This is a genomic window from Photobacterium toruni, from assembly GCF_024529955.1.
Taxonomy (GTDB): Bacteria; Pseudomonadota; Gammaproteobacteria; order Enterobacterales; family Vibrionaceae; genus Photobacterium; species Photobacterium toruni.
The window spans coordinates 230,686-346,028 of sequence record NZ_AP024855.1 but is presented as its reverse complement, the minus strand read 5'-3'; the positions used below and the strand labels follow the sequence as shown (position 1 = coordinate 346,028).

General features: G+C 35.9%; 105 protein-coding genes and 5 pseudogenes (1 of these 110 running past the window's edge). 64 read left to right on the top strand and 46 right to left on the bottom strand.

The annotated features are described in order from the left end of the window. Window positions 1–218, bottom strand: the 5' end (the start) of a protein-coding gene (rodA, locus tag OC457_RS15790) for a rod shape-determining protein RodA (protein WP_080175320.1). It extends 874 nt beyond the left edge of the window; 218 of the gene's 1,092 nt are visible here — the first part of the coding sequence; its start codon is at window positions 216–218; its stop codon lies off the left edge, out of view. A 255-nt stretch (window positions 219–473) separates the two neighbouring features. Here rodA and OC457_RS15785 point away from each other — a divergent pair, with 255 nt between their 5' ends. After that, entirely contained in the window at window positions 474–1,379 is a 906-nt protein-coding gene (locus OC457_RS15785) for an ROK family protein (protein WP_080175318.1), read from the top strand. Window positions 1,380–1,453: 74 nt separating this feature from the next. On the opposite strand, the gene OC457_RS15780 is transcribed toward OC457_RS15785, so the two are convergent. From OC457_RS15780 to OC457_RS15765, 4 genes are all read right to left on the bottom strand, one after another. Continuing rightward, window positions 1,454–2,614 carry an MFS transporter gene (locus tag OC457_RS15780; protein ID WP_235866960.1) on the bottom strand — a complete coding sequence of 387 codons (1,161 nt, stop codon included), beginning with the start codon at window positions 2,612–2,614 and terminating at the stop codon, window positions 1,454–1,456. Between the two features lie 560 nt (window positions 2,615–3,174). Continuing rightward, the gene (gene ylqF / locus OC457_RS15775) at window positions 3,175–4,131 is read right to left on the bottom strand and encodes a ribosome biogenesis GTPase YlqF (protein WP_080175316.1); all 957 of its coding nucleotides are present in this window, start codon (window positions 4,129–4,131) and stop codon (window positions 3,175–3,177) included. A 271-nt stretch (window positions 4,132–4,402) separates the two neighbouring features. Next, window positions 4,403–6,832 (bottom strand): DEAD/DEAH box helicase family protein, encoded by a 2,430-nt coding sequence (locus OC457_RS15770; RefSeq protein ID WP_080175315.1) that lies wholly within the window; start codon window positions 6,830–6,832, stop codon window positions 4,403–4,405. Beyond that, window positions 6,822–7,409, bottom strand: a complete 588-nt coding sequence (locus OC457_RS15765; protein ID WP_080175314.1) for a class I SAM-dependent methyltransferase — start codon at window positions 7,407–7,409, stop codon at window positions 6,822–6,824. The genes OC457_RS15770 and OC457_RS15765 overlap by 11 nt, the downstream gene beginning before the upstream one ends. Before the next feature lie 180 nt (window positions 7,410–7,589). Here OC457_RS15765 and OC457_RS15760 point away from each other — a divergent pair, with 180 nt between their 5' ends. Both OC457_RS15760 and OC457_RS15755 read left to right on the top strand, forming a co-directional pair. Next, a complete protein-coding gene (locus tag OC457_RS15760) occupies window positions 7,590–9,311 on the top strand; it encodes a 3'-5' exonuclease (RefSeq protein WP_235866959.1) in 1,722 nt (573 codons plus the stop codon). Between the two features lie 270 nt (window positions 9,312–9,581). Beyond that, the gene (locus OC457_RS15755; protein WP_080175313.1) at window positions 9,582–12,554 is read left to right on the top strand and encodes a UvrD-helicase domain-containing protein; all 2,973 of its coding nucleotides are present in this window, start codon (window positions 9,582–9,584) and stop codon (window positions 12,552–12,554) included. A gap of 87 nt (window positions 12,555–12,641) precedes the next feature. On the opposite strand, the gene OC457_RS15750 is transcribed toward OC457_RS15755, so the two are convergent. Then, a complete protein-coding gene (locus tag OC457_RS15750; protein ID WP_080175312.1) occupies window positions 12,642–12,854 on the bottom strand; it encodes a hypothetical protein in 213 nt (70 codons plus the stop codon). Window positions 12,855–12,987: 133 nt separating this feature from the next. Further along, a pseudogene (locus OC457_RS15745) lies at window positions 12,988–13,167 on the bottom strand (transposase); the annotation flags it as partial. Between the two features lie 486 nt (window positions 13,168–13,653). On the opposite strand from OC457_RS15745, the gene OC457_RS15740 reads away from it, so the two are divergent. The 8 genes from OC457_RS15740 to OC457_RS20890 all read left to right on the top strand — a co-directional run bounded on the left by OC457_RS15740 (window position 13,654) and on the right by OC457_RS20890 (window position 22,990). Beyond that, the gene (locus OC457_RS15740) at window positions 13,654–14,157 is read left to right on the top strand and encodes a toxin-activating lysine-acyltransferase (RefSeq protein ID WP_080175310.1); all 504 of its coding nucleotides are present in this window, start codon (window positions 13,654–13,656) and stop codon (window positions 14,155–14,157) included. Window positions 14,158–14,160: 3 nt separating this feature from the next. Further along, the gene (locus OC457_RS15735) at window positions 14,161–15,528 is read left to right on the top strand and encodes a protein adenylyltransferase SelO family protein (protein WP_080175309.1); all 1,368 of its coding nucleotides are present in this window, start codon (window positions 14,161–14,163) and stop codon (window positions 15,526–15,528) included. Between the two features lie 11 nt (window positions 15,529–15,539). After that, entirely contained in the window at window positions 15,540–16,712 is a 1,173-nt protein-coding gene (locus OC457_RS15730) for a glycosyltransferase family 2 protein (RefSeq protein ID WP_080175307.1), read from the top strand. Window positions 16,713–17,211: 499 nt separating this feature from the next. Next, window positions 17,212–17,493 carry a hypothetical protein gene (locus OC457_RS15725; RefSeq protein WP_080175306.1) on the top strand — a complete coding sequence of 94 codons (282 nt, stop codon included), beginning with the start codon at window positions 17,212–17,214 and terminating at the stop codon, window positions 17,491–17,493. A gap of 441 nt (window positions 17,494–17,934) precedes the next feature. Further along, window positions 17,935–18,927, top strand: coding sequence for a radical SAM protein (locus OC457_RS15720; RefSeq protein ID WP_080175305.1), 993 nt, complete (start codon window positions 17,935–17,937; stop codon window positions 18,925–18,927). A gap of 6 nt (window positions 18,928–18,933) precedes the next feature. Next, entirely contained in the window at window positions 18,934–20,208 is a 1,275-nt protein-coding gene (locus OC457_RS15715) for an HlyD family secretion protein (protein WP_268876815.1), read from the top strand. Window positions 20,209–20,211: 3 nt separating this feature from the next. Then, complete coding sequence (locus OC457_RS15710; protein ID WP_080175303.1) at window positions 20,212–22,344, top strand: peptidase domain-containing ABC transporter; 2,133 nt, start codon at window positions 20,212–20,214, stop codon at window positions 22,342–22,344. A gap of 4 nt (window positions 22,345–22,348) precedes the next feature. After that, window positions 22,349–22,990 carry a DapH/DapD/GlmU-related protein gene (locus OC457_RS20890; protein WP_080175302.1) on the top strand — a complete coding sequence of 214 codons (642 nt, stop codon included), beginning with the start codon at window positions 22,349–22,351 and terminating at the stop codon, window positions 22,988–22,990. A 369-nt stretch (window positions 22,991–23,359) separates the two neighbouring features. On the opposite strand, the pseudogene OC457_RS15700 reads toward OC457_RS20890, so the two are convergent. After that, window positions 23,360–23,638 (bottom strand): annotated as a pseudogene (locus OC457_RS15700) (transposase); the annotation flags it as partial. A gap of 80 nt (window positions 23,639–23,718) precedes the next feature. Between OC457_RS15700 and OC457_RS15695 the strand changes: the two are divergent. The 9 genes and pseudogenes from OC457_RS15695 (at window position 23,719) to OC457_RS15655 (ending at window position 30,242) form a co-directional block, all read left to right on the top strand. Beyond that, the gene (locus tag OC457_RS15695) at window positions 23,719–24,060 is read left to right on the top strand and encodes a hypothetical protein (protein ID WP_080175301.1); all 342 of its coding nucleotides are present in this window, start codon (window positions 23,719–23,721) and stop codon (window positions 24,058–24,060) included. Window positions 24,061–24,172: 112 nt separating this feature from the next. Beyond that, window positions 24,173–24,441, top strand: a pseudogene (locus OC457_RS15690) (RidA family protein); the annotation flags it as partial. Window positions 24,442–25,535: 1,094 nt separating this feature from the next. Beyond that, the gene (locus OC457_RS15685; protein ID WP_080175297.1) at window positions 25,536–26,564 is read left to right on the top strand and encodes an ion channel; all 1,029 of its coding nucleotides are present in this window, start codon (window positions 25,536–25,538) and stop codon (window positions 26,562–26,564) included. A gap of 206 nt (window positions 26,565–26,770) precedes the next feature. Further along, a complete protein-coding gene (locus OC457_RS15680; RefSeq protein WP_080175296.1) occupies window positions 26,771–27,031 on the top strand; it encodes a hypothetical protein in 261 nt (86 codons plus the stop codon). 26 nt (window positions 27,032–27,057) lie between these two features. Beyond that, the gene (locus OC457_RS15675; RefSeq protein WP_080175295.1) at window positions 27,058–27,357 is read left to right on the top strand and encodes a hypothetical protein; all 300 of its coding nucleotides are present in this window, start codon (window positions 27,058–27,060) and stop codon (window positions 27,355–27,357) included. Between the two features lie 277 nt (window positions 27,358–27,634). Beyond that, entirely contained in the window at window positions 27,635–28,021 is a 387-nt protein-coding gene (locus OC457_RS15670; RefSeq protein ID WP_080175293.1) for a DUF2541 family protein, read from the top strand. A 292-nt stretch (window positions 28,022–28,313) separates the two neighbouring features. Then, window positions 28,314–29,162, top strand: coding sequence for a patatin-like phospholipase family protein (locus OC457_RS15665; RefSeq protein WP_080175291.1), 849 nt, complete (start codon window positions 28,314–28,316; stop codon window positions 29,160–29,162). Between the two features lie 132 nt (window positions 29,163–29,294). Then, window positions 29,295–29,948 (top strand): oxygen-insensitive NAD(P)H nitroreductase, encoded by a 654-nt coding sequence (gene nfsB / locus OC457_RS15660; RefSeq protein ID WP_080175290.1) that lies wholly within the window; start codon window positions 29,295–29,297, stop codon window positions 29,946–29,948. Window positions 29,949–29,951: 3 nt separating this feature from the next. Further along, window positions 29,952–30,242, top strand: a complete 291-nt coding sequence (locus tag OC457_RS15655) for a putative quinol monooxygenase (RefSeq protein ID WP_080175288.1) — start codon at window positions 29,952–29,954, stop codon at window positions 30,240–30,242. 85 nt (window positions 30,243–30,327) lie between these two features. On the opposite strand, the gene OC457_RS15650 is transcribed toward OC457_RS15655, so the two are convergent. Continuing rightward, a complete protein-coding gene (locus OC457_RS15650) occupies window positions 30,328–32,214 on the bottom strand; it encodes an FAD-dependent oxidoreductase (protein WP_080175287.1) in 1,887 nt (628 codons plus the stop codon). 440 nt (window positions 32,215–32,654) lie between these two features. On the opposite strand from OC457_RS15650, the gene OC457_RS15645 reads away from it, so the two are divergent. Further along, window positions 32,655–33,269 carry a histidine phosphatase family protein gene (locus tag OC457_RS15645; protein WP_080175286.1) on the top strand — a complete coding sequence of 205 codons (615 nt, stop codon included), beginning with the start codon at window positions 32,655–32,657 and terminating at the stop codon, window positions 33,267–33,269. 259 nt (window positions 33,270–33,528) lie between these two features. After that, entirely contained in the window at window positions 33,529–33,810 is a 282-nt protein-coding gene (locus tag OC457_RS15640; protein ID WP_080175285.1) for a hypothetical protein, read from the top strand. A gap of 87 nt (window positions 33,811–33,897) precedes the next feature. Here OC457_RS15640 and OC457_RS15635 read toward each other — a convergent pair whose 3' ends face one another. Next, complete coding sequence (locus tag OC457_RS15635; protein WP_080175284.1) at window positions 33,898–34,878, bottom strand: GlxA family transcriptional regulator; 981 nt, start codon at window positions 34,876–34,878, stop codon at window positions 33,898–33,900. Between the two features lie 164 nt (window positions 34,879–35,042). On the opposite strand from OC457_RS15635, the gene OC457_RS15630 reads away from it, so the two are divergent. Together OC457_RS15630 and OC457_RS15625 are read left to right on the top strand one after the other, a co-directional pair. Further along, window positions 35,043–36,893 carry a beta-ketoacyl synthase gene (locus tag OC457_RS15630; RefSeq protein WP_080175283.1) on the top strand — a complete coding sequence of 617 codons (1,851 nt, stop codon included), beginning with the start codon at window positions 35,043–35,045 and terminating at the stop codon, window positions 36,891–36,893. Window positions 36,894–36,977: 84 nt separating this feature from the next. Beyond that, complete coding sequence (locus OC457_RS15625) at window positions 36,978–37,997, top strand: HAD family hydrolase (RefSeq protein ID WP_235866958.1); 1,020 nt, start codon at window positions 36,978–36,980, stop codon at window positions 37,995–37,997. A gap of 111 nt (window positions 37,998–38,108) precedes the next feature. Here the strand turns inward: OC457_RS15625 and OC457_RS15620 are convergent, their stop codons facing one another. The 3 genes from OC457_RS15620 to OC457_RS15610 form a co-directional block, all read right to left on the bottom strand. Then, window positions 38,109–39,788: an ABC transporter substrate-binding protein gene (locus tag OC457_RS15620; protein WP_080175281.1), complete on the bottom strand. Its 1,680-nt coding sequence runs from the start codon at window positions 39,786–39,788 to the stop codon at window positions 38,109–38,111. Window positions 39,789–40,160: 372 nt separating this feature from the next. Next, window positions 40,161–41,459 (bottom strand): DEAD/DEAH box helicase, encoded by a 1,299-nt coding sequence (locus tag OC457_RS15615; protein WP_080175280.1) that lies wholly within the window; start codon window positions 41,457–41,459, stop codon window positions 40,161–40,163. 194 nt (window positions 41,460–41,653) lie between these two features. Further along, window positions 41,654–43,300, bottom strand: coding sequence for an ABC-ATPase domain-containing protein (locus OC457_RS15610; RefSeq protein WP_080175335.1), 1,647 nt, complete (start codon window positions 43,298–43,300; stop codon window positions 41,654–41,656). 597 nt (window positions 43,301–43,897) lie between these two features. Here OC457_RS15610 and OC457_RS15605 point away from each other — a divergent pair. Continuing rightward, entirely contained in the window at window positions 43,898–44,785 is an 888-nt protein-coding gene (locus OC457_RS15605) for a phosphotransferase (RefSeq protein WP_080175279.1), read from the top strand. A 98-nt stretch (window positions 44,786–44,883) separates the two neighbouring features. Continuing rightward, complete coding sequence (locus tag OC457_RS15600; RefSeq protein ID WP_080175278.1) at window positions 44,884–45,582, top strand: putative ATP-dependent zinc protease; 699 nt, start codon at window positions 44,884–44,886, stop codon at window positions 45,580–45,582. 86 nt (window positions 45,583–45,668) lie between these two features. Here the strand turns inward: OC457_RS15600 and OC457_RS15595 are convergent, their stop codons facing one another. The 5 genes from OC457_RS15595 to OC457_RS15575 form a co-directional block, all read right to left on the bottom strand. After that, complete coding sequence (locus OC457_RS15595; protein ID WP_210436093.1) at window positions 45,669–46,493, bottom strand: DUF2797 domain-containing protein; 825 nt, start codon at window positions 46,491–46,493, stop codon at window positions 45,669–45,671. A 354-nt stretch (window positions 46,494–46,847) separates the two neighbouring features. Further along, complete coding sequence (locus tag OC457_RS15590) at window positions 46,848–47,789, bottom strand: amino acid ABC transporter permease (RefSeq protein WP_080175276.1); 942 nt, start codon at window positions 47,787–47,789, stop codon at window positions 46,848–46,850. Between the two features lie 2 nt (window positions 47,790–47,791). Then, window positions 47,792–48,607, bottom strand: a complete 816-nt coding sequence (locus OC457_RS15585; protein ID WP_080175275.1) for a transporter substrate-binding domain-containing protein — start codon at window positions 48,605–48,607, stop codon at window positions 47,792–47,794. Between the two features lie 28 nt (window positions 48,608–48,635). Next, the gene (locus OC457_RS15580; RefSeq protein WP_080175274.1) at window positions 48,636–49,436 is read right to left on the bottom strand and encodes an amino acid ABC transporter permease; all 801 of its coding nucleotides are present in this window, start codon (window positions 49,434–49,436) and stop codon (window positions 48,636–48,638) included. An 11-nt stretch (window positions 49,437–49,447) separates the two neighbouring features. Then, window positions 49,448–50,185: an amino acid ABC transporter ATP-binding protein gene (locus OC457_RS15575; RefSeq protein WP_306341390.1), complete on the bottom strand. Its 738-nt coding sequence runs from the start codon at window positions 50,183–50,185 to the stop codon at window positions 49,448–49,450. A gap of 437 nt (window positions 50,186–50,622) precedes the next feature. Between OC457_RS15575 and aroG the strand changes: the two genes are divergently transcribed. Next, window positions 50,623–51,675, top strand: coding sequence for a 3-deoxy-7-phosphoheptulonate synthase AroG (gene aroG / locus OC457_RS15570; RefSeq protein ID WP_080175271.1), 1,053 nt, complete (start codon window positions 50,623–50,625; stop codon window positions 51,673–51,675). A gap of 40 nt (window positions 51,676–51,715) precedes the next feature. On the opposite strand, the gene OC457_RS15565 is transcribed toward aroG, so the two are convergent. Both OC457_RS15565 and OC457_RS15560 read right to left on the bottom strand, forming a co-directional pair. Further along, on the bottom strand, window positions 51,716–51,922 hold the full coding sequence (locus tag OC457_RS15565) for a hypothetical protein (RefSeq protein ID WP_080175270.1): 207 nt from the start codon (window positions 51,920–51,922) through the stop codon (window positions 51,716–51,718). A gap of 370 nt (window positions 51,923–52,292) precedes the next feature. Then, window positions 52,293–53,723, bottom strand: a complete 1,431-nt coding sequence (locus tag OC457_RS15560; protein WP_080175269.1) for a hypothetical protein — start codon at window positions 53,721–53,723, stop codon at window positions 52,293–52,295. A 184-nt stretch (window positions 53,724–53,907) separates the two neighbouring features. Between OC457_RS15560 and OC457_RS15555 the strand changes: the two genes are divergently transcribed. Continuing rightward, a complete protein-coding gene (locus OC457_RS15555) occupies window positions 53,908–54,246 on the top strand; it encodes a DUF1840 domain-containing protein (protein WP_235866957.1) in 339 nt (112 codons plus the stop codon). A 27-nt stretch (window positions 54,247–54,273) separates the two neighbouring features. Here the strand turns inward: OC457_RS15555 and OC457_RS15550 are convergent, their stop codons facing one another. Next, on the bottom strand, window positions 54,274–54,891 hold the full coding sequence (locus OC457_RS15550; protein ID WP_080175267.1) for a DJ-1/PfpI family protein: 618 nt from the start codon (window positions 54,889–54,891) through the stop codon (window positions 54,274–54,276). A gap of 191 nt (window positions 54,892–55,082) precedes the next feature. Here OC457_RS15550 and OC457_RS15545 point away from each other — a divergent pair, with 191 nt between their 5' ends. After that, entirely contained in the window at window positions 55,083–55,286 is a 204-nt protein-coding gene (locus OC457_RS15545; protein ID WP_080175266.1) for a DUF2986 domain-containing protein, read from the top strand. Between the two features lie 163 nt (window positions 55,287–55,449). Next, the gene (locus OC457_RS15540; protein WP_080175265.1) at window positions 55,450–56,865 is read left to right on the top strand and encodes a DEAD/DEAH box helicase; all 1,416 of its coding nucleotides are present in this window, start codon (window positions 55,450–55,452) and stop codon (window positions 56,863–56,865) included. A gap of 108 nt (window positions 56,866–56,973) precedes the next feature. Here the strand turns inward: OC457_RS15540 and OC457_RS15535 are convergent, their stop codons facing one another. Together OC457_RS15535 and OC457_RS15530 are read right to left on the bottom strand one after the other, a co-directional pair. After that, window positions 56,974–58,020: an endonuclease/exonuclease/phosphatase family protein gene (locus OC457_RS15535; RefSeq protein ID WP_235866956.1), complete on the bottom strand. Its 1,047-nt coding sequence runs from the start codon at window positions 58,018–58,020 to the stop codon at window positions 56,974–56,976. 131 nt (window positions 58,021–58,151) lie between these two features. Beyond that, window positions 58,152–58,763 carry a 3'-5' exonuclease gene (locus tag OC457_RS15530; protein ID WP_210436092.1) on the bottom strand — a complete coding sequence of 204 codons (612 nt, stop codon included), beginning with the start codon at window positions 58,761–58,763 and terminating at the stop codon, window positions 58,152–58,154. A gap of 235 nt (window positions 58,764–58,998) precedes the next feature. Between OC457_RS15530 and mrdA the strand changes: the two genes are divergently transcribed. Next, window positions 58,999–60,975 carry a penicillin-binding protein 2 gene (mrdA, locus tag OC457_RS15525; RefSeq protein WP_080175262.1) on the top strand — a complete coding sequence of 659 codons (1,977 nt, stop codon included), beginning with the start codon at window positions 58,999–59,001 and terminating at the stop codon, window positions 60,973–60,975. A gap of 51 nt (window positions 60,976–61,026) precedes the next feature. Here the strand turns inward: mrdA and OC457_RS15520 are convergent, their stop codons facing one another. From OC457_RS15520 to OC457_RS15510, 3 genes are all read right to left on the bottom strand, one after another. Next, a complete protein-coding gene (locus tag OC457_RS15520) occupies window positions 61,027–62,772 on the bottom strand; it encodes an ATP-binding protein (protein WP_080175260.1) in 1,746 nt (581 codons plus the stop codon). A gap of 1 nt (window position 62,773) precedes the next feature. Next, window positions 62,774–63,313: a heme NO-binding domain-containing protein gene (locus tag OC457_RS15515; RefSeq protein ID WP_080175259.1), complete on the bottom strand. Its 540-nt coding sequence runs from the start codon at window positions 63,311–63,313 to the stop codon at window positions 62,774–62,776. Between the two features lie 188 nt (window positions 63,314–63,501). Continuing rightward, on the bottom strand, window positions 63,502–64,044 hold the full coding sequence (locus tag OC457_RS15510) for a hypothetical protein (RefSeq protein ID WP_235866955.1): 543 nt from the start codon (window positions 64,042–64,044) through the stop codon (window positions 63,502–63,504). 222 nt (window positions 64,045–64,266) lie between these two features. Here OC457_RS15510 and OC457_RS15505 point away from each other — a divergent pair, with 222 nt between their 5' ends. Continuing rightward, window positions 64,267–64,701, top strand: a complete 435-nt coding sequence (locus OC457_RS15505) for an Ivy family c-type lysozyme inhibitor (RefSeq protein WP_080175257.1) — start codon at window positions 64,267–64,269, stop codon at window positions 64,699–64,701. A 415-nt stretch (window positions 64,702–65,116) separates the two neighbouring features. On the opposite strand, the gene OC457_RS15500 is transcribed toward OC457_RS15505, so the two are convergent. Both OC457_RS15500 and OC457_RS15495 read right to left on the bottom strand, forming a co-directional pair. Beyond that, window positions 65,117–65,503: a hypothetical protein gene (locus tag OC457_RS15500; RefSeq protein WP_080175256.1), complete on the bottom strand. Its 387-nt coding sequence runs from the start codon at window positions 65,501–65,503 to the stop codon at window positions 65,117–65,119. 76 nt (window positions 65,504–65,579) lie between these two features. Continuing rightward, window positions 65,580–66,320: a nitroreductase family protein gene (locus tag OC457_RS15495; protein ID WP_162841690.1), complete on the bottom strand. Its 741-nt coding sequence runs from the start codon at window positions 66,318–66,320 to the stop codon at window positions 65,580–65,582. Between the two features lie 361 nt (window positions 66,321–66,681). Here OC457_RS15495 and OC457_RS15490 point away from each other — a divergent pair, with 361 nt between their 5' ends. Continuing rightward, window positions 66,682–68,394 carry an SgrR family transcriptional regulator gene (locus tag OC457_RS15490; RefSeq protein WP_080175255.1) on the top strand — a complete coding sequence of 571 codons (1,713 nt, stop codon included), beginning with the start codon at window positions 66,682–66,684 and terminating at the stop codon, window positions 68,392–68,394. A gap of 5 nt (window positions 68,395–68,399) precedes the next feature. Here the strand turns inward: OC457_RS15490 and OC457_RS15485 are convergent, their stop codons facing one another. Next, window positions 68,400–68,855 carry a hypothetical protein gene (locus tag OC457_RS15485; RefSeq protein ID WP_080175254.1) on the bottom strand — a complete coding sequence of 152 codons (456 nt, stop codon included), beginning with the start codon at window positions 68,853–68,855 and terminating at the stop codon, window positions 68,400–68,402. A 179-nt stretch (window positions 68,856–69,034) separates the two neighbouring features. Between OC457_RS15485 and nhaD the strand changes: the two genes are divergently transcribed. Further along, a complete protein-coding gene (gene nhaD / locus OC457_RS15480) occupies window positions 69,035–70,471 on the top strand; it encodes a sodium:proton antiporter NhaD (protein WP_080175253.1) in 1,437 nt (478 codons plus the stop codon). Between the two features lie 77 nt (window positions 70,472–70,548). On the opposite strand, the gene ltaE is transcribed toward nhaD, so the two are convergent. Beyond that, window positions 70,549–71,556 (bottom strand): low-specificity L-threonine aldolase, encoded by a 1,008-nt coding sequence (gene ltaE / locus OC457_RS15475; RefSeq protein ID WP_210436091.1) that lies wholly within the window; start codon window positions 71,554–71,556, stop codon window positions 70,549–70,551. Between the two features lie 241 nt (window positions 71,557–71,797). Here ltaE and OC457_RS15470 point away from each other — a divergent pair, with 241 nt between their 5' ends. Beyond that, complete coding sequence (locus tag OC457_RS15470) at window positions 71,798–72,091, top strand: hypothetical protein (protein WP_080175251.1); 294 nt, start codon at window positions 71,798–71,800, stop codon at window positions 72,089–72,091. Between the two features lie 104 nt (window positions 72,092–72,195). Here OC457_RS15470 and OC457_RS15465 read toward each other — a convergent pair whose 3' ends face one another. Genes OC457_RS15465 through OC457_RS15455 form a run of 3 tightly spaced genes read right to left on the bottom strand, consistent with a single transcriptional unit; the run spans window position 72,196 to window position 74,529 of the window. Then, complete coding sequence (locus OC457_RS15465; protein ID WP_080175250.1) at window positions 72,196–73,533, bottom strand: ATP-binding protein; 1,338 nt, start codon at window positions 73,531–73,533, stop codon at window positions 72,196–72,198. Next, window positions 73,523–74,182, bottom strand: a complete 660-nt coding sequence (locus OC457_RS15460; protein ID WP_080175249.1) for a response regulator transcription factor — start codon at window positions 74,180–74,182, stop codon at window positions 73,523–73,525. Before OC457_RS15460 ends, OC457_RS15465 begins: the two co-directional genes overlap by 11 nt. Beyond that, complete coding sequence (locus tag OC457_RS15455; protein ID WP_080175248.1) at window positions 74,179–74,529, bottom strand: PepSY domain-containing protein; 351 nt, start codon at window positions 74,527–74,529, stop codon at window positions 74,179–74,181. The genes OC457_RS15460 and OC457_RS15455 overlap by 4 nt, the downstream gene beginning before the upstream one ends. 425 nt (window positions 74,530–74,954) lie before the next feature. Here OC457_RS15455 and OC457_RS20930 point away from each other — a divergent pair, with 425 nt between their 5' ends. The 16 genes and pseudogenes from OC457_RS20930 to OC457_RS15380 all read left to right on the top strand — a co-directional run bounded on the left by OC457_RS20930 (window position 74,955) and on the right by OC457_RS15380 (window position 90,379). Continuing rightward, window positions 74,955–75,320, top strand: coding sequence for a 5' nucleotidase, NT5C type (locus OC457_RS20930; protein ID WP_210436090.1), 366 nt, complete (start codon window positions 74,955–74,957; stop codon window positions 75,318–75,320). 235 nt (window positions 75,321–75,555) lie between these two features. Beyond that, a pseudogene (locus tag OC457_RS15450) lies at window positions 75,556–76,137 on the top strand (tyrosine-type recombinase/integrase). A gap of 166 nt (window positions 76,138–76,303) precedes the next feature. Beyond that, entirely contained in the window at window positions 76,304–76,708 is a 405-nt protein-coding gene (locus OC457_RS15445) for a DUF6088 family protein (protein WP_045029559.1), read from the top strand. Between the two features lie 2 nt (window positions 76,709–76,710). Next, window positions 76,711–76,872 (top strand): annotated as a pseudogene (locus OC457_RS15440) (nucleotidyl transferase AbiEii/AbiGii toxin family protein); the annotation flags it as partial. A 64-nt stretch (window positions 76,873–76,936) separates the two neighbouring features. Further along, window positions 76,937–78,469, top strand: a complete 1,533-nt coding sequence (locus OC457_RS15435; protein WP_080175247.1) for a type I restriction-modification system subunit M — start codon at window positions 76,937–76,939, stop codon at window positions 78,467–78,469. Beyond that, the gene (locus OC457_RS15430) at window positions 78,459–79,610 is read left to right on the top strand and encodes a restriction endonuclease subunit S (protein ID WP_080175246.1); all 1,152 of its coding nucleotides are present in this window, start codon (window positions 78,459–78,461) and stop codon (window positions 79,608–79,610) included. Before OC457_RS15435 ends, OC457_RS15430 begins: the two co-directional genes overlap by 11 nt. 131 nt (window positions 79,611–79,741) lie before the next feature. After that, window positions 79,742–81,091: an AAA family ATPase gene (locus OC457_RS15425; protein ID WP_080175245.1), complete on the top strand. Its 1,350-nt coding sequence runs from the start codon at window positions 79,742–79,744 to the stop codon at window positions 81,089–81,091. Further along, the gene (locus OC457_RS15420) at window positions 81,075–81,710 is read left to right on the top strand and encodes a hypothetical protein (protein ID WP_080175244.1); all 636 of its coding nucleotides are present in this window, start codon (window positions 81,075–81,077) and stop codon (window positions 81,708–81,710) included. The genes OC457_RS15425 and OC457_RS15420 overlap by 17 nt, the downstream gene beginning before the upstream one ends. 218 nt (window positions 81,711–81,928) lie before the next feature. Continuing rightward, window positions 81,929–82,411: a DUF6933 domain-containing protein gene (locus tag OC457_RS15415; RefSeq protein WP_080175243.1), complete on the top strand. Its 483-nt coding sequence runs from the start codon at window positions 81,929–81,931 to the stop codon at window positions 82,409–82,411. Between the two features lie 48 nt (window positions 82,412–82,459). After that, on the top strand, window positions 82,460–83,554 hold the full coding sequence (locus tag OC457_RS15410) for a PD-(D/E)XK nuclease family protein (protein ID WP_080175242.1): 1,095 nt from the start codon (window positions 82,460–82,462) through the stop codon (window positions 83,552–83,554). Window positions 83,555–83,595: 41 nt separating this feature from the next. After that, entirely contained in the window at window positions 83,596–86,871 is a 3,276-nt protein-coding gene (locus OC457_RS15405) for a type I restriction endonuclease subunit R (RefSeq protein WP_080175241.1), read from the top strand. Next, the gene (locus OC457_RS15400; RefSeq protein ID WP_080175240.1) at window positions 86,871–87,659 is read left to right on the top strand and encodes a M48 family metallopeptidase; all 789 of its coding nucleotides are present in this window, start codon (window positions 86,871–86,873) and stop codon (window positions 87,657–87,659) included. Before OC457_RS15405 ends, OC457_RS15400 begins: the two co-directional genes overlap by 1 nt. A 38-nt stretch (window positions 87,660–87,697) precedes the next feature. Beyond that, window positions 87,698–87,871 carry a hypothetical protein gene (locus tag OC457_RS15395; RefSeq protein ID WP_096777852.1) on the top strand — a complete coding sequence of 58 codons (174 nt, stop codon included), beginning with the start codon at window positions 87,698–87,700 and terminating at the stop codon, window positions 87,869–87,871. A gap of 506 nt (window positions 87,872–88,377) precedes the next feature. Further along, on the top strand, window positions 88,378–88,659 hold the full coding sequence (gene ppiC / locus OC457_RS15390; RefSeq protein WP_080175239.1) for a peptidylprolyl isomerase PpiC: 282 nt from the start codon (window positions 88,378–88,380) through the stop codon (window positions 88,657–88,659). A 139-nt stretch (window positions 88,660–88,798) separates the two neighbouring features. Continuing rightward, the gene (locus tag OC457_RS15385) at window positions 88,799–89,269 is read left to right on the top strand and encodes a hypothetical protein (RefSeq protein WP_080175238.1); all 471 of its coding nucleotides are present in this window, start codon (window positions 88,799–88,801) and stop codon (window positions 89,267–89,269) included. Between the two features lie 165 nt (window positions 89,270–89,434). Next, a complete protein-coding gene (locus OC457_RS15380; protein WP_080176628.1) occupies window positions 89,435–90,379 on the top strand; it encodes an IS1595-like element ISPma1 family transposase in 945 nt (314 codons plus the stop codon). Between the two features lie 11 nt (window positions 90,380–90,390). On the opposite strand, the gene OC457_RS15375 is transcribed toward OC457_RS15380, so the two are convergent. Then, window positions 90,391–90,558 carry a hypothetical protein gene (locus OC457_RS15375; RefSeq protein WP_159447844.1) on the bottom strand — a complete coding sequence of 56 codons (168 nt, stop codon included), beginning with the start codon at window positions 90,556–90,558 and terminating at the stop codon, window positions 90,391–90,393. A 194-nt stretch (window positions 90,559–90,752) separates the two neighbouring features. On the opposite strand from OC457_RS15375, the gene OC457_RS15370 reads away from it, so the two are divergent. Next, the gene (locus OC457_RS15370) at window positions 90,753–91,106 is read left to right on the top strand and encodes a hypothetical protein (protein WP_080174201.1); all 354 of its coding nucleotides are present in this window, start codon (window positions 90,753–90,755) and stop codon (window positions 91,104–91,106) included. 68 nt (window positions 91,107–91,174) lie between these two features. On the opposite strand, the gene OC457_RS15365 is transcribed toward OC457_RS15370, so the two are convergent. Beyond that, the gene (locus OC457_RS15365; RefSeq protein WP_080174200.1) at window positions 91,175–92,281 is read right to left on the bottom strand and encodes a hypothetical protein; all 1,107 of its coding nucleotides are present in this window, start codon (window positions 92,279–92,281) and stop codon (window positions 91,175–91,177) included. 624 nt (window positions 92,282–92,905) lie between these two features. On the opposite strand from OC457_RS15365, the gene OC457_RS15360 reads away from it, so the two are divergent. Together OC457_RS15360 and OC457_RS15355 are read left to right on the top strand one after the other, a co-directional pair. Next, window positions 92,906–94,105 (top strand): enoyl-CoA hydratase/isomerase family protein, encoded by a 1,200-nt coding sequence (locus tag OC457_RS15360; RefSeq protein ID WP_080174199.1) that lies wholly within the window; start codon window positions 92,906–92,908, stop codon window positions 94,103–94,105. Window positions 94,106–94,173: 68 nt separating this feature from the next. After that, window positions 94,174–94,932 carry an SDR family oxidoreductase gene (locus OC457_RS15355; protein ID WP_080174198.1) on the top strand — a complete coding sequence of 253 codons (759 nt, stop codon included), beginning with the start codon at window positions 94,174–94,176 and terminating at the stop codon, window positions 94,930–94,932. Window positions 94,933–94,943: 11 nt separating this feature from the next. Here OC457_RS15355 and OC457_RS15350 read toward each other — a convergent pair whose 3' ends face one another. Together OC457_RS15350 and OC457_RS15345 are read right to left on the bottom strand one after the other, a co-directional pair. Beyond that, a complete protein-coding gene (locus OC457_RS15350) occupies window positions 94,944–95,051 on the bottom strand; it encodes a hypothetical protein (protein WP_045036908.1) in 108 nt (35 codons plus the stop codon). A 175-nt stretch (window positions 95,052–95,226) separates the two neighbouring features. Further along, window positions 95,227–95,583 carry a YibL family ribosome-associated protein gene (locus OC457_RS15345; RefSeq protein ID WP_080174197.1) on the bottom strand — a complete coding sequence of 119 codons (357 nt, stop codon included), beginning with the start codon at window positions 95,581–95,583 and terminating at the stop codon, window positions 95,227–95,229. Window positions 95,584–95,736: 153 nt separating this feature from the next. On the opposite strand from OC457_RS15345, the gene OC457_RS15340 reads away from it, so the two are divergent. From OC457_RS15340 to OC457_RS15330, 3 genes are all read left to right on the top strand, one after another. Next, a complete protein-coding gene (locus OC457_RS15340) occupies window positions 95,737–96,099 on the top strand; it encodes a hypothetical protein (RefSeq protein WP_080174196.1) in 363 nt (120 codons plus the stop codon). A gap of 47 nt (window positions 96,100–96,146) precedes the next feature. Beyond that, complete coding sequence (gene cutA / locus OC457_RS15335; RefSeq protein WP_080174195.1) at window positions 96,147–96,461, top strand: divalent-cation tolerance protein CutA; 315 nt, start codon at window positions 96,147–96,149, stop codon at window positions 96,459–96,461. A 184-nt stretch (window positions 96,462–96,645) separates the two neighbouring features. Further along, entirely contained in the window at window positions 96,646–97,668 is a 1,023-nt protein-coding gene (locus OC457_RS15330) for a methylenetetrahydrofolate reductase (protein WP_080174194.1), read from the top strand. 98 nt (window positions 97,669–97,766) lie between these two features. Here OC457_RS15330 and OC457_RS15325 read toward each other — a convergent pair whose 3' ends face one another. The 4 genes from OC457_RS15325 to msrP all read right to left on the bottom strand — a co-directional run bounded on the left by OC457_RS15325 (window position 97,767) and on the right by msrP (window position 102,676). Next, window positions 97,767–99,239 (bottom strand): DASS family sodium-coupled anion symporter, encoded by a 1,473-nt coding sequence (locus OC457_RS15325; RefSeq protein WP_080174193.1) that lies wholly within the window; start codon window positions 99,237–99,239, stop codon window positions 97,767–97,769. Window positions 99,240–99,593: 354 nt separating this feature from the next. Continuing rightward, window positions 99,594–100,937, bottom strand: a complete 1,344-nt coding sequence (locus OC457_RS15320) for an MATE family efflux transporter (RefSeq protein ID WP_080174192.1) — start codon at window positions 100,935–100,937, stop codon at window positions 99,594–99,596. Window positions 100,938–101,030: 93 nt separating this feature from the next. Beyond that, on the bottom strand, window positions 101,031–101,663 hold the full coding sequence (gene msrQ / locus OC457_RS15315; protein ID WP_080174191.1) for a protein-methionine-sulfoxide reductase heme-binding subunit MsrQ: 633 nt from the start codon (window positions 101,661–101,663) through the stop codon (window positions 101,031–101,033). Continuing rightward, a complete protein-coding gene (msrP, locus tag OC457_RS15310) occupies window positions 101,663–102,676 on the bottom strand; it encodes a protein-methionine-sulfoxide reductase catalytic subunit MsrP (protein WP_080174190.1) in 1,014 nt (337 codons plus the stop codon). Before msrP ends, msrQ begins: the two co-directional genes overlap by 1 nt. 145 nt (window positions 102,677–102,821) lie before the next feature. Between msrP and OC457_RS15305 the strand changes: the two genes are divergently transcribed. From OC457_RS15305 to OC457_RS15295, 3 genes are all read left to right on the top strand, one after another. Next, a complete protein-coding gene (locus tag OC457_RS15305) occupies window positions 102,822–103,304 on the top strand; it encodes a hypothetical protein (protein ID WP_080174189.1) in 483 nt (160 codons plus the stop codon). A 93-nt stretch (window positions 103,305–103,397) separates the two neighbouring features. Then, the gene (locus OC457_RS15300) at window positions 103,398–104,531 is read left to right on the top strand and encodes an acyl-CoA desaturase (RefSeq protein WP_080174188.1); all 1,134 of its coding nucleotides are present in this window, start codon (window positions 103,398–103,400) and stop codon (window positions 104,529–104,531) included. 292 nt (window positions 104,532–104,823) lie between these two features. Beyond that, window positions 104,824–105,729 (top strand): L,D-transpeptidase family protein, encoded by a 906-nt coding sequence (locus OC457_RS15295; protein ID WP_080174187.1) that lies wholly within the window; start codon window positions 104,824–104,826, stop codon window positions 105,727–105,729. 357 nt (window positions 105,730–106,086) lie between these two features. Here OC457_RS15295 and OC457_RS15290 read toward each other — a convergent pair whose 3' ends face one another. From OC457_RS15290 to OC457_RS15275, 4 genes are all read right to left on the bottom strand, one after another. Continuing rightward, complete coding sequence (locus OC457_RS15290; protein ID WP_080174186.1) at window positions 106,087–106,350, bottom strand: Lpp/OprI family alanine-zipper lipoprotein; 264 nt, start codon at window positions 106,348–106,350, stop codon at window positions 106,087–106,089. 455 nt (window positions 106,351–106,805) lie between these two features. Then, window positions 106,806–107,399, bottom strand: coding sequence for an SCO family protein (locus OC457_RS15285; protein WP_080174185.1), 594 nt, complete (start codon window positions 107,397–107,399; stop codon window positions 106,806–106,808). Window positions 107,400–107,571: 172 nt separating this feature from the next. Further along, entirely contained in the window at window positions 107,572–108,489 is a 918-nt protein-coding gene (locus OC457_RS15280) for a DUF368 domain-containing protein (protein WP_080174184.1), read from the bottom strand. A gap of 242 nt (window positions 108,490–108,731) precedes the next feature. Further along, window positions 108,732–109,361, bottom strand: coding sequence for a hypothetical protein (locus OC457_RS15275; RefSeq protein ID WP_096777827.1), 630 nt, complete (start codon window positions 109,359–109,361; stop codon window positions 108,732–108,734). A gap of 877 nt (window positions 109,362–110,238) precedes the next feature. On the opposite strand from OC457_RS15275, the gene OC457_RS15270 reads away from it, so the two are divergent. Then, complete coding sequence (locus tag OC457_RS15270; protein ID WP_080174181.1) at window positions 110,239–110,655, top strand: NADH:ubiquinone oxidoreductase; 417 nt, start codon at window positions 110,239–110,241, stop codon at window positions 110,653–110,655. A 75-nt stretch (window positions 110,656–110,730) separates the two neighbouring features. Here the strand turns inward: OC457_RS15270 and nagA are convergent, their stop codons facing one another. Continuing rightward, window positions 110,731–111,864, bottom strand: coding sequence for an N-acetylglucosamine-6-phosphate deacetylase (gene nagA / locus OC457_RS15265; protein ID WP_080174180.1), 1,134 nt, complete (start codon window positions 111,862–111,864; stop codon window positions 110,731–110,733). A gap of 556 nt (window positions 111,865–112,420) precedes the next feature. On the opposite strand from nagA, the gene OC457_RS15260 reads away from it, so the two are divergent. The 3 genes from OC457_RS15260 (at window position 112,421) to OC457_RS15250 (ending at window position 114,758) form a co-directional block, all read left to right on the top strand. After that, complete coding sequence (locus OC457_RS15260) at window positions 112,421–113,185, top strand: hypothetical protein (protein WP_080174179.1); 765 nt, start codon at window positions 112,421–112,423, stop codon at window positions 113,183–113,185. 249 nt (window positions 113,186–113,434) lie between these two features. Beyond that, complete coding sequence (locus OC457_RS15255; RefSeq protein WP_080174178.1) at window positions 113,435–114,121, top strand: VC0807 family protein; 687 nt, start codon at window positions 113,435–113,437, stop codon at window positions 114,119–114,121. Window positions 114,122–114,278: 157 nt separating this feature from the next. After that, complete coding sequence (locus OC457_RS15250) at window positions 114,279–114,758, top strand: hypothetical protein (RefSeq protein ID WP_080174177.1); 480 nt, start codon at window positions 114,279–114,281, stop codon at window positions 114,756–114,758. The last annotated feature ends 585 nt before the right edge of the window (window positions 114,759–115,343 follow it).

The following is a 115,343-nucleotide window of genomic DNA, read 5'->3' as shown; positions in this document are numbered from 1 at the left end:
ATCACAAATAAATAAGGCGCATAGCGTTGGTAGGCTGCTGGAGGAATTGCCGACATCACAATCAAAACACCAATAGCCAACATACCACGAATAAGATGCCGCTCAATAATGGGTATGCTAAAGCTACTTGCACTCCATACCGTTAATGAACTAAACGTGATTAAAAGAAGAATTGATATACAAAGTGGTAGATCAAGATAAGGGCGGTATTTATTCATTAAGTACTACTGTAAACCACGCGAGATCGCGCATCGATAATAAGTACTGCTACTTTAAAATATTATCGCATCGCTACAAGAGATATTTTGCAAGAAAATGTATTTCTGTTGCATTAATCGAATAAATGAATAAATTATTCACTTAAATCGTCTTAACCAGAGACATTATCGAATAAAGTTTCGATAAAATCACAGTATTTAATATTATGCATCAAGTATACTAATTAAATGGAATAAAATAACAAGGGAGTGAAAATGGATCGTTATTACTGGGGTGTAGACTTAGGCGGCACTAAAATTGAGTGTGCTGTCATTGAACGTAGTACGGATAAATGTGTAGTAAGAGAGCGCATAGCAACAGAAAGCGATCAAGGTTATGCTCATATTTTAAATCAGATTAAATTATTGATCGATAGGTGTGCTGAGCAATTGGGTCAACGACCTCTTGCGATTGGTTTTGGCACACCTGGTACGTTAGATCCTCAGCATGGCGTAATGAAAAACTGCAATTCGACCGCACTAAATAACAAACCTCTTGATAAAGATCTTTCCCTGTTATTAAACGCAAAGGTTGTATTAGCAAATGATGCTAATTGTTTTGCATTAGCTGAAGCGCATTTTGGTGCAGCTAAACGCGTAAAACCACATGCAGAAGTTGTCTTTGGGATCATCATGGGTACTGGCGTCGGTTCTGGTATTGTGGTTAATGGCAAAGGCTTATACGGCTGTCATGGCATTGCTGGCGAGTGGGGGCATAATGTTATCGAGCCTAATGGTGCTCCTTGTTATTGCGGCCAATCAGGATGTCTCGAAACCGTTATTTCAGGTAAAGGTTTAGAGCGATTCTACTGTGAACAATCGGGTGTTGCTTTATCATTACCCGAAATAGTGGCACGAGCGGCTGATAATGATCGTCATGCTCAAGCAACAATAGCAAGAATGTCGCACTACTTTGGTATTGCGGCGGCACAAATTATCAATGTGCTTGATCCTGACGTGATTGTTATTGGTGGCGGTGTCGGTAATATTGATGCTTTATATCAACAAGCCCAGCAAGCGATATTGCCGCATTTGTTTAATGGTGAATTAAATACTCAGATTGTAAAACCTGATTTAGGTGATAGTGCAGGTGTATTTGGTGCCGCTGCCTTAGTTAAATAGACATATATTTGGCATAACAAAAAGGCGCGATAGCTATTAACTATCACGCCTTTGTTAATCATTGATTGTAACGACTAGCTTGCCAATACTTGAGGCTTCCGTTGTAGACTTGCAATTAGCATGTAAATTGCCGTTGCGAGTAACACGATAAAGAAGAAGTCCATCAAACCATTTTGTTCAGCCATAAAGCTATTTGCACCAATAGGACCAAGTGCAGAACCAATGCTGTAGCTAAATAGCATTACTTGGGTTGCAGCTACAATGTAAGATGAATCTAAATTATCACACGCTAACGTAATCGCAATTGGATAAAGTGCAAATGCTGACATACCTAATAACGCTAATGCACTGATTAACACAATGTAATCTGATGATAAGTAGGTTAGCCCCATAGCAAAAACGCCCAGTAATGACATTAACGCAAGTAATAATGTCTTGCTCATTACAATAGAAAGCTTACTAATAATTGGCTGAATAACCATACCACCAAGAATAATCGCGGCCATCAACACACCAACTTGATTGGTTGAAAGTGAGCTAGCTTTAAGTGCTAATGGCATTAAACCATAAATACTTCCCATCACCACACCAGACGTCATACAACCAATAATTGCAGGCTTGCTTAAACGTGTAATTTGCTTAAGTGAAAGTACTTGGTGACCATGACTATCAGGCTGACCTTGTTTTACAAATAATGGTGGCAAAATAGCAACCAATAATAAGACTAAGATCACCGCAAAAGGTATAAAACCTTGTACGCCAAAATAACCCACAGCCAGCTGACCAACAGTTGTACCACCGTAAAGCGAGGTCATGTAAAAACCTAAACGCTTAGCACGCTCTTTTGCACTGTCACCAATCAAAAGCCATGATTCAACAACAACAAAAATACCGGCAACAGCAATACCCGCAACTAAACGTGCAGATAACCATAATTCTTTATATGGAAAGAAAGGTAAAACAGCAACCGTTGAAGCTAATAATGCAAGAAAGCCAATAAAGGCAATACGGTGACCTATTTTGGCAATAATAGGTTCGATCATTAATGATCCTATTAATAAACCAATATAATAGATACTAGCTAACCAACTCGCATAACTACTATCAATATTAAAATTAGCTAATGATAGTGGGATCAAGCTCATTAAGTAGCCTGAAGCAATTGCAAATACAGTTAGTCCTGCAACAGGCACAAACATGCCGTTGCTTTTATGACAAGTAGCGGTTTGTTGCACTACCGTACTCTCCACATTAAAATTCGGTTTAGATAATCTGTCTCTTTTATTAATAAAGGAGTAACTCTAAAAGAGTCGTCAAGCCTCGCCAATCAGAAAGAGAGGTGAGGTAATAAGAGACAGTGCTGTTTAAGTTTACTTTCGACTGAAATCCGAGCGATTATTCACATAATAACTACGTGAGTAAAATGAGAAAAACTAATCCGAAATCGTGTTTTTATTTATAATCTAATCGATATGGAAAAAATGATTAGAGTTATGTTTAATCGAATGGCTTCAATCAAATACCATGGTTTTATAAATTCATATTATTTAAATAGTTACCATCATTATATGTATTAAATAAGTACTCGATAACAACAAAATCATTAGTGTTGTAATTGAGTTTATGGTGGTTATTTTTTATCTGTAATACGAAAAAAATTAATGATAACCAATAAAATTTTTTCTTAGGTTTGTGATTTATCGAAGATATAAAAAAAGTCACTCTATCAAGTATAAATTAATAAACAGATAGAAGTGACTATTAAAACTTATGTAAAAAAATATTGTTTTATTACTTAGCGTTTATTTTTCAGGTAACGCTTGCGACGCTCTTCTTTTTTCTTGATTTTTTCTTCTGTTTTACGCTCTGAAGCAATCGCAACATTGATCAATTCTTCAGTGATCATCTCAGGATGTTCAAGCGTGATATTGCCCAAAGTACCATTGCGTAATTCATTAATTAAAATAACAGAGGCTTTGTGTAAATCTACACGACCACCACCTTTTAGACATCCACGCTTACGACCAATCTCTTCCATTAATTCAATTTCAGATTCAGGAAGGTCATCATCAAGGTTATAACGGGCCTTGATCATTTCAGGGTAAGCTTTGATCAGATATTCAATCGTAAAGAAAGCAACGTCGATATAATCCATTGCGGTATCTTTAATTGCACCCGTTGCGGCTAAACGGAAACCACTGTGCGGGTTTTCTACTTTTGGCCACAAAATTCCAGGAGTGTCAGAAAGCAAAATACCATTATCTAAATTAATACGTTGTTGCTGACGAGTAACGGCAGGTTGGTTACCCGTGATCGCAACCGTACGACCAGCAAGAGCATTAATGATGGTTGATTTACCAACGTTAGGAATACCCATGATCATAGTACGAATCTTCTTACCTGCTTCTTCACGCTGTGGCGCAAGCTTACGGCAGAGATCCATAATCTGGTTAACTTCGTTTAAGTTCTCAGTCGTGATCGCAATTGCTTTTACACCTTGTTCTTTTTCAAGGTGATTAATCCATAATTGGGTCATTTCCGGATCAGCTAAATCACGCTTGTTAAGTACTTTAACAACTGGTTTACCATCATTAGTTTCACGGAATGATTTGATCAGCGGGTTTTCACTACTAAAAGGAATACGGGCATCTAACACTTCGATGATCACATCGACTTTCGGCATCGCCTCTTCAATTTCTTTACGGGCTTTGTGCATATGGCCCGGGAACCACTGAATTGTTTGACTACTCATTTGATTTTTATACTCTTTATTTTTCTAGTTAACCTATGGTGTACAACCAGAGGTACTAAAATTTATTGTAAAAGATAGCAGTGGACATCATTTTCTATCCACATTGGTAATGCTGCTATCGCTTACATACAAATACTTATCACTGAGTTTACCATAACTGTTAGGGGATGCTTGCCCGTTAATGTATTTAGACGTTACAGCGCGGTAAGCATGGTTAGTTATTGTTCAGAATATCTTTGAAAATATTATATAAATGTTATTAAAAAAAGGGTTAAATCTGATTCTCGGTATTTCTTTGTACGTACTGAGCTAATCGTAAATCAACCAATTCTCTTACAGCTTCATGTAATTGCTGTTTATCTTCTTGTTCAACATTGAAATTAGCAGTAAATCTGCCGTCAGAAATAGAGAACCACTGCTCTCCATTTTTATTTGTTGTTGTGTACGCTTTGATTGGATTTTTTAGCCAATATTGATGCCATCGAGAATCAGTTGATTTGCATTGTAGCTCTGCTTTAGCAACATCTTTTGCTTTTAACTCAGGATAACGATTAAGTACGATTAAGCTTTGTTCTGCTAATCTTTCTGTTGTTGGTGGTGTTGTGAAGCCATCTAAATGTAAAAATGCCTCAAGTAAAATAGCCTTAAAGCATTTTGTCATGGCCGTTTGGGCTATACCATGATGTAGAAATTTACCGTAGTTATTAACCAAATGGGTCAACTCGAGTGTTTTTTCTCCTGTGGCGACTAATGAGAACCAACTTCCATGTTGTTGTTTAACTTTATCTAATCGGTAATTAGCTTGCATAAATTCAGTAGCGGTAGGACGATGATCTAAAATATTTTTTAGTTCTCGGTACTCATCAATACTGCTTGTTTTATAACGACTAGCAAGCTCTTGCCAGAATTGTGTTAATTCTGGTTCGAAATTGATAAAACAGTCATCGGTAAGCGTAATTGGTTTTGCTGACCGCTTAGCGATTTCTCGTGTGCTTGATATATCAAGTAGCGCTGAAGGTTTGGTTAAAAATGATTGGTGATTACCAATAAAATCCAACACTAATAACTTATCCTTTTGGGTATCTTTTGATTGTCGTAAACCGCGTCCTAACTGTTGTAAGAAGAGAATTTTGGATTCTGTTGGTCTGATCATCAATATTGTGTCTATTGATGGAATATCTGTTCCTTCATTAAATAGATCAACTGAAAAGATAATATCGATAACACCATTTTGTAATGCTGTTAAGGCTTCATTACGGGGCATTGTAGAATCACTGTATACGGCAGCAGCGTTATATCCTTTATTGCAGAAAAACTTCGCCATATAGTCAGCATGTTTTTTTGAAATACAAAAGGCAAGAGTTCGTGTCAGTTTCTTTGCCTCCCAGTACTTAAGAATGTGCTGTGCACGTTGTTGAGTCGCAAACGCTGTGTCTAATGCAGTGGGATCGAATTTACCATTTCGCCACGGTATTTCTTGGTAATTAACGAATTGATCGTAAATGCCGTAATAATCAAACGGTACTAATATTTTATTATCAATACCGTGAACAAGATTTCGTTCAAATACTAAATTGTTATCGCATAATGAGAGAATATCAGCTTGATCTGAACGTTCAGGTGTTGCGGTTAACCCTAATAAAAAAACAGGTTCAAAATAGGCTAAAAGTGCTTGATAGGTCGATGAACTAGCATGATGAAATTCATCCACGATCACATAATCAAAATGCTTTTTATCAAATAATGTAAGATGCTCTCGGCGCCCGATAGTTTGAATTGATGCAAAAAGGTAGTCGGCCTCAGTGTCTTTGGATGTGCCATTGTAGCGTCCCGTTCTTATGTTCTCATTAAGCTGAAGAAAAGTGCGTTCAGCTTGTAATAAAATCTCTTCTCGGTGAGCAACAAATAATACTCTTTTGGCGTTCATTTGTTTGGTGTCAAAAGCTGATAGCCAAGTCTTACCCATGCCAGTGGCTAATACCACTAATCCTCGTTGATATCCATTTAGTCGAGTTTGTTCTAAGGCTAGGAGCGCTTCAGTTTGAATATTGTTAGGTACAAAACCGTCTAATTCTAACTCTGTTTCTGTTGTTATTAAGCGTATAAAGTGCGGGTTTTGTTTCTTATAGCGTGTGTTATAAGTATCGATCCATTCATGTGATAATGAATGTGTTAGAGGGTGAGTGAATAGATGTTCAAACTGTTGACGAATATGATGAAATTCAAGTGCAGCCTTTGAATTATTAGGTTTTTCATAATCAAAACGTAATGCCCATTCATGACCTTGAGTTAAGGCCATTTTACTCATGTAATTAGAGCCAACCCATGCACAGCCTTGGTCAATTTGGTTATGATGAGATTTAATTAATATGTAGGACTTTAGGTGAAAGCTGATATTGCCTTCACACTGAAATACACGGATATTTGCCCCTTTACCAACTAATAGCATGAGTTCACGAAGGGCAACGGGTTGTGTTACAGATAAATAATCGGAGGTTAATAAGCGTAATTCAGCTCCGCGATTAAGAGCATCCAATAAAGCATTAAAAAGTAAATCAAGACCTGACTTCATAATGAAAGAGACAGAGATCTCAATAATCGATGCATGATTAATTGCAATAACCAGTTTGTCTAAAAGTGGATCCTGATAAGATCCGACTGTTAGGTTATGCCCCGTATACAGCGAAATGCTATCGGTCATGATTTTTCTCCAAAATAACATTTAGCCATTTTTCATCTTCACGTCCAGGGCGTAAGTCACCAGTTATCCATGTCTCTTTGATTGAAAGCGATGCGTTGGCGATAAATTTGTTTAACCGTTTTTCATCACAGTTAGTAAATGAACGGCCATTTCTTTCGACGTCATCATTACCGTATTTAAATGAACAATAGAAAATACCATTATTAACCAAATAGCTTGAGAGCTTTTTAAAAACGTCATTTAGCTCATGTGATGAAACATGTAATAGTGACGCACACGCCCAAATAGCATCAAATTTATCTGTAGCTTCAAATTTTTGAAATGTAGTGATCTCTACAGGTTGCTTAATTAATTGTTCAGCCTTTTCCCCTAACGCTTTACTGGCATCGATAGCCGTTACTTGAAACCCCTTTTTGATAAAGGCTTTGCTATCACGACCAGAACCGCACCCTGCATCGAGTATATGTGCTGATGCATGAAGATAAGGAATAAATCGATTTAGTAATGGGCTTACATCAACGTTAACAGTAGATTGGTAAAAATCATCAGCATGGGTATCGTAGAAATCAATCGACATAGAAAATCCTGATAGGTGTCAATTCAGTTATGGGCTAATCATATGCTTAATTTTTTGATAAGTGCTTGCAGCATAATAAAAAACTATAAAATAACGGATTTGTGTTTTATATCATATTAATACTGACACTTATACGGTATTTTTTGCTAGTTAATATTGAATGTATAATTGAGTACGAGTATGGCTATTTTGATCCCTGCGTTAACCACATGTCTAAAAAAGATGACACTGGGAGAGAAGCGCTTTGCTCGTCGGCTTGAAAGTCACTTAGAAGATGATTATTTGTGCTGGTTTGATATACCAGTGGGAAAAAAGCGTCGTTATCCTGATTTTATTATATTACACCCTGATCGTGGTTTACTTTTCCTTGAAGTCAAAGATTGGAAGTTATCATCAATTTCTGATCTTACTAGCACTCAAGTTACATTACATACAGATAAAGGATTAGAGCGAAAAGCAAACCCTTTAGAGCTGGTTAGACAGTGCACCTACACGGTATTAAATAAACTAAAATATGATCTTCAATTAATTAATCATGAAGGGAAATATAAAGGTTCATTAGTATTTCCTTATGGTTATGGCGTGGTATTAACAAATATTACTCGCAAACAATTAGATGATGCCATCCCCCTTGATGCGCAAGATACTGTCTTACAACCACATTTAGTTATTTGTAAAGATGAAATGACTGAGAGTGTTGATATAGAAGTATTCCAGAGTCAATTATGGGGAATGTTTAACTATACATTTCCGAATAAATTAACGCTTCCTCAAATAGATCGTATTAGGTGGCATCTTTATCCTGAAATACGTATTCAGTCATCAGATCAAGTATTGTTATTTGATGAGGATGATTTCGAATTTGAGCATGAAAATTTTTCAGGAAATATGCCAGATATCATCAAGATAATGGATATCCAGCAAGAACAGTTAGCCAGAAGCTTAGGGGAAGGGCATCGTGTTATTCATGGTGTTGCAGGATCAGGGAAAACACTTATTTTAGGTTATCGTTGTCTTCATTTGGCAGCCTTACTACACAAACCAATATTAGTATTGTGCTTTAATATTACACTGGCATCAAAATTGCGTAGTTTTATACGAGATAAAGAAATAGAGCATAAAGTACAGGTTTATCATTTCCATGATTGGTGTGGACAACAATTGCGTACTTATCATATTAAGTTAGTTGATGGTGATAATGCTGTTTGGGAAAGACAAGTTGATAGTGTTATTGCAGGAGTTGATAACGGCGATATACCTAGAGCGCAGTATGGTGCAGTTTTAATTGATGAAGGGCATGATTTTGAAGCGGATTGGCTAAAGTTAATTACCCAGATGGTTGATCCTGATACAAACTCATTATTATTACTATATGACGATGCTCAGTCTATTTATAAGCATAAAAATGGGCTTAATTTTTTATTGTCTAGTGTTGGTATTCAAGCACAAGGTCGTACAACGATCTTAAAATTAAACTATCGTAATACTCAAGATATACTGAAATTCTCATATCAGTTTGCTCAAACGTATTTTGAACAAGCAGATCATGATGATATACCAGTGATTAAACCTGAAGCAGCAGGGATTTCAGGCGATAAGCCAATTGTTCGGCAGTTTTCAGATGCTGAATCAGAAGTTCACTTCTTAGTAAGATGCATTAATAAATGGCTCGCAGATGGACAATTATTACAAAATATAGCCATTTTATATCCAAGTAGTTATATGGGTAAAAAAGCATTTGATGCATTAAAAAAAGCAGGAATAGATTGTATTTGGCTCGCTAAATCAGACTATAAGAAAAAGTATGATCCTAAAAAGAACCAGTTAGCTATTTTACCTATTCATAGTAGTAAAGGTCTTGAGTTTGATACGGTTGTAATCATCGATAGTAATCATCGATAGTAGTCATCAGTATCAGGATGCTGAAGATGTACCTTCAATTGTTCGTTTATTATACGTTGGGTTCACACGAGCGATGAAACATTTACTTGTAACTTACCATAAAGAAAATGAATTAAGTAAAAACTTTGAAAAAATAGCGAACAAGACTGGGGAGTTAGTCGTTTAACGTTATTTTGCTAAGAGCTATTTAGTGAAACCATTACAGCCCAATAACGTATATTTTCTTTAATAATAAGATAAGAAAATATGCACTTTTAATGAAGTAGTCTCATGCAATTAAATCTACATCCAATAAAAAAGTTATGGAATCAGATCTGGAATCGAAAGCAATTTGTATTTCTATCATCTTCTAGTTTAAATGTTCAGCAATCAAAAAATGTAATTGAAATTTCACTCGATTCACTAGTTAACTTATCAATTAAAAAGGGATGGTTATTTCATTCATTGGTAATTGAAGCTGAAGATCAACATGTTGTTCTAAAAGGTTATCGCCAATCTGATTTACTGACTTTTAATCAATGTATTGTCACTGCGCTTTTAGAAATAATATCAAATAGTAATAAGTGGCAACTTTATCAACAATCATTAGATAAATTGGACGCCAAAAATATTTATTTATCTTCTTATGAATGGCAACCAATTGCTTTGGTTTATCAATTGGTATCTAAGTTACAGAACTTAGGTATCTCATCAGAACAATTGGTAAGCCCGCTGCAAAAACAGGTGTTTGAAGAAGCAAAATTACTGCTTAAAGAAACCATTAGTGAGTTAGGGCGTGATCTTCATAATAAGCTAGTAACACCTTTATTAGTTAATAAATATAAAAAATTCTTTGATGAGGTCGAGAAAAATCCATTAACGGATAAGCAGCGAGTGGCTTGTGTTGTTAATGATGATCATACTCTCGTGATTGCTGGTGCAGGAACAGGAAAAACAGCAACCTTAGTCGGAAAAGCGGGTTACCTTATAACGGCTAATATTGCTAAGGCTGAGAATATCCTTATGCTTGCTTTCGGCAACAAAGCGGCATTGGAGATGAATGAACGTATCGCAGATCGTCTATCTGTGAGCGCTGGACTATTAAAAGCGAGTACGTTCCATGCATTAGGAAATCAAATTCTAGCTAACCATTATGGCGTTAAACGCTCAATAACATCGTTTACTGAGCAGCCTGCTCAATTCACGAAATTTATTGACTCAACGTTAAGCTCTCTAGCTGAACAAAGTTTTCAATTTAAATCTACTCTTGTTCATTATTTTTCTAGTTTAAGTACGCCAGGAAAATCAGACCTCGACTTTGAATCTATCGAAGAATATAACGAATTCTTATCCGGATGCCGTTTAGTTACTTTAAATAATGAGTGGGTGAAAAGTGTTGGTGAGCTACGAATTGCTAATTATTTAGCGTTGAATGGCATTAAATACCAATATGAAACACCATATAAAATTGATACAAGAAGTGTTGAACGTAGACAGTATCAACCTGATTTTTACTTGCCCGATGTAGATATCTATATTGAGTATCTTGGATTAGATGAACATAACAATACTGCTCCTTATATTGATAAAGATGAGTATTTAGCAAGCCTTGAATGGAAGCGTCAATTACATACATCTAACAAGACAACTATGTTGGAATTATATACTTATCAATTAAAAAGAGGACAATTACAGTTGTTGTTAGCTGCAGCATTGGATGAGCATGATGTTATTAGAAGCCCTATAGAAATTGATACATTATTTCAACAGTTAAAAGAGGCTAATAGCAGCCAGTGGCAAGGTTTTGTCGATTTATTAAAGCGTTTTCTTGGTTTATATAAGGAAGGGCAGTTTGATATAGATTTAGTTAGAAGTAAGCTAATGAAAGGGGGATATGATGTTGAAAGAACGCAAGCGTTTTTAGGTATTTTTGAACCAGTTTTAATCGCGTATCAAGAGCATCTAGCCAGCACTGAATGTATTGATTTTAGTGACATGATTGCGGAAGCGACATCTATTATTGAAAAAGGTGATTTTCAGCATTCTTATACGCATATTTTAGTCGATGAGTTTCAAGATATATCAGAAGGACGAGCCAAACTACTTAAGGCGTTATTGGCGTCAAAACCTAATATGCGCTTATTTGCTGTTGGTGATGATTGGCAGTCTATTTATCATTTTAATGGTGCTGATTTATCATTATTTACGGAATTTCCAGCAGCATTTACACCCGCAACAACCGTTCCGTTAGATAAAACATTTCGTTTCAATGATAAGATACATGAAGTGAGTAGCCGATTTGTTATGAATAATCCGGCTCAAATTAAAAAAAATATTACAACGCATGAGCAATTAAATGCGCCAGCGGTTAGGTTAGTTGATATTAAGAAAGAGATAGAAACTTTAACTTCAATTACCAATATGAAGGATAAGAAAAATCAAGCATATATAAACGTCTTACAGCGTGCTTTATCAACGCTAAATCGATCTGCCGATCAGAAAGGTAAAGTCGCATCTGTGTTAATTATTGGGCGATTCCGTCAAGAAAATACAGCACAATTGAAAGGTTTTGATATATCAAAACTCTCTTATACCCACTTAAATATTAGTTATGTTACCGCCCATGCGAGTAAAGGTTTAGAAGCTGATTATGTTATTTTATTTGGCGTTGATACTGGCGTGTTTCCCTCTACTAGAGAAAATGATGAGTTAATAGATTTGGTTTTACCAAACAAAGATAATTTTATTTATGGTGAAGAACGTCGCTTATTTTATGTTGCGTTAACCCGAGCAAAACACTTTGTTTATGTGATATTTGATAACGATAAAAGTAGTCCATTTTTATCTGAAATAACGAAGTTTGGCTTGCAGTATGTTGATAACAAGTTAGCCCCTCAATTAGCAAAATGGCGTTGTAATCAATGCAAGAAAGGGGAGCTTCGTCCGTTTACGACTAAATACAATAAAACGCTCTATAAATGTTCTTTTGCGCCAGCTTGCGATATGTTAGTAAATAGCTGTAAGCATTGTAATTCACCATTAGAAGTTAATGTTAAAGGTTTTAGACGTTGCCGTGGCTGCGGCGAGATAGAAATCGGCTGTTTGCGTTGTGGCATTGGTACTATGGTCGCTCGTTGCGAGAATGATCCTAATCGCGAGACATTTTATGGATGCAATCGTTTTAGGCGTGGCGCTGATGATTCGTGTCGAGAAAATATAACTGCAGCTGCTTACCAACAGCGGTTAAAAGATGCTCGCGGATAGTGAACTGAACCCTAATGGCTAGTTATTTCGATATTTTTCAGATATAACGTATTTATGCGTATTTGAGATTTTAAAATAGTGTTGCATTCATATTTCATCCTTAAATTCTGCTGTTAAGTAGTTATCTTTATTATATCTTTTTCCTGGATAACGTAAGCCTGTTTTTGGTGATGGCAACATGTATTGTATAAATTGGCTATTGTCTGGATCAATGCTGACATGAAGTGGTTTATTATTGCCATAGAAGTAAATGCGGTCAAAGGGTAAGTGCTGCACGATATATTTTGCAATAACGCCCATATTTTCTCAAATTCCTCGACGATAAAATCACAGGCTAAACCACTACGTTTGCATATAGGGTTGCCTCGACTATTTACTTCATGGCTTGTGTGTTGATCTAAAGTGGGTGCCGTATGGTCAGGTGTCATTGGTGTGCTTTAGGTGTAATCCCATCACGTTCATCTTTAAGCTGTCGAACCCACTTATCCATTGTTGATTTACCGACACTCATCGCTTCAGCAGCTTCTTTTACGGAGTAGCCTTGGTCTATAATGAGTTGCGCAGATTCTAATCGAAATTCGGGTGTAAAATTAGGACACATTTTTTTAGTCATCGTGTCAACCATTAAATTATAATGTGATGATATCATTTCTAACGAGCTAGCTAAATTAACTATGTTTTTTGCATCGGAGGTTTATATAAAAAATAGCCTTATTTTTTAAAAGAATAATTACATTGTGTTTATAGGTATAAATAAAATATTGAGCTTAATCATATGTAAAAAATAAAATAGTAGAGAGTTATATGTGTATTTTGTTAAGTTATGGTTTGATCTGTTATAAATCTAAGTATTAACCATTGTAATATGGCAAAGTAAGTCATATTTTTAGCAAGTTAAATTTATTGTAATAATATGGTTAAATTGTAAATTATAAAAAATAAATGAGAATATAATCACACTTTTAAAATATCTTAATATTATAGTGTGAGTGTGAATGTTAAAAAATCATTACTCACTTATGTTGAATTATATAATTTAAGTAGTTAATAATATTAATTAATAGAGTTGTTTTTAAATTTACTCATGGACGCTTTTATAATGATTTTAGATAAGTCGAATTTCTCGATTAGCACTAAAAACTCTTTATTTATGGAGAGGGAACAATCAGGTAAAACGAAGAGTAATATATTACAAGAGATTGGATTGTTATTAGAAGTAACAGTTAAAGATGATATTCATAAAAATGTAAATATTAATTCATTTTTATATTGGGTGAAGCCTGGTATATTACACGACCAGTATATATTAATTAAAGGAAAAGGTGATATTAATCCAATAGGTTATGTTTTTTGGGCTTGGGTTGATAATAATACACTTACTGAATATTTATATGATGATAAGTTTATTCTTCACCCAATGTGTTGGAATGATGGTGATAATTTGATTATTGTTGACTTCATGTGCACAGAAAAAACGTATGTTTTATCGTTAATTAAATCATTATATAGAAGTGCTAGAAATAAAGCGTTGATATCATACAAAGATATCAATATATGTGTTAGAGATAAATCAGGTTTAGTAATCAAAAACAATAGGAAATAGATCGTGAGTATTAAAACCTTTTCTATAGATAAAACTAAATTTTTTAAAAAAAGTTTACCTGATATATCTTTTTCTTCATTTGATACTTTCCGATTAAAAGGCGTCGAACTCGTTTGGTTTAATAATGATTTATTAAAAAAATATAATATTAATGGATCAAAAGAAGAAATAGAGACATTTTTATTAAATGAATATTCTTATGTGTTACCTAATTATGCGGATTCTAATCGCTTAATATTCAATGAATGTAAAACGTTTTGGGCTGATCGCTATGGGTCTAGACATGAAGTTTGTAATGGGGGGAGTGCTCGTTGTGGGTTTGATGGTACTTTTCAAGTTAAGGGGATTGGTGTGACACCATTAGTGGCACAAAATATGAGTAAATCACATTCTCATGGAAAACTATTTTTAGATGAAGCAATTTCTGAAGCTATTTGGGGAGAAATTTGTCATCAGCATTTACCTTTTGGATCAATTAGGACTTTAGCTATTATTAAAACAAATGTTCAAGAAGGGTTTTCATATTCAGATAATTGTCCTAAGAAACCATGCGCTTTAGCGATAAGGGAGTTTTCTATTCGTCCTGCACACTTTGAAAGAGCAACATTTTTTTGGCCCTTTCCTGAATATATTTCTTTAAGAAATGATGATACAGATCGGGTGAAAGAGTGTATTAATTATTTACCGAGATCATTAGGCCTGAGTAATTCAATATTATCGTCAAAAAAAGAGTTATTTTATTGTTTAAAAAAGCTTGTACTTCGTATAGCAAAACAAATTGCATATTCTAGAGTAAAGGGAATACCACATGGCTCTTTGACTAGTTCAAATATAGGTATTGATGGTCGCTTTCTTGATTTTGGAACAATTACTGCTGTTCCTGATTTTGGTAACTATGTTATTGCTGATGGTGTCGGTGCTGTTTGGGATGATCATTTATTAATTACACAGTGGTTGAAAAATTTATTTTTTAACATAGAAAAGTATTCATGTTTGGATGATAATTTATCACGGAATGATATTAACACGTTAATTGATAATTTTATCAATGAATTAAATAATCAAGAAAATTATGCAATTTTAGAAGAACTTGATGTTAAGAATAAAAGTAGAGATAACTTAATATTAGCAGGTGATATAAAAAGAAATTTGATCTCTCGACACAGAATAAATATCGGTAATTTTTGCGCTGAAGATTTTAAAAGTAAGATTGTTAATTTAGCAAAAGAAAAGAGGTTGAAAATTGGTAATGTTAAGTTTGAACTTCGAGATTTAAAGTATTCATCATTTACTATTTTTAATGATGAAGACTTAAGTAAGAAAAAATATTCAATTGAATCAATCAACAGATTAATTGCTAATTATTGTTAAGGTGTCGAATAATGTTTGATTTTCTTGAGCTAATTTTAATTTCAATATCATCAATAATATTATTTACAACGGTTGTATTATTGGTATTTTATAAGTATGGAAAAGAACAAGTAAATGTTAATAAATTACCGTCAGTGTCTGTTTTTGTTCCTTATTATAATGAAGATTCTGATATTTTATTAAAAACATTATCTTATTTAGATAATCAAGAATATCCATTACTGCTTGAAGTTTTAATAATAGATGATGGGTCAACGAATGATAGTAAAAAAGCTGTTGAGCAATGGTTAAATGTTCCAAGGCGACAAAAGTACTTATTAATAAACAAACATAAAAATAATGGGCGTAAAGGTTTTGCGTTGGATTGTGCTCTCAGCTTAGAGATTGCAACAGGAGATGCTTATGTCATTGTTGATAGTGATACGTTTATTGAACCAAATGGCATTAGAGCGTTAGTTAGTAAGTTATGGTCTGATGATAGATATGCAGCGGTATGTGGATATATTACTCCGAGCAATTATAAAGACAGTTTTATTGGATTATTACAGCATTATGAGCATATCAGTTTTTATGGTGCGATAAGAGCCGCACAGGATAAATTGGGTTGCGTCCCTGTTTTAGCTGGTGCCTTTGTTGCTCATCGCGCATCAGTAGTTAAAGATCTTGGCGGTTGGAGTGAATGGTTGGTTGAGGATATTGCTTGGTGTTGGAAAGCAATATCGAATGGATATAAGACAGGATATGCACCAAAAGCAAAAGCTTCAACACAATGTCCAACTGATTTAAAAAGTTTATTTAATCAAAGACGAAGATGGGCAAGAGGGCGAGTAGAAGCGTATGTTGTCGCGTGGAAAACTCATTGGTTTGCAGGTTTTTGTTCAACTCCTTGGTTTGTTATTACAGCGTTACAATATACTTTTCCATCGAGTATGATTTTATTAGGGGTAATGGTGATATTTCATATTTGGATCCCTTTTCTTTTAGGTGGAATAAATATGATATTTTATTTAATACTTGTTCATTTATATATCAAAGATAATGATTTACAACAGGAATTAACGACGAGTAAAATATTAAAGGCGCCTTTGTTTTCATTAGTATTAGAGTCGATTACTTGGTTGCCAAACCTTTTAGGATATATGGATGAAATATTAGGAAAAAATAAAATATGGCTAACAAGGTGAAATTCTCTTTGTTCTTTAATAGACACAATGATTTTGTGAAAATATAAACAATTATCACATAGTATAGATGTTATTCATAATAAGGTAGTATGGTTACTTATTAATAAGTGTAATGTAAAAAGAGGTTAGAATGAAAAGATGTCCAAACTGTTATAATAAAACGATAACTATTTATGATTTATATAAATTATCCGTTAAGAAAAAATTAATATGTTCGGAATGCTATTCTGAAATAAAATTTAAGAATAGTTATTATGTTTATATGGCAATATCATCTATTTGTATAATATTTATTGCTATTTCTAATTATCCTATTTTAATTAAAGCAATATTAATATTAATTATAGCCTTTATACCAATATTAATTTCAAAAACTTATTGCTATAAAAATGTTAATCGTTAATGTAACAATCCATGTGTATGATATTTAACATGGAAAATAAGATGATTTTAAATGAGCGCAGTAATTTTTACTGTTTAAATATATAAGGAAGAGATTATGTATAATTTAAGTGTAGATGAAATATCGATAGTGGATGGCGGCGGTGATGGTGGTTTTATTCAAAATGCTATTTATGGTGGGATTGCTGCTGGTGCAGGATATTATGCAGGGGCAGCCTTTGGACCTATAGGTGTTATTGTCGTTGGTGGGATCGCTGCTGGAATGAATACTAATAGTTCTTATAGTAACGCAGGTGTAGGAACAGGAACAAGTCAAACTTATGGAGGAAATGGCCTTTCTGTTGGTGGTCAGATGATGGGGGCTGGCCGTAGTTTTTAAAATTAAAAACATATAAGGGTTATTTTATATTTATCTTAAATTTTAACTCTAAAATCATGGTTTATATAATTAAATCAATATTTTTGTGTCTTTTAACTGCATTTTTAATTGGTTTTATAAAGTATTATTTTTTATTCCATTATTGGTGAGGTAAGCTTAGAACGGGGTAATGGATATGTTGATTTCTTTGGTACCATTATTTTGGTTCCTTTTTTTGAAACGTTGTTGCTCATATTATTAGGTGGGGTCGTTGTCGGTGGTGTTATTAGTGCTATTGGTGACCTTGGTAGTTGCATGTAAATTTATTTCCCCTTACCTATAAAGGTAAGGGGATAGGATATTAATAATGAATATTGTAAAATGTGTAATAATACTATAATCATCATATTAGTGTGTATGTCTTTTATGGTGTTTTTATTTTAGTTATATAATGGTGTACACATGAGAATTTTTAGTCTAAAAAATAAGTGTAACTATTTCTCTGTGAATTGGGCTTTAATTAATAATTGTAACTATAAATGCAGCTATTGTCATCCAGACTTAAATAGTGGGTCAATTAAAGCGCCATCGTATGATGTCGTGGTTAATTTTGTTGAAAATATAATGTCTCATTCTAAAAAACTTAGTTTAATTCCTTATTTTGAATTTGGAGGTGGAGAGGTAACTATTCTTAGATACTTCAGTGATCTTATTAAGTTTATTAATGAAAAAAATGGTGTAGTTTGTATTGTTTCAAATGGTTCAAAGTCTTTGTTATGGTGGCGAGAGAATGCTGAATATCTAAATGGCGTAAGCCTTAGTTACCATGTTAATGACATCAAAGATGAGGTTCATTTTTTGAAAGTGGCCAAAATATTAGAAAAATCGAAAAATACTCGATTGCATGTCAATGTGATGATGGATCCTCAAAAGTTTAATGATTGTTATTTGTTTGCTGAAAGTTTAAAAGAACAGGTTAAATGTTCAATTGCACTACAACCTCTATTTGAAGGTTTTGGTCACGGTGGTATTACAAAAAAATACAATTATACTGATAAGCAAGAGTCATTGATGCAAAGCTTCAAAGGCTGGCCAGACGAAAAGAATCTTCCAGAGCCGAGATCTTTTCTCGAAATTAAATATCTAGATGGCTCAAAAGAGACGCAATCAACTTTTGATTTGCTCATTAATGACCAAGTAAATTTTATTGGTTGGGATTGTTACGCCGGTGTTGAAAGTATAGTAATAACCTTTGCTGGTGAGATATACCGTGCATGGTGTATGCAGGATGGTGCAATAGGTTCTATTTATAATGAAAATATTACTTTACCTACTAAACCTATTCGTTGTCATACAAAAATTTGTCAATGTGGCGCTGATCTTTCTTCAACTAAAATTAATAAGCGATTAGTTGAACCATTAGGTAATACTATTGATGTGATTCAAATTATTTAAGAGATAATGGGTATGGTTGCACGAGGAAAAAATCTTTATCGACCAGAATATTTTGAAGCACAAAAAATAAGTAATGAAGGACGTATATTACTTAATACTTCTTTTAATCAAAATATTTATCTTGTGCTATCAATATTGGTATTGATAGCTGTCGTTATTTTTATTTCTTTTGCCGAATATGCAAGGCGAGAAACGTTAATCGGTATTGTTAGTCCTCTAGGTGGCATGGTTAAAGTTCAAGCTAATGATTCCGGCTTTGTAGAACAATTATTTGTCAAAGAAGGGGAACGTGTTGAAAGTATGACACCTCTTTATGAAATAAAAACAGAGCGCTTTGATGATACTGGTGTTGGTGTCAAAAAACGCATATTAGTATCTATTGAAAATCAATATAGAATTTTATTTGAACGTAAGAAACAAGAAATACAAAAGGCAGATTTTGAGCGAGAAGCGTTGACTGACGATATTAATAGATTAGATGATGAAGCTAATATTTTACACAATGTATTAAAACTTTCAAATAGTGAACTGGAGCTTACTCGGTCGTTATTTAATAAACAAAAGCCATTATTTAATAATAAATTTATATCAGAAGTTGAGCATCAAAAAAAACAACTTGAATTGTTTTCTAAAGAGTCCCAAGTACAAATTCATAAATTAAATCTTCAAAAATTAATAAGAGAAAAAGAAAAGCTCCTATTTACGCTTAAAAGTACTGATATTAACTTGAGTATTATATTGAAAGATATTGATAAGCAACTTGAGGTTATTACACAAAATAAAGTGGAATTTATATATCAGAGTGATAGTCAAGTTCTTTCTCCTATTAAAGGCGTAATAGCCTCAATACTTGCAGTTGAGGGACATTCTGTGAGTAATAGTCAGACTTTATTAGTTATTTCGCCTGACAGTGAAAAAGCATTTGTCGAACTGTATGCCCCAAGTCGAAGTATTGGCTTTATAAAGGTCGGACAGAAAGTTAGATTGAGATTTGATGCATTTCCTTATGAAAAATTTGGAGTACAGGCAGGGATTATTACTAGTATATCTAAATCAGCAATTGCAGCCGATATGATTTCAAATTACGGTTTGGTAAATAACACTGAAGTTGGAGGATTATATCAAGTAAGGGTTGAGCTATTGAAGCCAACAATAACGGTTTATGGGCGTGAAGAACGTTTTGTTTCCGGTATGACAGTTATCGCTGATGTTGAACTTGATACTCGTAAAATATACGAATGGATGCTTGAACCATTATATACAATCAAAGGGAAAGTTTAGTTCATGGAAATAAGAAATGAATTGGATTGGGGATGGGGAGATAAACTTTCTTTAGTGCGCCAAACTGAAAGTGCAGAATGTGGTGTTGCTTGTCTAGCAATGATCGCTGATTGGCATGGTCATAAAATAAGTTTAAGGCATTTGAGATCAAAGTTTGGTATTACACAGCATGGAATGTCATTTACTCGTCTTATTGAGTGTGCTGAGCTTTTAAAACTTTCAGGTAGAGCGGTGAGACTTGATTTAGATGAATTGTGTCAGTTGAGTACACCTTGTATTTTGCACTGGAATTTAAATCATTTTGTTGTTCTTAAATCCGTAAAAGGAAATAAAGTTGTTATTCATGATCCTGCAAATGGTGTTGTTAATTTAACGCTTGCTGATGTGAACAAGCATTTTACTGGTATTGCTCTTGAGTTAACACCTACACATGAGTTTAAAAAAATAGATGAAAAAGAAAAAATAAAACTATTCGAGCTTATTGGTAAAACAGTAGGTTTAAAATCTTCATTAATAAAGATTTTTGGATTTGCTTTAGTGTTAGAAGTTCTTTCTCTATTACTTCCAATGCTAAATCAAATCGTCATTGATGAGGTCTTAGTCGGTTACGATGAAAATTTATTGGTATTGATTATACTCGCTATACTTCTTATTACAGCAACTCAAACATTAATAAGTTTAGCGAAGGAGTGGGCAGCGATAACACTGTCAGTTAATTTTAATATGCAATGGACAGCGAATGTTTTTCATCATCTATTTCGTTTACCGATAGATTGGTTTGAAAAACGTGATATTGGTAGTATTAGTGCAAAATTTTCAGCTGTGAATGTTATTCAACATACGTTAACAACCAGTCTCATTCAAGCATTGCTTGATGTTGTTTTGGTTGTAGGCACATTAACAGTGATGTTTTTATATAGTCCATTACTTTCGGTGATAGCGATTATTGCTGCTGGTATTTATGTGATATTACGTTTTGCATGGTTTGGTACATTTAAAAGAGCAGAAGAAAATACGTGGGAAGCCAATACTAAAGAAGAAAGTTACTTTATAGAAACAGTACGTGGAGTATTAAGTCTTCGAGTTAATGGAACATTACCATGGCGAGAATCAGCATGGAAAAATTTAAATATTAATAGACGAAATGCACAGTTATATGAATTAAAGTTAGGGATGATATATAACACGATAAATATCACTATTATTAGTTTAGTTTCAGCAGCAGTGCTTTGGTTTGGTGCAAATTTGGTTCTAAGCGGACAATTTACAATTGGGATGCTTGTTGCTTTTCTATCATATCAAGGACGTTTTTCAGGAAGTATTAGTTCATTAATAGATAAATATTTTGAATATAAAATGCTTTCTGTTTATAACGAGAGACTGGCAGATATCGTTTTTAATCAGAAAGAAGTAAACAATGATTATATAATTGCATCAACTCAATATAAACCAGACGGTAATGATATTAATTTGATTGATTTTTGTGACGTTTCATTTTCTTATGGCATAAATGAACCACTTTTATTGAATAACGCTTCATTTAACGTAAAGCGTGGGGAGATCGTTGCTTTGATTGGCTCCTCTGGATGTGGAAAATCGACAATATCTAAATTATTACTTGGTATTTATAAACCGACAAAAGGTTGTATCCGTTTTTTTGGAAATTCCAATTTATCAATAAAAGAGATCCGAGGGCGTATTGGTGCTGTACTTCAAGATGATCAATTATTTAGCGGTTCAATAATTGAAAATATTACTTTTTTTGGTTCGGAATTAGATGAGGAATGGTTAGTTGAATGCGCTCGAAAAGCAGGTGTACATGATGATATTGAACGATTGAATATGGGATATCATACTTTAATTGGCGAAATGGGGGCGAGTTTATCTGGAGGTCAAAAACAAAGAATACTCATTGCCCGAGCATTATATAAAAAACCAGAATTATTGATATTAGATGAAGCAACAAGTAGTTTAGATATTTATACAGAATCACTTGTTTGTCAGACTTTCAGGGATATAGGGATCCCTATTATTATGATTGCTCACCGACCCGAAACTATTGCATCTGCTGATAGAGTATTTTTATTACATGATGGTTTAATAAAGGAAGTACCAAATACATTTAGAGTGGAGTGATTTTATGTATATCTCAAAGAGAATACTGTGTTCAAAAAACGATTCAAAATTAACAGATATACAAGTGATGGAACGATATACTCAATATTTTAACGCTAACTTTTGGGTTAGTTTTTCAGGTTGTCCATCTATTACGATGACACAAGTAAATGGCTCTGGTGTGATATCAAATTTAGATATCAAAACTAATACAATAGATATTGATTCTGGTTGTTATATTGAATCAACAGAGCTTCCAGCTTTTCCTTCTGGTCCAACTAAATTGACATGTGTTGCATTAAGAGATGAAACGTTTGGTCGAATTAGAATAGGGAAAAATTGCGTTCTCCAAGGAACATCTATTTGTTCATATAATTTAGTCGATATTGGTGACAGAGTTATCTTTGGTCCTAATGTAGTTATTATGGATTGTAGTGGACATGCAATTGAACGACGGGGGAATTCTGATGAATGGGAACGATTAAAAATATCACCTGTTTATATTGGGGATGATGCATGGTTAGGTTATGGCGTTATAGTATTACCAGGTGTTTCTATAGGTAAAAGAGCTGTAATTGGTGCAGGTAGTGTAGTAAGTAAAGATATTCCTGATGACTGTGTAGCAGTGGGGAATCCTTGTATAATTAAGCGTTTATTGATCCAATAGTGAATTTGACTTTGGAGATACTTTTCTGTTTTTAATCGCTTTATGAATAACACGATTCAGTGACTTATAGCGTTCGTTGTATAAATTGCTTTTCTGATACCCTTGGATATCTGAAAAACGTATTTAAATTCTCCCAATTATTTATTCACGACATTGATATTTGAGGATATGAAGTGGTCAAGGAAACGATTGGCAGTCTAGTGGTCAATATTACAAGACAAGACAAGACAAGATGTAGGTGTGCTGCACTTGGTACTGCAATTGGTTTTGGTAATGGCTGGGGCTGCGGTTGACTTGGGTTGCTCTAAGTTGTAATAAATAATAAGACGAGATAAAAACGGAGGAAGAATATGATATATCACAACCTGATTACCACCGAGACTCAGCCAACGTTAATAATTTCTCTGGCATCGGTGGTGATTTTGCACCACATTTAATTAGCGTATTGAATATATCTTCAACTCGAAATCGATAATTAAATCGAAAATAGAATTCACCAAGATAACGAGGAATATGCTTTTCTCTAATTGCGTGATATGTCCCTTTTATCGAATTTTTAACGTTACCAATCATGGTATCGACCCAATAAAATGCAGCTTCATATTGGTGAAGATATTTACCATTTTTTGGTAATGAACCATGAATAATACCTTGAAGTGGCCAATTTTACTTGACCACTTCAGTTGATACGCATGTTCACTTTATTTGTCCACCTCAGTATGGTGGTAATGGCTGAAATAGGAGATCCTAATGGTGCGTTACCTACACCACAACCGGTTCATTATCGTCCAATGGATGCCGCTTACGGAAAAGCAAAAATGAAGACATCAATTACTTTTATGTCTCAAGCTGCGATTGATGCGGGTCTTCCTGAAAAGTTACAGTTACAAAAAATGATTAGTGGTATTAAGAATACTCGAAATATATCAAAACAAGATATGATCCATAACCATTGCACGCCTGAAATTAAAGTGGATCCTAAAACATTTAGTGTATGGGTAAATGATGAACTCTTAGAATGTGAACCAATGCATGAATTACCATTAGCTCAAAACTACATGTTATTTTAAATAAAAGTGAGCAATGGAAATATTGACTTTATATACTCTACTTTTCCTATTTATCTTATAAAATAATTGAAAATAAATAATAATACATAAACTATTTTAGGATAAATATAATATGGTAAATAATATTATAAAAAATTCACGAAACACAAAAAATGCACCGAATAATTTAGTCTCAACGCAAAGTGTTGCATTTTCTCATTACAATCATATTTCAGGGCAATTACCATTAGATCCTAAAACGTTAATGGTTATATACAAGCACAAACAAAGCAATGTCTTAATAACATTAAAGCGATTATTGAAAGTATTGATCATGTGATAGATGATATTGTAAAGGTAAATATTCAGCTTAGAAATATGCTAGACATTGATGTAGCTGAATTGCAGCGATGGCTAAGTACGAATGTAAATATAAAAATTGCACATTCAACCATTCTAAGATGGTTAGATAAGCAATAAAATGTAAAAATACCTATTTATGTGAGTCATAAAGCAATAAAACAAGCAAGTATCAAGAGTATATAAAGATGAATATAATATATGATACTAATGTTATAATGTGTAATAAAAACAAGCATCAAATAATGTGTAATGAGTGCTTGAAAACAACGGATCGCCACATATTATCGTCCGTTGAGCAGTTTGGTACAACAACGGCTGATGATGATGTGTATTGGAATTGTAAAAACCAGATAATACAGTGTGTTATCTGTAATAAATTATCTTTTAGAACGATATCTATTTGCTCTGATTGTCAGGGTTATGATAAAAATAGAGAATATTATTACCCTGAAAAGATCAAGGTATATGAATAGCATTTTAGATAGTTAAAAATAAAAGCATACCGATAATTAATCATGATTATCGGCATGCTTTTTTATCTTATAAACTTATATAAAGAGGGGTATTCCGTACTATTGCTAGTATGATAATGCAATTTATTTTTCTTCTTTGTATATGTTATCTGATATATAGTATTATCTTTATTTATAAATAATGAAACCTCATCAAATATAATATCATTTATCACCTCTGTAGCAGATTCAAAAATAGCCAATATTAAACGAATACAATTATAACGTTCAATCGCAGATAAACCGATAAAGTTATCATTATTAACTATAAATTTAATTTCAATATCTGATGTATTATTTAAATTTTTAACTATAAAGTACATGATTAATATTTATGATTGTGTTTAAAATAAAGATATCATATGAGTTATTATAATTCCACTGCTCTTTTTTATTATGGTTATATCAAAGAGTATTGTTTATTAATTAAAAATGATAATAACTTAGAAATTAATTCATAATATCGAGGTAAGTTACTTATATATTAAAAATGACACACGGAAATCTAAATTTAATCAAAAAATATTTTTAGATTCAGTTAGCATTATTTTGCTGATAATACATACAAGATTGTGAGGATTGGTTAAACTGTTGATATAATGTAAATCAAAAGGAAAGTATATGCATGCACTATTAAAAGTCATAAAACAAGTCATTAATAAGCATTTTATGGCAATTAATAGGTATACGTTGATATTACTGATAGGCGGATATGTGATATCAAGTTGGGTAGGTCTGGTTCTTGCCAATGAGCCTCATCTAACCGATAACGTTGTAAGTTTTATTTACTATATAGTAACGACGAGCAGTACTGTTGGTTATGGTGATTTAAGCCCAATAACAACACACGGACAGCTCTTTAGTGCTTTATTTATTATTCCATGTGGTGTGGGTTTATTTGCATTATCGATTGGTAAAATTGCGGTATTTTTTACTGATTTTTGGCGTGCGAATCGAAGAGGGAAACAACATTTGAATTTAAAAAATCATATTATTGTTATTGGTATTAATAGTCGTCGTACGCCGCATTTGTTAGAGATGTTAAGAAGAGAAGAGCAAGGACGACGTGAAATTGTAGTGGTGTCGTGTGAGTATGAAGAATCACCATTTGATACCGATATTCATTTTGTTCGAGTTAACTCATTTACTGATGCGATAGAAATGGAACGGGCGAGTCTTTCAATGGCAAGTGCTGTGATCGTTGATACCGATTTAGATGATGCAACATTAACGGTAAGCTTATTTATTGCAGAGCAAAATAGTGATGCACATTTGGTTGCTCATTTTGATGATTCAATTAAGCGTGATTTGTTACATAAATACTGTCCTAATTCAGAATGTATTTCATCATTGTCAACAGAGTTAGTGGCTAAATCCGTTATCGATAAGGGATCAAGTTTTATTCATTCAGAGTTGGTGAGTGCACATAAAGGGCAAACACAATATTCGATTAAAGTACCTGAAAATGTTGATAATATGACATTGGAATCAATTTATTATACGTTTAAGAAACGGCATGAAGCGATCATTATTGCGGTACATCAACATGATAAAGCTTGTGAAATTAACCCAAGTTTAGCAACGATACTTAAAACGGGTGATATTGTTTATTACATTGCTGATGAACGTATTGCTGATTTCGTTTGGTAATTATTAATCTATGCATGATTTTGTGGAATAAATCACAGATCAATCTTTGTTTAATATACTAATTGTCAATTAGCATATAATAATATGCCATCAAGTTTATATACTTTTTTGTGATTATCGATGCGGTAAAAATATAAGATATTGGCGGTAATCAGACTTAAATTGAACATAAGTTGTATGTAAATATTTATCATAAGGAAATGACTATGCAGTGGGATGATGTAAATGGTCCGAGATCTTTCTTTGGCAAAGCGCCTGTAGATATTTATAAGCCTATAGAGATAGGAGAAATTGTAAAATTACGTATAAATAGGGATGAAGTTAAAGTGAAAATTAGTGATTGCCAGTCTGAAATGATGAAGGGTGAAATTGTTGATATTAACTTTAATACAGTGCTGGTTACATTAGTTAATGGCGATATGGTCGAGTTTTTACCTCGAAATATTGTAACGTTATACCGTAATTAGTGAAATGATGATAAAGGATAATTGATTTGGTAGGTATAAGTAAATCAGGTGCTGAACGTTATGGAAGAATGTTCGCCCAATTAACTGATGAATCATGGATCTTTGGTGTGGTTGTTGCTACCGTTTTCTTTGTCATAACGTTATGCCTAAGCTATATCATTATTTATTATGTCCCTCTTTATCAGCCAACGACAGATTCAGCAATTGCGATAATGACGACATTAAGACCATTAATGTTTGTATTTCCTGTTATTACGATGGGATTGACTTTTGCGGCTGGTTTTCGGTCGGTTAAATCATATTTAGATCATAAAAGAATGATGTAACAGGATATTAGAAAAATAACTTATAACGCTTACGTATTAATATAAATAGTAATAGCGTATTTTTACGGTTAAATAACGAGGTAACTTGTTTTAACTTCGGGTTTTTAATGTTGACAATTAGTTACATCTGGTTTTAGTTGCTAATATTGACGCATTTTCTAATATTTATAGAATGAAATTGTGACTACTTACTTATTTGATGGGTAAGTATTTGCTCGTTTTTTTATGAATGTACGTTACGATAGCGGCAGTTTATCGTCCACTTATTTAATAGATCATGAATATAAAAAAAGCACTACCTTACTTATTTGTTGGCCTAAGTTTTTTTAGTAGTATACCAATGGCTCAAGCCTATGACCAAATAACATTAGGCCGTACTATTTTACTTGAAATTGGTAACCATGGCGCAAAAATTCCATTAATAGTGTGTCGTAATACGGATGCCATTAAGGTAAAAGCAGAGCGAAACTTACGTCTTGAACGTATTAAAGTGACCTTTAGAAATGGTGAAACACGTAATGTATCTTTCTATCGTGATCTGAAAAAAAATCAGGAAACGAGCTGGCGTAAATTCGCATACAAACGTTGTGTGACAAAGCTAGAAGTCTTTGGTAATTCTGATGGAACACGCGCTGGAGTGAAAGTTTTTGGTCGTCAAAAATAATTCTGAAGGTTAAATAAAAACGTCATACATTTTCTTTATAGGGATTGTATGGCGTTTTTTTTGATTTTTTAGGCCTGAATGTTTAATCCACTCCATTATATACTGACGGTGATCAGTATTTATTAAATATACTCGTATCATTGTTACAGTGTGTTTAGTCATGAAAATTAAATATGCAATAAAAGTATATTTTTTCTATAGTTGCATGCAGTAATATTCACTATATATTAATATTCTAATTTTATACATAATTGAATATTACTTAGTTCATGACTTATAAGGATCAATATTTATGAATGATACACCTAAGCGTGCTTTAGTGGTTGAAGGTGGAGCTATGCGTGGTATTTTTGCTACGGGTGTTCTGGATGCTTTTCTTGAAAAAGATTATAACCCGTTCGATTTTACGATTGGTGTTTCGGCTGGATCAATGGTGTTAATGGGATACTTATGTAAAAACTATAAGCGTAATTATCATGTGATCACTGAGTATGCACGCAGTAAGTCATTTATTAATTATTTGCGTTTTGCTAAAGGTGGCAATCTTATAGATATTGATTGGCTATGGTCTGAAAGTATTAATAATTTGCCATTAGAAATTGATAAATATGAAAGCCAAGGGATCCCGCTATTTGCAACCACAACAAATATTGTAACGGGTGATGCTGACTATATTGAGGTTAAACGGGATAATTTACAAAGTTTGATGACAGCAACATGTGCTTTGCCTATTGTTTATCGTAATTTCCCTAAAGTTGATGGTATTGCCATGAGTGATGGTGGCATTGCTGATCCTATTCCTGTAATTGAAGCTTATCGTCGTGGCGCTCGTGATATTACAGTGGTTTTATCTCATGCGCAGGCAAATTTTGTTCATAGTCATCAGGTTCCTTGGTTAACCCGTAAGATTTTTAAAACTACACCGGTATTTGGTCAAGAATTTTTGACCAAGGAATCTCGATATAATAAAGCACTATATTTTATTCGAAATCCTCCTGCTGATTGTCGTATTACTGCAATTGTTCCAAATAAAGATTTTTTGATTAAACGATTAACGCGTGATGTAAATAAATTGAATGCGGGTTATGAGCTTGGGCGTCAGGCTGGGTTTACGGCAATTATTAATGATCGTTTAAAATAGGCGTTGAGCGATACCTTTATTGACGATCATTAAAAATGAGTTTGGAAAATCAGTGTTATTACATGGGTTTTCCTTTTTACCATGAAAGAGTATGGTAGGAGCTTAAGAAATAGCGGGTGTTAGGTAAATAATATGAGCATTGTTGATACTGCTAAAAAACGTTATTCAACCAAGGTTTTTGATCCTTCTCGTAAGTTAACCGATGATCAATTACAACAAATTAAAGCGTTAATTCGGTTAAGTGCTTCTAGCGTAAACTCGCAGCCTTGGCATGTTATCGTTGCAGCAACCGATAATGCTAAGCAGCGTGTAGCAAAAGCGACTGAAGGGCCTTATGTGTTTAATCAGCCTAAAATACTGAATGCCTCACATGTTTTTGTCTTTTGCTCAAAGACAGCGATTGATGATGACTATCTTGATGATTTACTCATGTGTGAACAACAAGATGGGCGTTTTTCAAATGAACAATCAAAGCAACGTATGGTCGATGGGCGTAGATTTTTTGTTGATTTACATCGAAAAACGTTGGGTGATGTTGATCATTGGATGCAAAAGCAAGTGTATCTAAACATTGGTTCATTATTATTAGGCGTTGCTGCCATGGGTATTGATGCTGTGCCTATTGAAGGCTTCGATCGTGATGTTTTAGATGAAGAATTTAATCTTAATGAGCAAGGTTTTACGAGCTTAGTGGTAGTGCCTGTTGGCTACCATAGTATTGATGATTTTAATGTGAACGTGCCTAAATCACGTTGGCATGATGAACAAATTTTTACGGAGTGTTAAAGAATGATTTACCTATTAGCAGAAATTAAAGCAAATCCTAATTGTATTGAAAAAGCACAAGCATTATTAGAATCGTTGATTGCACCGACGCATTTAGAGAAAGGTTGTGAGAGCTACCAGTTGTTTGCGGATCAAAATGTAGAGGGTTTATTTGTAATGCAAGAAGTGTGGCTTTCTCAAGCACATCTTGATGATCATTTAGCAAGTGCACATTTTTTGAATTTTTTAACAGCTGCGGAAGAATACAAATTATTTGAATATGTGAACTTACGTCCAATGAATTTGGTTGGATGATTTCAGGTTTTATAATAAAACAGCTATAAAAAGCCACTCTCGTTTATTGGTTATATAATCGAGTGTGGCTTTTTTGATTGTGTTGTTACGCCGTTATTGGGCGTAATCCGCTGATAATTAATCGCTTATCAACATGATAATCTGTTGCATAATGGCGTAATTTACAGTCATTACCATCATGACAACCACAGCTTAAACAACGTTTTGCTTCATTTATTGCTGCTTGATGGCTATAGCCTTTTTCCACTTCGTTAAAACTTAAATGGCGCGCATGTACGTGTAGTTCAGACATTTTATTGCGCATAAGATGTGTTAATACATGTTCAAGCTCGGTATCAATATCGGCTGAATCGTTATCTGCAAGTAACGTACGCATAATATTTTTGAGTTTATTGACATGATCGGGGCGAATTAAATGCCCACGAGCGACATTACGCTCACGAAATGACTCAGTGTAGAGTTTTTCCATGTTACCACCAAACTGAGCATCAATAGCTTGTGCCGCTTTACGTCCGTCAGCAATGGCTTCGATTGCAGTGGCTGGTCCGCGACGAAAATCGCCAATACCAAAGATATTATCGACGCCAGAATACATGGTTTGTTCATCAGTATTGAGCGTATTCCAACGACTCATTGGTAACTCAGTGGTATCGTTAGCTAAAAAATCAGTATTGGTTTTTTGTGATACCGCCGCAATCACCGTATCAAATTCCGCAAAGATATATTCACCGGTAGCTTTAGGAGAACAACGTCCAGAAGCATCCGGTTCACCTAGCGCCATTGTTTCTAATTTTACTTGGCAAATATGACCATTGTCATCGGCAATATTTTCGACAGGGTTAGTCAAAAATAGGAATTTAACCCCTTCGTGTTCAGCTTCTTCTATTTCGTATAATTCAGCCGGCATTTCATCACGGGTTCGACGATAGATAAGGGTAGTGTCTGCACCTAAACGTAATGCTGTTCGTGCGCAGTCAATCGCTGTATTACCGCCACCAATAACGGCTACTTTTTTACCGATAGTGTATTGTTTATCAAGCATTTGATCTTTTAAAAAATCGACTCCAAGATAATGGCCATTAAGATCGGTACCTTGATAATGCATTTCACTTGCAAGTGAAGCGCCTATCGCTAAACAAACGGCATCATAGTCGTGTTGTAATGATGATAGAGTAAAATCAGTGCCTAGTTTTTTGTTAGTTTCAACTGTCATACCATTGCGACACATGATGTCAATTTCTTGATCTAATACATCTTTAGGCAGGCGGTATTCTGGAATGCCATAACGCAACCAACCGCCAGCTTGCGGCATAGATTCAAATACTGTGACGTTGTAACCTTCATTGCTTAGAAAATAGCCACAACTTAAGCCTCCAGGACCTGCACCAACAATGGCAATATGTTGTGGTTTGGTCGGTTTTTTCTCTGGGGTATAAGCATGTAATGATGCTAAATCAATATCAGCGGCATAGCGTTTGATTTGTCGAATTGCAATTGAGCCATCTACCAATTTACGTTGGCATTTTGCTTCACAAAAGGCGGGACATACTCGGCCAATAGACAGTGGCATTGGTAGTGTTTTTTTGATGACTTCAATGGCTTTTTGAGGCTGATTAGTAGCAATGAAATAGAGATAAGATTGAATATCAACATCTGCTGGGCAAGCAACTTGACAAGGTGGAACACTGCAACTGATATTAGGTGCGGATAAAATCTGTTCTAAAACATGCTTACGACGTTGGATCAACGCTGATGACATTGTTGTAATGTTCATGCCTTCTGCAGGATGTATGTTGCAAGCCTTCACTGTGCCGTGGTGTTCAATTTCAACGTCACATAAGTCACAATTATGATGAAAACCGTCAATACCACACAGTGATGGAATAGTAATGCCACATTTTTCTGCAGCTTTGAGCAAGGTTAGACTTTTATTTACCTTGAATGTGTTACCGTCAATAATGATATTTACCATTAATAGTCTCTATTCTTTTTATCGACTGAGCGCGAATCTGTCTTGATATTATTAGTGCGTCTCAGTGATTTTTAATTATTTTATGAATTACTTAAAGGCTATATCCGTATAAGCCAAAGATGCGAATTGCTTATAACAAAGCAGAAGTTAGACGTATAAAAGTGTCTATTATATGTTCGTTGGCTAAATAGGGATGGCATCATAGCATGATGCTTTATGGGTATAAAGAGAGCTGTTGTCTACAATTATTTATTTTATTTATTTAAAATCATAAGGTTAATTAATGTAATCGTTTGCGTCGTTCTGTTTTAATCTTTAATTTATTTTTCATTGAAAGATTGAATGTAAGAATAAAAAATAGACGTTATTGTTTGTTTTTGGTTTTTTTATTGTTGGAGATACCGTGATAGTATAATCTAAAGCTTACGCAAGGGGGCACAATGTCAAAAAGCATATTTTTATTACGTCATGGTCAAACAGTTTTTAATGCACAACAACGCTTACAAGGACATTGTAATTCTAGTTTAACGGATTTAGGACAACAACAAGCAGCGACTATTGGTTCATCGTTAAAAAACAAATTAGCAAACAAACGGCAGTGGACAATTTATTCAAGTCCATTAGGTCGAGCTATGCAAACAGCGACGATTGTTGCTCAACAAATAGGTATCGAGCCAGAAAAGATTGTGCAAGATATACGTCTACAAGAGTTTTGTTTAGGTGATTGGGAAAAAGCATATATTCCTGATCTTAAAGCTCAGCAACCACGACTTTTTGAGCAACGTGATTGGTATTTAATGGCACCAAATGCCGAATCATATTACGGCGTAAAAGATCGTATTGAAGATTTTTTAGCTGATGTTTCAGTACCTGAAAATATCATTATCATCTCTCATGGTTTAACGGGTGCTGTATTTCGTGGAGTATATGCAGGCATGACTTATAATGAGGTATTTTCTCAAGATTTACCCCAAGATGCCTACTTCTTATTAGCTAATGATAAAATTAGTCGTATTCAGTGTGATATTTATAGTGAAATGACGTTAGCCGTTTAAGCTATTATTACAGCAAACTAATAGTAACGTTTTGGCTATGAATAAAAATTATCTTTCCTTTCACTGTAAAGTATAATAAAACATACTGTACATAACGAATTAATGCTTGTGTTCATGATCTGTTCATTTATCAAAAGCTATTATCAATACAGATAATAAAAAGATTGAATTGATGTTAAAACAAGCAGACTTATCAGGTACGAAATAAACATTAGGATAACCTAATAGCCTGATTAATATGATTTAGAGAGGCGTGTCCATGAGAAATTTAGTTACTGGTTTTTTTGCTGTTGTAATCGGTTTATTTGCCGTTTCTTTTGCTACCATTATGGCATTGTTTCTTGGCCTTGCAGCAATGATTGCGAAGCCATTTATTAAACGTAAACTTGCTGCTGAAGGCATGCAATTTGAAGAAAATAATTTCACCGAAGGTTTTGCTGGACAAGATGAAACCATGAACAGTGTATTTCGTCAGCAACGTCAAACGACAGCAAACGTGATTGATGGTGAATATGAAGATGTGACGAGTCGAAAATTTTAATCGATGTCATACCGATAAAAATAAAAACGCCTAGCATTAAATGCTGGGCGTTTTTATATGTATTTTTTGATGATTAATGATTGATGTTCATTGAACGTTGTAAGCTTTTGCTTTTACCATATTACGGTATTGAGAAGGGGTAATATCAAATTCTTTTTGAAATCGGGTTGAAAAATGATAAGCGTCTTTATATCCCACTTGTTCTGATACATCAGATAACGACATACCAAAATCCCGCAATAATTCTTTCGCTGTTTCCATTCTGATTTTTCGTAAATATTGATGAGGAGCTTGGCCTACCTGATCTTTAAATTTACGATTAAAACTACGCAATGGTAGCGCACAATGTTGCGCTATTTGCTTAGTGGTTAATGGTTGTGACATATAGCGTTGCATCCAATCTTGTGCTTGAGCGATAGATTCATCAAATTGCACTTGACCACCAATTTCATAAAAAGGCTGATGACCTGACTTACTTATTTCGTGGCCATAATGGGTTTCGATGGTATTAGCAATTTTCTGACCATAATATTTGGAGATAAGATATAGCACCATTTCCGTTTGCGAGTTAATACTTTCGGTGCAATAAAGCCCATTTGCAGAGGTAATAGAAGCTTGACGATTAAGTTTTATATGGGGGTAACGTTGTGAAAATTTATCATAAAAATACCAGTGGGTGGTGGCGGTTTGATCGTTTAATAAACCAGTTTCAGCAAGCCAAGTGACACCTGTGCCTGTTGCAATGATTTGTGCACCATTGTGATATTGTTTGATCAACCAAGCTGGAATTTCTGGATGTCTTGATAGTGAGGATATAGGGTTTCCCCACATAGGCGGTACAATAATAATGTCAAAATTAGACGGATCATCAAAAGTAATATCGGGTTGAATTCGAATGCCTGCCGTTAAGGTTGGTGACTTAAGTGTTGATGCAATGAGTTTAATTTCAAAAGGGGATTGCTGTTGGGTTTTTCTATCACGAAGGCTTGCGGCACTGGTTAACATTTCAGCACTTAATGAAATACCGGTAATCAATGCTCTGTGGAAAAGTATAAAACCTACTCTCATTATGCCACCTTCAACTGTTGTTGCTTACAAAATAAGCACTATTATAATGTTTTTATTATTATGGCTGAAATGTAAGTGATTTTGGCATAAATATAGAATGAATCACAGCTTAATCCTGATATTCTGATTTCAACGATGTATTAAATCGATCTCAGGATATTAAAATGGCAAAGTTACCGCTAATTGTTGGTCTAGGTGGCATTAATGCTGCTGGTCGTAGTTCAGGCTTTCACAGCTACAAACTGATGGTTGCTGATGTGCTATCTGAAGAAGCAATGCAATCAACATGGCAAGATCTCGCTCATCGTATGGGATTGAGTGATGATGGTGCTATTACTGAAGATATTATTACTGCAATTAAAGCGGGTACTTGTGTACGCCGTATTGAGTCTTTTGATCCTGATAATTTACTATATCAATATAAAGCCAATCTTAATTCAGCAGATGATCAAATCACCTTTACGTTACGTAAATCAAAATTACCGAATCATATTCCCAGTCATTGGCAGGTTGATATTCAAGGTACAAAAGCCATTATTACTGTAAATGGTAATTTTGATGCGCTTGTTGAAGGTCGAATTGCTTTTCCTGTGTCTAGTGGCGGTAATATTCCAACGGGTTTTGATCCTAGTAAATTATATAATTCTCGTTTCCATCCGCGTGGTTTGTCTCTTACTGTATACGGTGCATCCGATGCGCTTAATTCATTAGGTTTTGAATGGGATGAAGTTTTACGTCATATTAAACCCGATGAAGTTTCAGTATATGCTGGTAGTGGTTTAGCGCAAATTGATGATAACTCACTAGGTGGTATGATTGCCGCACACCTTACTGGCGGTCGTGTAAGTTCTAAAATGATGGCGTTATCATTAGCACAAATGCCGGCTGACTTTATTAATGGTTATGTGATTAACAGTATTGGTGCAACGGGCACAAATATGGGAGCGTGTGCGACGTTCTTATATAATCTGCGTCAAGGTATGCATGATATTCAACACGGTAAAGCGAAAGTTGTGATTGTCGGTAATGCAGAAGCTCCCGTCGTTCCTGAAATTATGGAAGGCTTTCGAGTGATGGGCGCATTAGCAGAGGATGAACAATTAAAAGCATTGGATGGGACTGATAGTGTTGATAATCGTCGTGCTTGTCGTCCATTTTCATCAAATGCAGGTTTTACCATGGCAGAATCTGCACAATTTGTAGTGCTAATGGATGATGAATTAGCACTTGAGTTAGGGGCTAATATCTATGGCTCTGTGGCTGATGTGTTTGTGAATGCAGATGCCAATAAAAAGTCGATTTCAGCACCTGGTGTGGGTAACTATGTCACAGTGGCAAAAGCGGCGGCATTGGCAAAAGCGATCCTTGGTGAAGAGGGCGTGAAGCAAACATTTGTACAGGCACACGGCACAGGTACACCGCAAAATCGCGTAACAGAAAGCCATATTCTTAACGAAGTTGCTAAAACGTTTGGTATTGAAAACTGGCCGGTTGCAGCAATTAAATCGTATGTGGGTCATTCAATGAGTGCTGCCGCAGGCGATCAGCTTGTAGCCTCATTAGGTGTATGGCAATACGGGTGGCTACCTGCGATTAATACGATTGATCATATTGCTGATGATGTTCATAGCTCAAACCTTAATATATTGACAAAGCATACCTTTGCGGGTGAATGTGGACAAGATTACAAAGCCGTTATTCTTAATGCGAAAGGTTTTGGTGGTAATAATGCATCAGGACTAGTGTTATCACCTCAACAAACTATAGCTATGCTAACCGCAAAATACGGTAATGATGTAATAGCAGCTTACCAAGTGCGTAACCAGACCATTAAAACAGTTACAGTTAGTAATGACAGTAATGCATGCCAAGGACAAGAAACGATTCGGTATCAGTTTGGTGAGGCAGTAATGGATGAGCATTCAGTTACCATTACACCTGAAGCGATTAAACTGTCTGAGTTCGAACATGCAATTGCATTAAACAGTATTAATCCTTATGCAGATTACAGCTAGAATAAGTAAATAGGAAAGAGAAAGCAGGCCATTAACGACCTGCTTTTTATTATAACGAAAATTAATAACAAGGATCATAGGGTTGTGACTAGAAAAAAAATGGCAGCGATATGGGTTGGCGTAGTCAGTTTATTGGCTGTTTCCACTTCTGCTTATAGCGCGACATGCTCTAATAGTGGTAATACTTTACCATTATGGAATAACAGTGCTAGCCGTAGCGCAATTACTCAGTTTGTTCATGAAGTGACAACAATTGGTAATCCCGATTATGTGAAGCCCAGTGCTCGTATTGCCGTCATCGATAATGATGGAACGTTATGGCCTGAAAAACCCACTTATACGCAGTTTTTGTTTGCTTTCAGTCAAATAAAGCATGAAAGTGCACAACATCCTGAGTGGAAAACAGAAACACCGTATAAGTGGGTACTTGATAACAATACTAACGCTATTTTTGCAAAAGGTTGGGGAGCCTTACTGCCCATTCTTGCGACATCACAAGCAGGATTAACGCCAGAGCAATACAGTAAAGATGTCTTAAATTGGTTATCAACAGCGCAGTCACCCCGCTTTAAACGTCCATATACTGATTTAGTCTATCAACCAATGATTGAGCTGATTGATTATTTGCATGCACATAAATTTAATGTGTTTATTGTGACAGGTGCTGGTGGTGCATTTATCAAGCCGTGGAGTGAGGCTATTTATCATATACCCGCTGAAAATGTGATTGGTACTGCGTTTGGTTATACTTATAAAGACGGCACTTTGATTAAAAACAATAAGTTAGTCTATATTAATGACGGACCACAAAAAGCGATCAATATTGCGACTATTATCGGTAAGCGTCCAATTCTTGCGGTTGGTAACTCAACAGGTGATAAAGCCATGCTATCATGGACAACCTCTCAAAAAGGCGCAAGTTTAGGTATGTTAATTCATCACACTGATAGCAAGCGTGAGTGGCAATATGGTGCTGATTCTTTTGAAGGTAAATTCACCCCAGCATTAATGCAAGCGGCGAAACAGCATCAGTGGCAAGTGGTTGATATGAAAAATGATTGGTGTCGAATTTTTCCGACTAAAGCGGAGCGTCGTCCATTATAGTTAGATTTTAGCTATATAACACAGTGCCATATAGTTAAAATATCAAGTGAAGCGGTATTAAAAAAGCCGAGTAAGATAACGATCTTAACTCGGCTTTTTATTAGGTGGACGTTATGCTTTTGTTGGGACTACGGGTTTAAGATCAAGTACATGTAATACACGTTCAGGTGTTCCTTCCCATATCATAGGACGTCCTTTCGGGTTCGTTTCATTCCACCATCCAGTAAAACGTTTGGTATTGTATTGGTAGAAATTAGGTCCAGATAAAACAGGTATAGTCACCATATTCTCAGCTAATAATGCTTGAATCTTGTGGGCAATTGTCATTTGCTGATCGTGTTTATTGGTTTGATAAAAGCTATCAAGCAAGGTGTCTAATTCTACATTTTTCCAAAAGTGCATGGCAAAGCGCGGCATGCCATCTTTATTTTGGTAACGAGAATGATAAGCCGATTCCCAGTATTTATGTGGGCTTGCGCCATGGAAATAGTTGGTATAGGCAATATCATAGTCAGCAGTGATCATCGCTTGGTTATAAACTGAGAAATCAGGAGTACGTGCTTGGGTTTTAATCCCTATCGCATTTATTTGTTCCGAGGCAAGTAACACAATATTATTGAAATCTGTCCAGCCGTTAGGTGATTGTATTTCTAACGTCAGTTTTTTACCGCTTGGCGTCTCAACAAACCCATCACCATCTTTATCAATAAAGCCGGCTTTTTTTAGTAATGCTTTAGCCTCTTTCACATTGTGTGTCATATAAGGCTTATATTTTTCGTGTGTTTTTTTATTTGACCACGATTCAAAACCGTAGCCAAGACCAGAAGCAAAATCATTCACTTTACCGTTGCCATAAATGGCAATATCAATGATTTCTTGGCGGTTTAAACTCATTGAAAAAGCACGTCGAAAGTCAATATTTTCAAGTGCTTCTTTTTTTGCAGGATCGTTAGAATTGAAGTTTAATACAAAAGATTGCGTGCCTGCTGGCGGATACCAATAACCATGGTTTTTAGATGCATCGACAAAGACACGATCAATATCAGGCACAAATGAGCCAGCCCAGTCAATTTCAGAATTGATTAAATCAGCTAATACTTGATCATTATGGTTCTTTTGTGGAATACGTAGGCAGTCTACTTTTAAATTATCATTATCCCAATAATTAGGGTTGCGGCATTGAGTAAAGAGGCTAGAAGTAAAGCGTTCAATCTCTGTAAATGGTCCTGTACCGACTGGATTTTCATTGGTAAAGGTTTCTGGTTTATCTATTTTGCTCCAGATATGTTGCGGTACAATGGGAATACTAACAACATCGTTAACAAGGCTTGTATTGACTTCATTAAAGGTAAACGTAATAACATAATCATTATTTTTTTCTATTTTACTAATACGTTTTGCGATCCCTCGATCATCTAATGCACTGTTTGCTTTTATCATATTAAAGGTATAAAGAATATCATCAGCCGTGAATTGCTCTCCATCAGACCATTTAACATCATTACGTAGATCAAACGTTAACGATAATAAATCATCGCTAACGGTATAATTTTTGGCAAGACGAAATACAGGGATATTACCTTTAAGCTCATTGAATATAACCAAAGGTTCATAAATAAAATCACGAGCAGTGTGCAAGCGAGAATTTATAAATGGATTAAAATTTCGAATTAACTGCGGGTTGTGATTAGGAATAATGGTTAAGTATGATTTTTCATCAGCTTGTTCATTCGCTAATGCAGCAGTAGAAATACTGGATAGCAGGGCAATAAAGATCAACGATAGTCGCATATATACCTCAAACAATATTAAATAATATCAATAAATAGAATAAGTTAGTGAGTGTATTTAATGGCATATTTTATAGTGCTGCAATTAGATAAATGCATTATTGATGACAGGGATAGAGAGTAAAATAGAGTAAAATGGTGTTGTTAGATCAACAATGTTAGTTGAATTTACGAAACACATCGTACTTTATTCGAGATGTTTGTTGGTAAAATGAGTAATAAAACAGAGAAAATCATTAAATACTGTGAGATAAAGAATGGGTGTAATACTCGTTTGTTGCATTAAATGATGACAAATTACTGAGTGTTATCACAAAAAAAGCTTCGATAGAGATTAACTATCGAAGCTTTATGATTGACTCACATTTGAAAATTACTTCTTCAAACGAGTGATCTTAGTTGCTTTACTGCTAATAGCTTTACGTAAACGAGCACGACGTTCAGCAGCTGATTGATCTTGAGTCGGATTATTTTGACGACCTGCACGATCACGGTAAGCTGCTTTAGTGTTCATGCGTTCAACTAATGCTTCACGGCTCTTTGGCTCGTAGCCTTCTAACTGTACGCGGTGAATACGTTGATTAATCAAACGCTCGATTTGAACTAAAGTAAGTTCTTCTTCACGGCTAACAAATGAGATTGCATTACCTTTTTGTCCCGCACGACCAGTACGACCAATACGGTGTACATAGTCTTCAGCAAGGAAAGGCATGTCGTAGTTTACAACATATGGTAAGTTCTGAATGTCTAGACCACGTGCCGCAACTTCTGTTGCCACCATTACGCGTGCTTTACCTTCTTTAAACTCTTCTAATGCACGACGACGCGCACTTTGCGCTTTATCACCGTGACAAAGAACCGCTTTAATACCATCAAGTTTTAGTTCTTTAACTAGTTGGTTAGCTGTTTCTTTGTAGTTCACAAAAACGAGCACTTGTGGCCAGTTTTTCTTACCAATTAATTCAGATAGCATTTCACGTTTGCGATCTTCATCAACAGGGTACACCACGTGAGCAACTGTTGACGCAGTACTGTTTTCAGGCGTAACCGTAATACGTTGTGGCTTACGTAGAATATCTGCCGCTAATGCGTTCATTTGTGCAGAAGAGGTCGCAGAGAACAGCATCGTTTGTGGCTTAGTGCGAATATCTTCTAAAATTACGCGAATAGCACCGATAAAGCCCATATCAAGCATACGGTCAGCTTCATCAAAGACTAAACATTCTAGATTAGCTAATGAAACGTTATTTTGTTCCATGTGCTCAATTAAACGACCCGGTGTTGCAACAAGAATATCAACACCTTGTTCTAGGCGTTTTTCTTGAGATGACATTTTTTTGCCACCAAAAACAGCAGTACAATTGATATTAGTATATTTAGCGTAATCGTTAATATTAACTGAAATTTGTTCTGCTAGTTCACGTGTTGGTGCAAGAATTAATGCACGAACGTTAAAACGGCTTTTTGTTGCTGGTTTGTCTAATAGCTTTTGAATAATAGGTAATGCAAAGGCTGCTGTTTTGCCTGTGCCTGTTTGTGCTAAAGCTAAAATATCCGCACCACGTCGTGCTTGAGGAATTGCTTTTTGCTGAATTGGGGTCAGTTTCTCGTAACCAATATCGGTTAATGCTTTAACAAGCTCTGGAGAAAAACCTTGAGATAAAAATGACATGCTGTGTTCCTAAACTGTCGGCCTATGCCGATTACATTCATAAACTAATGATTGTGGTAAGTTTATGAATGTAATCCGCGAATAAAATGACCGCATATTATAATTGATTGTAGATTATTGCGCTACCGTATCCTGAGCTAATATAAACCCCGCATTACGCGGGGTTGATAGCATCACTGATGACGGCAGAAAGCTTACTTAAATTCAGCTTTACGCATACGGTTTAATACCGCCATGACTTCAATAACGCGAGGTTTAGCCATTTCACCATATTTAGGCATCATATCAGCCCAGTTATCGTGCAACATATTGGCAAATGCGCGAGTAGGATTTTTTTCCCACCCTTTAGTTTGTGCAAGTTGGAACCATAAGTAACCAATAGCCAATAGTTGGCTAGAGTGAGCAATTTGCTCTAATGCTTGCAAATCAATGTATTCACGACCAAAACGAAGAGATGTCTTGTCTTTAACTTGAATACGAAATTTGCCTTCTTCCAACATTGCTTGTAGTGCACTGCGGTTTATTTGACGTGTGCGAGGATGAACAATAACCTCTGTGCCTTCTTGCTTACGACGCGTTGGGTGAGAAGCCACCACTGCACGTGCTTTTTCTGTCACATCAACGGCATCATAGTTATGCATTTGAATGACAGTATCAGCGACATCAAGATAGTCACCAGAACCGCCCATTACTAACATTACTGAGATGTTGTGTTGATCGCGCAGTAGTGCGATACGGTCAACTAATGGAGTAATTGGCTCGTCTTCTTTACAGATCAGTGCTTGCATACGCTCATCACGGATCATGAAGTTAGATGCTGATGTATCTTCATCAATCAATAAAGCTTCAGCGCCTGATTCAATTGATTCTTGTAGCCATGATGCTTGTGAGGTTGAACCTGATGCATTTTGGCTGCTAAACGCTGTTGTGTCTTTACCCATAGGCAAGTTGCTGATGTAAGGTGATAGATCTACATTGTGAACACAACGACCATCTTCAGCGCGAATTTTAGCTGCGGCATAATTGGTAACAACATATTCACGGCCATCGCCAGGAATATGATCATATACTGAGCGTTCAATAGCACTAAGCAACGTTGATTTACCGTGGAAACCACCACCAACGATAAGCGTAATACCTTCCGGAATACCCATACCACGAATTTTGCCTTTATGGGGCGCTTCTAATTCTACCGCTAAATTATCAGGGCTTAGGAATGGCACTGCATCTGTTAGTGGTAAATCACTATTACCAGCAAGACGAGGTAATAAACTACCATCGGCAACAAAGGCTAATAATTTGTGTTGTTTAAGTTGGCTACGTAGCGCAACCTGATCTTCAACCGCTTCACAGTGACGTTGTAACTCATCCATTGGTAATTCACGCGCGATAGTGGCACGACGGATCATCTTTGGTAAGTAGAAAGTCAATAAGTTAAGGGTCTTTTTCGCAATAATAGTACGGCCATCAGAAGGCAGATTAATGCGGAAACGTAATTCAATACCTTCTTCATCAAACACAACAGAAGTGCGATCAAGAATAGTCTGTCCTGGCATGTCAATTAAGACAGCATTGTCTTGCTGGGATAAATCAGCAAAGAAACGTGCAATAAAATCACGAGCTGCACGTTGATAATCAGTCGATTTTTCACGTAGCCATTCGAGGTCAGTTAATGACCAAGCGCGACGAGCACGAACGCGAGAAGCTGGCGCAAAGGGATCCGACTGAACGGTATCGATAAAAAAGTCGAAATCAACAAAGTGATATTCACCGCGCATACTTGAATAGCTGCGGTAGTTATGACGGTCAATTTTATGGAGTTTGGCTTCGAGTAATTGCATATCGCCCCGATATCGTTCGTTATTAAATACAGAGCGCATAATGAGGTTGGCTCTAGTCGCTGGATAGTACACTAAACCCTGACTTTTAGCATGAAAACTTTATCTAGGTCACAAAAAATAGCCAAATAACAATCAACTTTTAAAATGATTAACAATAGAAATCTCAAGACATTCTATATAAATAAAAAAATAAGTGGAAATAGGATTATTACAATACAAAATGTTTTTTTTTTGACTAAAAAGAGTATTAGATTGGTTTTCTATGGATATATGTCTAATAAGTATTTATTTGCTTTATATCTGACTGTTTTTTTGGTTGTTTTTAAATGTTATCGATTGGTTATAGTTATATAAACGAATTAAATAGTTTAGAACGCTAAATTTTCATTAAAAAAAAGAGATTATTATCACTAAAAATGAAATTGTAAGTAAAAGTAAACTATTTTCATCTTTTCTAGCTTTCAATACTGGTTATCTTTGCTGTTATGATGCATTCTTAAAATACAAAACAACAAAAAGTCACTTAAAACCAATGGTTTATTCCAAAAAGGTATAAATCATCTGTATTGTGTGACCATGATAATCAAGGTGACAAACATGAATAAACCACAGCTTAAAATTATTGCTGAAAATGCTTTTTTTACAATGTTTCGCCGCAAAGCTGATGTGTGTGATATTCAGGAAACCTTTTATGGTTGGGTGGTTTTTCTTGCCTCAGGAAAATCGAAAATTGTCGTTAAATTTTCGCGTGAAGTTGGTCGTATTGCTAAAGAAGTTTCAAGCTTAGGGCAGTTACGTAAAATTGTGTCGTGTCCAGTTCCTGATATTTATCTTTTTGGACGAGAGTCTGGGTATGATTATATCGTTTTAGATTGGTTAGAAGGTGTTTCTGCACATCAATTACCTGAAGATCCTAAAGCGGTGAGAATATTTAGAGAAGATTATACTGATATTCTATTAGCACTTCATGAGCATCAGCATCCTCAAGGGTTTGAACTTTCAAATGGTGAGTTTAGCCAAAATTTGAGTTCTGCATTTGATGATTGGATGGGCAGTGTTTATCACTATTTAATGAGTGTGGGTTCACCGTTTAGCCTTGGGTTAAAAGAAAAATTTACTGATCTTTGGGAAAGTAGAACCAAAATTTTAGCACCAATTGCTCATGAATCATCATCATTTGTACATGATGATTGCCATATTGCAAATGTACTGTTTGATCCGGTGACTTTTAAAGTTGCAGGTTTATTGGATCCTTGTGATAGTGGATTTAAGCATCGAGAATTGGATGTTATCCATTTATTTGATGTGCGTAGTGATCTGCATATAGCAGAACGTTATCTAGAAAAAAGCCACTTAGATGATGGCTTTGAAACTCGTCGTCATTTTTTTAGTTTATGGGACGATGCAAAGCATAGCCGTAATATGGGTTGGTACAATGAGCAGTGGCTAAGCAATAAGTTTTCACAATATGAGTCAGTTGCATAATAGTGATGTATTTGATGGCATAGAATTATTTGGCATAACATGAATCTAGGTATTATGGTTAACTATGACCTGTGAACATGTAAAGGAAGATATGATTTATGAAGAAAACGGCAGTCGGTTTATTTGTTTTGTTTCTTTTTGGTTGTGCTCAGCAATTACCCATTACTGATGACCAACAAGATACAGCTTCAGTTATACAACCAATAACTAAACCATTGACATTTGTTTCAATGGTGACGGCTGCTGAAATAAAAGCTGCGGCACAAGCACAAACAGTCGCTGCGGAAAAAAAAGCGATTGAGATAAAAAAGCAGGGCTCAGTTTCGACAGATCTTACAACAGATAAAATTACCGCTTCTACAGCATCCATGAAATTAGCTGCGGTTCAACATCAGAAAAAAATAGAAACTAAAGATGGTATGTTAATCTTAGGTCACCATGAGTGGGTGCTTGTATTATCAGGGAAAAAACATATCTCTGCTTATATTGATCCTCAATCGTCAACATCTCGAATCGGTGTTAAAGATCTCGTCGAATTTGAGCGAGATGGCAATAATTGGGTAAAATTTACGTTTCAAGCTAAAGAATATAAATACCCAGTCAAAGCATGGGCAAAATCGAAGGATAAAAAACGGTTACCAATAGTTTTATTGCGAACAAAGCTTGGTGATCGTAATGATGAAGTTGAATACCAATTGATTGATGGGGGGAATGGGGTTGTTTTAGGTGAAAAATTTATGCGTGATATTGCAGTACAGAATAGTCAGCGTAAGTATATTCAGCCCCTAGCCAAATAAACGTTATTTATTATTAATATAAAGGTATAAGCAACGGTATTCTCTTTATTAAATAGGAATACCGTTTTTAATTTTATGAGTAAAGATTATTCAGCTACAATAATTTCATAACTGCTAAATTTACGAATATTAATCACACCAGTATCAAATAATAAATATTGACCTTTAATACCTTCAAGAATACCACTGACAACGGGTTCTTTATCAAAATTGTGTGATGCTATTTTGGTTGGAAACTGATCAACCGGATAATGAATACCCACAATATCATTATTTAAATATTCGATAGCATCTTCACCAAACTCAGCGGTTACTTCCGCGAGTCTTTGTTTTACTTCTGGTAATAATACTTGTGCTTGTTGCTGGAGATCGATATCTACATTATTACCTTTTAGCATTGTGCGCCAATTGGTTTTATCTGCCACCATTTCTGCAATAGCGACTTCAACCAGTCCAGATATCTGACGGGTTTTTACTTTTAAGATGGCAAGTGCTTGAGTTGCGCCTTGATCAATCCAACGGGTAGGGATCTGAGTATGACGAGTAATTCCAACTTTTAGTGCCGAAGTGTTAGAAAGATAGACATAGTGCGGCACCATGCAATTAGCTTCGCCCCACTGTGGCTCTCGGCAAGTCCCTTCAGCATAGTGGCAAGTTTCTGGCTTCATGATACACATATCGCAACTTGCAAGTTTTTTCATACAAGGAAAACAATGACCTTGAGAATAGCTCTTTTTGGTCTTTTTCCCGCATGAACAGCAGAAGATATTACCTGTATGAGTAAGGATTAATTGCTTACCAATATAAGGGTTAAGATGAAGTTGTTGATCGCCCACAGGAAGATAGTAATCAACTATTTCTCCAAGTGATGATTTCATTTTACTGAGTGTACCTTGCATGCGTGTGCTCACCATTAAATGTTTGTTGTGAGTGTATCAGTGATTTGTATCGTGACCTATATAATTAGGATAATTCTCATCTCATTATATAAATATTAACTATACTTAAAGAATATACATTTTTCGTTAGCAGGGAGGTGATATATGAAAGATAAAATTAAGAGGTTAATAGATGCTTATATAAAGATTGTAAGTAGTAAAAAGATATATAACATTTACAAATAATAGAGTTATCTATAACGTCATATATAAATATATTTGCTAAATTTAATCAAAGAAGATGTGTTCAATAAACCTTAAAAAACAATAAAACCCAAGAATATTCGCTATTCTTGGGTTTTATATGCTATTTATGAATGTTGTAAATTATTGATGTTGTAAATGACGTGAACTGTATTTTTCTAACTTTCTAAACAGTAATGATAAGCTAAAGCATAATATAAAATAAACAGCACCAACAATTAGCCATATTTCAAAGATAAACCCAGATGAGTTAGCAATCTCAGAACCTGTAAAAGTGAGTTCTTGTATTGAAATTAATGAAATAATAGAGGAATCTTTTACGATAGAAATAAACTGTCCTGCTAGTGTGGGTACTATTGCTGCCAGTGCTTGTGGAAATATAACAAATCGAAATCGACTATATGTTGATAATCCTAGTGAGTCAGCAGCTTCCCATTGACCTTTACTGATTGTATTAATACCTGAGCGAATAATTTCAGCAATATAAGCTGCTGCGATTAATCCTACACATAGAACACCTGAGAATAGATTTTCCCATAGGTTACTATGCCCAAATAAAACAATCTGTAATGTGTTTTCTTGTCCGCTATAGTGCCGAAAAATACCGCTCAAACCTAATAGTGGAACTAATTGATTTGAAATAAAGAAATAGAAAATAAACACAAACACAAGTGGCGGTATATTTCGTAATAGCTGAATATAGCTATTTGAAATAAGCCGCATTATTTTAAATGAAGAAAGGTTAGCAAGGGCAAGTAATAAACCAAATGTGGCGGCAAAAATCATACCCCAAATACTAACACGGATAGTACTAATAATACCTTGCATAAAATAAGGCATTCCACCATCGCGACTGCTAGTAAAGATAAGTTGAAATGCTTGACGCCAATGCCAATTGTAGTGAATGCCAATTGATGAACGATAAACTAGCCAACTAATAAAGCAACTAATAATGATAAGTAAAATAATATCGAGTTTATTTAATTTTAAAGTAAAGTGACGTCCCGCAGACGGGATAGAACCCGACTGTGGATCGTTGTTACATGACGTTTTCGCTGCAGTCATTATTATTTATTCTCGTTGACCTGATTTTGCCAATTAGTTGTTTTAAACCAGTATTGATAACGTTCATTTAACCAACCGTCTTCAGTGCGAACTTGAATCCAATTATTTAGGAAATTGAGTAAGTTAAAATTACCCTGACGAATAGCAAAACCTGTCGCATAACGAGTTAATGGTTTCTTAAACGGCATAAACAAACTATCTGGATTTTTTATGGCCATTTGCTCTGGTGTTGGTGTTGATGCTAAAGCTGCTTGCGCATTACCATTTAGAACTTCTTGAAAAGCTTGAGTTTCGTCATCAAATTGACGTAGTTTAGCTTTAGGAAATAATTGGCGTGCAGTTTGGACTGGATAAGCGCCACTGCGAACTGCTATTGTGACACTGCGTTTATTGTAATCCGCAATTGTGGTCATGCTTGCTGCGAGTTTTTTATTCGCCACCATTTGAACCGCTGAGTAAGAATAAGGATGCGAAAAAAGAACACTCATGTTGCGTTTTGGTGTAATGGTTAGACCGCCAATAATAACATCAAACTTACCCGCGAGTAGTGCCGGAATGATACCATCCCAAGCGGTGGGTACAAACTCAACTTTTAAACCAGCATCAGCCGCTAAACGCTTAGCGACATCGACTTCAAAACCAACTAAATCTCCTTGTTTATCACGCATAGCCCAAGGAACGAATGTTGATAAGCCGACGCGTAATGTGCCGCTTTCTTTTATTTGTTGTAGCGCATTATTGTTGTCAGCTGCAAAGGCATTATTCGCCCCTAGTAAGCAAGTGAAAACGGTCATTAATACCGCAATAAAGCGTTTCATAGCTTTCTCCATTGATGTGTATATAAATTTAGTGGTTAGGAATACTTAAACGGCGTTCAAGCCAAACAGCTAATGCTGATAACGTTAAAGTAATACAAAGATAAATTGCCGCGACGGTGAACCAAACCTCAAACGGCATTGCGGTGTCTGAGACAATATTTCTTCCTTCTGTTGTCAAATCAAATATAGCCATAATACTGACAATGGAAGAATTTTTTACTAAGGATACTGCTTCATTTGTGAGCGGTGGGATAATTTTTCTAACCATTTGTGGAATAACAACAAATCGATAACTATCAATTTGTGATAAGCCTAAACTTTCAGCGGCTTCTCGTTGACCTCGAGGGATCCCTTGAAGCCCAGCTCGAAAAATTTCAGCACTATAAGCTCCCTGAAATAGAGACAGTGCTAAGATAGCTGTCGTTGTACGATCAATGCCTAATACTGGACCTAATACAAAATACAATAGATAAATTTGTACAAGTAAAGGTGTACTACGAATGACTTCAATATAGCCACGAGCAAGACCTCTGCCTACGATAGAATCAGACATTCGTAATAGCGCTGTAATAAAGCCGATAATCACAGTACAGATTAAACTGATACTTGATATTTTCAGCGTTACCATTAAGCCTTCAAGTAAATCACCTGGATACCATTGACCATCTTCATTAAACCAAAGATATTCAGGAATACGGTACCATTGCCAGTGATAATGCATAGCTTCTGCACCACTATTGAGTAGCAACATTATGATGGAAGCAACGCAGATCACTTGCAATGTAATGGAAATAAGTTTTGGAATATGAGATCGAGTATCTTGAGTCATTATTTTTGATCTCAATAGCTAAGAATATTTTCGAGAAATTGTTGTGTACGCTGATGTTTAGGGCTATCAAATAGCTGTGCAGGAGGTGCTATTTCAATAATTTCACCTTGATCCATAAACACAACCCGATCTGCAACTTGACGCGCAAATCCCATTTCATGTGTAACACAAATCATTGTAATGCCATCATCTGCAAGTTCTTTCATTACATCTAGAACTTCACGAATCATTTCAGGATCAAGGGCTGATGTTGGTTCATCAAAAAGTAAAATGTTTGGCTTCATACACAACGATCGGGCAATCGCTACTCGTTGTTGTTGGCCTCCTGAAAGTTGCCCAGGGAATTTATCTGCCTGATGGCCTATATGAACCCGTTCTAAAAATTTACGGGCTAAGTTTTCAGCATCTTTTTTTGACATTTTTAAAGCACGACGAGGGGCTAATGTCAGGTTATCTAAAACCGTCATATGTGGAAATAAATTGAAGTGCTGAAATACCATGCCAACTTGCCCACGTATAGCATGAAGTTCTTTATGATTGAGTAAATGTCCCGCGACGGTTATATCACCGCTATTATATTGCTCCAACCCATTTATACAGCGAATTAATGTTGATTTCCCAGAACCTGATGGCCCACAAATGACTAATCTTTCGCCTTTATTAATAGAAAGATTAATATTCTTGAGTGCATGATAATTGCCATACCATTTGTCAACATTATTAAATGTGATGATGTTATTTTCAGACAATGCAACACTCCTTAAATTTAATAGACATCGATTTATATTATCTGTAGTCATCTTTTTATGGTTAAAAAATACATAGTTATTTAATTTATAGATTAATATAGGACAATGTTATTTTTAATACTACATTGTATATATTTATATTCTTTAAAACATAAAAAATTAAGTTGTTTATTATTATATAAGTATATTTTACAGTTTTTTTATTCTCTCGTGTAATGATATATTCCATATTTCAGATGTTTCTGTTCATACATTGTCATTTTGTGCGTAAGTTATCGTAAAATGAAAGAATTGATATCAATTTTGATCTAATTACTGTTTGCACTCTTAGTTTTTAAACGATAAGTTAAGCGAAGGTAACAGAATGAGTATTTTATGGTTATTTGTCTTTGTTGACTAATTATCGTGTATTAAAAGGAATTATAGGAAGTAGAAATATGCATAAAACGGATGATATTCGTATTAGTGAAATCAAAGAACTTTTGCCACCCATTGCTGTATTAGAGAAGTTCCCAGCATCGACTACAGCAGCCAAAACTGTGTATGAGTCACGTAAATCAATCCATAATATTTTAAATGATGAAGATGATCGTTTATTAGTTATTGTTGGTCCTTGTTCTATTCATGATCCTATTGCGGCATTAGAATATGGTCATAAATTAAAGCAGTTGCGAGATGAACTTAAAGATGATCTTGAAATTATTATGCGAGTTTATTTTGAAAAGCCACGAACAACTGTTGGTTGGAAAGGGCTGATTAATGATCCGTATATGGATAATAGCTTTCAGCTTAATGATGGTTTACGGATTGGACGAAAATTGTTAGCTGATTTAACCGATTTAGGTTTACCTACAGCTGGTGAATTTTTAGATATGATCACACCACAATATATGGGTGATCTTATAAGTTGGGGGGCGATTGGTGCTCGAACAACTGAATCACAAGTCCATCGTGAACTTTCATCAGGGCTTTCTTGTCCTGTTGGTTTTAAAAATGGCACCGATGGCAATATTAAAATAGCCACAGATGCTATTGGTTCAGCAAGTGCACCCCATCATTTTTTATCCGTTACTAAATATGGACACTCAGCGATTGTTACCACAGCAGGCAATGAAGATTGTCATATTATATTGCGTGGTGGTAAGGCACCGAATTACAGTGCAGATGATGTTAATGTTATTATGCAGCAGCTTATTGATGCTGGTTTACGTAATAAATTGATGATTGATTTTAGTCATGCAAACAGCGCTAAGCAATATCAACGACAAGTGATTGTATCTGAAGATGTTGGTCAGCAAATTGCCAATGGTAATAAAGCTATTTTTGGTGTGATGATCGAAAGTCATCTTGTTGAAGGACGGCAAGATATTGTTGATGGTGAAACACCAACATATGGCCAAAGCATTACGGATGCTTGTATTGGCTGGAATGATACTGATAAAGTTTTACGTCAACTTGCTGCTGATGTCAGAGCTCGTCGCCATAAATAGTCATTAAAATTAATGATAAATAAGTCTGTAGTACAAGCCCCTATTTATATAAAAGGTAGGGGTCTTGTTGATGATGCCTATGGCCATCATTAAATTCGATATCAAAACTTTCACCATAACTATGTTGATTGACAAGATCTTCATTAAAAGGGAATTGGCAATATATTGAATAATTATGGTGTAGGCCATTCACAATAAAAGCATCAAAAATATCATGAGTGTCAGCTATGAGCGTTTTATTATTCATAATAACTCCAAATTGTTGTAAGCAATAACAATGTAAAAATAAAGGTTATCTATTAAGTGTACTAAAGATACTAAATTTTGGAAGATTAATTTATGAAAGATGTACGGTAAATCGGACACTGCTTATTATTATATTGTACAAAAACAGGCTTATTGTATTGATGGGATATTTTTTTAGCTATTATTTTTTATGATTCTTGCTTTTTTTTGTTTAAATTTTAATAGGATAGGGTAATAACCAACAGTAAAAAATAAATTTTCTATCAATTAATAAGTGAATTAGAATTATGACGAATAAATTTTAAATAATGTGAGAAATTAGCTGTATATCATCAAAAGAAAGCTGAAATTCTTTAAAATATCACAACGCATTAACTGTTATACCACAGCCTAAATAATTTTTGGCTGATAATTTGATTAAGATTATATTCCATTGATGTTGTATTGGGTGAGTTTTGTCTAAGATCTGTAGGTGGTGTTAGTATATTATAACTATTATAAATGACACTGTAACTTTCTTTCACATCAATAACTATTTTATAGTGATTCCCGCGTATTTTTGGAAGAGTAAAGCTACCATTATCAGCAATACTAAATGTTAACTCTTTTGGATACTCATTAAGTATTTTTGTCGCGTATTCTTGAGTAAAACTGTTAATTAGCGATTTGTTATTATAGAGTAATGCAAAATTCATAATAGGATTTTTTATATTCTTATTCAATAATGGAGTGATTTCTTCATAGAATGCTGAACTTGAAATGTCAATTAAATTATTCTCATCTAATAGTTCTTTATTAATATCATCAGCCATTTGTTTATTTAACTGTTTATTTTTATCTATTAGTTTTTCTATTAAATATTGCGATGACTGCTCTTTTTTAATTGTACGTTTTATGTTTAAATTATTATTAGCGATCATTAAATCTTTTTGTAAATATTTATCAAAAACTTGTTTATTATAGTTTGGTTCAAAATAGCCATTGAGTTGTACCATTGTTTTCCATAATTCTGGAATGTATTTATTAAAAGTAATAGTTGCGTTATATTGATATTCTTTAGGTATTTTGCTAATTAATTCTTCTTTATTATAATAAATACAAGAATGTGGTGATATTAACTTTATATTTTCATAAATATCTAAATATTTTGAGCAATGAAGTGTTTTATCTATTCTATATTTAAATTTTATTTCTGATATTATGTCGAATATTAGAGTGTCATTAAGAGACATATTCTGTAGGTCGTTTTTTAAAGAACGGCGCAGTTTGGTATAATATTGTTGTTTTTCTTTTATTTCTTTTTTTATACAACTAATATTTTCAATATATTGTTTTTCATCTGTTTTAATGATGTCGAGATAGGTGTCTATAGCCATTAATTCTTGTTGGTAATAATTTAACTTTTGATTAATATCAGCTTGTAGTTTTATTTTTGTAATATTAACCGTAGTCATATTTTTTTTATAGATTAATGCACTATTATTAAGTGCTTGAATGAAAACATCTGCTTTTTGAATATGTGTTTGGTTAAATAAATAGATTAAATGATTAATATCTTCAAGATAATTGGGATTAGATAACCAATGGGAGTTAATTAGTTTTTTCGCTGTATATTCGAGATTATTAAATTGTGATGGTATTTTAAATGGGCTACAATTTTTTGTAATAATGAAACCTTGCTGCTTTTGGTGTGGAATAATTTCAGGTTTGATATTAAAAGAAGAATAATCGATATGACTCTTTTTATCACAGCCTATAATTAAGCATAATATAAGCAACATAAAATTACGCAAGATGTTCATGTCTCCAAAGTATTTATAGTCTTTAATCAATAATATTAATTATACCAATATCTACTTCATATACAAGCGTATGCTTAATCACGATTGCTAACTATTAATAACTTTTTTTGTAATTTTAATGTAGTAAAAGTGTTTATATGGTTAAATATATAAACAATAACGTTAGTATTAAAATTTGGAGAGAATGATGCTAGTAACATTTAGCAGTAAATCACATAACAATGTCATAATGTTTGGTGATATTGCACAGTCATTAATTAATATGATGGAGTTTACAGCAGAGATACCTGGAGCAATAACAGCAGATGATGTTGAGATCGCTTTAGCTAATCTAGAAAAAAATATAGCCTTGGCAAACAAACAGCACGTTTTAACTCAGAAAACACAGCTAATAGCTAATATGGATGAAGACGAAGATGAAGACGAAGTTGAGCCAGAGATCAGTATTGCTGTTCGTGCAATCCCACTTATTGAGTTATTAAAGACGGCAATTGCAGTTAACAGTTATGTTATGTGGAAGTAGCTTCTATTAATCCGTTGGAAAATTAAATTATTTAACGAGATGGAGTGGAGCAAAAGGGTCATCATTAGGATCGTTTAGCCACAAATATTCAGTGTCAGCAGCAATGCGACGAGCAATAGAATCTCCGTATTGATAACCGATAACCGCTAATGACATATCCAGACTTGCAGAACAGCCTGATGCGGTAAATATATTATTACAGCGTACCCAACGGGCTGAGGTTTGCCATTGAATGTTGTGACCAAATTGGCATACCCAATCAAGATTTTTTTGCGTGGTAGTTGCTTTCCCATTATCGAGTAAGCCTGCGTTGGCAAGTAATGCAGCTCCAGTTGATGTGGAACATATAATACTTTGTTGTGATGCCACTTTTTTTAACCACGCTAAAATATCTTTGTTATGAGCTGCAAATCGAATCCCTGCACCGCCTGGAATAATTAAGATCCCTGTTGATATTGCATCATTAAAGCTTAGTGTTGGTTGCATATTGATGCCTTGTGTGCTGGTAACATGCTGTCCATTCGCTGTAATAATTTGTAGTTGATAATATTCGGGTAATAAGCCAAACATGTGTAGCGGACCTAATGTATCAAGTAATTCAAATTGTTCAAAAAGTAAGACGGTTACTGTTTGTTTATCTGGCATTGTATATACCTTGCAATAAATTAAATGATTTATGACTATTATTAATAGCCAATTAATCATGATCTATTGTGTTGAAGATGATAATTTGGCATTTATAATTGCATTATGAGGATAATGCTTGTTATTCAGCTGCGAATGATTACAATCAGCCCCCTGTTTAAAAATGGCTCAAAATATCAACTGACACGATTATGAATAGAAAGAAAAAAATTAACGAAACGCTAAAAAAGAGAATGAAGAAGGCGAATGCTAAGCTTAATAAAAGCACTAAGCCTCGTTATATTTCTAAAGCAGAACGTGCCAAGCTTGATGATGAAGCCGCACTGATTGCTGAAACTGCAGATGTAACATCAGAGACTATTATTGATAGTGACGTTGAATCAGCAGTTAATTAATAATTAAAAAATAGTAATATTATATTTGAAACAGAAACATGATTTTGGTCGTTTTTCTGTTTTTTCGTATCATGCCTATTATTTATAGGGTGATTGCTTGTTGATCGTTAGATGAACAAGCTACTACGCTACTGTGCGTTTATTTTATACAAAGAGAGATGCTATGAGTTTTGCCTCTTTAGGCCTATCCGCCCCAATTCTTGAAGCTGTTGCTAAGCAAGGCTACGAAAAACCATCCCCAATTCAAGCGCAAGCAATTCCAGCGATACTGGAAGGCAAGGATGTCATGGCGGCGGCACAAACGGGTACAGGCAAAACAGCAGGTTTTACATTGCCGCTACTAGAAAAATTATCTGGTGGTCAACCTGCTCGTTCAAATCATATTCGTGCACTTATCTTAACACCCACTCGTGAGCTTGCGGCTCAAGTTGGTGATAATGTTGCCAAATACAGTAAAAACTTGCCAATTAATTCCGCGGTTGTATTTGGTGGTGTAAAAGCTCATCAACAAATTAATCGTTTACGTCAAGGTGCTGATGTTTTAGTGGCAACACCGGGTCGTTTAATGGATCTACACAGCCAGAATGCGGTTAAATTCCGTGATGTTGAAATTTTAGTATTAGATGAAGCTGACCGTATGTTAGATATGGGCTTTATTCGTGATATTCGTAAAATTTTAGCGTTATTACCAAAACAACGCCAAAACTTACTGTTTTCAGCAACATTCTCTGATGATATTCGTGCGCTAGCTAAAGGTTTAGTAAATAATCCGGTTGAGATTGATGTTAATCCTCGCAACCAAACGGCGCCGACGGTTAAGCAGTGGATTTTCCCTGTTGATCAAAAGAAAAAAGCAAACTTACTGACTAAGTTGTTAAATGAGCGTAAATGGAAACAAGTGCTGGTGTTTACTAAAACTAAACATGGTGCTAACCGATTAGCGACTCACTTAGAAAGCCGTGGTATTTCATCTGCTGCTATTCACGGTAATAAGAGCCAAGGCGCACGTACAAAAGCATTGGCAAACTTTAAATCTGGTGATGTTCGTGTGCTTGTTGCAACTGATATTGCGGCTCGTGGCTTAGACATCGAACAATTGCCACAAGTAGTTAACTTTGAATTACCACATGTTGCTGAAGACTACGTTCACCGTATTGGTCGTACTGGTCGTGCGGGTTGTGTTGGTGAAGCAATTTCATTAGTTTGTGCTGATGAATTTGGTGATTTGAGTGCAATTGAACGTCTAACAAAGCAAATTTTAGATCGTGAAATTGTTGAAGGTTTTGAGCCATCCGTTAATTTACCCGTATCACGCTTGGAGACTCGTCCATTAGCAGCTAAAAAGCCCAAGAAAGCACAATCATTTACAGCAAATGGTGAAAAGCGTCCACGTTCAAATGGTAAGCCTGCAACGCGTCGTAAACCAACGCCACGTAGTGATGATGCTCTTCGTGCAGAGGGAAAACCGGCACGTCGTAAGCCGCGTCCTACAGATGCTAAGCCTAAAGCTACAGATGGCAAGCCTGCTCGTCGTGCTCCTCAGCGTAACCGTAAGCCTGCTGCAACAACTGCAAACTAAAATGGCTTAGTGGTGTAATTAACTGTTTGAGTTAATCAGCTAAATAAAAAACCAGTGTTAATGATCAATGAATCATAACGCTGGTTTTTTTATTTATAATGTGGGTTATTAACATCGCAGTGCCAACGTTACACATGGAATGCCATGATCCGTGCTATAGCCATCTTCATCAAAGCTGCTATTAACAAGGTGTTTATCTTCAGTATGATAATCACTGACTTCAAACAATGAACCTGGGTATTGAGCATTAAATTCTTGGGATAATAAAATATAATCAAGCACTGAGGTTTTAGTGCCAAAATAGTGAGTTGGCGGGCGGGGCATATTGAGCTGCTCAGTGTTTTTGATAAACAAATTCCAACTATCATAAAGCCGGTAATAGCCAATTAAGCGTTCAATATCACTATCAGACATACCAAAAACGTTGCCAGCTATTAGTTGTTCTAAGCATGAGCTAGAGAGTTCATCATTAAAGTCACCCATTAATAACATCGGGCGAGTGCTGGATTGACGTTGTTTAAGTATCTCTAAGAATAATAAATTAGCTTCGGTACCACGTAGCATTGCCGATCCCCAACTGCCTAATCGTTGCCCGACAAAACGTGATAATGCCGTGTCTGATGGAACAATAGTATTGGGAAGTGGATCATCAAACAGTGATCGTTTTGATTTAAAATGCGTGACATAGCAATCAGTTAAGCCAACATGAGGAATATCAATCGTTGCTCTAAGGGGCTTACGGCTAAAATGAAAATCTGCCAATCCTAATAACGCTGCAGCTTGTTGATCGGCTGTAACGGTTGCTATTTCAGTGATAGGGAATTTTGATGCTATTGCAACGACAGGGCTACGGCAGATAAAATCGTCAATTATTGTGGGTGAATCAATCACGGCATAATAAGGATAACCTGCATTTTTCAATAGAGATTGCAGACTGTCACTACTGAATACTTCTTGAAAACCAATAATATCAGGTTGATTTTTATCAAGAAATCGCGTTATCCACGTTTGCTTTTTATGCCATTGCTCAATGGTATAAATATTTTGAAAATCATAATAAGCCATTGGTGGCTCAAGATAATTTAAGAGGTTAAAACTGGCAATTTTAACGGTGGGTAATGGCACTTCATAAGAAGGCTGATTAACGTTAGGCACACTACACTCTCAATAATTATAGCCGAAGTGTATAACTTGGCTTTATGATTACGTTAAATTATTGATATGTAGCATACCAGAGTGAGATATTAATAACAGCGATGCTTTAAGTATAGGAAAATACGTTATTATTAACTGAATACTTTGCTGATATTGGCTTTAGGGGTCTTCGCAAATTTTTGCATTAATGAAAAGGGGACTTCGTTAATGCCATATTGATGTTTAATATCGTTAATCATTGTTAGCCATAGCCGTGCCGTCATTTCTGAATCGGCTAATGCTCGGTGAAAAACACCATCATGATGAATATGCTTATATTCTACTAAAGTACCAAGTTTATGATTCGGCGCGTGTTGGTATAAACGCCGAGCAATAAGCATAGAGCATGCAAATTGTTCTCGGTATTGACGGCCAATGATATCTAATTCAGCCGTAAGAAAACGTTGATCAAAAGAAGCATTATGTGCAACAAGATTTGCATCGCCAATAAAATCTGCAAATTCTGCCATGACATCTTCGCAACAAGGGGCTGTGCGAAGCATATTGTTACTGATGCCCGTGTAATTTTCGATAAAACTACTGACTCGAAATCCAGGATTCATTAATTGTTGAAAGTGTGCCACAACATGACCATCTTCAAGTCTTACGGCACCAATTTCTATTGCGCGATCACCTTGTGCTGGTGAAAGGCCTGTGGTTTCAAAGTCGAGCACGATAACGCTATTTGCAGAACGAGAACTTATCATTTTTAAATCTTTAGCTGTAAGAAGAGCGGTATTGTAGCGTTATCCGTTCGGTTGTAAATTGCAGGCAGTCAATTTTATACCACTTTTAATGGTGAGATTAGCCGCTAATATATGCGTAACTATCATTATTTAAACCTTTGTGGTGAAATTAATACTATAAAAGAATAAATGTCATGTTATTCTTCAACACTACCAAATATTTCCTTTTGATTCTGAGTCTATTAATCGTTCTATGAAAAAACACTGCCATCGTCAGATTCGCGATCACGAGCAAGAAAGCGCCTCGTTTGTTCGTCGAGCTATTCAAGCATTTATTGGTATTCTTATTTTAACCTGTATCTTAATGAGCAATATTTATCATTTGCAAATACAAGATTACAGTGAATATAAAGTTCGAGCAGATAATAATAGCATTCGAAGGATCTCTGTTGCACCTAACCGTGGGCGTATTTATGATCGTAATGGAGTGATCTTAGCGGATAATATTCCGGTCTGTTCATTAGAGATAACGCCAGATCAAGTTAAAAATCTGCCACAGGTGTTAAAGCAACTTCAAAAATTATTAGGTATTTCTGATCAAGATATTGTTGCGTTCAACAAAGCGAAACACCAAACACAAGCATTTAAACCTGTGACTCTAATTGCACAGATGAATAACAAACAGGTCGCTGTATTCTCAGTTAATAAATTTGAATATTCAGGCGTTAATATTGATGCTCATTTGGAACGTTATTATCCTTATGGTGCATCGTTAACTCATTTATTAGGTTATGTCGGAAAAATTAACGATCATGATATTGCGACTTTAAAAAAGAGTGGTAAATATGATAATTATAAAGCAACTCGTACTATTGGTAAGTTAGGTATTGAACATTCTTATGAAGACATGTTACATGGCAAGGCTGGATATGAAATTGTTGAAGTTAATAGTCATGGTCGTGTTGTGCGAACATTATCTTATGTACCACCTGTCGCAGGCAAAGATTTAAAATTAACGATTGATATTAACTTACAGCTTTATGCGCAAAAATTACTGACATTACAACAGCAAGATCCTACGACAGGTTTAATATTAACCAAAGTTCGTCGAGGGGCTATTGTTGCTATGAATCCTAAAAATGGAGCCATTTTAGCGATGGTTTCAAGTCCAAGTTATAACCCTAATTTATTTGTTAATGGTATATCGTCAAAAGATTATACAGCACTGCTAAATGATCCTGCTCGACCGCTCATTAATCGTGTGACATTAGGTTTATACCCTCCAGGCTCAACGGTAAAACCTGAGGTTGCAGCAGCAGGATTAACTACTGGAGTGATTACTGTACATACCGTACGTAATAATCATGGTTGGTGGCGTATTCCAAATAGTAAAAGTCGAAAGTTTAGAGATGATCGAGCTCAAGGTTTTATGAATGTAGATATTTATAAAGCAATTGAAAAGTCAGTGAATACTTATTTTTATCAAGTTGCTTATGATTTAGGCATTGATAGACTATCAATGTGGATGACAAAATTTGGTTATGGCCAACATTCAGGCATTGATATTGATGAGGATTCTACGGGTATAATGCCTACTCGTGCATGGAAAATGGCGCGCTTCCACCGTGATTGGATGCAGGGTGATACAGTACCACTAGGGATTGGTCAGGGGTATTGGACGGCAACACCGATACAAATAGCGAAAGCAACATCAGTGGTGGCAGAAGATGGTATTGAACATCGGCCTCATTTATTAAAAGATATCATTGATGGAAAAGTTCAGCAGCCAGTGACGTTTGCTGATTTTAAACCGTTAACGTCAGTATCTAAAACCGACTGGGCGATCATTAAAAAGGGTATGGAGTTAGTCATTGAAAAGGGTACGGCTAGTAAAATGTTTCAAAATATACCGTTTCAAGTAGCAGGTAAAACCGGTACCAGTCAAGTATACTCACTAAAAGATACTGAGCGACATAATGCAAATGAGGTTGCTGAGCATTTTAAGGATCATGCTTTATTTACAGGCTTTGCACCAGCTAATGATCCTTCTATTTTAGTGACGGTAGTCTTAGAACATGGTGGTTGGGGCTGGCATGCCGCACCATTAGCTCGAGATATTATGGAATATGTCTTATTAAAACCGACATTGGCCCCTCAAGCGAATGAGTTAGTGCAACAACCATCACCATCACTGACAGGGCTAAAGAATTTACCCCAAAAGCAAGCATGATGATGGACGCTAATGAATCGTGATAGCTAAGCCGTGATGTCACTTGTTGAATCACGGCTTATAATGACGTTGGTGCGTGGCATTGAACCATGAATTGAGCATTGTTAGCAGCTCAGATGCCATGTAGGGCTTACATAAAATGTCATCCATGCCTGCATTAATACAAGCTTCACGTTCAGCCGTGGTTGTACCTGCTGTTAATGCAATAATAGGCTTAATGAAATTTTGTTTGCGTAAAATTTTAGTTGCACAATAACCATCCATGATAGGCATTCGACAATCCATGAGAACAATGTCAAAAGATTGATTGGCAATAATATCTAATGCCGCTTGACCATTATCTACAATAGTGACGTCTATTTTATGTTTTTGAAGCATTAATTGAATGATCATCTGGTTTGTTTTTAAATCTTCGACAACCAAAATGTTCAATTTTTGTAATGCTTCATGCGAAATAGGGGGATGATTTGATAATGTCTCATCAAGAGTGCTTATTGTTAATGGTAGTGAAACTGAAAAAGAAGTGCCCTTATTGGTTTCGCTAGATAAAGTAATATTGCCGTTCATTTGTTCACATAATTGTTTACAAATAGCCAATCCCAATCCTGTACCTTCATGACTACGTTTGCTTGATATATCAATCTGACTAAACGGTTTAAATAACTTATGTTGTTGCTGTTTTTCAATACCACAACCACTGTCTTCTACCGTAAATATGAGGCAATTATTTTGCCAACTAAATTTTGCTCGTACGAACCCTTGATGGGTGAATTTTATCGCATTCGCAATAAGGTTAACATAAATTTGTTTAAGACGATCTTCATCAGCATTAATTGAACGTGGAATGTTAGTATCATAATCGATAGTAAAATCTAACCGTTTTTCTAATGCTCGATGAGAAAAAATATCCCTTAGTTTTATGACTAATAGATGGCTATCAAGTGGCTTTTCTATTAGTTCTAACATACCAGCATTTATTTTACTGTAATCAAGTAAGTCATTAATAATAGCGCGAAGTAATTCACCAGAGTGATTTAATGTTGTTAGTAATTTTCGTTGGTTTAAATTTAAATCCGTATCTTGTAAAAGCTCGGCAGTGCCTAATAATCCATTAAGAGGTGTACGTAGTTCATGGTTAATCATTGCCAAAAAGTCGCGGGTTGATTGTTCTGAATCTTCAGCACGTTGACGCGCATGAATAGCTCTACTAAGAGTGATTTGACGACCAATAGCTGAACGAAATAATTCACAAAAAAGTGCTAGATGTTGTTGAATAATGGTTATTCTATTTATTGGTGCTGATATTCTTGCTGCGAAATACCCTACAATATCATTGTTATTAATTAGCACTGTCCAATACAAGTTAGAGGTTGGATCCCAGAGAGAGATTTGATCTTTAAGTTCTGTTGGTGGTTGCCATATTTGTTCTCGGCCACTGCAATAATCACCACTGATCGTAATATTTTCAATTGGCATGATTGAAATATAGCAAGCACTAATATGATGACCATCAATAAGACTTTCAATTAATTGCTGAATATTGTCACAAGAGGGGGCTTGTTTTAAAAATAGTCGTGCATAAGTAAGGAGTAAATTCTCAATTTTTGTCTGATAGGCGAGTTGGGCTGAATCTAATTCTGCCTGTAATCGTAGTCTTTCCAATGATATTTCTAATATATTATTAGTTTCAAAGAGTTCACGGCTTTTTATTTCTAATAATTTCTCAGCCATAATACGAGAAGCATGTTCCCGCTCTAGTTTGCGTTCTAATAACATTATTTGACGTTTGGCATCCATGTTAGTCACCTGCGAGTATTATTGAAAATCTGACATGGCTTTGCGAAGAATTGATAACTTGCATGCTGATCGTTAATGATTGATTAAAATAATCAGCGCATCCTTCTAATAGCCCCATGCAGACATACCCCATACAACGTGCCGAATGATAATCCATTGTCATTGTCGATTGGGTTTGATTGCTAAAAATGAATGTTGGTGGTGTTGCATCAGGATAGAGTTTTTTCACTTCTATATGAATGTGTTGTTCGACTTTTTTAATAAAACTAAATGTATTATCACTTTCAAGATCAGGAATGGGTATGGCTTGTAATAACGAAGGAAAAACCAACCGTCCGTAAGTTTGTTGAAGTTGCGCTGCTGAAATTTTAGTGATATGACTTAAACTCATTATTAGTTTAATAAGCTGACGGTGATCATAGCTACCAATTGCAGTATAAATACCAGAATCTTTTGCATGATCAAGCATTTGTTGGCTGACATCTAAACCAAATTGTGATTCTACAATCGAAATAAATTCAGTAAAAATGATCCCTTTCATATCAGTCCTTATTCTCTAATAGTGTCCATAAATGTAATTGTTATGCAACTAATCACTAAAGTGACGTTGTGTAGTAATTATGGCAGAGTTTATTCAGGCGTCAAAAGGGAGTATCAATAACATTATGCTTTTGAGAGGTAGATGATGAAATATCAAGATGCAATCTTATTACATCTTGATAATTAATATTATTTTTGCAGAATAACGGTTGCGGAAGTTTGCTGAGCAAGATCTAATAAATACTGCTCCATATCCTGCATCAGTTGAGTTTGATTTGGGAGTGGTAATGCATGTATATCGCTGATTAAAGCTATATTTTCGCCATCGTTAAGATCAGTATAAATCATACCTGTTGCTGCAGGTTTACCATTATAAAAACCCACATAAAGTTGTGCATTTGCATCTGCTTCAAACATTATTTGAGTTAAGTATTCAACAATAGCTTGTTGTTGCTCTTCTTGTTGCCAATAGCTTGAATAGACCAATGCATAACGAATGGTCAGTGGGTGACAATCTACAGGATAAAATGTTAACGATGATTCACTTGGAGGAGTAATTGAGTCAATGATCTGTGTAGACAGTTCTGAATGTGCGAGTTGATACAGATGTAAACCTTGTTCACTTAATGGGGTTGGAAATTCAGCATCAGTAATATGGCTAGCCATCCACGCGTTTTTTAAAGTAATCAGTTTTTCTGTAATTAGTGGCATATCATCACTTCTTTTATTCAATTGTCGACACCATAACCTAAATTTCAATAATAAGGTATGCTATTTAATTGTTTTTGATAAAATCATGCGTTATTTTGTGTTGTGACTGAATGAAATATACTCCAATAAGAGCCAATGTATAGTTTAAGGAATAAAACAATAGTCGTTATATGCGCTATCGATATATGATGTTGATTAGTGATGTTTTAATTATAAACCTAACTATTGGGTATAAGAGTCATAATGAAAAAATTGATATTAGTAGCAGCGATTAGTGTCATGTTAGTAGGGTGTAATAACACTCATACATCGTCGAATCAGCTAAGCACTAAAGTTACAACTGCAACTACTGTTCAATCGGTTGCAAGTGTGGAAAAACAACTTCCAGATTGGATTAAAGATAATATGGTAACCTCACCGTTGGAAGCTATTGTGATGGGGGGACATACTTATGATGCGGTTTCTTTTTGTAAGCCACATGATTGCGCAAGTGATTTTATGATCACTTTAACATCTGATAATAATCAAAAGTATTCAATGATCGTACATGTAAAAGATGTGCCTGATGCATTGAACACTCCAAGTATTTACGCGACGTATCAATATATTGGCCAGCCTGATCAACAAGTGAAAGATGTATTCACACAAGCCTTAAGTCAAAATCCTAACTGGCAATAAAAATCACCGCGCTACAAATTAGTGGTTATCAGACATAGAGCGTTCAGTATTGTACTGGGGCTCTGTTTGTTCATTATACGCTGAGATCTCCATTAAATAGTATCAATATGGGAGCCCTGTCTCTCTGTGCTTAAAACTCCGTCATTCCCTACAGTGAATGTCGCGAGGACGATAGGGAATCTACCATTAGCCCGTTGTAGAATAACTATTTAATTGGGTGTTAACAGCTTCTTTGATAATTTAGCTTTCAAAATATGGTAATCATTTTCTTTGAATTGTAGACTGATATCATTAATACGCCATTATAAGGAGTATTAAAGGTAGTTTATGACTGTTTGCCGAGTATTTCGCGTTTTATAACGTCAATTCTGACGTCGATTTACTCTGCTACATAGTCACATTTTCAAGCCTACAATCACTCAATAGTTTCAAAGTAGAACTTGTAATCACGAACGCCGTCTATATGAATGCCTTTCTCTCTTAATTCAAGGTATTGTTGAATCTTAATAGTTCTAAAATCCATTGCCTTTAGTGCCAGAATTATTCGCAATTCATCCATTGGGCGCGATTTAGCGTCAGAACTACAATTACTACAGACAACATGCGTCTTTTGTTTAAAGCCAACCTGATTCAGCCAGTTAAGATCTTTGGTTTCTTTACGTATTCCACAAAAGTAACAGTGATTCTGTTGTTTCAATACAACCTGTTCCCTTAAAGCTTTAGGACTTGATGCTTTAGCTGGTGGAGGAGTATTTGTTTTTTTATTCTGACTGAATATAGAAAACTGAACGATATTAGACATTTGGGTTACTCTTATCTATCAAAGAATACAGTATATAACTGAATATTATTGTTTTGTTATTTTACGAGTCAAACTATCAAGCATGAGTAATAATTATTTCTTCATTATCCACTCGTTGACGTTCACCATAAATACCTTCATCTGTACGTTTGCCACAGCTAATAATCATGGTGATTTCATCATTTTTTTTAAGACCGAGTAGGACTTTAGTGCGCTTAGAGTCAAATCCTTCCATTGGACAGGTGTCATAGCCTTCTGCGCGCATTGCCATCATAAATGTCATTGCTGCTAATGAACTACTTTTATGCAGACAGACCCGTAAATCCGTTTTACTTACTTCACGCATCATCGGTTTATTTCTGCCTAAAAATGCGCAGATTAATTGGCGACCTAAGCCTAAAAGACCCAATTGATCATTGCGATACACAAATGGGATCAGTTTCTCATAATATTTAAAGGCGCGTTTAGAAGCTTTATCATCACGACCTTTAAACATTTGACGAATGTGGGCGGCATTAATGCGTGTTCGCTGTTGCCATTTATCTGGTGTAATCACAAATACAACTAATTCATTCGCAGTTTTAGCTGCATTTTGCCCCATACAAAGTTTCGTTAACTGCTGACGTTTATCACTATTAATCACTCGATGAAACTGCCACAACTGCATATTGGAACTGTTTGGCGACAATGCTGCTAACTCTAATGCGCGTGTAACTACTTGATGATCAAAATCGGCCGTTAAATCATATTTTCGAACTGAACGGCGACTGTGAATTAAAGAGGAAAAATCGTAAGGCTGAGAAATAGATTCAGGCATAATGATAGTCGATTCTGATTGATAGAGGGTTATATTTTTATATATATCCCATTCAATAAGCAAATTCTATAGTAATGTTTGTGTAAAACAGCATCGCTTGGTGTGAAAAAGAGGAAAGACTGGTTGATATAGTAAAATGCTTATATCAACCAGTGTTATTAATGATCACTCAGGAGCCGCAATGGTTTGGGGGAACGCATTGCAGGCAATGTTCATTAACCTTGTCAGTACATTAAACGCCACAGAGTTAAGATGCATAATTTTACTCTGTGTTAATACGTTTTTGTTTTGACATGTTCTATTTTAAGTTAAAGTAGAGAAGTTAAAAGAGCATAAATTAATAAATAAGGTTCCCCTTTTTATGAGTGGTCAACGGCTTAAATTGCAATTTCAACGTCTGTATAATCATTTCAGTGGTGATAGCACTGAGACTAACCTTCAAGATATCTCTGAAGTCCTATTTTGTACGCGTCGTAACGTGCGAATGGTGATCAATAAGATGGTTGATAAAGGGTGGGTTGATTGGCAACCAGCGGTTGGCAGAGGTAAACAGTCACGACTTATTTTTAACAATACAGACAGTGAGTTACAGCTTCATCATGTTCGTAAATTAGTGGCAGATGGTAAGCTAGAACCCGCTTTGGCAGCCTTAGATAATAATGCTGAAAAATTGGTACAATTAATTCAAGAACAGCTTGGTATTTCTCACCATCAAGGCAAGCAAATTGTTCGTTTACCTTATTATCGTAGCTTTGAAAATATTACGCCATTAAAGCCGTTACGCCGTTCTGAACAACACTTGGTTAGACAAATATTCAGTGGTTTAACACAGCTAAAAGAGGAAAAAGGGGAAGAAGAAGCGGTTATTGGTGACATTGCTCATTCTTGGGAAGCAATTACGCCCCGTCATTGGCGCTTTTATTTACGACCAGCAATTCGATTTCATGATGGTCGATTGTTAGATAGTAATGATATTTTTGCTACTTTTGCAGAAGTGAAGCAACTGGCTTTATTTGCACATATCGATAAAGTACTTTCACCATTTATTAATATTATTGATTTCCATTTATCTCAAGATGACTATCGTTTCCCTGATTTATTAGCCAATACTTGTGCGATGATTCAACCCGCTAATCATGCCACATTGTCTGATTATGAAACGTTTCCAATAGGGACCGGACCTTATAAAGTAACTGTTAATGATAAGCAACGGTTTAAATTGGAAGCGTTTGAACATTATTTTGGTTTTAGAGCACTGAGTGATGTCGTTGAAGTGTGGATATTAAATAATTTTGCAGCATGTTATTTACAACCGACATTAGGGGATAAGTTAGAGCAACATGTTCATATTTCCTCACGCTTATCCATGGATCAAGGCTGTACATTCTTATTATTGAACCGTATTTCTGGTTTGGCGCAAGAGCCACAATGGCTGCATTATTTTCAGTCTCGATTATATAGCCTAAATGTGATGCGCGAGATGGATTTAACACAGGTAGGGGATTTTAATTTATTTAACGCTTATGGATTATTACCCGGTTGGATCCATACTCAACAGTTACCTCAATCTGTTGTAATACCGCATAAAAAAGTAGTTACGCTTGCTTATCAGTATGAGCATCCGATCTATCCATATGTTGCTTCTTTAATTGAAAAGATTCTTATGAAAGATGGAATTCAGTTAAATATAATGGAATTAAGTTATGAAGATATTGTTCTTGGGCAACAGGCTGAAAATATAGATATTTGGTTAAATGGCATGAGTTTAGGCAGTAATCGTTGTGACGCTATTCTTGCGTGGCTACATAATTTTGATCATATTGAACGAGTAATGCCTAGTTGTGAATTTAAACAATTACAGCTAGCAATCAGTGAATGGCGCTCAGTAGCCAATGCGAAATTTCCAAGTGATATTATTGGTGAAACATTGTCGCAAACGGGACAAATTATCCCTTTATTCCATAATTGGTTGGGTGTAGATAATAACGTACAACTACAAGGTATGGAGTCTAATTTATTGGGATGGTTTGATTTTAAGGCTGTGTGGAGTAAACCACTGATATCATCGTGTTAATCGTATTAGTATTTAAGATTTAAATGTTGTTGTGCCGCCATAAAAATAACATGTAAATCAATTAAATCATCACTTTGTTGTTGCCAATGCTGTAATTGTTGACATTGGCAAAATTCTAATAACGTAACAATAATATGATCTAGTTTTTTTAAACTCCAACGTTTAGTTGTAGCACTTTGTTGTGGATCGCAGATAAGCGCTTGTAATTTTGCATAAGGTAATTGGATATAAGTGAAAGCAAGCTCAGGTTGTTGCTGATGATAAAATCGACTAATTTTGTCACAACCATCTAACCAATATGCGAGGGCCTCTTCATTTTGAGAGTGAGTATTAGGATCTGCTACTGTAAATAAAGAGATGGGTGTTGCCGAAATAATGGCGATAAGTGGTTTAATATTGTTAGGATTTTCATCGCTATACCATGTTTTTATTGTGGTTAGCCATAACTGTAGATCATCCATGCCTCTCTCCTTATGCATTCTGTCTTTGTTATATAATGCTATTTTTATGCTATAAGCATAGTAGAATATTAGTATTTTTATCATTAATTTTACATTTGCGCAACTTATGTGGTGGTTCACATATTGGCGCATAATAAATTGTTACTATGTCATCATCTTTATTTGTTGATGAGTAATGTATGCGGGCAATATTAATCAGTTTGACCATTACAATGATGATATTTAGCACTAACGTTATGGCCACTGTTTCTGAGTCTGCTTTAGGTGATTTAACTCAAACGTCATTAGGTTATGCAGCGTTAGTCATTTTTATATTGGCTTATTGTGTCGTTATGGCAGAAGAATATTTACAGTTGCGTAAGTCAAAACCCGTACTATTAGCCGCGGGTCTTATTTGGATCATGATTGGCTACGTTTATCAACAACATGGCATGGGTGATATAGCAAAACAAGCACTAGAGCATAATTTGCTTGAATATACTGAGTTATTATTGTTTCTATTAGTCGCAATGACTTATATCAATGCGATGGAAGAGCGGCGATTATTTGATGCGTTACAAAGTTGGATGGTCAATAAAGGGTTTCATCTACGAACATTGTTTTGGCTAACCGGCATACTTTCTTTTTTTATTTCCCCTATTGCTGATAACCTAACGACGGCTTTGCTAATGTGTGCTGTAGTGTTGAAAGTCGGTCAGGGTAATACTCGGTTTATTAATATTGCATGTATTAATATTGTTGTGGCAGCAAATGCAGGAGGAGCATTTAGTCCTTTTGGTGACATTACGACGTTAATGGTATGGCAAGCAGAATTAGTCAATTTTCAACAATTCTTAACTTTATTTATTCCTGCTGTTATCAACTATCTTATTCCTGCCATGATCATGGCGTATTTTGTTCCTAAAACACAACCACAAGCATTACAAGAAACCGTAGTGCTTAAACGGGGTGCTCGTCGAATTGTGGTCTTGTTTTTATTGACTATCGCAACAGCGGTAGCATTTCATGGTGTGCTGCATTTTCCTCCTGTGATTGGCATGATGATGGGATTGGCTTATTTGCAATTTTTTGGCTATTTTCTACGTAAAACATTGCCATCATCGTTGGCAAAGAAAAAAGCTCAAGCAGAAGCTAAACATGATGAAAGAGCCTTAAAACAATTAGGATCAGTGGTTCCGTTTGATGTATTTAAACGTGTTTCTCGAGCTGAGTGGGATACATTACTATTCTTTTATGGGGTGGTGATGTGTGTTGGTGGGTTAAGCTTACTCGGGTATTTAGGCGTAGCATCAGAAGTAATGTATACCCAATGGGATCCGGTATGGGCAAATATTACGATTGGTTTATTATCGGCTGTCGTTGACAATATTCCGGTAATGTTTGCAGTATTAACGATGCTGCCAGATATGTCATTAGGTAATTGGTTATTAGTTACACTCACGGCGGGAGTAGGAGGAAGTTTACTTTCTATTGGATCTGCGGCTGGAGTTGCCTTAATGGGGGCCGCCCACGGTAAATATACATTTTTTGGACATTTACGCTGGACTCCTGTGATTGGACTTGGCTATGCAGCAAGTATTATCACTCATCTATGGCTCAATAGTGCTTATTTTTAGTTGGTAGGGGGTAAATATAGCTCATAATACAAAGTGTAATAATATGAGCTAAGGGAATATATGTGAATCAATATATCTTAGTTTAGTGCTGTTTTTAGCGTGGCGATAAAAGTATCAATATCCGCTTTTGTAATATCAAGGTGAGTAACGAAACGCATTGGATTCCCACCGCTGATCAAAATACCTTGTTGCTTTAATGTTTCGATCAATTGTGGCTGATCAATGTGCGAATCAACTTTTGCAAATGCCATATTAGTTTGAATATGTTTAAGATTGACACTAAATCCATCAATATCATTTAGCTGTTCAGCTAAGTAACGTGCATTGTGGTGATCATTCGCAAGGCGTTCAACATTTTCAGTTAAAGCAAGTTTACCTGCTGCTGCAATAATACCTGCTTGGCGCATACCGCCTCCGAGCACTTTTCTCCAGCGACGCGCTTTTGCTATTAAGGTTTTATCACCTAATAATAAAGATCCGACAGGTGCACCTAAACCTTTTGATAAACAAATTGTAAACGAATCAAAATATTGCACAATATCAGTAATATCGACGTTCATCGCAACGGCAGCATTATACACTCGAGCGCCATCAAGATGCATTTGTAAGCCATGTTGATTAACAAATTCACGCGCTTGCTGAATATATTCTAACGGTAATACTTTACCATTAATGGTATTTTCAAGGCTGAGCAACTTAGTGCGTGCAAAGTGTGGATCGAGAGGTTTTATTGCTGCGGTTAGTTTCGTAAATGGAATACTACCATCAGCATCATTTTCTAATGGTTGTGGTTGAATCGAACCTAAAATAGCGGCACCGCCACCTTCAAATTTATAGTTGTGAGCTTGTTGTCCACATAGGTATTCATCACCACGCTCACAATGCGCCATCAATGCTAGCAAATTAGCTTGTGTGCCTGATGTGCAATAAATCGCAGCTTCAAAACCATGGCGTTCTGCTGCCCATCGCTCTAAATCATTAACGGTAGTATCGTCACCATAAACATCATCACCGACAAGAGCGGAAGCCATCACCTGACGCATTTTTTCGGATGGACGAGTGACTGTATCTGAGCGGAAATCTATCATCTATTTTTATCTTCCTATTGTGTTTTTTTTAATATATCACCGCATTATTTAAAGGATCTATAGCTATTGGCGTTTTTTCTATTGTTATTGATATTATGAATAATCAATAGACTGAAATGATAGATGTATTAATAGCTATAGAAATATGTGCTAAGTAAATGAATGAATCTACACTTATTATTGTTATGTGGTTAGGTGCAGTGCACTTATTAATTATAAGCAACAAGGAGAGATAACAATGTTAGTGGAACAGCGAAATTTTATCTTGTGTGGTAGTCAGCAGGGTAATGCAAGTGTGCGAGTGATCCCTACAGGGCAATTAGAGATTACGATCACCGAAGATGATTCTGTTTGCGAGGCTGAATTTTCGCAATTATGGTTCAATAAAACGGGAATGAAAACATTATTGGTGTGTCGTGAAGCCGAGCGGGTTTGCTGGCAATTAGATTTAACAAATCAAGATGCAAAAGAACTGGAGTGTTTAATTGAATCAGCGCAAGAAGATTTTGAAATTCTAATGCGTGCGTTGTAGGCTCTAAAAAATGATTACAAAAGTAAATTGAAGCCCTGCATGGTTTTAACTAGAGATAGTTGCAGTGTTGTAGGGCTTGATATTATGTGGGTGATGATAATGGGTTACTTTCTAGGAATAGGAAGATATAGCATTGCTTTTAGACCACCTAACGTACTGTTAGTTAAAACTAAGTTACCGCGATAACTGTGTACTAGTTCGTTCACAATATTAAGTCCAAGCCCGGTGCCTGGAGTATTTTCATCTAATCTAACACCACGTTTTAAGACTTGTTTACATTTTTCATGAGCAATACCTGGTCCATCATCTTCAATCACCAATACAATATGACCATCAATAATTGATTCTTGATAAACTCGAATTAGGCTATTAGCCCATTTATAGCTATTTTCAATTAAGTTACCGATCATTTCATCTAAGTCACTCTTTTCAACTGCAATGACGATATCACTATCAAGTTCATTTACCAGTATGACTTCGCGATGAGCATAAACTTTATCCATAGCTAATGAAATCGCATCAATACGGTGTGATAGCGCTGTTTTTGTCGCGAGAATATTCATAGCGCCAGCCATGCGTGCACGACCCAAATGATAATCAATATGTTGCTGTAATTGCTGTAACGCGGGTGCTAGTTTAGCTTGTGTGGTTGAATCTAATAGCGAGACTTCATTATTAAGAATGGCAATGGGCGTTTTTAACGCATGTGATAGATTTCCTGAGTGGTTTCTAGCGCGTAAAAGTAATTCCTGATAGTGAAAGAGCAACGCATTAAGATCGTCTATAACGGGTTGTATTTCAATGGGATAAAGCCCTGTAAGCTCAGTTGATTTTCCCTCTCGTACTTCAATAAGATTCTTGCGAAGTTTACGTAGTGGCCATAATGACCAGCTGACTTGCAAGGTTGTTAATACTAAAATACCAATCGCCATGATAATAAGAATAATCCATAAACCATGGGTTAATTGTTGTAGTGTTTTCAGTAGCTTGTCTTGATTAACCGCTACTGATAATTCGATAGGGTGGTCACTATCAGGCAGGCTAAATTTACGTTTCACGACAATTAAAGATTGATTATTGGGGCCTTCAAATCCTTTTTGAGTATTACCTTTGATGGTGGTATCCCATAGCGAACGTGAGCGTAAGACTTGGTTATTGAGTTTTAATGACCAATATAAACCACTGTATGGAAAATTAAAGCGGGGATTGGATAGGCGACCATCAACAAACAGTTGACCATGCTTATCAATATCGACTTGGGCTGTAATTTGATCCATATAAAGGTATAGCTGTGATTTTTCTTGTTCAATTAAATAGGTTTTAATAAAACTAGGAACAAGATAACCCGCTGATAATGTAATCGCCAATAACCAGACTGCTGCAGCAATGAGCAGTCGGTTACGAATACTTGGTCGGCGATTTTTGGATAGATTAATTCGCATTGATACGATATCCAAGACCACGCACTGTCTTGATGACATCATTACCAATTTTACGACGAATACGACCAATAAACACTTCGATAGTATTTGAATCACGGTCAAAATCTTGCTTGTAAATATGCTCAACGAGCTCAGTGCGAGAGATAACCTTATCAGTATTATGCATTAAATATGATAGAACTTTAAATTCAAGTGCTGTTAAATCAATAATTTGATCTTGCCATGTTACTTTTGATGTTCGAGTGTCTAAACGTAAATCACCAGCTTGAATTACAGGGGAAACATTGCCAGTCGCTCGACGTAGTTGAGCACGAACTCGAGCAATGAGTTCAACCATTTGGAACGGCTTGGTTAAATAATCATCTGCGCCTGCATTTAGTCCATCAACACGCTGTGTTAGCTCATTACGGGCACTTAATATCACAACGGGGCAATTAACATTCTCTTCACGTATACCTTTTAGAACTGTTATTCCATCTAGCTTGGGTAAACCTAAATCAAGAACAATCGCATCCCATGGTTCAGATGTTGCACGATACAACGCATCAATACCATCGGTAGAGTGCTCAGCAACCCAACCATTTTGTTCTAAACCAGTGACAACTTGTTCACCGAGTGTAATATCATCTTCAACAACTAAAATTTTCATTTTGGAACCTTAAGGACACTTTCAAGATGGCGTCCTTTTATTTCTATCATTTTAAGAGTACGGGCTTCATACTCGACTTTTATTATATTATTGTTAGCATCAATTAACTTTAATTCGTATGTCCATTCATTATCATTTTTATCTAATTCAACGCGAATAATACGAGCTAATAGCTGCTGGTTAACTTTATGTTGTAGCGCAGAAAAAGGTTGAATAAGTCCTTGGGCTACTGCATCCATGACATTATCGTGATGTTCATCGATATCAGTATTTGATGTTGCAAAAACTTGACAGCTAAAGATACTGATAAATCCGATTAGATATAAATATTTGCACTGTTTTTTCATATTTATAACTGTAACTAAGTCGCCATGAATGGAAAGTGAATAATACTATTATAAATAGATTATTCAATTTGTAAGCCTTTAAATTTTTTCGGCTTTTTAATGTTATTGTCGCTGAAAGCATAAAGTGTCCTTTTAAAAGCATAAAGTGTCCTAAACTAAGTTTAGTTGTTTTATTACAACGTTAAGGGGCAAGTTATGTACGTTCGAAAGCTCTTTAGAACGATTGCACTGTTATCTTATTCAATATTATAAGGAAGTTGTTGCATTTCAATCACGACTCAAAGGATTTTATTCTTCTTCAGGTAACAAGCGTTATACTTATATTTCTAATTTTCTCGTTTAAAACCAAGATGGCACAAAATGATTATTTAGGTAGATATGGATGATGTAGTTTGTGATAAAAAAAATCTTTTGACGAAGCTATTTTGAGAAACCCGCAAACTAAGTACCCTCAATCACAATATGGATTTTTCGCTGATCTAGAGCCATTAGACGGTACGATTAGTGCTGTTACCGCCATTAACGACTCGTCGCAATATGAATGTTATATTTTAACAGCTCCCTCACCAAGAAACCCTCTTTGTTACACAGAAAAACGAGTTTGGGTTGAAAAGCATCTCGGTTACGATTTTGTTGAAAAACTTATTATCTGTTCAAATAAGAGGCTATTAAAGGGGATATTCTTATTGATGATAATATTTCTGGCAGAGGGCAGGAGAGTTTTGATGGTAGGATATTTCATTTTGGCAGCAACGAGTTTCCGCATTGGGAAGCTGTACGTTCCGAGCTGAAAATTTGAACATAACAAAAAGTCTAACTCGCCTCTATCCCATTTTTTCTGTGGTACTTTCTAGCTTAAAAGTGCCCCATTATTGGCTAGAGTAAATACTCATTTATAATAAAATCGGTGTTATTGTCTTCTAACGCTGCTTTCCCAAGTCCACATTAATATGCAAAAAAAATTTTATGGTTCCTAAAATTAAATAGCGTTTACCTCAAATGTAAGGGCTTTATGATGTGGACAAAATTAGGTCATTTAACAGGACAGAAAAACCTTTCAAGCTAGAAGATATTTGGCGCATACGAACGCGCTTAGAAATTGAAAAAAACATAAAGGAACTAGCATTATTAAACTTTGCGATAGATAGCAAATTACGGTCTTGTGATTTACTTCGGATGAAAATAAGAGATATTTCATCCGGCGGTGTTATTCAAAGTCGGGTTTTGTATCGCCAAAGTAAAACAGATAGATAAGTACAATTTGAAATTACATCTCGGACTGCACAATCATTAGCAACATGGATTACACAAGATAATTTAACACCCTCTGACTTTGTATTTCCTAGTGTCAGAAATCAAAATAAAGCTATGAGTTATAGCTGCTATTTAAAAGTCATTAGACAATGGGCTACTCAGCTTGGTTATGATCCCTACCTTTACGGAACGCATTCAATGCGCAGAACAAAGGCAACTCTCATCTACGCAAAAACTAAAAACATACGTGCTGTACAGCTGTTACTTGGCCATGTGAAGTTGGATAATACTATTCGATATTTAGGAGTAGAGATTGACGATGCTCTTAATATTTCAGAAAAGATAGACTCATAAAGCATGTCGGCATATGATTAAATCATATGTCACCTTTAGGCGGTAAATATAAAAGCATATAAATAACAGCTAGATGGCGGCAATATTAATGTATTTAATGTCGTATTTATTCCTTAAAATACGTCTGTAAGTTATACTCACTGCAAGTCAGAGTATGGAGGTTCAAATGACTACAACTGATCGTATTTATCAAAAGATAAAACGTTCAAGACGTTATGTTTTTGAACGTAAAAACTTTGAAGGTGTGGCTTGTTATGATCAAGTCGGTCGCGCTTTGAAACAATTAGTAAATCAAGGCGAATTAATGAAAATCGGCTATGGCCTTTACACCAAATCACGAATGAATAGTTTAACGGGTAAGCCAATGCCAACTCATCCAGGTGGGACGGACGCGCTTATGCGAGAAATCCTTAAGATGAAAGGCGTAGACTTTGAGATAGATAGTCTGTCTCTTCAAAGCTTATCGGGTGAAAATACTCAAATCCCTTCATCCATCAATTACTCATGGAACTCAAAACAGTTTAATCGAAAACTGGTAGTGGGTAGCCGTGTTATACACTCTCCAAATTAACCATGAATAAACTGAAACAGCAGTTTCTTGAGGTTTCCGATGCCTTAGCGCTCGGAAACCCAGCCATAATTGAGAAAGACTATTGGGTTGTGGCACTACTAGCACAACTTGAAAAACTCATCATCGATTCTCATCAACGGGTCTTTTCTGGCGGAACTACTTTGCCTCATTTAAGCGCATTGCTGAACGACTAATTAAAACAATTTAACGCTATTAGAGAATAACTAAATGCCAAATACCCCAATCAACCAAGACGACATCAATAAAACGGTATGGAGTGCCTGTGACACCTTCCGTGGCACCGTAGACCCATCAATCTACAAAGACTTCGTGCTTACCATGTTGTTCTTAAAGTACATCTCAGATGTGCGCCAAGACAAAGTCGAAGAGCTAACAGCGCAGTTTGGTGACAATCAAGCCATGATTGAAGCGATGCTGGCGAGTCAATCATTCAAAATTCCAACAGGCTCAACATTTTGGGATCTGTATGAGCACCGTTTTGAAGCAGGTAACGGTTCACGTATCGACCAAGCCTTACATGCGATTGAAGAAGAAAACGGCACCAAACTCAAAGGCGTGTTCCAAGACATTAGTTTCAACACCGATAAACTGGGTGATGAAAAGCAAAAGAACGACATTCTGCGTCACCTACTAGAAGACTTTGGTAAGCCAACCCTAAACCTACGTCCTAGCCGTGTCGGTTCATTGGATGTTATCGGTAATGCGTATGAGTTTTTAATCAAACACTTCGCGGCAAGCAGTGGTAAATCGGCAGGTGAATTCTATACCCCCCCCGAGGTATCGGATCTGCTTTCTATCATTCTTGAGCCACAACAAGGCGATGAGATTTGCGATCCAGCTTGTGGCTCAGGCTCGCTATTGATGAAGTGTGGTAAGCAAATTCAAAAGAACTTTGGCGGCTCAAAGCAATACGCCTTGTTTGGTCAAGAAGCGATTGGCTCAACGTGGTCACTGGCTAAAATGAACATGTTCCTGCATGGCGAAGATAACCACCGCATTGAATGGGGCGACACCATTCGTAACCCTAAGCTGCAAGATGCCAACGGTGGCTTACTGCACTTTGATGTCGTCACCGCAAACCCACCATTCTCGTTAGATAAATGGGGACATGAAGATGCAGAAAGCGATCACTTTGGTCGTTTCCGTCGTGGTGTGCCGCCAAAAACCAAAGGTGATTACGCTTTCATCTCGCACATGATTGAAACCCTAAAGCCTGCTACTCCAACAAGCAAGGGCGGCCGAATGGGTGTGGTTGTACCTCACGGGGTGCTATTCCGCGCATCATCAGAAGGTAAAATCCGTAAACAACTGATTGATGAAAACCTATTAGATACCGTGATTGGTTTACCTGAAAAACTGTTCTTTGGTACAGGCATTCCAGCCGCTATTCTGTTGTTCAAAAAGCATAAAACAGACAACAAGGTGCTGTTTATTGATGCCTCGCGTGAGTTTAAATCGGGCAAGAACCAGAACGTATTAACGAGCGATAACATTCAAAAGATTGTTGATACCTACAAAGCCCGTCAAAGCGTGGATAAGTACGCCTACCTTGCGACACTCGAAGAGATTGCCGAGAACGACTACAACCTCAACATTCCTCGCTATGTCGATACCTTTGAAGAAGAAGCGGAAATTGATTTGATGGCAGTGCGTAGTGAGCGTTTGGCACTGCAAACTGAGTTAGCCGATCTAGAAGCGGAAATGGCGGGCTACCTAGAGGAGTTGGGTTATGGTGCCTAATGGTTGGAGCTTTGGACGAGTAGATAACTTCTTCATATTACAACGTGGCTTTGATTTAACAAATAAAAAACGGGTTGAAGGTACTATTCCTGTGTATTCATCATCAGGATTAGCTTATTACCATAATGAAGTCAAAGTTAAAGGACCGGGCATTGTTACAGGTAGAAAAGGGAGTGTTGGAAAAGTCTTTATGATTGAAGAAGATTTTTGGCCACATGATACAACATTATGGGTCAAAGACTTTAAAGCAAATGATATTCTTTACATAAAGTATTTTCTTGATGCGCTCAAACTTGAGCGATTCGATGAAGCTTCATCTGTACCTACTTTAAATCGTAATAACGTACATAGGGTACAAACAGTCTTTCCCCCACTCCCAGAACAACGCAAAATTGCCAAAATCCTTTCAACATGGGATCGCAGTATTGCAACCACTGAAAAGCTGATTGATGCCAGTAAGCAGCAGAAGAAAGCCTTAATGCAGCAGTTGTTGACAGGTAAAAAACGGTTGGTTGATCCTGAAACGGGTAAAGCGTTTGAGGGGGAATGGGAAGAGGTTAAGTTGAGTCAACTTGTTAAGGTGACTGGTGGTAACGCTTTTAAGAGTGAACAATTTGCTACTCAAGGGATACCTTTAATTAAAATATCCAACATAAAAGCTGATTATTCAGTAAATGTGGACTCTTCAGCTTTTATTGCGGAAGAGTCTAAATACGAAAAGTTTAAAGTCAAAACTGGTGATGTTTTAATTGCAATGTCAGGAGCGACAACAGGTAAAGTCGGCTGTTACAGATTCGATGACTTCTCGTATCTAAACCAGCGTGTTGGTAGATTCGATCCTAAGAAAAATAAAGTAACTAAACCTTACCTTTTCCAACTGTTAAAGTTACCAAAAGTTCAGCACGATATATTGATAGATGCTGTCGGCGGGGCGCAACCTAATATTAGCAATAAAGATATAGAGCGTTTAAAAGTCAAAGTACCAGTAATAGGTGAACAACAAAAAATCGCCTCAGTGCTTACCGTTGCCGATAAAGAAATCGAGTTGTTAGAAGCCAAGCTTGCGCATTTGAAGCAAGAGAAAAAGGCGTTGATGCAACAGTTGTTAACAGGCAAGCGTCGCGTCTCCCTGTCATCTTAGTGCTTGCCGCCTAGCGACAAACCCTAAGCTTTAAGGGAACAAGTTGCTGAAACCGAAGCCGCTTAATTGAATTATCCCCTCATCCGAGGGGATAATAACGGATTTTCTCAAATAATTGAGTTGAAAATAATATGAAAATAAAGGCATTAACCTTAAAGAACTTCCGTGGTTTTAAAGAGTTTGAATGTACCTTTAAGCCTAGTATCAACGTACTGGTTGGTTTAAATGGATTTGGTAAATCATCACTCCTTGATGCAATTACGGTGGCATACGGACAGTTTATGAGTGGATTCGGTATAAGTACCGACCGAGCCATCCGTGATAATGATATTCACTTGGGTAAAATTTCCACAGGTGAACATGGTTTCACCATGGAATCACAATTTCCTGTTGTCGTTTCCGCTCAATCATTTGGTGATTATGTTGATGATTTTCCCATTGAGTGGTCACGTGCACGTAATACACAGAAAAGTACGGGAACGAAAGTACCAGAATTGGTTAATGTTGCTAAGCGCTTACAAAAAATAGTCCAAGATGGAGCTTTTCCCAATCTGCCTGTTATTGCCTGCTATGGTACAAACAGACTTTGGAATCAGAGCTTTGATACCTCTAATGACATGCCAAAATTGGGCAAGATGAGCCGCTTAGAGGGGTATCGTGATTGGGATAAGCCGAGCAGTGGTTACAAAACATTTGCCAACTGGCTCTATCAAGAAACCATGGCAAGTTTTGAACAGTCGATGAAACAGCAGCAACAACGCATGTCTGGCAATCTGGTTTCGGGTAATGTCCATGAGGCACACCTGAACGCATTACAGAAAGCCATTAATGCTGTACTGGAACCATCGGGCTGGTCAAATGTTCATTACTCAGCAACTGAAAAACAAGTTGTTGCAACACACGAAGTACAAGGTAATGTACCGATTTCACTGCTCAGTGATGGTGTGCGTAACATGATTGGTATGGTTGCTGATATTGCTCGTCGAGCAATTCAATTAAACCCTCATCAGGGAGATCATGTCATTCTTGAGGCGCATGGTATCGTATTGATCGATGAAGTGGATATGCACCTACATCCGCAATGGCAGCGCCATATTCTGGGTGGTTTACAAAAAGCGTTTCCAAATATTCAGTTCATCGTGACAACTCACAGCCCGTTAGTTATCAGTGATATCAAAAATGTACATGTAAATTTGCTAGATAACCCAGAAAAAGCCTCTCAAGTACCAGATTTATACGGTCAAGATGCCAACTCTGTTTTACTTGAAATAATGGATACAGATATCCGTAATGCTGAGGTCAATGAGAAATTGGGTGACGTGCTTGATGCTATTCATAACTCTAAAAACACTAAAGATATTGCTAAAGCTAAAGAGCTTTTGGTTGTTTTAGATGGTGACTTACCAGTAAGCAACTTAGAACTATCTAAAGCAAAACTACTTCTGCGTAAGAAGGAGCTGAAAATTGCGCAGAATAATTAAGCAGCAAGGTGCGGAACCTCAAGAATTAATTAGCTGGAAGCGTGGCAACCCTCGTGGCGTTTATGCCGACCTCACTGAAGTTGAACGCGAAGCAATTCGTTACCAGTGTACGACTGAGCAGTTTTATATTTGTGCTTATTGCGGCAAAGCGATTTCTGGTACAAACAGTGACACAATGAATGAGCATGTTGAGGCTCGTAGAATTGCGCCGAATCGTAGTCTAGACCTTACTAATATTGTTGCCAGCTGTAACACGTCAAATCAATGTGATGACAGTCATGCATCTCAGATTATACCCCTTACGCCTTTAATGGCTGAGTGTGAAACAGAACTCACTTATTCTCTCAGTGGCAGAGTATCAGGAACGACTGAAAGAGCAAATATTGCCATTCAGGTGCTCAATCTTGGTGATACGGAGAGAAACAACCGCAGTTTAGTTGAACAACGAAAACAATACATCTTTACCCTGTTATCGGTGAATGGCATCAATCCCGATGACGGGTTAGATGACGACGAGTTGCTTGAAATGGTTATCGACGATTTAGCTACGCCAAGTGATGGAAAATTGGAACCGTTTTCTCCTGCGGCAATCAATGTGTTGAAAAAATGGGTTGCGTAATGACAGATACAAATCCGTTACAAGTATTCAAAAGCCTTTTTGCATTGTAAATGGGAGTGTTTGGTAAGTGTGTGGCACCTCAAATATATGCAATATGCGCATGTTTTTTCTAGTGTTTCCAAATTGTGACGCTGTGCGTCACAATTTATCTTAGCTGCACTGTCATATTTTGGGCCAAGTTGAAAGTGAACAGATTTTCCAATAAGGATCTTAAATAAATGCTTGTATTTAACTGCACTAAAGCGGCTGCAGATTTTTTCACTGTTACGCGTCAAGGCAAAAAAGGTGATATTTATCAGTTTCTAAACAATTTTGAACCGATGTTAAAAGCCTGTTTTCACACTCTAGCTAATGATAACGGTATTGATACCGTCGAGATCGAACACTGCATTGATCATTATGGCAGAGAAGTGAATAGCTGTGCGTTCCACCCTCGTAGTGATCGTAGTGTTCAAGCTCACCTTAATGACGTGCTTTGGCACCTTGAACGCCACTGCTATGAAGATGGGATGTTACTTGAAGATATTGACCTGCTTGGCTTTAACTTATTTTCAGGTCAATTCCCTCGTAATAGTAAACACAAGAAGTCGCACTTTTTCTCAAATCAAGAATTTTTGAGTCAATGGCAACAGTGGGCACAGGAAAGTCAGCCGATTGACATGAGTAATGTCATTGTGTTGAACGACTTCAAAAAGAGATAGAAAAAAGCTTGTTTCAAACTGCTATTAAAACAACGTAAAGGCTAAAGTATGGATACAAACGCATATCAGCATCTACAACGATGCATTAATGACTTCAAACAACTGCCTAAAGTCACCACTGAAACCACTATTTTCTGCATTGGTAGCCGTGGTTATTACGAAAATCCAACCACAGATATTCTGGCTTTCTTCTGCGATCCCAACGGTGAACATGGTTTAGGCTCATTGGTGCTATCAGCATTGCTAGAATCGTTATCGTTAACCGAGCTAAAAGCTGAATTAATCAGTGCGCCAGCAAGAGAAGTGGTAACACAATCAAATAGCCGTATTGATTTACTCTTGGAAAGTGATGATTGGGTTATGGTGATTGAAAATAAAATCTACCATGAACAAAATAACCCATTCGACAGCTATGAAGCGTATGTTCAACAAGGCATATTCAGAGATAAAACGCCTATCTTTGTAGTGTTGTCACCGACGGGAGATTTACCTGATGGATATCCCAAATGGTTAGGACTCTGTTACCCGACTCTTATCGAGAAACTCAAAGCGAAATTAGCCGAGCACTTTATTTCTCAGCCGTTATCAAAATGGACAGTCTTACTGCGTGATTTTCTTCTTCACTTGGAGAATATATTAATGGATTCAAAGCACTTACAAGCCAATACGGACTTTATTTTAAAAAATTACCAAGAGTTAAAACAAATCACTCAGATGAAGCAGCAAGTTTTTATACAACTTGAAGCTGATATTCAGCACCACTTAGAAACGACATTCAAACAAACTATTTTTACCAAGCCCATCAAAATATGGAACAAAGATAACAATGCGATTCGTTTTGCATTAAGTCAGTGGCTAGAACACGACGCAAATAATAAATCCGACATTGTGCTGTTTATGGATAGTCAAAGTGCCAGTGGTATGGCGATTAATTTTTATCTTTACTTCACAACCGAAGAACAAAAAGACATCGTGCTAAAAGCATTAGAACAACATCCATATCGTTATCTTGGCGTAGAAGCCGATAACTATATGTGCTTTACCTTTAACACGATTACCAGTACTGACCTCGACCATTTAAAATCAGAAGTTGAAAACAAACTCAAATTATTAAAAGAATTGGATACGTTAATTCGTCAATAACGCCAGAGCATGATCGTATTCTTTAAAATAAGAAGAACATAATGGAACACTACACTCCCAATTTCCGTGAAGAACAAAGTGCAAAAATCCCAGCACTTACCCTGCTTACCAACCTTGGTTATCAGTTCATTCCACCGAGTGAATGTATGGCGATACGTGGCAACAAAACTACCGTTATTCTGCCATCGGTATTGCGCAAGGTTCTGAGCTTTAAAACCTACTCATTCATGGGTAAAGAACGCCATTTATCAGAATCTGCCATTGATAAAATCGTGCAAGAGCTTAGTAACCCTGCAATGAATGAAGGGCTAAAAGCCGCCAATGAAAAGCTTTATAACGCGCTAACTTATGGCATTGGTGTGACTGAGTTTGTTGAAGGTAAAAAAGCCAACCCAACCATTGAGATCATTGATTGGGAAACACCTGAAAACAATCAATTTCATTTCACAGAAGAGATGGAAGTCGAGAATGCCCGTGGCACAGGTAAACGCATTCCTGATGTGGTGTGTTTTGTGAATGGCTTGCCGTGGGTAGTGATTGAGGCCAAACGCCCTGATTCATCATCCAATGGCAAACCGACGATCACCGAAGGCATTTCACAAAATATCCGTAACCAAAAAGTCGATGAAATTCCGCATCTGTTTGCTTACAGCCAATTGTTGCTATCGATTAATGGTCATGATGGTTTATATGGCACCTGCGGCACTCCTGAAAAGTTTTGGGCAAAGTGGAAAGAAGAGCAAATCACAGAAAGCACGGTTGAACGCCTGAAAAATACCTCCTTAACAGCATCACAACTGAATGCTATTTTTAGCCATCGACCATCAGCATTAAAAGATGAATATTTATCGTTAATCGCTGGCGGTGATTTGGTAGTGACCGATCAAGATCGCTTGTTGGTTTCGCTACTTCATCATGATCGTCTACTCGAAATGACGCGTCTATTTACTCTGTTTGATAAAAAAGCAGGCAAGATCGTTGCGCGTTATCAGCAAGTGTTTGGCATTAAAGCCTTAGTGGAGCGCATCACCTCTTTTGATGACAAAGGCGCACGTAATGGCGGTGTGATTTGGCATACCACAGGCTCTGGTAAATCATTCACGATGGTGTTTTTATCCAAAGCCCTTATTTGGTTAAAAGAACTCGCCAAATGTCGCGTGATTGTCGTGACCGACCGTGTGGACTTAGAAGATCAACTGGCTCGCACCTTTGCATCCGGTGGTGCTCTATCTGATAAAGATAAAACCGCAGCAATGGCAACCACAGGCAAACGCCTTGCCGAGCAAATTAGTAAAGGCAATGAGCGTATTATATTCTCGATTATCAACAAGTTTGGTACTGCAATTCACCTTCCAGAATGCTACAACGATAGCCCCGATATTATCGTACTTGTCGATGAAGGTCACCGCAGCCAAAACGGTGAAAACAATATCCGTATGCTCCAAGCCCTACCCAAAGCGGCTTATATTGGTTTTACGGGTACACCACTACTGCAAGACGATAAGACCGAGAATAAATTCGGTAAAATCATCCACTCTTACACCATGCAACAAGCGGTAGAAGATGGCACCGTTACTCCATTACTCTATGAAGAGCGTATTCCTGATCTCAGCACCAACGATAAAGCCATTGATGCATGGTTTGAACGGATCACTAAAGATTTATCTGAAAAACAACGCGCTGACTTAAAGCGTAAATTTGCTCAAAAAGGTCAGGTTTATCAAACCGAAGGTCGTTTAGAGTTAATTGCTTATGATATCTCAGATCACTTTCAGAATTTCAAAAACCAAGGCTTAAAAGGTCAATTGACGTGTGATTCTAAAGCCTCTGCCATTCGCTACAAGATGCTGTTAGATAAAATCGGTAAAGTCACCTCTGTGGTTGCGATGTCGCCGCCTGATACTCGTGAGGGACACGATAACGTTGACAGTGAAAGCACCGATATTGTGCAAAATTGGTGGAAAACCAATGTCACCGATAAAGGTTGGACGGACGAAAAAGCCTATACCAAACACATCATTCAAGAATTTGAAAAGGATGAAGGCCCCGACATTATGATCGTGGTCGATAAGCTGTTAACAGGCTTTGATGAACCCAAAAACACAGTGTTATACATCGATAAACCGTTAAAACAGCATAACCTTATTCAAGCCATTGCCCGTGTTAACCGCTTACATGCGAAAAAGCAATTTGGTTACCTGATTGATTATCGCGGCATTTTAAAAGAGCTTGATGCATCGATAGCAAACTACCAAGAGCTAGAAGAACGCATTAAAGGTGGCTTTGATATTGATGATCTTAAAGGGTTATATAACCGTATGGACACCGAGTATAAAAAACTACCGGGTTTATACGATGCATTATGGTCTATTTTTGCTGACGTAAAGAACAAGCAAGACGGTCAGGCACTGCGTCAGGTATTAGCTCCTAAAATTGATACCATTGAGGGCCAATTAACCGATACCAATCTAAAGCTACGTAATGACTTCTATGATGCGCTAACAGCTTTTGCTAACTGTTTAAAGGTGGCGTTACAGTCAGCAAATTACTTCAATGATAAGAGCTTTGATAATAAGCGTGAGTTGTATAAGAAAACCTTAAAAAGTATGTCTCAACTGCGCAAACAAGTTCGTGAAGATGCCGAAGAAACCGTTGATTACGATGAGTATGCCGACAGCATTCGTGCAATGTTAGACAAACACATTGGTGGCGTTGATATTAAAGAGCCTGAAGGTGCGTATTTGGTGGGTAACATGGGCAAAGATGCCAAGCCAGAGCAAATGACGGATGATGAAGCGAATAACAAAAAAGACGTTATCACAGGTCGTGTTACCAAGATGATTGAGCAAGACTTAGCGGATGATCCTTATGCGCAAGAGTATTTCTCTAACCTGTTAAAAAAAGCAATTGCCCAAACTAAAGAGATGTTTGATAGTCCAGTAAAACAATACCTTTTGTTCGCTGATTTCGAGCAACAGGTCAAAGATCGCGATGTGGCGGGAATGCCTAAAGATCGCTTTGCTGAACTCGACCCAAAAATCAAACGTCATGTTCAAGCATTCTATGGTTTGTTCTTAAAAGTATTAGGTGAGCCATTGCCTTTACCCGAAGAGCAATGCATTCAATATGCACTGGATATCGATACGATTGTACGCAAGGCAGTGAGTGAATATTCCATTAACCCTGCTGAGATTGAAAACCAAATTCGATTAGGTCTATTACCATTACTGTTTAATGATTTAGGGATTGATAAAGCACAAACACTGATCACGGATGTTATTCAAATCACTCGACTAGGATTAGCAGGTCACCATTAATGGCATCCATTAATAACAAGAAAGACAGCAAAGAAAATAGCATTGAGGAATACAGCTTCATCTATGGTGATGAAGCGGTTACCTACGAGGTTATTCGTAAAATCGTTGCTGAAGGTAAGAAAAAGAAGATCACTATTCGCGTTCATCCTGATTGCCGTATTGCCGTCACCGCCCCTGAAGATGCCGAGAAATCGGCTATTCACGAAGCGGTTATGCACCAAGCACGTTGGATTTGGGATGCACTGAAAGAATTTCGCTCTCATTTAGAATATGTTCAAACCAAACATTACGTTAGTGGTGAAATGCAATTCTATTTGGGTCGTCGCTATGTATTGAAGGTAGTTGAAGACCGAGAAGCCATTTCCAACGTGAAGATGGATCGAGGCAAGCTGTTGGTTACCCTTAATCGTTTTAATGATGATAAGCCCAAGCTCGTAAAAGCCTTAGTTTCAGGTTGGTATGGCGTTAAAGCAGAACGGGTTTTCCATCAACGTTTAGCTGAACTTCTGCCGCAGGCTACTTGGGTGAAAGGCATTCCGTCATTTCGTATTATGCCAATGCGCAAACAATGGGGAAGTTGTTCAGCCAAAGGGACGTTAATGCTCAACCCTCACCTGATAAAAGCACCTAAAGAGTGTATTGATTACGTAATATTACATGAGCTTTGCCACATCGCTGAATACAACCACAGTGAAAACTTCTGGCGCTTATTAACCAGCGTAATGCCCAACTGGCAAGAAGTGAAAAACAAGCTCGATGGCATGGCAGAGCTGTATTTGAATGAGTAGGATTTAAGGCATTAGATTGAGTAAAAAAGGATAACATCATGCATTGCCCCTCTTGCGAGAAACATCTTGGTTGGGATTGGATTGAAGATGAGTGTATCGAGCCTAATGAAGAGTTTGAATGTCCTCATTGTAATGAAACGTTACGCTACAAAATTGATGAAGACACGTATCTTGGTGCTCAGCATAAAACAATAGAAGTGGTGGATGATTAATATGAAAGTTAATCCGAAATATGCAATATAGGTGTGTTTTTATTCACTCAAGTATATCTCCATTCATATTGTAATACGCAAGAATGAAATATTTAGGCTTTTTACTCTAAGCAATAATTGTCCACTTTTGAGTTAGCCTCCTTGGCTGACTCATGTGATCACCAAGCGATTCTGTCGTATCTTAACTACCACTGAGGTTATTCAGGCTTCATGTATAGACTTCGCTAGTAATAATGATGAAACAAAATTACTGAAATTTTATATCACCATTGCAATGGCTTTAACATGAGAATCGAATTAGGACATCTTATGCTTTTATGTTGGGACACAATATGCTTTCACTGGGCTGTTAACTAGTTGATTATAATTAGGTTGTTAGGACACTTTATGCTTTTAGCGACAGTTGTTATAGTATAACATCGAGTGTTAGTATTTTCTGCCAACTAATGCGATAATCATCACATTAGTACGAGTGTCATTAATATAGTAATAATAGGTTTATTAGCATGGCTTCAACAGCAGCAGCACTTCATATATTAGTAAAACATAAAGAACAAGCAGATGATATTTTAGAGCAACTTAAAAAAGGGGCTAAATTTCAGGCGCTTGCTAAAAAATACTCGACGTGCCCATCAGGTAAAAGAGGTGGTGATTTAGGCGAGTTTAAAAAAGGTGCCATGGTTCCTGCATTTGATAAAGCCGTATTTAACGGTAAAGTGCTAGAGCCAATCGGTCCTGTGAAAACAAAATTTGGTTACCATATTATTAAGGTTTTATACCGTACATAGCCAATTTGATTATTGTCGATTTTTAAGAGGGCGCTGATGATTCGGCGCTTTTTTGTAGGTATTATTAGGGGATGGTTAGATTAGAGATGAAGTATTTAATCAGCCTGTTTGATGATTATATTTCTGTTTGGTTATTAAAATGAACAAAGCTCGACTTATTCGTGGAATCGTTTTTTATACACTAGCAGCAATTGTCTTTTTTAGTGCATTAGAAGCGGCAAAATTTGTTTTTTTATTGGGTTCAAGTAAAGTGCTTTACCCAATATCTATTTTTATATTTTCACTAGGATACAGTACGTTATTGTTGTTTGTATCGTATTCTTTAGGACAAAAATTGCTCTTTGAAGGGAGTCGTAGCAACAAGTTGTTTAGTATTAAAAGACAATCAATGATGTCTTTGTGCATGCTGAGTTTATTTGCGGGTTTAAGCGTTATCAATATTATTGTTTTGTCTGAGTTTTCTTCAGGTAAATTAATCTCAGCAACATTGATGCACCTTTGCACGTTGTCTTTACAATATGGGGTAACAACTTTTATCGTTACATTGATTGTTTTATTTGCTGTGATGTGGGTAAATAATCTTATGGTTGATAGAGTAAAAAATGTTTAACGCCTTCTTTTATCTATATAAAAAAGGTTGCGATGAAGTATCGCAACCTTAAACGTTATACCGCTGTTTAGCTATTGGTTATACTCATTCCTGATTACCACTATTTAACAGCCACTGTTAAATTATCTCCTATACTTTAAGATATTGAAGTATAGGAGTGACGTTATGCCTAAGAATTCAATCCAATTTCAGAAAGGCTTTTCTATACCCGAATTTATGCAAATGTATGGGACAGAAATTCAATGTAGAGAGCGTTTATTTAATATTCGATGGAAAAATGGTTACGTTTGCCCTACCTGTGCTTCTAAAAGTTATTGTGAACTTAAATCGCGGTCATTATATCAATGTAATAAGTGTCACCATCAGACATCATTGACGGCAGGTACTTTATTTTCCCATTCAAAATTACCGTTAACTACTTGGTTTTTAGCTATTTATCTCATCACACAAGATAAAAACAGTATTTCAGCATTAGAGCTAAAGCGTAAATTAGGGGTTTCTTATAACGCAGCATGGCGAATAAAACATAAGCTCATGCAAGTGATGAAAGAGCATGATGATAATCGAAAGTTAGGCAATATCGTGCAATTGGATGATGCATATATTGGAGGTAAACAAAAAGGAAAGCGAGGACGTGGTGCCAAAGGTAAAACACCTTTTGTATCAGCGATCTCTTTGAATGAAGAAGGTCATCCTATTTATATGCGGCTAAGTGTTGTTTCTTGTTTTAAAAAACAAGAAATTACAGATTGGGCTAAAAAGCATTTACAAGAAAAAACGTTAGTCATATCAGATGGTTTACCCTGTTTTAATGGTCTGTTAGCAGCAGATATTATTCATGGTTCATTACCAAAAAATGGTAAAGAACTTCACCAATATGAAGCTGCATTTTATTGGGTCGATACCATGATTGGTAACGTTAAAAATTCGATAAAAGGGACATATCACGCAATTAGAGAAAAGCATATTCCTCGTTATCTTGGTGAATTCTGTTTTCGATTTAATTATCGGTTTCGAGTTGAAGATATATTCAATACGCTAATTAAATGTGGTGCAAAATCACCACCGATGCCAGAGAAATTATTAACGCTGGCTGAGTCTCGGTGGTAATCAGGTACTCATTAGTAAGGTAATTCATCCGCTTTATCTAGCTCGTTGTAAACATCCATAAATAGCTTCGCAAAATAAATTTCAGTCCAGTTACACTGTATTGGTGGGCAGCCGTGATACCAGCTATTACCAATTTGCTCATCAAGGTATAAAGCACACGCATTTATGTGGCAGAGCATCAAATTCTAATTGAGTCGTTGGTACATAGGTATTTGGTGTAAATTCTAGAGTGTCTAATTTATCAAACGTTACACTTTCAAGAATTGAAGGGTATAATTGTGATTAAGAATTAATTAATTGCATTAATATTCCATTAAGGGATGTTGGTGTATGATGGATGAATATAGCTAAAATTTATTTGTAAGGTAAAAATATGCGTTATTCATGGGCAATCGTTGGTGTTGTTGCACTTTTATCAGGATGTAGTACATCAACTTTAACATCAACATCTGCTGTAACGGCAACATCTACCGCCAAAGATATCTCTACTCAAGCAGCCAAAACGCTGACATTAAACCAACAATTTGTTCAACATGGCTATGATGATGGTTGTAAAGATGCGCTGAATAATCAATGGCAGCCATCAAAAACAATCCTAGAAGACATGAAAGGGGTTGAAAAAATGCAGTATGTAGAAGGTTGGAAGCAAGGTTATAAACGTTGTGTTATCGGCTTAGGGCCTGTTGTGATTAACGATACAATGCCAATTTTACATCAGAAAAAATAGCTAGAATAGATATGATGGCACCTTTAGCGTTAACTATTTTTATAGTCTATTTTTAAAGGTGCTATTTTTTATTGGTGGGTGGTAGTGCGTTGTTTTACTGGTTTTGGAATATAACGGCCGAGTTCGTCAATTTTACGATTTTTAGAAAAGAACATTTCCAGTTCTATCATAATGCCAAGATTGGCGTGATAATTGTAATCTCGTGGAAACTCTAGTTGTGGTCTAGCCGCAAGATAAAGCCAGTGTTTATATACGCGACGTTTCCATTCAGCAGAAACCCAATAGTTAGTAATTTCTTCTATTTCATTAGTATCTGCGCTTATTCCCATTGAGTATTCAAACAAATCTTTTTGTGTCGCTCGTTGATAAATATTAAATTGTTGTACGAGCTCCCATTTATCGTCATCTTGTAAATATTGCGCACTGGTTGTTGTTCTAAAGATGTTTTTTTGATCAGCGGTGAGAGCATAGAAGCCACTGACTTGAGTAAGTGCACCTAATCCTTTTGAGTGGTAATAAAACAATTCTTGATCAAATTGAGTCGTCCATTTTTCATTGATATTATCGACACGAGAGATTCGAGCTTTAGTAAATGGATCAAGAGGCAGTTTGATTTTAATACCAATATCAAAATCAGATGTCCAGTTACCAAATTCTGCATCTTGCAGCCTAAATCCTCCAATAGTGTTGCCTGTTTGAGTTTTACTTCCCGACGCAATACCACGTTGCTTACTTTCTAGACTATCATAATCACTTGGCTCTGAATCTAGGATCAGTTTCCAATCACGTTTAACGTGTGGCAAATCAAGCTTAAAGTAGACTTTGAAATCATTTTCTAATTTACCTCGGTGTGAATAGATAGATCGATTACGAATACGAAGATAACTACGGTTCGTCAATTTCGCTTCATTTTCATCTTTCGTTAAACTCTGATCAATATATTCACCAACATCATGGATCGAGTCAGTCATTGATTGTTGTGAATTATCAACCCATTGCTTCATTTTATGCGGGGTGCTGTTAGGTGCTGCTTGTGTCGTTAAATTAGTGACAGTGTCGCTTTTTTTTTGTGTATTTTGATCGAGCGAAGCTGCACTAATTGTCGTTGCATAGAACAAACAAAATGACAATGGTAGAGATAGATGAGAAATAATCACGTGAGTGAGAGTTTTCAATGGGAGCCATATCCTTGCTTTTTTGTCGTAGAATTTTCATTCTTATACGTATTACGACAACTATACTGATTAAAAGGTTAGCTATTAGTAAATATAGTGTAAGAATAATATTATTACGGAAGATTGTTAACTAATATGGTTGTAAATGTGTGGTTATTGTTTGTTTTTGATAGGTTAATACAATAAATGCTATTCGGCAATTACTTATCAATATTATGCTGAACGTTTTTTAGAGGTTTATTTATATGGATTATATGGATAGTTTAACTCTTAAAATAATCAAACAATCGTTTATCTACAATGGAAGCGTTTATCGTCATTATTACTAATACGACAGTTAATTATTTAGGTCTGATGGATAAAAATATTATGAGGGTATTAATAAACATGTAGTGCGCTAACGGATACGTGAAAAATTATTATTGAATGTTGTGACTGAAATTGAAACATACGCCATAAGAATCACTGATTGTCATCTTTTTATACGGTGGTTATTTCGCGTAAGTATGTGCTTCAATAAAACTGAAAACTCTGTTTTCACCACAATTTCTTAACTATCAGTCAATCAAAGGCTATAAATAGCATATTATTGCTAATTGTATGGATCATTGAAGAGGTTTAGGGATGACTGGAACAGTAAATATATCTGAAATTCGATGTGGCAGTGGTCATGCGATTGGCGTATTAGAATTAGACAATACATCATCATTAAATGCATTAACACTGACAATGCTTCGGACCATTCAACAACAATTATTACATTGGCAGTATGATGAAAATATTATCAGTGTGATAATTCAAGCTGTTGGTGATAAAGCATTTTGTTCAGGCGCTGATATTCGAGCACTTTATTACGCGCTTGAAAATGATCCCGCTTTAACTGTTGTAGATCAAGTGTCTATACCAACAGTTGATGATTATATTCATCTTGCTAGCAATGATAACAGCTATTTAGCAAAACCATTTTTGATTGATTATTTTACTGTTGAATATAGCTGTGATTACCTGATTCATAGTTACCCTAAGCCGATTATTGCTTGGGGGAAAGGCTTAGTAATGGGGGGCGGATTGGGACTTTTTATTGGTGCCAGTCATCGCGTTGTTACACCGTCAGCGTCACTTGCTATGTCGGAAATAAATATTGGTTTATACCCAGATGTAGGCGCAACGTGGTTTTTAAATCAGTTGCCTGCTGGAATAGGGTTATTCTTAGGTCTAACTGGCGCTAATGTTAATGCGAGTGATGCGCTTGATTTAGCAATGGCAGATCACCTCATTATTGACAAAGATCGTGAGCGTTTGATTAAACAGTTGAAGCATTATCCGTGGCAAAATGTAGCGGAAAATCAAACAGCAGCGGTTATAACAGAAATATTAACTGAGATAGCAACAGATTCAGAACGCCAGCGTCCAGCAAGCCAAATGATCCCTTATTTTCCGCAAATTCAAGCGGCATGTGTGGCACCAACGCTTGATATTGTTTACCAACAAATTAAGGCTATTGATGGGCTTGGATGTTGGCTTGAAAACGCGAAACAAACACTTGCTAATGGCAGTCCATTATCGGCCAATATTTGTTTCCATCAAATGCAGTATTACCAACAAGCAAGTTTAGCTGAGTGCTTTAAGATGGAGTTATCACTGTCTGTTCGATGTGGTTTGGTCGGTGAATTTAAAGAAGGCGTAAGAGCGCGACTCATTGATAAAGACGCTCAGCCTCAGTGGTTATATAAGACGATTTCAACCGTAGATACACGTTTAGTTGATAGTCTATTTATACCCTTATGGCAACAACAAGCAAATCCATTAGCTGATTTAATGTAATGATTTGAATTATTATATTAATCAGTTTCTTTTGATATATGTATAAACAGGTTTAGGAGCGAATTAACGTGGACATTGAGAATAGTGTTATTGTCATAACTGGTGCAGGCCAAGGGCTTGGACAAATGATGGCAGTGACGCTTGCACAGATGGGGGCACAGCTCGCTTTAATTGATGTGAATGCAATAGGGTTAAGACAAACGCAAGATCAATGCCATATGCTAAATAGCCTGGCGCGTATTTATGAGGCAGATATCACTGATGAAGATCAGGTAGAACAAGCCTTTATACATATAATGGAAGATTTTGAACATATTGATACGTTAATTAATAATGCGGGTATTCTTGATGATGGTCTGTTGATACAAAAAACGCAGACTGGCATTAAAAAAATGTCACTAAAGCAATTTCAAACCGTAATGGATGTGAATGTTGCTGGTACATTCTTATGCGGCAGAGAAGCGGCCAAGTGGATGATTGAAAATGAAACCAAAGGCGTTATTATCAATATCTCAAGTGCTGCACGTGCAGGAAATATTGGTCAGACAAATTATGCAGCTTCAAAAGCAGCAGTGACAACTATGGCTGTTGGTTGGGCGCGTGAGCTGGGACAATATGGTATTCGTGTTGCGGCGATTGCTCCAGGTCTTATTGATACACCAATGGCTGCCCAAATTAATGATGACGCCATTGAAAGAATGTTAGCGATGGTGCCATTAGCGCGTATCGGTGAGCCAACAGAAATTGCCCATTCGGTGAGATTCATTATTGAAAATGACTATTTCACCGGCAGGGTGCTTGAAATTGATGGTGGTTTACGGTTGTAATCAATGTTTGATTAAAAGTGGTTGTACAGTGCAACTAATGCTAAAACACCACCAACGACAAACATAATCATCGATAAACCAAACGCGAATTTTGCCATATAAGGCATTAATTTTTCCATTGGAAAGTCCAAATAGCGATGAGATGAAGGAATATATTCTACCTCAGTTTGTATATTAATGGGTGTTAATATTGAGGTATGACTGTATTTTCGATATAAAAAAAGATCGTCAACTGACGATCTTTTTATGCCAATTAGGCTGTATTTGTTTATCAGTTATATTGATAAACAGATATTAGAATGCTTTTGGAGCAAAACCTGTAACAGCTTTAATACCCATGCTACGGCCAAGTGCAGTCATAGGGTGAACAACGACAAGGTCTTTTACTGATTTTTTCAGTTTACCCATATCGGCTTGTTCTGCTTTCGTTAATACACGGTTAAAAGCTAGAGACTTAACATCTTTACTTTTGCCACTTACTTCTGATGACTTACGGTGTTTAACGTTTTGCACTTTTTTGTTAAGGCTAAGAAGCTCATCTTTAAACTGCTTGATGATAACTTTATCATCACGTTGAATAGCAGCAGCAAGTTTACGCTGGCACTTGTCCATACGGTTGTTAAGATTTTGAAGCTCTTCGTTTAAATTCATTTCATTACCTTTGTATTTACACTCGCAATACACTAAATCGTAGTGTTTACGATGAATAGGTATTGAGTTGGCGCTAGTATACATTATATTTCTGATAACTGGATCGCTATCCTACAACTATTTTTGCTTAAATTTGCATTTTTATGGAGTTCTATGCCTCTTTCACTCTTTAGATATATTGCTGCCATTGATTGTCATCAGCAAAGTGGAATCGTAGATACGAGTATTCGTCATTGGAAAAGCACTGATTGTTCTTATTCTGATGATGAAATTAATGTCATTCGGTATGAAATAGAGTATGTGTTTGATACTGATGTACAAATTATGTATACCATTGAATATGATGACAGTGTTATCGCTGCTAATACTTGTCCTGAATGCTGGATCCATTATCAAGTTATTGTCGATCCTTTACACGCGATTAAACCATCAAAGAAATCATTTTATAACCGCTGCCAGCAGCAATATTGGCTAAAAAACATGGCGATGATCAGCCCTGATAACATTCATTACTAATGTTTTATTATTAATTTAATACGCGAGTTTTTAAGAAGGAATAAAAAATGACAGATTATTGTGTCATTGTTACTACATTTTCAGATGATGAAAATGGTCAAATAATCATTAATGCCTTACTTGAACAACGTTTAGCAGCTTGTATTCAAGTTATGCCGATTAAGAGTTATTACCATTGGAAGCAGAAGATTAACTGCGATCAAGAGCAGCAAATAATTATTAAGACGAAAACGAAATTATTTGAGCAAGTAAAAGCGTTAATCGAACAATATCACCGTTATGAAACCCCTGAAATTATCCAATTACCAATAACTAATGGTTCAGTTGACTACTTATCATGGATAGATCAGAGCTGTGTGTGATTTATATGATTGAAAATAAAATGGATATATTTTGATTTATGGGAAGTGATTAGGTACAAAGGAAACAAGGATGTTAACTATAGTGCAACATAATATCGCTATAGTTAAAGAATATTTGTCATCATCGGGGCAATGATTTATGGCTAAATTTAAGACCGATGACAATACATGGAAGTGATTATTAATGGTAAATCAAACGCTAGCAACACATACAGAATCTGAACTACGGGTACGTTATAACGATATTACGCGTGGTGTTTATTTTATTGGGACAACCCCCCCAAAAACGAATACGCCTTTAACTGAAGTTGAAGGTATTGCCGATCGATTAGTGGATCGTATTAAAGATCTCGCGATTGATGGTTTGATTGTGTATGACATTCAAGATGAAGTTTCACGGACAAAAAAACCACGTCCATTTCCATTTAAATCGACGCATGATCCTCGTTATTATTCATCGTTATTGAATAAGAAAACTGGGCGTCCAGTAATTACTTATAAAAGTGTCGTCCAATCAGAAACAGATGCTTTTGATGAGTGGCTTAATGAAGCGTGGCATGAATATCAAGTACGTGACATTGTTCTGGTGGGAAGTCCATCGGCAAAAAATGAAGTATCGTTACCGTTATCTACGGCATATCAAGCATTGGCAGAGCATCAAAACAACTTTTTTACTGGCGGCATTATGATTGCTGAACGCCATGCTAAAAAAGGGAATGAACACGCGCGTCTCATTGAAAAATACCAGCAAGGGTGTAATTTTTTTATCTCTCAAGCTATTTATGATACTCAGGCAACGATTGATATTTTGACTCGCTATGCAATTGAATGTAAGCAAGATGGCATTAAACCTCAGCGTATCTTATTAACATTTTCACCATGTGGTAGTGCTAAGACATTAGAATTTATTGAATGGCTGGGTGTCAGTGTGCCAGAAGCAACCAGTTTACGTATTCTAAATGCGACGAATCCATTACATGAATCGATTAAAATGTGCTGCAATAGTCTTAATCAAATCTTAGATGCCGTGGTTGAATATGATTTACCATTGGGACTTAATATTGAAAGCTTAACTAATCGTAAAGAAGAAATTGATGGGTCTATTTTATTATATAAATTACTACGTGCATCAATGGACAGTCATTTAGCTAAACATGAGTTTCGAACCTTACAAGCTAAAGTGAGTACAGCAATCGCATCTATCTAGTTATAAAAATGCAAGCAAGAATAAGCCCATACTTGTTTAACAATAGTATGGGCTTTTGTATGAGGGCGTTCGTATATTTAGATAACAGTATTAATTGGCTACATTAGTCCTAGAATCGACCACCAAATAATACCTGATGTCATAAATATAACGGCACCACCACCAGAGATAATTAAACCAATCTTCATCCACTGTTTATCGTTATGGTATTGATAGCCCATTAATAATGGATTACGTGCATGGCTATAAGTTGTTAGGTTACAACCTATATTGGTTATTCCTGCTACGGCCAATATTGAGATTAAAGGATTAACGCCTAAAGCCATTAAGGAGCCAATAATCACAGGACCTAAAGCCACTACTTTTGCTGTACCAGACGCAAAAAAGTAGGCGGTTACAAGGTAGAAAACCATCATGACAATTAAAATCAGTGTTGGACTAGCATGACCCATATATTGGCTGATTAAATCAGAAACTCCGTGACCGACCCAAGCGGTGAAACCGAGTTTTTTTAGTTGGCTTGCCATTCCCATTAATACTGCAAACCAAACCAGTGTATCCCACGCTCCTTTTTCTGATTTAACATCATTCCAATTTAAAACACCTAAAATGAGTAGGGCAGATAAACCAATAAATGCAGAAGTGGTTGAATGTAGATGTAATGCTTGTCCACCGACCCACATAATAATTAATGCAATAAAGACCGCGATTAATTTCCATTCAGCAATACTAACAGGGCCTAAATGCAGTAACGCTTGTTTTGCATAAGCTGGCGCTTGTGGTGTCTGCTTTGTTTCTGGATTAATAAATTTAAACAAAATAAACGGAATCGTTAACAGTAAAATGGCTGCGGGCAGTAATAAATACAATGCCCAATGACTAAAGGTCATGTTAATGCCAGCAACAGAGGCCGCTATTCCGACTAAAGCAAGGTTACCCGCAAAGCCTGTTTGAAAACCAACGGCTGATGCGTCGTTCATCGCGCTTACTGAAGAAATGAGGTATTGACCCAATTTGCGATCATCTTTGTTAATAGCTTTTGCCAGTGAATCTGCAATAGGTGAGATAATTGCTGAACGCGCAGTATTACTTGGTGTCGCGGGAGCGATAAGAAAATCGGCGACACCTAAACAATAAGCAATGCGTAAAGATGACTGACCAAACCAACTCAGCAAGATAAGTGCAATACGTCGTCCTAAGCCTGTTTTAGCAAAGGCACGCGCAATCATAAAGGCAATGACGATCAACCAAATAAGCACATTATTAAAATTGCTGGTGGCAGCCATAATTGCAGCTTTGGCAGAGGTCTCACCACCGGCATGCAAAACGGCATAGGCAGAAACGGCGATAACAGCAACGGCGCCGGTAGGTAAGACGTTAGCAACGATAGCAACAATAGTGGCAATAAAAATAATAGCAGTATGAAAGGCTGCAATATTTAATTCAGACGGTATATCGATGTAATGCCAGCAGAGAGTGCTGAGCAACACAATAATGATGGCTGGAATGATTTTAATGGCAAAGAAAGGCTCTGGTGGTGGTAATGATTCTTTAGTGGTAGTTGTCGTCATGATCTTCTAGTTATGTTGTTGTGTATGCCTGTATGGTATATATGATTTTGATAATTCCTACTTAAATACGTTATTTATATCGATTTTAATATTTAAAAGAATATTATTTATTCAAGATAGATTGTTTTTTATGCAATTAATGGACTAAAAGGACGATGGTGTTTAGTGGCAGATAAATCGAAAGGGAAAGGAAGACGCCACTCTACTTGGTATAAAGTGGCGTTAGATCATAAACAAAACTAGGTAGTCATACTATTTTGTTTTCTTTCTTTATGGTGATATTAGGGTAAATACCACTATGAGTAAAATGAATGGTTTTCATCTTATTAATGTGTTTATTGCATAGTGTGTTATTTAGTCATTGATTATTGATAGCTTTTTTAGTCTAAATACCATCCATAACGTAAGTAATGCACTACAAAAAGGTAGTGCAAGCCAAACGCCAGTCACACCAAAGCTATGTGCAAGTACAAAAATAACAATAGATATTAAAAGAAGTTTTCCACCCGTTAATAGTGAGGCTTCTTTGGGCATATTAATCGCCTGAAAGTAGGTTGCTCCGACGAGTAATATCCCTTCAAAAGGCAGTCCCCAAAAATAGAGCGACATGCCTTTTAGTGCTTCAGGCTGAAGCAATGGGTTATTACCTGCAAACATGTATACCACGCTATCTGGAATGCTATATAAAATAATCACACCAATAGCAGCGATTAATAAGGTAATCGTAAAGGCAAGGTTGCGAATTTTAATCACGCGATCTTTAAGACCTGCGCCAGTATTAAAACTGATAAGTGGCTGCGTACCTAAAGCAATCCCTTCAAAAATTAAATAGAAGAAGGCTTCCGTGTAGCTGACGATACTATAAGCTGCGACATGAATAGGTTTGCCTACTAATAAAAATGCTTTGCTGTGGAGTATCAATACCACAGATAGATACATGTACATTAATAAACTGGATGTACCTAATTTGAGTATTTGTAATACAGTATCAAGGTTTATTTTAAGGCTATCCCAGCCGACACGTAATTGTGTTTTGTCGGTGAAAAAATGGTGTAAACATAAAATACAAGTAACAGCTTGTGACAGCATCGTCGCAATAGCAGCACCAGTTAATCCCCAAGGAATCACGACAATAAATAACCAATCAAGCAAGATATTTAATACGCCACCTAAGATCATGATCAGTGTGACACGATTGGGCTGACCATCGTTACGCAATAATGCGGAAAAAGCCATTGAAACAATAGCGAACCCACCCATGATGAAATACCAAAATAGATAGTCTGTTGCCATTGATAAAATATGATTTTTAGCCCCAATCCAAATGAGAATATCTTGACCAAATATCAGCCCTAACGAACAGAAAATAATGGCTGCGCTAATACATAGTGTTAGTGCATTACCAACAATATGACGCGCTTGCTGAGTATTATCCTCTCCCATTTTAATTGAGACTAATGCCGATGCGCCCATACCAATCATGGCTCCAAGGGCATAAAGAATAGAACCTATAGGGTAGCCGAGCATGATTGCAGCAAGGCCATCTTCCCCGATAAAATGCCCAACAAACATGCCATCAACCGCAACATAGATACCAGTGATAAGCATGGCTGCGATGGTTGGTAAGGTGTAACGCCAAAAAAGGCGAAATATTGAATCATCACGTAAAGATAATGGCTGGGGTGTTGATATTGTCATTGGACAGCTTCCATGCGAACCGCGGATATGAATGTAAAAAATTGTCGCTATTGTCTGTGGCTTAATGGGGTTAGTCAATCCAACCAACTGTATTTATGCGTTAGGATCACGTGGTTTCGATAATATTTTTTGTTTACGGCAATACAGCAAAAACGCACAAATGAATAAGTAAATCGATGGTTCAATAAGTCCCGACTTTACTGACCAATAATAGTGAATTGGGCTTAATATTAGAGCCAGATATACCCAATTATGTAGTTGTTGCCAATGCTTGCCTAAACGACGCTGCATTGATTGTGTTGAAGTAAGCGTTAATAACAATAAGATAATCCAGCTAACGGCACCAATCGCAAGATAAGGGCGTTTTATTATTTCACTGCCTAATAAATGCCAATCAAAATTTAAATCTAGAGCAAGGTAGGCACTAAGATGGAGTGCGGCCCAAAAGAAGCTGTATACACCTAATAATCGTCTTAGACGTATCAGCCCGCCTTGTTTATAGCGTTTTGCTAGTGGTGACAGCAATAATGTTAATATCAAGGTATTTAATGCTGCTTTGCCGGTAAAATGTTCAATCCCTTTAATGGGATCAGCACCAAACCCACCGTTGATCGTGTTATAAGCCAATATCGCAACAAAGAATAATGTCACCATATGGATGATAACTTTTAGCATTAAGATACGAGAGGGGGTAAGGCGATACTTTTGAACATAATGAGTGAGCATTAATAGTTCCTTTTTAAGTCCACACCTTTGTATAACGCTGCTACTTCTTCAGCATAGCCATTAAACAGTAATGTGGGTTGGCGACGACTGCTAAAGACATTTCCCTCACCGATAAAACGTTCACTCGCTTGACTCCAGCGAGGGTGATCAACGCTAGGATTAACATTAGCATAAAATCCATATTCGCTCGGTGCTAAACGATTCCAAGTCGTTGGCGGTTGTTTATCAGTAAGATGGATACGCACAATCGATTTAATACTTTTAAAGCCATACTTCCATGGTACAACAAGCCGCAAGGGAGCCCCATTTTGTGGAGCGAGTGTTTTGCCATATAATCCTACCGAGATCATTGTCAGTGGATGCATGGCTTCATCAATGCGTAAGCCTTCTACATAAGGGTATTCAATACCGCCACCAAGACGAGATGATGCTTGTCCCGGCATTTGTTTGGGATCATATAAAGTTTCAAAGGCAACGTATTTTGCTTGTTGTTGTGGATCGGCTTTCTTGATGATGTCGCGTAGGCTAAAGCCTATCCAAGGAATATTCATTGACCATGCTTCAACACAGCGTAAGCGGTATATGCGCTCTTCTAAGGTAAACTGGTTAAATAGGTCATCATAATCGAGAGTGAATGGATTATTTACCATTCCATCAATAGTGACTTTCCAAGGATCCGTAATAAATTTTTCAGCTCGTATCGCTGGTGATGATTTATCCGTACCAAACTCATAGAAATTATTATAATGAAGAATTTTATCTTCTGGAGTGAGGGATAATGTCTGATTTGATAATGATGAAGGGGTTCCTGTTAACTGTCGGCGATGATCAATTGCTGGCTCTTCTGAAGATGAGATAAAATCAAACAAACCAGCATGAGCATTGGTTGATAGTGGTAATCCAACCGCCGCAATACCCAGTTTTTTTAAAATAGAACGCCGTTGATGATAGACACCTTCTGGTGTGACTTGATTTTCTGTTAATGCCCAACGAGGACGCACTTTTATTTGCATAAGCAGCCTACTGATAATATTAAAAATGATAATTATTGTTATTTGAGTAGACCGTAATCAAATAATAAAAATTTCAAAAATAGTTGGTTTTTATTAGTGATTAGAAAAACAGTAAATAAAACAAGTCAATAAAAAAGGAATACTTATGAGTGAAATCAATAACTTTAATGCTAACTTTGAGTTGCAACATATTTATTTAGAAGTCTATTCTGAACGCTATAGCCATTTACGTACGTTTTTAGAGTCATATTATTGTTATCAACATGGATTGGTGACAAAGCAAGGTAAACCTGATTGGATACAGATCTTTACTATAGGTAAGCGAACTGTTGCAGCGCATCATATTCAGGAACGAAAATTGCTTGTAAGAGAGATGATGATGCCGTTATCGGTGATCACGGGGTATTTAAAAGCATTAGTACGTGATGATGAAGCAACGATTGAGAATATTCAGGCTGTTATTGATGACCATCTTGAATACGTGCTCATGACAAGAGCGGAATACAATGCGTTAGTGCAAGCTGGATTAAAAGAGGCAATGCCAGCAAGTTACTATCAACCATTACATGATGATTATCATTGCATAAATGCGCGTTTTGATGCGGCTGGAATCACATTATTGAAGTAGTGATCGTGTTGAGTGGTAGAGGTTAGTTGAATCACCGTAAGTGCTCCGTATAATCTAGCTTACATGTGTACGCTGAAAATAAGGTGAAAAAGGATGATACCTCAACAGCAAAAACCACCCATTATTTGGTTAAATGTAACGTTATTTACGCTGACATTTGCTATTGCAGTTATTGGTGTTCCGCTATATTTTTATTTCTATACACTCGATTTCACGCTTATTTTTATGACTATAATGGCATTTTGCTATTGTGGTCTGTCCATTACTGCTGGATATCATCGCTTGTGGGCACATCAAAGTTATCAAGCTAATCGCTTTTTACGAGTAATTTTTGCCCTTGGCGGTGCATTTGCGTTGCAAAATAGTATTCTGCATTGGTGTTCTGATCATCGAATACATCATCGCTATGTTGATAATAACCTCAAAGATCCCTACTCAGCTAAAATGGGCTTTTTTTATAGCCATATTGGTTGGATGCTGCGACGCTATCAAGCGAGTCGTTATCATGATTATTCAAATTGTGCAGATTTACAGCAAGATCCTATCGTAGTTTGGCAACATAAATATTATTTGATTTTAGCTGCAATTATGAATATTGGAGTGCCGATCACGATAGGATGGGTATTCGGTAATATGTGGGGTGCATTATTATTTGTTGGTGTATTACGGTTAGTGTTGAGCCACCATACAACCTTTTTTATTAATTCATTGGCACATAAATGGGGATCTCAACCCTATACCGATCGGAATAGTGCCCGTGATAATGGACTGATTGCATGGCTAACATTTGGTGAAGGATACCATAATTACCATCATATTTTTGAAAACGATTATCGTAATGGTATTCGCTGGTGGCAGTTTGATCCAACCAAATGGCTAATAAAAAGTTGTTCGTGGCTAGGGTGGACAACAGATTTAAAAGTTATATCTGCAGATAGGATTGAAAAAACGCGGGCAAAAATGGAATTTACGCGGTTGGAATATCAATTGAAAACGTTACCTAATAACGGCGCACGTTTACTGCAGTTGCAATATGAATATGAAGCGTTAATCAGCAAGATATCAGATTATTATCAAGTAAAAAAACGCCTGATAGATTTACGACAAAAAAAACTAGCAAATGATTATGAGAATTTTGAATTTATGCAGCAGTATGAGTCGATTAAGCATAAATTAAAACAACAACGGCGTGATTGGAAATATTTAGTCCAACAATATACTGTTTAATAGTAGAAATGCAGTATAGAGCTGTTAGATCTGACTAAGATTTAACAGCTCTTTTTTGTGATCCGTTATAATTACTGTAGCGTCACATGAATGCTTGATAAGAATATTTTGGTGATGTGATTGTAGAGACACTGTTACCGATAAGCTAGTAGATTAAAATGATATCAAGTAGTATGGCATCAAAGCTTAAAAGCACATGTAATAATTAAAGATAATTATTGTATGCTAATTAATTACAGTATTTTACATTCATGATCGAATTGTTTGTGAAATCTTAACTGGAGATATTGTCGTGTACCGCGCATTACTTTTGTCACTCACATGTTTAGCCTCATCTGCAGCGCATGCAATTGAATATAAACTACCTACCGATGGTAGTAATATTGTTGGTACAGCAGAATATTATGAAGTAAAGCAAGGAGATAGTCTTGCTGATATAGCTAATAAGTATAACGTGGGTTTTCTTGGAATGATGGCGGCAAACAAAGACGTTGATCCTTTTTTGCCACAACCTGGAAAATTATTACAAATACCCACTCAAGTCGTATTACCTGATGTGGCTCATAAAGGCATTGTGGTTAACCTCGCTGAATTACGCCTTTACTATTTTCCTAAAGATGATGCATCTATTGTTTATATTTTTCCTATTGGTATTGGTCGCGTTGGACGTGAAACACCCAGCATGACGACATCGATTAGTGAAAAAGTAAAAAATCCAACATGGACACCGCCAGCATCGATTCGTAAAGAACATGCCGCAAAAGGAGATATATTACCCGCAGTTGTACCTGCTGGACCTGATAATCCATTGGGTGATTATAAAATGCGATTGGCTTATGGGCATGGCGAATATCTCATTCATGGCACTAATAAAGACTTTGGTATTGGTATGCGAGTTAGTGGCGGTTGTATTCGTATGAACCCATGGGATGTGGAGTGGTTATTCCCACATGTTGCTCTTGGTACTCAAGTTCAGATTATTAATCAGCCCGTTAAAACATCACGAGATTCTGATGGAGAGTTAATTGTTGAGGTTCATTCACCATTATCAAAAAATGAAGCTCAGATGGGGGTTAAAAAAAGTGTTGATGCACCAGAAGTATTATTAAATGATGTCGCAGGTGATACGAAAGCAACGCAACGATTATATTCTGAATTAGATAAACAATCAGGTATTCCTGTTATATTGAAATCATAATCAAAAGGTTAACTTATATAAACGAGATATGATTATCTCGTTTTTTTTTAGGTAAATATACGTCTAATTGTAATTAGACTAACCATAATAAGTTTTCAACCTAAATTAATAATCTCTGTCATCATTCCCTGTCGTGGATGTTGTGAGGGCGATAAAAATCTAATGCTTTTGTGAAATAATCACTTAATTAATGCGATTAATTTCACATTGATAAAAATATTATTATTGTGAGCCGTGACTTGGTTTTATTTAAAGTAGTCTATCTTATACGATGGATGAATTTTAATAATATATTAATATAAATAAAAAGAGACGGCATAGGCCATCTCTTTAGGTATTTTACAACTTAAGTATTAATTACTTAGTGTATGAACCAGCAATATTATCAATACGCTTATTAGCACGCATTGCTTCTTGGTATGCTGCGTCAGATGCTGCGCGAGAATCGTTTACTGCGCCTACGATTTGGTCTTGTTGACCTTGTAGAGCACTAACTTGAGAAGACAATGTGTCAACTTTGTTAGTTAGTTGCTGCATTTGACTTACTTCATCAGAGCTAGAACAACCTACAAGTGAAGCACTTAGTAAAACACCAGCTAAGATAGATACAGTACGTTTCATTTTTATATAATCTCCATATTGATTTAGCCACTACAACTGTTAAATAAAGTTTGAGTTGGCAAATTCATTATGGCATAACTTATTATAATTGCTCATTAAATTTTTTAAGCTAAGAAAAAAAAATCCGATATAGCTCTCGTTTTTGAATAAAAAAAGTACATATTTAACCATTTTTTTGCATTTATATTTAAATCAATTTAAGCATAAGTCCGCTTAATATAAGGAGTTACAAGTAATTTCTTGTTTTTAATAATAGTAAAAGTCAGCAGAATGTAAAATTTTGCCAATACTCAAATAAATAACACAATAGATTAAAAAATAAGCAAAAAAGCGATAATAAAAACAGGGATTATTTATATTATGTTATTTAAAAAGTAGATTATTCAGTGTAAAGCAACATGGATGTGAATCATGTTTAGTAAAAAATGCATATATTTGTTCTCGGTTAGACTTATTTATTTGTTTATTGATGATGTTATTATTGGGATCGTAGTGATTAATTGAGTTGGATTTGCCATATGCGATAATTTTTTAATTAATTCGCCAGATGGTTTTAAAAAATAAAAATAAGAATTGTGATCAATGACATATTTTATTTCAGAATTATTTAATTCATTTTTAATATAGAGTACTCCATATGTATCGGCTAGGGCTTTAATTTGTTGTTCTGTTCCTGTTGCACCTGTAATTGCCGCATCAAAATAAGCAGCATATTGTGCCGTTTTATCGGCTGTATCACGCATTGGATCAAGGCTAATAAAGACCGGCCATAATTTGTCGCGTTGTTGCTGAGGAATTGCTTTTAAAGCTGCTGATAATACGGCTAATGAGGTTGGACAGACATCTGGGCATTGTGTATAGCCAAAATAGACTAAACGAATACGCTTATCTTCAGGGTCGAATAAATCGATGACTTGTGTTCCAGACTCTAAGTAATTCATTGGATAGTAAGGTTCGCGAGCAACCTTAGGATCATTACTGTCCATCATGTAGCGGGTAAAAAGCCCTGCAATTAAAGCAAGCGCAAGAATAAGCCATTGGTATTTCATTTATTCATCCTTAAATGTTTCCTGATAAGTTATAGCGAATAAATGAATTATGAATAGAGATATTTACAAAAGGTAGGTGTAGAGTAATTTTTTGTGACCTAACCGCATAGATATAAAAAAAGAATAAAAAAAAGTAGCCGCGAGGCTACTTTTTAGTTTTTAGCATTGGTGATTAATCGTTATGTTCTGCATATTTTTCAAGACCCCAAACAACAGCAAGTCCTAAAATCATAGCAGCGATAGCGTAACCAAGTAGAGCTGGGTGGCCTGTTACATTTTCATAATTAAATGGTGATAAATTATGTTCAAGTAGTGGTACTTGCTCACCATGTGAATTTATGCGCCATGTTAAAACTTCTTTCCAAGGCCAAATTTTACCCAATGTACCGATCATCAATCCTGTTAAAAGTGTTAAGGCAAGATCACGATAAGTTCGTAATATCCATGATAGTACATGTGAAAAAGTTAATAGTCCCACAATACAACCCACAGCAAATAGACCTAATGTGATGATATCCACAGATTTTGCAGCAGCTAAAATAGGAGCATACATACCAAGTAGTAATAAGATGAAACTACCAGAGATACCCGGTAGGATCATCGCACAAATAGCAATAGCACCAGCAATCAATATATTTAATGGTGTTGGATCCATCGCTACAGGATGTAAAACGGTGATCCCATAAGCAAAAGTCCCCCCTAGGATAATGGCGATAAAGCGGCCAAGATTCCATTTATCTACCTGTTTAAGCATATGGATAACTGAAATGATAATTAAGCCAAAGAAAAATGACCATAGTGGGATTGGATGTGTATGAAGTAACCACGTTATTAATTTAGCAAACGTAAAGATACTTGTTAAAATACCGCCAAATAAACAGATTAGGAACATGCCATTAATATGTTCAAATGCAGCTTTAATGCCACCGTTACGGATTACTTTTATTAGACTAGGGTTAATACGACGAATACTTTCAAGTAGCGTATCGTAAATGCCAGTGATAAACGCGATGGTACCGCCTGACACGCCAGGGACTACATCTGCTGCACCCATTGCCATGCCTTTTAAAAAGGTTGATATTTTACTCATTAGATTCCGTAACTGTGATGACTGAATAATTTAGGTTAAGCATTATACAGTGAACCATTAAAAACCACTATTAAATCATAAATGTAGTATTTATTGATGTGTAACAAAATATACGCTAAGTCGATACGATGGAGCCTATTGGTATTACATGAAATATTAGTTGTTATGTGCGAGGTCGTTTTTATATCTATTTAATAAATGGATGAATGTATACGGTGAGATAAATAGCAGCATGGCCATTTTTATAATGAAACCAATGTTGTTTTTAACATCGCCTCAGCTAATAGTGTAAAGCGCTGACAAGGTTGAACGTCAAAGGTGATGCTAAAAGGAGAGGAAGCAATAATAGCTAATAGCTTTGCTTCTGCTTTGTTTTTTATTGTAAGTTTTTGTTCTGTATCGAAATAGTTCAATATGGGCGATGTTAGTGTATTGTCTATTTGCTGCAACGAATAATAACATTGATTGATGGCGATATTGTTCGTCATTAATGCCAATGCTGTTATTGATGTTATACGTTCACTTTGACTATAGGTTGCAATTAGGCGATCCCAATGTGCTGCCGCTAAAATGGCCATTGCTATATATTCAGGCCGCTGATATTGGATCAATAATAGTCGTTCGTAGTCATCCCTTATATTGTTATGATTAATATCGGTTACTTCATTATTGTTAGTTGCTAATAATGCGGTTGATGGTATGTCGTAAGGGCGGGGGACTTGGCTGCTACTTACTTTTTTTAATATTAAAACTTCTAATGCAGTATATTCATTTAACGGTAATTCAACGTTATGTTGTGTTATTGGAAGCGGTGATAATTTTATGACTGTTTTTATGGGGCTGGCGAGCACTAACTCTGTGGCTAAAATCATAATGCAATAAAGTAAAAAAGAAAGTAAACGCATATAAGTAATTGGATATTGATGATTAAATTTTAAGTATCTAAATTATATCTATAAATAACAACTTTATTACTTTGTTCTGTGATGTTTGTAAAATAGTAAATTGAGTAAAGCTGTTAATGACACGATGAGAATAAACGGTGACTCGCAATTTCCGATAAAGGTGTAAAATAACATATTGAATTAAAATCTATATTGTTATTAACATTCAGAGATGGGCTGTTCAGCTAATATTTAGTATTGATAATTATACTATTGTTATAGAAACAAAGAGTTAATGCCTCTTCCTATAACAAAGGTGATGGTGTTTATTAATTTCAATAAGTTACACTGTAACTATAACGGTGGTGTAAGATGCTTAAACATCTCTTTGAATTATTATTAACCGTTAGTGCAATAATGCTTGCTGTTAGCCTGTTTATGTTCATTGTTATCCATTAGCCATGAAAGGTGTTGTTAAATAAGTGAGACTTATAACGGTTTTTATAGCTTCTTTTGTCGTCTTAAAAAGAAAAACCTTCAATATATTATTCCTTATTAAATATGGTATTACTGGGTTAGTTACGTTTTTTGTATATAAATAGCCATTTTTTGCTGTTTTTATAGAGTTAAAGCTCATAAATGTCCTTTTTTTTGAGAGGGTATAGCTGTTAATAACTATATTGTTATTATTATCTTTGACTATACTTATTTAGTAACAATAGCTTAGGTGAGTTTTTATGAGGGAACGATTACCACTTACCATAAATGGAATCTTTTACTTCATATATACAAATTAGTCTTTAGGTGAGAAAATACCTTTCAAGACTACATTAGGCGTTTTGTGGATATTATAAGTGAGGGGAATATGGTATTTGGGTTGATTATGTTGTTATCCGTAGTGGCAGGTATACTATCCGGTGAGCATTTTCATTCATTTATGGCCGGCTTTGGTATTGCAGCTATCGCAATAGGAATAGCATATTGGTTAGCTTTTCGTGCAACACGTTATCCGCAATTAGCATTATTGATGTTACTTGTCGCAATGATGGCTAAATTAGGAATAACTGTCACGGGAGTGATATGGGTTGTTAAAGCTAATATGATTAGCTCACCCTTTGTGTTTTCATTGTCTTATTTGTTCTTCTCGATTGTTGTTAGTTATGGTTACTTTAAATTACGAGAATATCAAATGTCTATTGCAGCAAACCGTAATACTATCGTGTTTACCACTGCGGTACAGCGCACAGCGACATTACCTACATCAACGGTAACGACTTCGTAGGTTCAATCAAAATAAGTATTATTAAAAAGGCCGTTGTTCAATGAACAGCAGCCTTTTATGTTTTAATGGGTTAAATTAAAATGCTTTCTTACCCATTTGGTAAACATGTTTAACTTGGTTAGCATCTGAAAGTAATGTGATATTAGCTTTATAACCAGCTTTTAATAAGCCGTATTCATTATCCATTTTGATGGCTTTAGCGGGGTATAATGTTGCCATGCGTAAGGCTTCCTCACGAGACAGACCAACATGCTCAATAAGGTTATTTAGGCCTTGTTCCATAGTAACCGCTGAACCTGCAATAGTGCCATCTTTGTAATGGCATTTACCATCAGTTACGTAGGCTTGTAAGCCTGCCATATCAAATTCTGTCATGTCTGTACCCGCTGGAGCAACGGCATCAGTTACCATAAATAATTGCTCACCTAAAATTTCATGTGCAATGCGTACTGATGGGTAAGAAGCATGGATACCGTCAACAATGATACCAGCATGGGGTTTTTTATCGAAGATGTAACCAACAACACCAGGTTCACGAGAGCCTAGTGGTGTCATTGCATTATAAAGGTGAGTCGCCATGGTTAGGCCATCTTTTTCTGCAACTTGCTCGTAAGTCGCATTAGTATGACCTAGTGATACGGTAATACCTGCATTACGAACAATATCAATAACTTCTTGTGAAGTGTTTTCTGGTGCTACAGTTAAGACACAAATTTTATCAGCATTATCAGCTAGATATAGAGCTGTGTTTTTATCTAATTCACGAATGAATTCTTCGCGGTGTGCGCCTTTCTTAGCAGTACTAATAAAAGGGCCTTCTAGGTGTAAGCCTAAAACACCATGTAATGCTGGATCTTCAATTGAACCTACCATATCAAGCACTTCAACCATTGACTCTGCATCACTAGTAATGAAAGTTGGTAAAAATTGGGTTGTACCACTTTTTAGATTGGCTTGATTCATGATCTCTAGTGTTTCTTTACTAATAGCAGTGTTAAGCAAAACACCACCACAACCATTTAGTTGTACATCAATAAAGCCAGGTGATGCTAATAAGCCTTTAGCATCAAATGTTTCTTGTGGTAATTCATTCTCTGAAAGAGAAGACATCGGAACAATACGTGAAATAAGATCGTTTTCAATAAAGATGGCTTGGTTTTCTTGAATAGCGTTACCATCGAATACGTTAGTGTTGATAATTGCAAACATCTGATTACTCACTTTAATTCTGTAGCCTGATGCTAAATTAACAGGCGAAGTGGTGATTTTACTCTATATCAAGTGCGGTCTCATTTAGATGAGAACAGTACGATGTTAATGATAGATAGAGCACCGAATAATTGGTTTGAAATGAGATTTTATGTATCACGTTAAATCTTATTTCACTATAAAAAATAAGATACCTGTTTCAATCATCCTTCGTCAATCTTTTATCTGATTAAATACTAAAAATTGTATAATAATTACCTTTTTTTATATTTATATCATACAAAAGTAAATGGAAGCCTGAAATTGGGAATTTGCTGTGGTAAAAAAAAATCAAATATGCTTTACAGGTAAAAATATGATTATATTTTGCTGTATGGCTTTGATAAATACCCGTAGTAATTATTTTGATATGCAAATTTTAACTTTTATATTAAAGCCTTTTGCACTCATTCATACAATTAGGCAAAATAGCGGCTTATTTAAATACGGATGACGTATAAAATTGATTATGTTATCAATTTTAGAATGTCGAAGTAAGACTGTATTAGGAGTTAAAATGCAGTGGAATGATTGGTCGATATTGTTGTCTGAGGTGTTAGAACAATTCTCGATAGGTGCATTTATCATTATTGGTGGTGTTATGTTATCGGGTAAATTATGTTTTGGACAACATGATCGTGTAATGAAAATATTACCGTTAATCAGTTGGCTATTAATTGCATCATTGTTAATTCGTGAAGCGACGTTGATGGCTGTACAAACGAGCGATGGCGTAACAAATTCTAGTGTTGTGGTATTTGTATTGGTCTTTATCGCATTAACGTTAATTTATAGTTTATGCGAAAATCGTCTTATTGGAAAAGATGGGTCTCGTAAGGTGATTATTTGCATCATGTTGTTATGGTGTATTGCTTATGTGATTGATATCTTGAGATTTAGTGCCAATAATGGTCATATTAGTAATATGATGACTATTATCTTTAGTGTTGGTTTCGGGGGAAGTTTATTAGCACACGCAATGCTAGTAAAAGCACAGCATAAAATTGATTCTTTAAATATAGCATTGCCTTTGTTTGGTGCATTTATTGGGGCTATTGTCTTCATTGTTGCATGTTTAGATTTAACGTCACTTATTGAACAAACCCAACATGATACTTTATTGCCATTTATCTGGCGTATAATTAGTGTGGGATGTTTGTTTGCTGCAACGGGATTATGGTTAATGTCATTGTTAACTAAAACCAAACCTGTATTAGCAATGTTAGCTTGTGCATGTACATTAGCTATTGTTGCAAGCTTAGCTGTTAATGGTAGTTTTTAAAGGGTATTGATAAGGGACAAGTGATTTGTTAATAGTTTATCTTTAATGGTTTGTAACGATATTGTTCTTTACAGCAATGCCAAGAAACGAAACAATTAAAATAAAGAAATAGCAGTTTGGTCTGCTTTAACTAAAATTACTATAAAACCAACGATAATTTTAGGAAGTATTGTACAGTATTGCGGGATCTCGATCTTGTGATAAAAGACAAAGTGGCATAATTATGAATAAAGGAAATTATTAGGAATTATGGCTGAAAAGAAAACAAATCCGTTGAATGAAATTATTTTCAACGTCGTTGTTCCGTCGATTATTTTGATGAAAATGAGTGGGGATGATCGTCTAGGATCAGTGGGTGCACTATTAGTGGCTTTAGCCTTCCCTGTAGCATTTGGTGGCTATGAATTATTAAAAAATAAGAAATTTAATTTTATTGCAGTACTTGGTATTGTGAGTGTTTTACTTACTGGCGGGATTGGCGTTTTACAACTTGATACTCAATGGCTTGCTGTTAAAGAGGCATTGATTCCTGGTATTATTGGCGTCGTTGTTCTGGGTTCAACCTTCACCAAATATCCTATTGTAACTAAAATGATTTTTAATGAAGGCATTTTAAATTTAGGGTTAATCAAACAAAAATTAATGGAATTTGATCAGCAACAAGCGTTTGATCGTTGCTTAGTTCAATCTAATTATCTCTTTGCAAGTACCTTCGTTTTCTCTTCAGTTATGAATTATATTTTGGCAACAGTTATTGTGACGAGTCCTGCGGGTACTGAAGCCTTTAATGAAGAGCTGGGTCGAATGACATTATTAAGTTATCCCGTCATTGCGATTCCATCAATGCTGATGATGATAGGAATATTTTATTTTGTATGGCGTCAAATTCGAAAAATGACCAAACTTGAAACGGTACAAATATTTAAAATACAATAGATTTTCAGGTGTTAGAATTAAATATGACCAGTAATGTCACCAACATTACTGGTTTTTTTATGCATAAAAATCTTAATTATAAGATCTTTAGGATAATTAAAGCAGCCCGATAATGAGTACACCATACTGAGAGCAATACTTCTTTTGGGAGGGTAATATGAAGCCTTTCTCGTTACTCTGTACATTATTTTTAACTATTGCATGTTCATCTGCTGATGTAGCAGAATTAAAAAAAAGTACTAATAGTCATTATAAAGAGCATTGTGGTACATATTTAGCACCTCAGGTTAAAGACTACTTTAATGATTTTATTTATTCACAATTACAACAAATTAATGATCTTAAAGGGACGATAACTGATGAAAATATGAATGAGTTACATAACGCGTTATATCAATTTGAAGCACATTGGTTAATATTAAAAAAAGAACGTTATAATGCTTGTCAGCGTTACGCTAATTGTACTGAGTTAGAACGACAATATGTTAATACTAGCGTACAACATCCTCGCGATTGGATTGCGTCATCTCAACAAGTTCTATGTCAGAAAAGTAGTTTTGAATATGCGATAAGCCGTATAAAAATGGTTACATTTTATACGGATGTAGAGCGGTTAGAATTAATACGTCAAGAATAGTAAAACAAAGCGTATTTACTTTATTAATTAATATATTGATTTATAAATACTAAATTATTATTTAGGGTCACTGCTATTGCTATTGCTATTGCTATTGCTATTGCTATTGCTATTGCTATTGCTAATAACTAATAAGAACGCATCATTTGTATTAAGTACTATATTTAGTAATAAGGTATTTTTAGTGCTTATGATTGATAATTAAATAGTGAATAAAATCAATTTAATATGTGATAAGTATATTTTTTGAGAGAGTAATGGGTACGATTATAATTAATAACATAATGTTAAATTTTTTGATGGACTTGATAAAATCGAGCTTTATATGGGCTTAATCGGCTCGATAACGTTAGTTGTAATGTGAGTTTTATGCAAAAAGTTGTATGAAGTATAAAAATTAGCCGTAAATTGTCACAACTTTATAACTTATTTAAGGTGTTGTTAGTACAATGATGTAAGTTGTTGGGGGATTTGAGTTAAGCAACGAAATTCCAAAGACTTATGAACTGAAATTAATCAGTTTTGTTTTAACAGATATAAAGGTCAATTATGGAAATCATACTCACGGTAGCGTTTATTATTGGT

Bases quoted from the DNA above. Each gene is read 5' to 3' on its own strand.
- OC457_RS15785 (WP_080175318.1), top strand. From the start codon at position 474: ATGGATCGTTATTACTGGGGTGTAGACTTAGGCGGCACTAAAATTGAG.
- ylqF (WP_080175316.1), bottom strand. From the start codon at position 4,131: ATGAGTAGTCAAACAATTCAGTGGTTCCCGGGCCATATGCACAAAGCC.
- OC457_RS15770 (WP_080175315.1), bottom strand. From the start codon at position 6,832: ATGACCGATAGCATTTCGCTGTATACGGGGCATAACCTAACAGTCGGA.
- OC457_RS15765 (WP_080175314.1), bottom strand. From the start codon at position 7,409: ATGTCGATTGATTTCTACGATACCCATGCTGATGATTTTTACCAATCT.
- OC457_RS15760 (WP_235866959.1), top strand. From the start codon at position 7,590: ATGGCTATTTTGATCCCTGCGTTAACCACATGTCTAAAAAAGATGACA.
- OC457_RS15755 (WP_080175313.1), top strand. From the start codon at position 9,582: ATGCAATTAAATCTACATCCAATAAAAAAGTTATGGAATCAGATCTGG.
- OC457_RS15750 (WP_080175312.1), bottom strand. From the start codon at position 12,854: ATGGGCGTTATTGCAAAATATATCGTGCAGCACTTACCCTTTGACCGC.
- OC457_RS15740 (WP_080175310.1), top strand. From the start codon at position 13,654: ATGATTTTAGATAAGTCGAATTTCTCGATTAGCACTAAAAACTCTTTA.
- OC457_RS15730 (WP_080175307.1), top strand. From the start codon at position 15,540: ATGTTTGATTTTCTTGAGCTAATTTTAATTTCAATATCATCAATAATA.
- OC457_RS15725 (WP_080175306.1), top strand. From the start codon at position 17,212: ATGTATAATTTAAGTGTAGATGAAATATCGATAGTGGATGGCGGCGGT.
- OC457_RS15720 (WP_080175305.1), top strand. From the start codon at position 17,935: ATGAGAATTTTTAGTCTAAAAAATAAGTGTAACTATTTCTCTGTGAAT.
- OC457_RS15715 (WP_268876815.1), top strand. From the start codon at position 18,934: ATGGGTATGGTTGCACGAGGAAAAAATCTTTATCGACCAGAATATTTT.
- OC457_RS15710 (WP_080175303.1), top strand. From the start codon at position 20,212: ATGGAAATAAGAAATGAATTGGATTGGGGATGGGGAGATAAACTTTCT.
- OC457_RS20890 (WP_080175302.1), top strand. From the start codon at position 22,349: ATGTATATCTCAAAGAGAATACTGTGTTCAAAAAACGATTCAAAATTA.
- OC457_RS15695 (WP_080175301.1), top strand. From the start codon at position 23,719: ATGGCTGAAATAGGAGATCCTAATGGTGCGTTACCTACACCACAACCG.
- OC457_RS15685 (WP_080175297.1), top strand. From the start codon at position 25,536: ATGCATGCACTATTAAAAGTCATAAAACAAGTCATTAATAAGCATTTT.
- OC457_RS15680 (WP_080175296.1), top strand. From the start codon at position 26,771: ATGCAGTGGGATGATGTAAATGGTCCGAGATCTTTCTTTGGCAAAGCG.
- OC457_RS15670 (WP_080175293.1), top strand. From the start codon at position 27,635: ATGAATATAAAAAAAGCACTACCTTACTTATTTGTTGGCCTAAGTTTT.
- OC457_RS15665 (WP_080175291.1), top strand. From the start codon at position 28,314: ATGAATGATACACCTAAGCGTGCTTTAGTGGTTGAAGGTGGAGCTATG.
- nfsB (WP_080175290.1), top strand. From the start codon at position 29,295: ATGAGCATTGTTGATACTGCTAAAAAACGTTATTCAACCAAGGTTTTT.
- OC457_RS15655 (WP_080175288.1), top strand. From the start codon at position 29,952: ATGATTTACCTATTAGCAGAAATTAAAGCAAATCCTAATTGTATTGAA.
- OC457_RS15650 (WP_080175287.1), bottom strand. From the start codon at position 32,214: ATGGTAAATATCATTATTGACGGTAACACATTCAAGGTAAATAAAAGT.
- OC457_RS15645 (WP_080175286.1), top strand. From the start codon at position 32,655: ATGTCAAAAAGCATATTTTTATTACGTCATGGTCAAACAGTTTTTAAT.
- OC457_RS15640 (WP_080175285.1), top strand. From the start codon at position 33,529: ATGAGAAATTTAGTTACTGGTTTTTTTGCTGTTGTAATCGGTTTATTT.
- OC457_RS15635 (WP_080175284.1), bottom strand. From the start codon at position 34,878: ATGAGAGTAGGTTTTATACTTTTCCACAGAGCATTGATTACCGGTATT.
- OC457_RS15630 (WP_080175283.1), top strand. From the start codon at position 35,043: ATGGCAAAGTTACCGCTAATTGTTGGTCTAGGTGGCATTAATGCTGCT.
- OC457_RS15620 (WP_080175281.1), bottom strand. From the start codon at position 39,788: ATGCGACTATCGTTGATCTTTATTGCCCTGCTATCCAGTATTTCTACT.
- OC457_RS15615 (WP_080175280.1), bottom strand. From the start codon at position 41,459: ATGTCATTTTTATCTCAAGGTTTTTCTCCAGAGCTTGTTAAAGCATTA.
- OC457_RS15610 (WP_080175335.1), bottom strand. From the start codon at position 43,300: ATGCAATTACTCGAAGCCAAACTCCATAAAATTGACCGTCATAACTAC.
- OC457_RS15605 (WP_080175279.1), top strand. From the start codon at position 43,898: ATGAATAAACCACAGCTTAAAATTATTGCTGAAAATGCTTTTTTTACA.
- OC457_RS15600 (WP_080175278.1), top strand. From the start codon at position 44,884: ATGAAGAAAACGGCAGTCGGTTTATTTGTTTTGTTTCTTTTTGGTTGT.
- OC457_RS15590 (WP_080175276.1), bottom strand. From the start codon at position 47,789: ATGACTGCAGCGAAAACGTCATGTAACAACGATCCACAGTCGGGTTCT.
- OC457_RS15585 (WP_080175275.1), bottom strand. From the start codon at position 48,607: ATGAAACGCTTTATTGCGGTATTAATGACCGTTTTCACTTGCTTACTA.
- OC457_RS15580 (WP_080175274.1), bottom strand. From the start codon at position 49,436: ATGACTCAAGATACTCGATCTCATATTCCAAAACTTATTTCCATTACA.
- aroG (WP_080175271.1), top strand. From the start codon at position 50,623: ATGCATAAAACGGATGATATTCGTATTAGTGAAATCAAAGAACTTTTG.
- OC457_RS15565 (WP_080175270.1), bottom strand. From the start codon at position 51,922: ATGAATAATAAAACGCTCATAGCTGACACTCATGATATTTTTGATGCT.
- OC457_RS15560 (WP_080175269.1), bottom strand. From the start codon at position 53,723: ATGAACATCTTGCGTAATTTTATGTTGCTTATATTATGCTTAATTATA.
- OC457_RS15555 (WP_235866957.1), top strand. From the start codon at position 53,908: ATGATGCTAGTAACATTTAGCAGTAAATCACATAACAATGTCATAATG.
- OC457_RS15550 (WP_080175267.1), bottom strand. From the start codon at position 54,891: ATGCCAGATAAACAAACAGTAACCGTCTTACTTTTTGAACAATTTGAA.
- OC457_RS15545 (WP_080175266.1), top strand. From the start codon at position 55,083: ATGAATAGAAAGAAAAAAATTAACGAAACGCTAAAAAAGAGAATGAAG.
- OC457_RS15540 (WP_080175265.1), top strand. From the start codon at position 55,450: ATGAGTTTTGCCTCTTTAGGCCTATCCGCCCCAATTCTTGAAGCTGTT.
- mrdA (WP_080175262.1), top strand. From the start codon at position 58,999: ATGAAAAAACACTGCCATCGTCAGATTCGCGATCACGAGCAAGAAAGC.
- OC457_RS15520 (WP_080175260.1), bottom strand. From the start codon at position 62,772: ATGGATGCCAAACGTCAAATAATGTTATTAGAACGCAAACTAGAGCGG.
- OC457_RS15515 (WP_080175259.1), bottom strand. From the start codon at position 63,313: ATGAAAGGGATCATTTTTACTGAATTTATTTCGATTGTAGAATCACAA.
- OC457_RS15505 (WP_080175257.1), top strand. From the start codon at position 64,267: ATGAAAAAATTGATATTAGTAGCAGCGATTAGTGTCATGTTAGTAGGG.
- OC457_RS15500 (WP_080175256.1), bottom strand. From the start codon at position 65,503: ATGTCTAATATCGTTCAGTTTTCTATATTCAGTCAGAATAAAAAAACA.
- OC457_RS15495 (WP_162841690.1), bottom strand. From the start codon at position 66,320: ATGCCTGAATCTATTTCTCAGCCTTACGATTTTTCCTCTTTAATTCAC.
- OC457_RS15490 (WP_080175255.1), top strand. From the start codon at position 66,682: ATGAGTGGTCAACGGCTTAAATTGCAATTTCAACGTCTGTATAATCAT.
- OC457_RS15485 (WP_080175254.1), bottom strand. From the start codon at position 68,855: ATGGATGATCTACAGTTATGGCTAACCACAATAAAAACATGGTATAGC.
- nhaD (WP_080175253.1), top strand. From the start codon at position 69,035: ATGCGGGCAATATTAATCAGTTTGACCATTACAATGATGATATTTAGC.
- OC457_RS15470 (WP_080175251.1), top strand. From the start codon at position 71,798: ATGTTAGTGGAACAGCGAAATTTTATCTTGTGTGGTAGTCAGCAGGGT.
- OC457_RS15465 (WP_080175250.1), bottom strand. From the start codon at position 73,533: ATGCGAATTAATCTATCCAAAAATCGCCGACCAAGTATTCGTAACCGA.
- OC457_RS15460 (WP_080175249.1), bottom strand. From the start codon at position 74,182: ATGAAAATTTTAGTTGTTGAAGATGATATTACACTCGGTGAACAAGTT.
- OC457_RS15455 (WP_080175248.1), bottom strand. From the start codon at position 74,529: ATGAAAAAACAGTGCAAATATTTATATCTAATCGGATTTATCAGTATC.
- OC457_RS15445 (WP_045029559.1), top strand. From the start codon at position 76,304: ATGACTACAACTGATCGTATTTATCAAAAGATAAAACGTTCAAGACGT.
- OC457_RS15435 (WP_080175247.1), top strand. From the start codon at position 76,937: ATGCCAAATACCCCAATCAACCAAGACGACATCAATAAAACGGTATGG.
- OC457_RS15430 (WP_080175246.1), top strand. From the start codon at position 78,459: ATGGTGCCTAATGGTTGGAGCTTTGGACGAGTAGATAACTTCTTCATA.
- OC457_RS15425 (WP_080175245.1), top strand. From the start codon at position 79,742: ATGAAAATAAAGGCATTAACCTTAAAGAACTTCCGTGGTTTTAAAGAG.
- OC457_RS15415 (WP_080175243.1), top strand. From the start codon at position 81,929: ATGCTTGTATTTAACTGCACTAAAGCGGCTGCAGATTTTTTCACTGTT.
- OC457_RS15410 (WP_080175242.1), top strand. From the start codon at position 82,460: ATGGATACAAACGCATATCAGCATCTACAACGATGCATTAATGACTTC.
- OC457_RS15405 (WP_080175241.1), top strand. From the start codon at position 83,596: ATGGAACACTACACTCCCAATTTCCGTGAAGAACAAAGTGCAAAAATC.
- OC457_RS15400 (WP_080175240.1), top strand. From the start codon at position 86,871: ATGGCATCCATTAATAACAAGAAAGACAGCAAAGAAAATAGCATTGAG.
- OC457_RS15395 (WP_096777852.1), top strand. From the start codon at position 87,698: ATGCATTGCCCCTCTTGCGAGAAACATCTTGGTTGGGATTGGATTGAA.
- ppiC (WP_080175239.1), top strand. From the start codon at position 88,378: ATGGCTTCAACAGCAGCAGCACTTCATATATTAGTAAAACATAAAGAA.
- OC457_RS15385 (WP_080175238.1), top strand. From the start codon at position 88,799: ATGAACAAAGCTCGACTTATTCGTGGAATCGTTTTTTATACACTAGCA.
- OC457_RS15380 (WP_080176628.1), top strand. From the start codon at position 89,435: ATGCCTAAGAATTCAATCCAATTTCAGAAAGGCTTTTCTATACCCGAA.
- OC457_RS15375 (WP_159447844.1), bottom strand. From the start codon at position 90,558: ATGCTCTGCCACATAAATGCGTGTGCTTTATACCTTGATGAGCAAATT.
- OC457_RS15370 (WP_080174201.1), top strand. From the start codon at position 90,753: ATGCGTTATTCATGGGCAATCGTTGGTGTTGTTGCACTTTTATCAGGA.
- OC457_RS15360 (WP_080174199.1), top strand. From the start codon at position 92,906: ATGACTGGAACAGTAAATATATCTGAAATTCGATGTGGCAGTGGTCAT.
- OC457_RS15350 (WP_045036908.1), bottom strand. From the start codon at position 95,051: ATGGAAAAATTAATGCCTTATATGGCAAAATTCGCGTTTGGTTTATCG.
- OC457_RS15345 (WP_080174197.1), bottom strand. From the start codon at position 95,583: ATGAATTTAAACGAAGAGCTTCAAAATCTTAACAACCGTATGGACAAG.
- OC457_RS15340 (WP_080174196.1), top strand. From the start codon at position 95,737: ATGCCTCTTTCACTCTTTAGATATATTGCTGCCATTGATTGTCATCAG.
- cutA (WP_080174195.1), top strand. From the start codon at position 96,147: ATGACAGATTATTGTGTCATTGTTACTACATTTTCAGATGATGAAAAT.
- OC457_RS15330 (WP_080174194.1), top strand. From the start codon at position 96,646: ATGGTAAATCAAACGCTAGCAACACATACAGAATCTGAACTACGGGTA.
- OC457_RS15325 (WP_080174193.1), bottom strand. From the start codon at position 99,239: ATGACGACAACTACCACTAAAGAATCATTACCACCACCAGAGCCTTTC.
- OC457_RS15320 (WP_080174192.1), bottom strand. From the start codon at position 100,937: ATGACAATATCAACACCCCAGCCATTATCTTTACGTGATGATTCAATA.
- msrQ (WP_080174191.1), bottom strand. From the start codon at position 101,663: ATGCTCACTCATTATGTTCAAAAGTATCGCCTTACCCCCTCTCGTATC.
- msrP (WP_080174190.1), bottom strand. From the start codon at position 102,676: ATGCAAATAAAAGTGCGTCCTCGTTGGGCATTAACAGAAAATCAAGTC.
- OC457_RS15305 (WP_080174189.1), top strand. From the start codon at position 102,822: ATGAGTGAAATCAATAACTTTAATGCTAACTTTGAGTTGCAACATATT.
- OC457_RS15300 (WP_080174188.1), top strand. From the start codon at position 103,398: ATGATACCTCAACAGCAAAAACCACCCATTATTTGGTTAAATGTAACG.
- OC457_RS15290 (WP_080174186.1), bottom strand. From the start codon at position 106,350: ATGAAACGTACTGTATCTATCTTAGCTGGTGTTTTACTAAGTGCTTCA.
- OC457_RS15285 (WP_080174185.1), bottom strand. From the start codon at position 107,399: ATGAAATACCAATGGCTTATTCTTGCGCTTGCTTTAATTGCAGGGCTT.
- OC457_RS15280 (WP_080174184.1), bottom strand. From the start codon at position 108,489: ATGAGTAAAATATCAACCTTTTTAAAAGGCATGGCAATGGGTGCAGCA.
- OC457_RS15275 (WP_096777827.1), bottom strand. From the start codon at position 109,361: ATGATTTTAGCCACAGAGTTAGTGCTCGCCAGCCCCATAAAAACAGTC.
- OC457_RS15270 (WP_080174181.1), top strand. From the start codon at position 110,239: ATGGTATTTGGGTTGATTATGTTGTTATCCGTAGTGGCAGGTATACTA.
- nagA (WP_080174180.1), bottom strand. From the start codon at position 111,864: ATGTTTGCAATTATCAACACTAACGTATTCGATGGTAACGCTATTCAA.
- OC457_RS15260 (WP_080174179.1), top strand. From the start codon at position 112,421: ATGCAGTGGAATGATTGGTCGATATTGTTGTCTGAGGTGTTAGAACAA.
- OC457_RS15255 (WP_080174178.1), top strand. From the start codon at position 113,435: ATGGCTGAAAAGAAAACAAATCCGTTGAATGAAATTATTTTCAACGTC.
- OC457_RS15250 (WP_080174177.1), top strand. From the start codon at position 114,279: ATGAAGCCTTTCTCGTTACTCTGTACATTATTTTTAACTATTGCATGT.